This window comes from Paenibacillus oryzisoli, assembly GCF_001653565.1.
GTDB classification, from domain to species: domain Bacteria; phylum Bacillota; class Bacilli; order Paenibacillales; family NBRC-103111; genus Paenibacillus_E; species Paenibacillus_E oryzisoli.
Genome location: NZ_LYPB01000088.1, coordinates 1 through 115,343 on the forward strand (window position 1 = coordinate 1; position 115,343 = coordinate 115,343).

Annotated in this window: 95 protein-coding genes and 2 pseudogenes (1 of these 97 running past the window's edge); 73 read left to right on the top strand and 24 right to left on the bottom strand. The window is 45.8% G+C overall.

What is annotated here, in order from left to right:
• Positions 1–314: 314 nt before the first annotated feature.
• The 13 genes and pseudogenes from A8708_RS35650 to A8708_RS27900 all read left to right on the top strand — a co-directional run.
• Positions 315–467: pseudogene (locus A8708_RS35650) on the top strand (alpha/beta hydrolase); the annotation flags it as partial.
• A 487-nt stretch (positions 468–954) separates the two neighbouring features.
• Positions 955–2,316 carry an aspartate aminotransferase family protein gene (locus tag A8708_RS27845; protein WP_068669142.1) on the top strand — a complete coding sequence of 454 codons (1,362 nt, stop codon included), beginning with the start codon at positions 955–957 and terminating at the stop codon, positions 2,314–2,316.
• Positions 2,313–3,839 (top strand): pyridoxal phosphate-dependent decarboxylase family protein, encoded by a 1,527-nt coding sequence (locus A8708_RS27850; RefSeq protein WP_068669144.1) that lies wholly within the window; start codon positions 2,313–2,315, stop codon positions 3,837–3,839. Before A8708_RS27845 ends, A8708_RS27850 begins: the two co-directional genes overlap by 4 nt.
• A complete protein-coding gene (locus tag A8708_RS27855) occupies positions 3,836–5,632 on the top strand; it encodes an IucA/IucC family protein (protein ID WP_068669145.1) in 1,797 nt (598 codons plus the stop codon). Before A8708_RS27850 ends, A8708_RS27855 begins: the two co-directional genes overlap by 4 nt.
• A gap of 80 nt (positions 5,633–5,712) precedes the next feature.
• Positions 5,713–6,309: a GNAT family N-acetyltransferase gene (locus tag A8708_RS27860; protein ID WP_239696877.1), complete on the top strand. Its 597-nt coding sequence runs from the start codon at positions 5,713–5,715 to the stop codon at positions 6,307–6,309.
• On the top strand, positions 6,302–7,645 hold the full coding sequence (locus A8708_RS27865) for a lysine N(6)-hydroxylase/L-ornithine N(5)-oxygenase family protein (protein ID WP_068669147.1): 1,344 nt from the start codon (positions 6,302–6,304) through the stop codon (positions 7,643–7,645). Before A8708_RS27860 ends, A8708_RS27865 begins: the two co-directional genes overlap by 8 nt.
• Positions 7,642–8,892, top strand: a complete 1,251-nt coding sequence (locus A8708_RS27870; RefSeq protein ID WP_082927853.1) for an MFS transporter — start codon at positions 7,642–7,644, stop codon at positions 8,890–8,892. The genes A8708_RS27865 and A8708_RS27870 overlap by 4 nt, the downstream gene beginning before the upstream one ends.
• Positions 8,862–10,712 (top strand): IucA/IucC family protein, encoded by a 1,851-nt coding sequence (locus tag A8708_RS27875; protein WP_068669150.1) that lies wholly within the window; start codon positions 8,862–8,864, stop codon positions 10,710–10,712. The genes A8708_RS27870 and A8708_RS27875 overlap by 31 nt, the downstream gene beginning before the upstream one ends.
• Positions 10,709–11,986, top strand: a complete 1,278-nt coding sequence (locus A8708_RS27880) for an AMP-binding protein (RefSeq protein WP_082927854.1) — start codon at positions 10,709–10,711, stop codon at positions 11,984–11,986. The genes A8708_RS27875 and A8708_RS27880 overlap by 4 nt, the downstream gene beginning before the upstream one ends.
• The gene (gene asbD, locus A8708_RS27885) at positions 11,983–12,270 is read left to right on the top strand and encodes a petrobactin biosynthesis protein AsbD (protein WP_068669152.1); all 288 of its coding nucleotides are present in this window, start codon (positions 11,983–11,985) and stop codon (positions 12,268–12,270) included. The genes A8708_RS27880 and asbD overlap by 4 nt, the downstream gene beginning before the upstream one ends.
• A 17-nt stretch (positions 12,271–12,287) precedes the next feature.
• Positions 12,288–13,280: a DUF6005 family protein gene (locus A8708_RS27890; RefSeq protein WP_068669154.1), complete on the top strand. Its 993-nt coding sequence runs from the start codon at positions 12,288–12,290 to the stop codon at positions 13,278–13,280.
• Positions 13,280–14,131, top strand: a complete 852-nt coding sequence (locus tag A8708_RS27895) for a sugar phosphate isomerase/epimerase family protein (protein WP_068669155.1) — start codon at positions 13,280–13,282, stop codon at positions 14,129–14,131. Before A8708_RS27890 ends, A8708_RS27895 begins: the two co-directional genes overlap by 1 nt.
• Positions 14,132–14,171: 40 nt before the next feature.
• On the top strand, positions 14,172–14,960 hold the full coding sequence (locus A8708_RS27900; protein WP_068669157.1) for an IucA/IucC family C-terminal-domain containing protein: 789 nt from the start codon (positions 14,172–14,174) through the stop codon (positions 14,958–14,960).
• 398 nt (positions 14,961–15,358) lie between these two features.
• On the opposite strand, the gene A8708_RS27905 is transcribed toward A8708_RS27900, so the two are convergent.
• Entirely contained in the window at positions 15,359–16,234 is an 876-nt protein-coding gene (locus A8708_RS27905) for an AraC family transcriptional regulator (protein ID WP_068669158.1), read from the bottom strand.
• A gap of 156 nt (positions 16,235–16,390) precedes the next feature.
• On the opposite strand from A8708_RS27905, the gene A8708_RS27910 reads away from it, so the two are divergent.
• A complete protein-coding gene (locus tag A8708_RS27910) occupies positions 16,391–17,065 on the top strand; it encodes a response regulator transcription factor (RefSeq protein ID WP_068669160.1) in 675 nt (224 codons plus the stop codon).
• Positions 17,062–18,060, top strand: coding sequence for a sensor histidine kinase (locus tag A8708_RS27915; RefSeq protein WP_068669162.1), 999 nt, complete (start codon positions 17,062–17,064; stop codon positions 18,058–18,060). Before A8708_RS27910 ends, A8708_RS27915 begins: the two co-directional genes overlap by 4 nt.
• Positions 18,061–18,062: 2 nt before the next feature.
• Here A8708_RS27915 and A8708_RS27920 read toward each other — a convergent pair whose 3' ends face one another.
• The 6 genes from A8708_RS27920 to A8708_RS27945 form a co-directional block, all read right to left on the bottom strand.
• On the bottom strand, positions 18,063–20,021 hold the full coding sequence (locus A8708_RS27920; RefSeq protein ID WP_068669164.1) for an FtsX-like permease family protein: 1,959 nt from the start codon (positions 20,019–20,021) through the stop codon (positions 18,063–18,065).
• Entirely contained in the window at positions 20,018–20,764 is a 747-nt protein-coding gene (locus tag A8708_RS27925) for an ABC transporter ATP-binding protein (protein WP_068669166.1), read from the bottom strand. The genes A8708_RS27920 and A8708_RS27925 overlap by 4 nt, the downstream gene beginning before the upstream one ends.
• A gap of 123 nt (positions 20,765–20,887) precedes the next feature.
• Positions 20,888–21,988: a GerAB/ArcD/ProY family transporter gene (locus A8708_RS27930; protein ID WP_068669168.1), complete on the bottom strand. Its 1,101-nt coding sequence runs from the start codon at positions 21,986–21,988 to the stop codon at positions 20,888–20,890.
• Between the two features lie 22 nt (positions 21,989–22,010).
• On the bottom strand, positions 22,011–22,244 hold the full coding sequence (locus tag A8708_RS27935) for a hypothetical protein (RefSeq protein WP_068669170.1): 234 nt from the start codon (positions 22,242–22,244) through the stop codon (positions 22,011–22,013).
• Positions 22,245–22,250: 6 nt separating this feature from the next.
• Entirely contained in the window at positions 22,251–23,441 is a 1,191-nt protein-coding gene (locus A8708_RS27940) for a Ger(x)C family spore germination protein (protein WP_068669172.1), read from the bottom strand.
• Positions 23,442–23,480: 39 nt separating this feature from the next.
• Complete coding sequence (locus A8708_RS27945) at positions 23,481–25,067, bottom strand: spore germination protein (RefSeq protein WP_420848630.1); 1,587 nt, start codon at positions 25,065–25,067, stop codon at positions 23,481–23,483.
• A 126-nt stretch (positions 25,068–25,193) separates the two neighbouring features.
• Here A8708_RS27945 and A8708_RS27950 point away from each other — a divergent pair, with 126 nt between their 5' ends.
• The 6 genes from A8708_RS27950 (at position 25,194) to A8708_RS27975 (ending at position 34,035) form a co-directional block, all read left to right on the top strand.
• Positions 25,194–26,639: a DEAD/DEAH box helicase gene (locus A8708_RS27950; RefSeq protein ID WP_068669174.1), complete on the top strand. Its 1,446-nt coding sequence runs from the start codon at positions 25,194–25,196 to the stop codon at positions 26,637–26,639.
• A 579-nt stretch (positions 26,640–27,218) separates the two neighbouring features.
• On the top strand, positions 27,219–28,163 hold the full coding sequence (locus A8708_RS27955; RefSeq protein WP_068669176.1) for a carbohydrate ABC transporter permease: 945 nt from the start codon (positions 27,219–27,221) through the stop codon (positions 28,161–28,163).
• Positions 28,164–28,183: 20 nt separating this feature from the next.
• Complete coding sequence (locus tag A8708_RS27960) at positions 28,184–29,011, top strand: carbohydrate ABC transporter permease (protein ID WP_068669178.1); 828 nt, start codon at positions 28,184–28,186, stop codon at positions 29,009–29,011.
• Between the two features lie 151 nt (positions 29,012–29,162).
• On the top strand, positions 29,163–30,512 hold the full coding sequence (locus A8708_RS27965; protein WP_068669180.1) for an ABC transporter substrate-binding protein: 1,350 nt from the start codon (positions 29,163–29,165) through the stop codon (positions 30,510–30,512).
• A 106-nt stretch (positions 30,513–30,618) separates the two neighbouring features.
• Positions 30,619–32,409 carry a cache domain-containing sensor histidine kinase gene (locus tag A8708_RS27970; RefSeq protein WP_068669183.1) on the top strand — a complete coding sequence of 597 codons (1,791 nt, stop codon included), beginning with the start codon at positions 30,619–30,621 and terminating at the stop codon, positions 32,407–32,409.
• Positions 32,410–32,412: 3 nt separating this feature from the next.
• Positions 32,413–34,035, top strand: a complete 1,623-nt coding sequence (locus tag A8708_RS27975) for a helix-turn-helix domain-containing protein (protein ID WP_068669185.1) — start codon at positions 32,413–32,415, stop codon at positions 34,033–34,035.
• A 644-nt stretch (positions 34,036–34,679) separates the two neighbouring features.
• Here A8708_RS27975 and A8708_RS27980 read toward each other — a convergent pair.
• Positions 34,680–34,976, bottom strand: a complete 297-nt coding sequence (locus A8708_RS27980; RefSeq protein WP_338044247.1) for an ArsR/SmtB family transcription factor — start codon at positions 34,974–34,976, stop codon at positions 34,680–34,682.
• Between the two features lie 193 nt (positions 34,977–35,169).
• Here A8708_RS27980 and A8708_RS27985 point away from each other — a divergent pair, with 193 nt between their 5' ends.
• The 5 genes from A8708_RS27985 to A8708_RS35930 all read left to right on the top strand — a co-directional run bounded on the left by A8708_RS27985 (position 35,170) and on the right by A8708_RS35930 (position 43,033).
• Positions 35,170–36,291 carry an NADH:flavin oxidoreductase gene (locus tag A8708_RS27985; RefSeq protein ID WP_068669189.1) on the top strand — a complete coding sequence of 374 codons (1,122 nt, stop codon included), beginning with the start codon at positions 35,170–35,172 and terminating at the stop codon, positions 36,289–36,291.
• 724 nt (positions 36,292–37,015) lie between these two features.
• Entirely contained in the window at positions 37,016–40,306 is a 3,291-nt protein-coding gene (locus A8708_RS27990; RefSeq protein WP_068669191.1) for an OmpL47-type beta-barrel domain-containing protein, read from the top strand.
• Positions 40,307–40,561: 255 nt separating this feature from the next.
• Positions 40,562–41,800 (top strand): multidrug effflux MFS transporter, encoded by a 1,239-nt coding sequence (locus tag A8708_RS27995; RefSeq protein WP_420848631.1) that lies wholly within the window; start codon positions 40,562–40,564, stop codon positions 41,798–41,800.
• Between the two features lie 94 nt (positions 41,801–41,894).
• The gene (locus tag A8708_RS28000; RefSeq protein WP_068669193.1) at positions 41,895–42,758 is read left to right on the top strand and encodes a hypothetical protein; all 864 of its coding nucleotides are present in this window, start codon (positions 41,895–41,897) and stop codon (positions 42,756–42,758) included.
• 116 nt (positions 42,759–42,874) lie between these two features.
• A complete protein-coding gene (locus tag A8708_RS35930; protein WP_167355937.1) occupies positions 42,875–43,033 on the top strand; it encodes a hypothetical protein in 159 nt (52 codons plus the stop codon).
• Positions 43,034–43,741: 708 nt separating this feature from the next.
• Here A8708_RS35930 and A8708_RS28005 read toward each other — a convergent pair.
• Positions 43,742–44,686, bottom strand: coding sequence for a DNA-3-methyladenine glycosylase family protein (locus A8708_RS28005; RefSeq protein WP_068669195.1), 945 nt, complete (start codon positions 44,684–44,686; stop codon positions 43,742–43,744).
• A gap of 154 nt (positions 44,687–44,840) precedes the next feature.
• Between A8708_RS28005 and A8708_RS28010 the strand changes: the two genes are divergently transcribed.
• The 7 genes from A8708_RS28010 (at position 44,841) to A8708_RS28040 (ending at position 51,135) form a co-directional block, all read left to right on the top strand.
• A complete protein-coding gene (locus A8708_RS28010; protein ID WP_068669197.1) occupies positions 44,841–45,383 on the top strand; it encodes a bifunctional transcriptional activator/DNA repair enzyme AdaA in 543 nt (180 codons plus the stop codon).
• A gap of 30 nt (positions 45,384–45,413) precedes the next feature.
• On the top strand, positions 45,414–45,977 hold the full coding sequence (locus tag A8708_RS28015) for a methylated-DNA--[protein]-cysteine S-methyltransferase (protein WP_068669199.1): 564 nt from the start codon (positions 45,414–45,416) through the stop codon (positions 45,975–45,977).
• A 194-nt stretch (positions 45,978–46,171) separates the two neighbouring features.
• A complete protein-coding gene (locus tag A8708_RS28020) occupies positions 46,172–47,770 on the top strand; it encodes a spore germination protein (RefSeq protein ID WP_068669340.1) in 1,599 nt (532 codons plus the stop codon).
• Between the two features lie 3 nt (positions 47,771–47,773).
• A complete protein-coding gene (locus A8708_RS28025) occupies positions 47,774–48,862 on the top strand; it encodes a GerAB/ArcD/ProY family transporter (protein WP_068669201.1) in 1,089 nt (362 codons plus the stop codon).
• A gap of 5 nt (positions 48,863–48,867) precedes the next feature.
• Positions 48,868–50,085 (top strand): Ger(x)C family spore germination protein, encoded by a 1,218-nt coding sequence (locus A8708_RS28030; RefSeq protein ID WP_167355938.1) that lies wholly within the window; start codon positions 48,868–48,870, stop codon positions 50,083–50,085.
• Between the two features lie 19 nt (positions 50,086–50,104).
• A complete protein-coding gene (locus tag A8708_RS28035; RefSeq protein WP_068669204.1) occupies positions 50,105–50,305 on the top strand; it encodes a CLC_0170 family protein in 201 nt (66 codons plus the stop codon).
• Positions 50,306–50,319: 14 nt separating this feature from the next.
• Positions 50,320–51,135, top strand: coding sequence for an SPL family radical SAM protein (locus A8708_RS28040; RefSeq protein ID WP_068669206.1), 816 nt, complete (start codon positions 50,320–50,322; stop codon positions 51,133–51,135).
• Positions 51,136–51,158: 23 nt separating this feature from the next.
• On the opposite strand, the gene A8708_RS28045 is transcribed toward A8708_RS28040, so the two are convergent.
• Positions 51,159–52,061 carry a helix-turn-helix domain-containing protein gene (locus tag A8708_RS28045; protein WP_068669344.1) on the bottom strand — a complete coding sequence of 301 codons (903 nt, stop codon included), beginning with the start codon at positions 52,059–52,061 and terminating at the stop codon, positions 51,159–51,161.
• A 220-nt stretch (positions 52,062–52,281) separates the two neighbouring features.
• Here A8708_RS28045 and A8708_RS28050 point away from each other — a divergent pair, with 220 nt between their 5' ends.
• The 7 genes from A8708_RS28050 to A8708_RS28085 all read left to right on the top strand — a co-directional run bounded on the left by A8708_RS28050 (position 52,282) and on the right by A8708_RS28085 (position 63,906).
• Positions 52,282–53,019: a ThuA domain-containing protein gene (locus A8708_RS28050; RefSeq protein ID WP_157265087.1), complete on the top strand. Its 738-nt coding sequence runs from the start codon at positions 52,282–52,284 to the stop codon at positions 53,017–53,019.
• A 245-nt stretch (positions 53,020–53,264) separates the two neighbouring features.
• A complete protein-coding gene (locus A8708_RS28055) occupies positions 53,265–55,802 on the top strand; it encodes a S8 family serine peptidase (protein WP_068669210.1) in 2,538 nt (845 codons plus the stop codon).
• A gap of 101 nt (positions 55,803–55,903) precedes the next feature.
• The gene (locus tag A8708_RS28060) at positions 55,904–60,943 is read left to right on the top strand and encodes a polymorphic toxin-type HINT domain-containing protein (RefSeq protein ID WP_068669212.1); all 5,040 of its coding nucleotides are present in this window, start codon (positions 55,904–55,906) and stop codon (positions 60,941–60,943) included.
• Positions 60,944–60,956: 13 nt separating this feature from the next.
• Positions 60,957–61,685, top strand: a complete 729-nt coding sequence (locus A8708_RS28065) for a hypothetical protein (RefSeq protein ID WP_068669214.1) — start codon at positions 60,957–60,959, stop codon at positions 61,683–61,685.
• A 316-nt stretch (positions 61,686–62,001) separates the two neighbouring features.
• Complete coding sequence (locus tag A8708_RS28070) at positions 62,002–62,208, top strand: hypothetical protein (RefSeq protein WP_068669216.1); 207 nt, start codon at positions 62,002–62,004, stop codon at positions 62,206–62,208.
• A 772-nt stretch (positions 62,209–62,980) separates the two neighbouring features.
• The gene (locus A8708_RS28080) at positions 62,981–63,418 is read left to right on the top strand and encodes an HNH/ENDO VII family nuclease (RefSeq protein ID WP_239696873.1); all 438 of its coding nucleotides are present in this window, start codon (positions 62,981–62,983) and stop codon (positions 63,416–63,418) included.
• 23 nt (positions 63,419–63,441) lie between these two features.
• Complete coding sequence (locus tag A8708_RS28085; protein ID WP_082927857.1) at positions 63,442–63,906, top strand: ankyrin repeat domain-containing protein; 465 nt, start codon at positions 63,442–63,444, stop codon at positions 63,904–63,906.
• A gap of 406 nt (positions 63,907–64,312) precedes the next feature.
• Here the strand turns inward: A8708_RS28085 and A8708_RS28090 are convergent, their stop codons facing one another.
• On the bottom strand, positions 64,313–64,705 hold the full coding sequence (locus tag A8708_RS28090; protein ID WP_204787652.1) for a hypothetical protein: 393 nt from the start codon (positions 64,703–64,705) through the stop codon (positions 64,313–64,315).
• A 145-nt stretch (positions 64,706–64,850) separates the two neighbouring features.
• On the opposite strand from A8708_RS28090, the gene A8708_RS28095 reads away from it, so the two are divergent.
• The 9 genes and pseudogenes from A8708_RS28095 (at position 64,851) to A8708_RS28120 (ending at position 69,815) form a co-directional block, all read left to right on the top strand.
• Positions 64,851–65,045 carry a hypothetical protein gene (locus A8708_RS28095; protein WP_068669220.1) on the top strand — a complete coding sequence of 65 codons (195 nt, stop codon included), beginning with the start codon at positions 64,851–64,853 and terminating at the stop codon, positions 65,043–65,045.
• A gap of 17 nt (positions 65,046–65,062) precedes the next feature.
• Entirely contained in the window at positions 65,063–65,713 is a 651-nt protein-coding gene (locus A8708_RS28100) for a hypothetical protein (RefSeq protein ID WP_068669222.1), read from the top strand.
• Positions 65,714–66,051: 338 nt separating this feature from the next.
• On the top strand, positions 66,052–66,201 hold the full coding sequence (locus tag A8708_RS36240; RefSeq protein ID WP_204787653.1) for a hypothetical protein: 150 nt from the start codon (positions 66,052–66,054) through the stop codon (positions 66,199–66,201).
• 167 nt (positions 66,202–66,368) lie between these two features.
• Positions 66,369–66,905: an HNH/endonuclease VII fold putative polymorphic toxin gene (locus tag A8708_RS28105; protein WP_082927870.1), complete on the top strand. Its 537-nt coding sequence runs from the start codon at positions 66,369–66,371 to the stop codon at positions 66,903–66,905.
• A gap of 13 nt (positions 66,906–66,918) precedes the next feature.
• Positions 66,919–67,299: an Imm50 family immunity protein gene (locus A8708_RS28110; RefSeq protein ID WP_068669226.1), complete on the top strand. Its 381-nt coding sequence runs from the start codon at positions 66,919–66,921 to the stop codon at positions 67,297–67,299.
• Positions 67,300–67,671: 372 nt separating this feature from the next.
• Positions 67,672–67,996, top strand: a pseudogene (locus A8708_RS36670) (transposase); the annotation flags it as partial.
• A 111-nt stretch (positions 67,997–68,107) separates the two neighbouring features.
• Positions 68,108–68,338 (top strand): polymorphic toxin type 8 domain-containing protein, encoded by a 231-nt coding sequence (locus A8708_RS35065; RefSeq protein WP_275667942.1) that lies wholly within the window; start codon positions 68,108–68,110, stop codon positions 68,336–68,338.
• 18 nt (positions 68,339–68,356) lie between these two features.
• Positions 68,357–68,731, top strand: coding sequence for a DUF2750 domain-containing protein (locus A8708_RS28115; RefSeq protein ID WP_068669228.1), 375 nt, complete (start codon positions 68,357–68,359; stop codon positions 68,729–68,731).
• 721 nt (positions 68,732–69,452) lie between these two features.
• Positions 69,453–69,815: a helix-turn-helix domain-containing protein gene (locus tag A8708_RS28120; RefSeq protein ID WP_068669230.1), complete on the top strand. Its 363-nt coding sequence runs from the start codon at positions 69,453–69,455 to the stop codon at positions 69,813–69,815.
• A gap of 506 nt (positions 69,816–70,321) precedes the next feature.
• On the opposite strand, the gene A8708_RS28125 is transcribed toward A8708_RS28120, so the two are convergent.
• Positions 70,322–70,987 (bottom strand): FadR/GntR family transcriptional regulator, encoded by a 666-nt coding sequence (locus tag A8708_RS28125; protein WP_068669232.1) that lies wholly within the window; start codon positions 70,985–70,987, stop codon positions 70,322–70,324.
• A gap of 170 nt (positions 70,988–71,157) precedes the next feature.
• Here A8708_RS28125 and dgoD point away from each other — a divergent pair, with 170 nt between their 5' ends.
• From dgoD to A8708_RS36905, 3 genes are all read left to right on the top strand, one after another.
• Complete coding sequence (gene dgoD, locus A8708_RS28130; RefSeq protein ID WP_068669234.1) at positions 71,158–72,306, top strand: galactonate dehydratase; 1,149 nt, start codon at positions 71,158–71,160, stop codon at positions 72,304–72,306.
• A gap of 398 nt (positions 72,307–72,704) precedes the next feature.
• Positions 72,705–74,264, top strand: a complete 1,560-nt coding sequence (locus tag A8708_RS28135) for a glycoside hydrolase family protein (RefSeq protein WP_204787655.1) — start codon at positions 72,705–72,707, stop codon at positions 74,262–74,264.
• 106 nt (positions 74,265–74,370) lie between these two features.
• Positions 74,371–74,499, top strand: coding sequence for a hypothetical protein (locus A8708_RS36905; RefSeq protein ID WP_275667941.1), 129 nt, complete (start codon positions 74,371–74,373; stop codon positions 74,497–74,499).
• On the opposite strand, the gene A8708_RS28140 is transcribed toward A8708_RS36905, so the two are convergent.
• Together A8708_RS28140 and A8708_RS28150 are read right to left on the bottom strand one after the other, a co-directional pair.
• Positions 74,496–75,500, bottom strand: coding sequence for a hypothetical protein (locus tag A8708_RS28140; protein ID WP_157265091.1), 1,005 nt, complete (start codon positions 75,498–75,500; stop codon positions 74,496–74,498). The genes A8708_RS36905 and A8708_RS28140 overlap by 4 nt on opposite strands.
• Positions 75,501–76,453: 953 nt before the next feature.
• A complete protein-coding gene (locus tag A8708_RS28150; RefSeq protein WP_068669242.1) occupies positions 76,454–77,791 on the bottom strand; it encodes an S-layer homology domain-containing protein in 1,338 nt (445 codons plus the stop codon).
• 239 nt (positions 77,792–78,030) lie between these two features.
• On the opposite strand from A8708_RS28150, the gene A8708_RS28155 reads away from it, so the two are divergent.
• Positions 78,031–79,236, top strand: coding sequence for a YhgE/Pip domain-containing protein (locus A8708_RS28155; protein ID WP_068669244.1), 1,206 nt, complete (start codon positions 78,031–78,033; stop codon positions 79,234–79,236).
• A gap of 173 nt (positions 79,237–79,409) precedes the next feature.
• Here the strand turns inward: A8708_RS28155 and A8708_RS28160 are convergent, their stop codons facing one another.
• The gene (locus A8708_RS28160; RefSeq protein WP_068669246.1) at positions 79,410–80,444 is read right to left on the bottom strand and encodes a sensor histidine kinase; all 1,035 of its coding nucleotides are present in this window, start codon (positions 80,442–80,444) and stop codon (positions 79,410–79,412) included.
• On the bottom strand, positions 80,441–81,112 hold the full coding sequence (locus A8708_RS28165) for a response regulator transcription factor (protein ID WP_068669248.1): 672 nt from the start codon (positions 81,110–81,112) through the stop codon (positions 80,441–80,443). The genes A8708_RS28160 and A8708_RS28165 overlap by 4 nt, the downstream gene beginning before the upstream one ends.
• Positions 81,113–81,300: 188 nt before the next feature.
• On the opposite strand from A8708_RS28165, the gene A8708_RS28170 reads away from it, so the two are divergent.
• Positions 81,301–82,068, top strand: coding sequence for an ABC transporter ATP-binding protein (locus A8708_RS28170; protein ID WP_068669250.1), 768 nt, complete (start codon positions 81,301–81,303; stop codon positions 82,066–82,068).
• Positions 82,055–83,980 carry an ABC transporter permease gene (locus A8708_RS28175; RefSeq protein ID WP_068669251.1) on the top strand — a complete coding sequence of 642 codons (1,926 nt, stop codon included), beginning with the start codon at positions 82,055–82,057 and terminating at the stop codon, positions 83,978–83,980. Before A8708_RS28170 ends, A8708_RS28175 begins: the two co-directional genes overlap by 14 nt.
• Here the strand turns inward: A8708_RS28175 and A8708_RS28180 are convergent.
• From A8708_RS28180 to A8708_RS28200, 5 genes are all read right to left on the bottom strand, one after another.
• A complete protein-coding gene (locus A8708_RS28180) occupies positions 83,942–85,528 on the bottom strand; it encodes a sensor histidine kinase (RefSeq protein WP_068669253.1) in 1,587 nt (528 codons plus the stop codon). The two genes, A8708_RS28175 and A8708_RS28180, sit on opposite strands and share 39 nt — an antisense overlap.
• Positions 85,525–86,223 carry a response regulator transcription factor gene (locus tag A8708_RS28185; RefSeq protein ID WP_068669255.1) on the bottom strand — a complete coding sequence of 233 codons (699 nt, stop codon included), beginning with the start codon at positions 86,221–86,223 and terminating at the stop codon, positions 85,525–85,527. Before A8708_RS28185 ends, A8708_RS28180 begins: the two co-directional genes overlap by 4 nt.
• A 112-nt stretch (positions 86,224–86,335) precedes the next feature.
• Entirely contained in the window at positions 86,336–87,142 is an 807-nt protein-coding gene (locus A8708_RS28190; protein ID WP_068669257.1) for a hypothetical protein, read from the bottom strand.
• A 199-nt stretch (positions 87,143–87,341) separates the two neighbouring features.
• Positions 87,342–88,184: an SDR family oxidoreductase gene (locus A8708_RS28195; protein ID WP_068669259.1), complete on the bottom strand. Its 843-nt coding sequence runs from the start codon at positions 88,182–88,184 to the stop codon at positions 87,342–87,344.
• Positions 88,185–88,295: 111 nt separating this feature from the next.
• Positions 88,296–88,712 (bottom strand): MarR family winged helix-turn-helix transcriptional regulator, encoded by a 417-nt coding sequence (locus A8708_RS28200; protein ID WP_068669260.1) that lies wholly within the window; start codon positions 88,710–88,712, stop codon positions 88,296–88,298.
• Positions 88,713–88,958: 246 nt separating this feature from the next.
• Here A8708_RS28200 and A8708_RS28205 point away from each other — a divergent pair, with 246 nt between their 5' ends.
• Positions 88,959–91,169 (top strand): sensor histidine kinase, encoded by a 2,211-nt coding sequence (locus A8708_RS28205; RefSeq protein WP_082927859.1) that lies wholly within the window; start codon positions 88,959–88,961, stop codon positions 91,167–91,169.
• Positions 91,166–91,861 (top strand): response regulator transcription factor, encoded by a 696-nt coding sequence (locus A8708_RS28210; RefSeq protein WP_068669262.1) that lies wholly within the window; start codon positions 91,166–91,168, stop codon positions 91,859–91,861. Before A8708_RS28205 ends, A8708_RS28210 begins: the two co-directional genes overlap by 4 nt.
• A 71-nt stretch (positions 91,862–91,932) precedes the next feature.
• Here the strand turns inward: A8708_RS28210 and A8708_RS28215 are convergent, their stop codons facing one another.
• Positions 91,933–92,886: a hypothetical protein gene (locus A8708_RS28215; protein ID WP_204787656.1), complete on the bottom strand. Its 954-nt coding sequence runs from the start codon at positions 92,884–92,886 to the stop codon at positions 91,933–91,935.
• On the opposite strand from A8708_RS28215, the gene A8708_RS36245 reads away from it, so the two are divergent.
• Positions 92,873–93,103: a hypothetical protein gene (locus A8708_RS36245; protein WP_204787657.1), complete on the top strand. Its 231-nt coding sequence runs from the start codon at positions 92,873–92,875 to the stop codon at positions 93,101–93,103. The genes A8708_RS28215 and A8708_RS36245 overlap by 14 nt on opposite strands.
• Positions 93,104–93,257: 154 nt before the next feature.
• Here A8708_RS36245 and A8708_RS28220 read toward each other — a convergent pair whose 3' ends face one another.
• A complete protein-coding gene (locus tag A8708_RS28220; RefSeq protein WP_068669264.1) occupies positions 93,258–94,739 on the bottom strand; it encodes an S-layer homology domain-containing protein in 1,482 nt (493 codons plus the stop codon).
• A gap of 207 nt (positions 94,740–94,946) precedes the next feature.
• Here A8708_RS28220 and A8708_RS28225 point away from each other — a divergent pair, with 207 nt between their 5' ends.
• The 12 genes from A8708_RS28225 to A8708_RS28275 all read left to right on the top strand — a co-directional run bounded on the left by A8708_RS28225 (position 94,947) and on the right by A8708_RS28275 (position 111,001).
• Entirely contained in the window at positions 94,947–95,801 is an 855-nt protein-coding gene (locus tag A8708_RS28225) for an AraC family transcriptional regulator (protein WP_068669265.1), read from the top strand.
• A gap of 83 nt (positions 95,802–95,884) precedes the next feature.
• Complete coding sequence (locus tag A8708_RS28230; protein WP_068669267.1) at positions 95,885–97,282, top strand: ADP-ribosylglycohydrolase family protein; 1,398 nt, start codon at positions 95,885–95,887, stop codon at positions 97,280–97,282.
• 320 nt (positions 97,283–97,602) lie between these two features.
• A complete protein-coding gene (locus tag A8708_RS36250) occupies positions 97,603–97,815 on the top strand; it encodes a hypothetical protein (protein WP_204787658.1) in 213 nt (70 codons plus the stop codon).
• Positions 97,816–98,303: 488 nt separating this feature from the next.
• On the top strand, positions 98,304–101,426 hold the full coding sequence (locus A8708_RS28235) for a hypothetical protein (RefSeq protein WP_068669268.1): 3,123 nt from the start codon (positions 98,304–98,306) through the stop codon (positions 101,424–101,426).
• A 158-nt stretch (positions 101,427–101,584) separates the two neighbouring features.
• Positions 101,585–102,715 carry an amidohydrolase family protein gene (locus tag A8708_RS28240; protein ID WP_082927861.1) on the top strand — a complete coding sequence of 377 codons (1,131 nt, stop codon included), beginning with the start codon at positions 101,585–101,587 and terminating at the stop codon, positions 102,713–102,715.
• The gene (locus A8708_RS28245; RefSeq protein ID WP_068669270.1) at positions 102,712–103,095 is read left to right on the top strand and encodes a Rieske (2Fe-2S) protein; all 384 of its coding nucleotides are present in this window, start codon (positions 102,712–102,714) and stop codon (positions 103,093–103,095) included. Before A8708_RS28240 ends, A8708_RS28245 begins: the two co-directional genes overlap by 4 nt.
• Before the next feature lie 130 nt (positions 103,096–103,225).
• Positions 103,226–104,098: an AraC family transcriptional regulator gene (locus A8708_RS28250; RefSeq protein ID WP_068669272.1), complete on the top strand. Its 873-nt coding sequence runs from the start codon at positions 103,226–103,228 to the stop codon at positions 104,096–104,098.
• Positions 104,095–105,846 carry a sensor histidine kinase gene (locus tag A8708_RS28255; RefSeq protein ID WP_068669274.1) on the top strand — a complete coding sequence of 584 codons (1,752 nt, stop codon included), beginning with the start codon at positions 104,095–104,097 and terminating at the stop codon, positions 105,844–105,846. The genes A8708_RS28250 and A8708_RS28255 overlap by 4 nt, the downstream gene beginning before the upstream one ends.
• Complete coding sequence (locus A8708_RS28260) at positions 105,827–107,425, top strand: response regulator (protein ID WP_068669276.1); 1,599 nt, start codon at positions 105,827–105,829, stop codon at positions 107,423–107,425. The genes A8708_RS28255 and A8708_RS28260 overlap by 20 nt, the downstream gene beginning before the upstream one ends.
• A 166-nt stretch (positions 107,426–107,591) precedes the next feature.
• Positions 107,592–108,539, top strand: coding sequence for an ABC transporter permease (locus tag A8708_RS28265; RefSeq protein WP_068669278.1), 948 nt, complete (start codon positions 107,592–107,594; stop codon positions 108,537–108,539).
• 22 nt (positions 108,540–108,561) lie between these two features.
• On the top strand, positions 108,562–109,428 hold the full coding sequence (locus A8708_RS28270; RefSeq protein ID WP_068669280.1) for a carbohydrate ABC transporter permease: 867 nt from the start codon (positions 108,562–108,564) through the stop codon (positions 109,426–109,428).
• 52 nt (positions 109,429–109,480) lie between these two features.
• A complete protein-coding gene (locus tag A8708_RS28275) occupies positions 109,481–111,001 on the top strand; it encodes an extracellular solute-binding protein (RefSeq protein WP_068669284.1) in 1,521 nt (506 codons plus the stop codon).
• Positions 111,002–111,110: 109 nt separating this feature from the next.
• Here the strand turns inward: A8708_RS28275 and A8708_RS28280 are convergent, their stop codons facing one another.
• The gene (locus A8708_RS28280; protein ID WP_068669285.1) at positions 111,111–111,725 is read right to left on the bottom strand and encodes a biotin transporter BioY; all 615 of its coding nucleotides are present in this window, start codon (positions 111,723–111,725) and stop codon (positions 111,111–111,113) included.
• Positions 111,726–111,866: 141 nt separating this feature from the next.
• On the opposite strand from A8708_RS28280, the gene A8708_RS28285 reads away from it, so the two are divergent.
• The 3 genes from A8708_RS28285 to A8708_RS28295 form a co-directional block, all read left to right on the top strand.
• A complete protein-coding gene (locus tag A8708_RS28285) occupies positions 111,867–112,751 on the top strand; it encodes an energy-coupling factor ABC transporter ATP-binding protein (RefSeq protein ID WP_239696874.1) in 885 nt (294 codons plus the stop codon).
• Complete coding sequence (locus tag A8708_RS28290; RefSeq protein ID WP_068669289.1) at positions 112,742–114,439, top strand: ATP-binding cassette domain-containing protein; 1,698 nt, start codon at positions 112,742–112,744, stop codon at positions 114,437–114,439. Before A8708_RS28285 ends, A8708_RS28290 begins: the two co-directional genes overlap by 10 nt.
• 116 nt (positions 114,440–114,555) lie before the next feature.
• Positions 114,556–115,343, top strand: the 5' portion of a protein-coding gene (locus tag A8708_RS28295; RefSeq protein ID WP_239696875.1) for a polysaccharide deacetylase family protein. Its footprint extends 289 nt past the window's final position; only the first 788 of its 1,077 coding nucleotides appear in the window; it begins with the start codon at positions 114,556–114,558; its stop codon lies off the right edge, out of view.

Sequence of the window (115,343 nt, forward strand, 5' to 3'; positions counted from 1 at the left end):
ATCGGAAAGCCGTATGAGGGAAAACCTCACGTACGGTTTGATGAGGAGGGGCTGAAATATTTCAGCCCTTTACTCTAGATAAATTTCAGATTGATAATGATTCTCATTTTCATAAAAAGAGGCGCATTCCGAGCTTTCATCGAGGGGGAACTCAAACCTACCAGACTTATATAGCTGGCAGTCCTTCGATTCACTGGAACAAGGACTTACTGAAGGAACAAGAAGATCAATATACCGCAAATCTTAGCTTTACACAGCTAACTCACAAGCTTCTCATCACGACCGCAGAACTGGAGTGGGAGCACCCAAGTAAAATGAGCGAGAATGCAAGAGAGTTGTACGAGCGCCTCGCGCTTCTGCCAAGTGCGAAGCTTCAAGCGGACTTTTACGAGTTTGAAGGGGAAGGACATGTTTCGGTTCTTCCTGCGCTGGTCAGTCGTGCTGTTCGCTTTATGCGGAGGTCGTAAGTTAAGGCCAGCATGGCACAGTCACGCGTTCCTAACTTTTTCGCCAGGGATGTTTGGGTTAACGTTGCAAGAATTCATTCCAATATCTAAAAAAAGCTCGATATCTAGCGCTTAGGCGTGAGGAGATATTGGGCTTTTCGGCTTTACATGTTCAACGTCAAGATGAATCTGATAATGGGAATCATTATCACTAATAAATGTTAAAACAAGGAAATATAATTGTCAACTACCAATTTTCAGTGAAACCTATAGGAGCATAACATGGGAGTCGCAACGGGATTTCCAGAGGAGGAAATGCTGCCCTATCAAGGTCACTCTCCGTATGAGGGCACATCAGCTTCGGTCAAAGGTCAATAAAAATAGTATTGCATTGATAATGATTATCATTTACAATGGCGGTGAGTTGTGTAAATTATTACCAACCCTCTTCAACAGAATTGAGCAAGTCATTTCATGATCATTTTCCCAAAGGAGGAACAGTCAATTTATGAAGGGCAATGCGATATATCTCGAAAGTCAGAGGAGGAGGGAATCTAATGCACGAACATATCCTCGGAAAATCCCGATTGCAATTACAGAGGCCAGAGGTATTCAGGTAAAGGATGCAGATGGTCGAACCTATTACGATTGTCTTGCAGGAGCAGGAACGCTTGCTTTGGGACACAATCACCCGGTTGTGATTGAGGCGATGAAAGACGTGTTAACGACGGGTCTGCCGTTGCATACGTTAGATTTGACTACACCGGTTAAAGAGAGTTTTGTAGATGAGCTCTTCGATATACTGCCAACTGAATTTGTTAAGAATGCCCGAATCCAATTCTGTGGACCAACAGGAGCAGATGCCGTAGAAGCAGCGATGAAATTAGTCAAGACGGCAACGGGAAGAAGCGGGATGATGTCTTTCCATGGGGGATATCACGGAATGACCAGCGGTGCGCTTAGCTTGACAGGTAACCTAGGTCCAAAACGCCATGTCGGCGGATTGTTGCCAGGTACGCAATTTTTGCCATATCCGTATGATTATCGCTGTCCATTTGGAATTGGCGGCGAGCATGGCCACCAAATTGGCAGCCGCTACATTGAACACTTGTTAGACGATCCAGAAAGTGGCGTGCTGTCACCGGCAGGCATGATTATGGAGTTAGTGCAGGGTGAGGGCGGTGTGATTCCAGCACCTCATGCATGGGCAAGAGAAATTCGTAGAATGACCAAAGAACGCGAGATTCCTTTGATCATTGACGAAGTGCAGTCAGGAATTGGCCGAACTGGCCGTATGTTTGCTTTTGAACATGGGGGCATTATTCCTGATGTGATCGTGATCTCCAAGGCTATAGGTGGGGGTCTGCCGTTGTCGGTCATCGTGTATCGCGAAGAACTGGACAAATGGGAGCCAGGAGCACATGCAGGCACATTCCGTGGCAATCAGTTAGCGATGGCTGCTGGTACGGCAACACTGCGCATCATTCGCGAAGAAAGGCTGGTTGAACATGCGGCAGTGGTTGGTGAACGGCTTTGCAAGCATCTTGAGCAAACCAAATCAGCAGTGAGATGCATCGGTGAAGTCAGGGGCAGAGGACTGATGATTGGTGTTGAGATTGTGGACATCGAACGGGAAGCAGACCGAATCGGCAGCTATCCAGCTCATACAGAGCTCGCTCGTGAAATTCAACAGCAATGTCTAAAACGTGGCCTCATCCTTGAACTTGGAGGCCGTCATGGCAGTGTAGTTCGCTTCCTGCCGCCGCTTAATGTAACAGAGCAAGAGATTGATCGGATTGCCGAAATTTTCCACGAGTCCGTCATGGCAGCAGAACGTCAGTCGTTAAGCCTTCAGGGGGTACTTGGGTGAACAGGGAATTCGCAGCCGACTTTTTGAACATAACGGTGGAGAGTCAATCGCTCTTTCGCAAGCATATGCAAGCGACAGTTGAGGTGCTCATTCGCGATTTCGCAGCATTGGAGAAGCCTTACAGCGGGGCTGCGCCACAGGATGTGGCAGCGCCATTTCGAGATCGGCAGGTCTGCCCAGAGCAGGGCGTAAACATGAAGGAGCTGCTTGATTTCATTGGCACTACCGTGGCGAAACATGCGGCTGTTGTGAATCATCCGGCCTGTGTGGCGCACCTTCATTGCCCGCCGCTTCAAGCGTCACTTATGGCAGAGACACTGCTGGCAACGCTGAACCAGTCCATGGATTCTTGGGACCAGAGTATGTCAGCAACCATGCTGGAAGAAGAAATAATTAGCTGGTTATGTGAGTTGTTCGGCTATCATAAGTGCACCAGCGATGGGGTATTCACCAGTGGGGGAACACAGTCTAACTTCATGGGCCTACTGCTGGCTAGAGATCATTATGCCTATACGAAATGGAATTGGAATGTGCAACAGTGGGGCTTACCCCCACAGGGTGACCGCCTGCGAATTCTATGTTCGGAAGCGGCCCATTTTACAGTCAAACAATCGGCGGCTCTGCTAGGTTTGGGGCAACATGCAGTTATCACAGTCCCTGTGGATTCGCTCGGGCGAATGCAGTGTCATGTTCTCGAGCATGCAATCGATCGTTTGCTACAAGATGGCTTACTCCCCTTTGCCTTAGTGGGTACAGCCGGAACAACAGACTTCGGAAGCATTGATCCATTGCCTGAGCTTGCAGAACTTGCCCGTAAACACGAGCTTTGGTTTCACATTGACGGAGCCTATGGTGGTGCACTTGCTTTAAGCGCTAAACATGCGAACTTGCTAGAGGGAATAGACTTAGCAGATTCGATTACTGTCGATTTCCACAAATTGTTTTATCAGCCGATCAGCTGTGGAGCCTTCTTATTGCGGGATTCGGTAAACTATCGCTATTTACGGCTGAACGCCGATTATTTAAATCCGCAAGAAGACGATGAGGCAGGGGTGCCTAATCTTGTCGGCAAGTCTATTCAGACAACGCGTCGGTTTGATGCGCTGAAGCTATACATGTCACTGCAGCACCTGGGTCGTGTAAAGTTCGCAGCAATGATTGATTACACGTTGGAGCTCGCACGCCACACGGCAGATCAAATACGGGGAATGAAGGCACTCGAACTGTTGGCAGAACCGACTTTAAATGCAGTCGTTTTCCGTTATGTACCCTCCAAGGAGATGGACGCCACTCGCACGGATGCGTTAAATCACCGAATTCGAGATGGTCTCCTTGAGAATGGGATCGCCGTTATTGCTCGAACGAAAGTAAAGGAAAGGGCTTGTATGAAATTTACGCTGCTTAATCCGTTAACGACAACGCAGGATACTGGGGATATTTTGGCTCACATCGTGCGCATAGGTATGGAACTAGAACAACAATTTGGGATCGAGCAGTATGCTCTGAGGGGAGTTCAATCATGATCCAGGATGGATTACTGGAAAACATACAAACGCTGGAGGAAAAGGGGGGAGACTCTTATCGGACGGCAGCGAGAGCTACGCTGCAAAGCTTGCTAAACAGCTTTCTCAGGGAAACTGGATTGGGGGAGTGGCGTGAAGTTGAAGGTACGTGGGTGCTGGAAGTGCCATTGGTCAGCCAAGGAGGCTGTATCCTTGTTACTGTCAAACATAAATCGCTGACAGGAAGACATCTGTTTCAATTCCCTCTGCAGTGGAAGGGGAGCGCTGGGCTTGAAGATGCAGGGGAGGATGAGCTGGTATTCGCTAGGCGGCTCGTACTTGAATTAGGTCATTTCGTCAAAGTAGGATCGCCGGATCGTACAGAAGATTTGTTACAGCAAATCGAAGAAAGCTGTGCCAGCATCGAACAGTTCGTCGCTGCCCGTGACGGAGATCGCGACCAGTTATATGGCTTTGACGGGGACTTCCTCACAGCAGAGCAATCCTTGTTGTTCGGGCACTTGCTCCATCCTACACCGAAATGTCGGGACGGGGTTCCAGCCAGTATGCAAGGGGTATTCTCTCCAGAGTTGAAAGGGCAGTTTCAACTGCATTATTTCCGTGCGCATCGCAGCATTGTACGTGAGGATTCTGCGCTTGAGATTACGGCAACGGAATGGATTAAGTCAGATCTCCGTCATGCGGATGTACAGACACCGTACACGGAGAGCGATGAATATACATTGATTCCACTGCATCCTTTGCAGGCGGAAGAAGTACTTGCGAAACCAGCCGTTCAGAAGCTGCTCGAAGCGGGCTTGCTTCAAGATTTGGGGCCAATAGGGCGTTATTACTCGGCAACTTCATCGTTCCGCACGATGTATCATCCCGAGTCGCCTTTTATGCCAAAAGGGTCCGTCCCAGTAAGGATTACCAATTCAGTACGCGTGAATCTATTCAAAGAATTGGAACGGGGCGTTGAAGTGTCCCGCATGCTGCAAACCAAAGTCGGCGAGGTATCCGAACGCTATCCAGCGTTTGCTATTGTGAGAGATCCTGCCTATGTTTCAATTGCTTTGGAAGGGCAGGAGGAGTCGGGGTTCGAAGTTGTGCTGCGTCAAAATCCGTTCCAAGGAAAGCAGGCTCAGCAAGTGTCACTTGTGGCTTCTCTTGTGCAGGATCCGCTGCCTGGCTCTGAATCGCGCTTAAGCACAATTATTCGCCAACTGGCTAAGCAGGAGGATCGGACAACGCAAGCGGTAAGTCTAGACTGGTTCCGTCTCTATTTGAACATCTCGCTGAAGCCGATGATTTGGCTATATGTCACGCATGGCATTGCGCTGGAAGCCCATCAGCAGAATAGCGTTGTCCAGCTGAATAACGGATACCCACAACGTTATTATTATCGGGACAATCAGGGGTATTATTTCTGTAATTCCATGAAGGAACATTTGAATAAGCAATTGCCAGGCATTGGAGATAAGAGCCATACATTCTGCGATGATGCGATTGCTGATGAACGTTTCCGCTATTATGTTATTTTTAACCATCTATTCGGCCTGATTAATGGTTTTGGTACAGCGGGACTTGCCCATGAACGGGAGCTGTTGCGTGAGCTGCGGTCTGTGCTTGCTGAGTTCCTTCCGTTGAACAGAGAGCCTTCGATTTTCCTACAAAGCTTGTTAACGGAAGCTAAGATCCCGTGTAAAGCAAATCTGCTCACGCGACTTTATGATATGGATGAGTTAGTCGGTTCTCTCGAAAACCAGTCGGTCTATGTTCTCGTGGACAATCCGCTGGTTCTGGAGGTGTAGTGAAGGTGCCTTGGAGTATGAATCGCAATTTGAAGCCAATTTATGATGATCCTTCTCTTGCAGCCTACAAGGATCCAACGATTGGCAAGAGCATTTCGTTTCGCCCGGTTGATCTGGAACGCGATTTGGTGATGCTGCATCGTTGGCAGCAGGAGCCGCATGTCGTTCCCTTCTGGCAGCTGAACATATCTTTAGATGCCTACCGGAGCCACTTGGAGCGTTTCTTGGCCGATTCGCATCAGACGCTTTGCATCGGTGAGCTGGATGGGGAGCCGATGAGCTACTGGGAATCCTATTGGGTGAAGTCTGATGTCATTGAACCCTATTACGAAGCAGCGCCGGATGATCAAGGCGTACATCTGCTGATTGGCCCGCCAAGCTACCTCGGCCAGGGTTATGCATTGCCCCTGTTGAAAGCACTCGTACGTGTGCAGTTCATGCACCCAAGTACCAAGCGAGTCGTAGCCGAGCCCGATATTCGGAATGCGAAGATGCATCATATTTTCGAGGGGTGCGGTTTCCGTTTCCAGAAGGAAGTGCAGCTTCCAGATAAGAAGGCTGCGTTGATGATATGCGAGCGAGAAGTTTTTGAAGCGATAACGTTGCAACCGATACATACGCGAAGCGATGTTGGTTGTCAACAAGATAGAGAAACGAGGGAGATTTCTATTGGCTAGGGGAGTTGTTCGGAATCATTCAGATGAATGGGATGTGCTGGGCGTCGGCGTCGGTCCTTTCAATCTCGGTCTTGCAGCCCTGCTTACGCGCGTACCCGAGTTAAAGGCCCAATTCTTAGAGCGGAAGCCACAGTTCGATTGGCATCCAGGTATGTTGATTGAGGGGACGACACTGCAAGTCCCTTTCTTCGCGGACTTAGTGACAATGGCCGATCCGACACATCCGCTCAGCTTTCTAAATTATTTGCATGAGCATGGCAGACTGTATCACTTCTACTTTCTAGAGAAGTTCCAAATTCCCCGTAAGGAGTATAACCATTACTGTAAATGGGCGGCAGAACGATTAGCTTCTTGCCGTTTCGGCTACGAAGTGAGCAGCATCCATCTCGAAGAAGGGGAGTCCAGTTCTCATTTTGTCGTGGAGGCGAAAGAACTTCAAACTGAGCAAACAAAGACCTATGTTGCCCGTAACTTGGTACTAGGTGTTGGGAGCAGCCCCCATATTCCGAAACGGTTCCAAAACGTAAGCGGAGCGAATGTGTTTCATTCAGCTGATTATTTAACGAATCGGGAACATTGCCTCAAAGCGCGGTCGATCACGGTTGTGGGCTCAGGTCAGAGTGCAGCCGAAGTGGTGCTGGATTTGTTAAAAGCGCAGAGTGAAAGTGGGTATCGGTTGGATTGGTTTACACGTTCATCAGGCTTCTTCCCGATGGAGTATTCCAAGCTCGGACTCGAGCATTTTTCTCCAGAATATACGAAATATTTCTACGACCTAGCACCTGAAAACAAGGATAGGGTCCGAGCTGGGCAGGCCTTGCTGTACAAAGGAATTAGCGCGAATACCATCGCAGATATATACGATACGCTGTACGAGGCTGGAATCGGTGGGGGAGAAGCGCCAGGTGTCCGATTGATGCCCCTAACCGAAGTGGAGCAGTTGCTTCAGACTTCAGACCGAGGGAGGGATAGCTATCAATTGCATTGCCGCCAATTGCAGCAGGATGCACCTTTCGAGCATACCAGCGAGATCGTCATATTGGCGACGGGGTATGAGCATGCCGAACCAGCTTGCTTACGTCCGTTAGAGCCTTATATTTGTCGAGATGCGAAAGGACGCTTGGACATCGCTGAGGATTACTCTTTGAAGCTGCGAACCAGTGGGGAGAACCAGATCTTTATTCAGAATGGGGAACTGCATACACATGGTGTTGGTGCACCCGATCTTGGGCTTGGCGCTCATCGGAACAGCGTCATCATTAAGAAGCTAGCCCAGCGCGAGGTGTATCCGCTCAGAAGTCGTAATGTGTTTCAGCAATTCGGAGTCAACCGATGAAGACGCTGCAACCTCAAGCGCTTAGTCGTAGAACGCGAACAGGCATGCAGGCAGCACTTCTTGGCTGCATGTTTCTAGGACTGTTTACAGAAGTGCTGCTTTCACCGTATTATCCCCAGTTTTTCCATCAGGTTTTCGGTATTGAAGACTACAGCTACACTGGTTTATATTTGTTTGTTTGTCGGCTAACGGTTGTTCTCTGTTCGCCGTTGTGGGGGTGGTTGACCCGCAGATGGGAAGCTAAGCGTCTGCTGCTCATCGGTCAGGCAGGAACGGCCCTATCGACTGCGCTGCTGGCGCAAGCGGATAGTGCGACAGAATTCCTCATTCTGACGATCTGTTTACTCATTTTTAAAAGCAGCTATATGTTGATTTATCCAATCATTATGGAACTTAGCGATACAGGTGCTCAAGCGGGATCTGCGGCAAAATTTCACGCGGTACATCATACAGCGGTGCTAATCGCTGCGTTGGCTGGTGCTCATATGCTTCAGATGGAACGTCCATTAACGTTGTTCTATGGGGCAGCTGCTGCGGATGTCATCCAATTGTGCGTATGCGTGGTGGTTCTTTGGGGATGGAACAGCGCTACTAAGAAGGAAGATCGACGTGAATCTAGAGGTTCGAAAGGGTTGTTACGCAACTTGCTCCAGGATCGAACGATTGTGATGCTTGGCTTGTTGTTTCTTACACTCACGATTGCGAATCAAGTGGTCAGACCCTTTTTTACCCCCTATGTCGAAAAGGACTTTGGCTTATCCATTGAACTAGCGGGCATGTTGTTTCTTCTGCCTCATGTCTGTGCGTTAATCCTTCTGCCGTTTCTTCGCAGTTTAGCCAAGCCAGGAAGGCTGCCCATCGCGTATATGGTTGGTGTTGGAGCCATGGCTATCGGCTTAATCACGCAAGGGATGACGGAGAGTATAGGCGGATTGATCGCAGGCCGTATGCTGTATGGGATGTTCCTAGCCATTACGATGGCTGTCCTTGATGTCATTTTGTTTGGGCGGGAACAGGGCGCATCAGCTGCGATAGCTTTCAGTGTTATGGTATCTTTCCAGACTGCAGGGGAGTTATTATCTCCTCTACTTTCATCATTTCTGTCGATTCAGGTTGGATTGCATGCGCCGCTGCTGGCAGCAGCTTTGCTATGTCTGGTTAATGGCATGCTGTTCAAATGGTCCAATATTTATAGCACACCGAAGGAGGCTACCACATGGCAAGTTCATGGCAGCAAGACCTCATAGCGCTCCAAGCTCTGAAATCCGAGAGTTGCGTACAAGTGCGCAGAAGAATTTTTCGCCAATTAGTGGAATCAGTCATTTATGAAGGCATTGTCGTACCACATTCGGAGCCAGTTGGAGACGCTATACGATTCGGTCTGCAGGGTCAGGATGCCGAAGGCCGGGCGGTTACTTACTTGTGTCTAGGGAAGCAAAAGCTCACATTTGGCCGCATTCGCTTGCAGGAAGACGTTCCGCTGGTTCGGAATGGAAGTGATGGTGAGGCCGAAGCGGTATCCCTGAGACTATTTATCCAGGAAGTGCTGAATGTGCCGGGGACGGATGCGAACAAGCTAGGCTCGTTCACAGAAGAGCTGGAGCACACGCTCCTCAAGGATACGATGGCGCAGTATGTTCGGATGCTCGGAGATACGGATTTGCATCAACTGAGCGGCGAAGAGCTGGAATCCGCTGTGATGGATGGACATCGGTATCACCCCAGCTATAAGTCGCGCATCGGGTTCGACTACGGGGATCATCTCACGTATGGTCCTGAATTTGCCCAAGATGTACAGCCGTTATGGCTGGCAGTAAGTAAAGTGGAGAGCCGGATCGCTGTGCTGCCTAGCCTTACATTTGACGGCTTGCTGCGAGAAGAGTTGGGTAATGAAGTGGTGGAATCGTTTCGCGAACACCTGCAGAGTGAAGGATTTGACCCAGAGGCTTATGCATTCGTGCCTGTACATCCTTGGCAATGGCGCCGAATTATTGCACCTGCATATGCAGAGGAACTTAATAAGAAGCGCATGATCCTACTGGGGCCATCGGAAGATGTGTATCGGGCTCAGCAGTCTATTCGGACACTATCTAACCGCACATCGCCACAGAAAACGTATGTCAAACTTTCCATGAATTTATTGAATACTTCCAGTTCCCGTCAATTGCTCCCGCACTACACGGTGACGGCGCCAGTATTATCGGCTTGGCTGCAAACGTTGGTAGACGGAGATCCTTATTTAAAGGATGAAGCTAAGCTTATATTACTGCGGGAAGTTGCCGCCCTATCCTATGATTCACAAGGGAGTACGCCATCCCCATTGTATGCAGCGATCGGCTGCATTTGGCGAGAAAGCTTGCACGGTTATTTACAAGCGGGTGAGGGAACAGTTCCTTTCTATGCCCTGTGTACGTTGGAACGGGACGGGACTCCCTTCATTGAGCCGTGGCTGCAAACCTATGGTATCGAGTCTTGGGTGAATCGCCTGCTTGAGCGGTGTATTCTGCCCGTTCTCCATTTGGCTGCTGTTCATGGGGTGGCAACAGAATCACATGCGCAAAATATGGTGATGGTCCATCGCGATGGCTTGCCTGAGCGATTAGCCTTAAAGGATTTCCACGAGGATGTTCTGTATCAGCGTTCCTTCCTGAGCAGACCGGACTTGTGTCCAGACTTAACGCAAGTTCATGAGCGATACGTGCTGAAGGAGGAACGGGCTAACTTTGAAGTGGAGGATATAGCGCCATTGCGGTATCTGACCCTAGGAGCGTTATTCTTTGTTAATCTTGGGGAGCTGGCGATGATGCTGCAGGATCGTTACGGCTTTGAAGAGGAGCAGTTCTGGCAAATGACGGCTGCCTGCATTCATCGCCATATCGAACGAGATTCGCACTTCCAGAAGCGTTTTGACACGTTGGACTTATTTACCCCAACTACGCGTGTTGAGCAGTTAACGCATAAGCGGCTTGCTCTGCAAACGAAGGGGTTATCGCATGAAGTTCCGAATCCATTGTCTGCCTTTCTTCCTAATTCGTACCGTACAAACAGAGAGGAGATTTCTCTTTGAATAAGAAATTGTTTGCCTATAACCAGACGTACTTCGGCCAGGATGATTTAGAAGCTCGCTGGAAAGCATGGGGGCTTATGCCACACACACGGGAAGCATGGAAATCCGGTAAACGGATTGCCGTATGCATCGCGAATGCTGCAGAGCTGATTCCACTTGTGCTTTATCTGAAGGAGTTAGGGGTATCTGCCCTGCTGCTTCATGGAGAGACACCGCTCGAAACGGCGAAGATGCTCGGCAAGGAAGGGGGCTGCATCGGTCTTGTGTACCAATCTGTCGAGGATGGAATCCTGCCTTTAGCTGGAAGCGAATCAGAGGTTATCTCCTCACAGGAGCCTTCTATCTGTATGTTCAGTTCCGGCACGACAGGCAATCCGAAGTTGATCAGCAGACCGTGGTCGGCTATTGAGGCTGAAATTACTGCTTATAATGCAGAAATTGATCTAGATAGTGCCATCACGCCGATTGTGATTTCTCCTGTGAGTCATTCTTACGGCCTTATTAGTGGGGTTCTTTCCGCTATGGCGCGACAAGTGGTACCTCACGTTGCCGCTTATACCAACCCGAAGCTGACGCTCGCCATTCTGCGGGACACACCGAAACATATTGTCTATGGCGTCCCTATGACGCTGCACGTGCTGACCTCTTTTCCTTCGGATATTCGGTTCTATCAGTTCATGAGCTCTGGCGCGCCGATGCCGCAAGGATTGATTGATAAGCTGGCTCCGCTAGCAGGAGATCGCTTGCTCCAGCAGTACGGCTGCTCAGAAGCGGGCTGTATAAGTATTAATCGTTCTCTTCGGCACAGTGCCGATATTGGCAAGCTGTTGGGGCACATGCAGTTGGTTGACGCAGGTGCATCATCCCATGAGCCACGAGAATTAATTATCACTGTGCAGAATCAGATGATTCATACGGGTGATCTTGCCTATCAAGATCAAGAGGCTTTACATCTTTTGGCCAGAGCGGATGATGTCATTAATGTATCGGGCCTTAAAGTGTACCCCCTTGAAGTCGAAAATGTGATTTCCCAATTGCCTGGTATTCACGAATGTGTCGTCTACCGGGGTAGTCACCCCGTGATGGGAGAAACTGCGAGTTGTATGGTCGTGGCGGATCTTGAGTTGAAGTCGGAGACTATTCGCGAGTGGTGTATGCAGCATTTGCCTCCTTATAAAGTGCCATCCAAAGTAGCCTGTGTAACAAAACTTCCGCGAACTGCTACTGGGAAAATTAGTCGTAAATTGCTGGAGGAGGCGGAATTAAGCGAATGACAAGGGAACAACGTATAGATAAGCTGAGCGTCATTATGGTAACAAAGTTGGGGCTGACACAGCTGCCCACCCTAGAAGAATTACACAGACTGAATGAGGATCTTCGAATTGACTCTGTCATGATGATGCAGTTGCTGGTCTGGATTGAAGTTGAGTTTGGCCTAGGGATTCCAGAAGAAGAAGTGGATCCGAGGGTGTTTCACACAGTAGGAACGCTGCTAGACTTCATGGACAGGTTGACTCCTGTAGGTCCTGTAGGCATAACAAAGGAGCTAAGGAAGTGAAGAAAGGAGGCACGGTCATGTTCGGTTGGAAAGACCAACGCATCAAAGTTCATTGTGTGCTCAGCTGCATGTGCGAAGTGGTCAAAAGACATAGCAACGTCGACTATCGCCCTTTTTATTTCAACGTGTGGGAAGAGCAGTTCGGATGGCATGAAGCGGGATTATCCTATTATTCAGACTCATTCCAGCCTACTCGACTAATGAAGTGGAACGAACGTTTGTTTGGTGTTCAGACTGTGCAATGGCATGCCCCCCATCAAGATCCCGCAACGAATGCGGCCAAACTCGTTGAACTCGTTGAGCAAGCGCCTCGTCATCGGCACGTCGTTGTTCAGATCGACATGTCCCTTATGCCAGAACGGGAGAATACGTTTAATTTGAGTCCATTCCCTCATTATGTGATCGTTTCGGCAACCGAGCGTGAAGATCAATGGTTCATGCTGGATGCGGATATGAAATGGGAGGGGACTGTCAGCCGCGAGCAGTTGCTCCAAGCTTTTATTCATAATGCTTACCCTGACGGGTTTTATATGGATGCCCAGACCATTCAGACGCCGACGCCGGAGAACGTTATCGCTTTCTTCTATGATCAATTTCATCTCGACCGCAATGACCTAGTAACTGGGCTCCGTACACTTGTCACTAGATTAACGGAAGATCCGTCCAAGATTGCATCTCTCGGGGATGCACTGAAGCATCTCTATGTCATTGTGATACGCAAATATGGGTATGACTATGCACTGATGTTTTTTCATGATGAGCTGCAACTGCCTAGGGATAATTATGAGTATTGGGCTCAGCAAATTCGTGATTTGGTTCAAGCCTTTAATACGCTGCAATTCCAGGCCGTTAAGATGTCGTTGACCGGAAGTACGGGGCAGCTTACCTCCATGCTGGAGACTTTGAATAAGGCAGAAGCCATTGAACGAGGGATTAAGATGGAAATGGAACGTGAGCTTACCTTATGGTCTGCAGCTCAGTATGCACATGTGAAAGGGGGGACTATGTAATGTCAGAACGGTCTAGACTACGATGTTCGCTCTGCACGATTACCTTTCGGCACACATTGATTTCATTCGAGGAATTAGTCCAGTTCGCTAGGACTGAGGGTTTCGATGGGCTAGAGGTATGGGGAGCTCATGCGGTTCACTTGTATAAGGCATGGAATGGTTCGAAAAGAGCACTCCTTGAAGGAGCTGGTTTGACGGTTTCGATGATCAGTGACTATCTGGATGTGGGTACACAAGTTAATTTTGCAGATACGGTTATCAAATGCAAAGAGCTGCTTGTTGTCGCGGATTGGCTGGGAACCAGCAAAATTCGTACTTTTGCTGGTATGCGTGGAAGCAGAGAGGTAGACAGAGCGGAGTTCGAAGAAACGGTCCGACAATTACGAATTCTTGGTGACTTGTGCATGAATCAGGGAATTGAATTGCTGGTGGAAACACACCCTGGAACGTTGGCTGATCATAAGAAGGCTGCGTATAGGCTGATGATGGAGGTTAACCATGAGGCAGTTAAGTTGAACCTGGACTTTCTTCACATGTGGGAAGCTGGCGACGATCCATTGGAAAGTTACGAGTTGTTGGCGCCTTGGGTAGCCTATTTCCATTTGAAGAATGTGACTTCCTTGGCCCAATGCAGCGTGTTTCAACCGCATCAAGTGTATGCAGCGAATGGCAGCCGTAAAGGTATGGTATCATTGGAAAATGGGGCGGTAAACTATCGTCCAATTATTGATCGCATTAGTCAAAGCGGAAAGTTCGCTTCGCTGGAATGGTTCGGTGCAGATCCTATCCGCGTACTGAAAGAGGAGATCGGCTGGCTGCATCACAGGTTGAATCGACTGCACTCTGTGTGAGACTAAGTCGGTAGAAATTACATTTGGAGGATGGCTGAACATGAGCAGCGACATTGTAACTTCGCTCAAACACTATCATTTACTACTCGATTCCTCTGAGAGCACAGAGCTTGTCAGTCAGGAATATAAGCTGGACGACGAGCAAGGGATCGCAGAGCTACTAGAACAGTTCGCTCAGCAAATCGGCGCCCCCAATCGTAAAGTAGCGAGTTCTTTGTTCGTTAAGCGTTACAGTCATTTCATTACAGGTGCATGGGACGCTTGGGTACGCTATGGACGCTGTTTGAATGTATCTCCTAGTAATGTTGTGGTTTCTCTTAAAAACAAGCATCTTTACTACCGCCTGCTGTTTCCATATTCGCTGGAGAATTGGGCGAGAAGTGGTTCTTATGCTGTGGAAAGGGAGAGCTATGTACGCCATCTATTTATGGATCATGCCTTTCCTTTTGTGAAGCAGATCGTGGACTGGAGCGGGATCGATGCCACCACACTATGGGCAACGATTTCTTATAATTTGATGTATTATCGCGATGAATGGATCGCTGAAGCTGAAGCATCCTCGGAGAAAGTGTATATCGAGGACAACTTTCGATATTTACTAGTTGAAGAGGATTCTACTCAGGTGTTCGGTGGTAGGGCGAATCCTTTAACGGCGGAATTCCGCTGCGTAGACATACCAGGAGTCGACGAGGAGAAGATTATGATCCGCTCGAAATGCTGCCTGCATTTCCGCATGCCGGGCGAAGATAATTATTGTTACACGTGTCCGACGATTAAAGATGATCGTAGAATAGAGAAGTATGTTGCACATATGGCGCATCATCATTGATAGGAAGGGACAGTTCCCAAAGACAACCATAAGGCAAGGGAACCGCTGGTTCGAACGTAAAGTGACTGCCAAGCGTATTTAGATGTATAAATGCAGCTAATTTCCTCGAAACTGACGTATTTTCATGAATAGATGCAAAAAGTACAGCTAATTTGTATGAATTTTAAAGAAATTAGCAAATCGAAGAATATTAACTGTAGAAAATACAGTTAATCTCACAGATTCGATAAATCGGCTTCAAATAGATGGAGAAACGCCAGTTAGATTGCGGAGCGGCACTCGGTGTTTCTAGCGCTCTGCGTGATTCTTTAGAAAATATTTTAGAAGCTCCCCAATTCTGCAAACGTGCAGGACTCAGGGAGCTTTTTTTAAAACACAAAGGATAATTGCTTAACGACTCACTTGCCTCTCTTCACGGGTATCCAAATCTCACTGCGGAACGTAGGTGAAGTCGTGTCTTTATCTGCATTCCACAGCATCTCGGGTCCAGCGACTTGTTCATAGCCAGAGGAAGGGAACCATTCGGAGTAGATGCGTCCCCAGATATTTTGCAGCGTTTCTGGGAACGGTCCGATGGATTCGAAAACCGCCCACGTAGAGGCAGCCACGTCGAGTTTTGTGAGATTATCAGGACACGGATTCGTTGTGGCGACGCCAATATAGTGGTCCAGATCACCCTTTTCCTCCATACGGCCCTCGGAGAAGTTAGTAGAGGCACTAACCAGACCAATGGGTTCGACATTGGAGAGTTGTTTAAGGGTGTTAATTAAGTCCATAGTTAAACTTTGCCACATGGCGGCAATTTCAGGATTAACGCCATTAAAGACGATAGGAACCCTTTTGTGAAGACCAACAATGGTAAAAGCCTCTTTTTCCTCGATGCGATAGTTCATTTCATTTCCCCCTTGAATGGTGATTTGGAAGGTCATAGGCGGATAGGATTTCAATGATTGCCCATTGAGTCTAGCTTCTGACGGTGTGATTCCATGTAAATTTTGAAAAGAGCGCGTGAATGAATCGGGTGAGTTATATCCGTATTTGATGGCGACATCAATGACTTTGACCTGACTATCTCGTAGCTCAAAAGCGGCTAGGCTCAGCCGTCTACGGCGGATATACTCGGACAATGGAATGCCCGCTAGAAAGGAAAACATACGCTTAAAATGATATTCTGAGCATAAGGCTATTCGAGCCACTTCATTCGTGTCGATCGTGTCCGTCAGGTTGTCTTCGACGTACTTGAGGGCACTATTCATATTTTTAAGCAAATCCATCGTTCTGACCTCCTTTATCCATAGAATAGCAGGAATCGTTGCTAGTTATCCGACATTTCGTGCACAAGTTTGCAGGGCGTAGAGAGTGGAGGCGCAGATCGGGTAGAGATTATGATAAACTAAGGGGGATCGCATTATAGAATAATGAGGGATACCATGTATCGAATCATGATGGTTGAGGACGATGAGAAAATTAGGCGAATTGTCGCCGATACGTTGATAAAGTGGCAGTATGATGTGGTAGAAGTGACGCAATTTGACCAGGTTCTAAAGGAGTTTCAGCAAACCGATCCGCATCTCATCCTATTGGATATTAATCTTCCGGTGTTTGACGGCTATTACTGGTGCCAGCAGATACGTGCGGTATCCAAAGTGCCGATTATTTTCTTATCCTCGAGAACGCAGAATATGGATGTCATTATGGCAATCAATATGGGTGGGGATGATTTTATCCAGAAACCCTTTGATTTGGATATCCTCGTCGCCAAAGTCAGCGCGCTAATTCGCCGGAAATATACGTATCAGGAAGATGAGAGTCTTCGCTTCATGCACCGAGGGTTGAAGCTGCATGTAACGAATTCCACCATTGAATATCAGGGACAAGTGACGGAGTTAAGTCGGAATGAATTCATCCTTTTACAACTCATCATGCGCAATATCGGGAAAATTGTATCCCGCGAAGACATGATGCAGGTTCTATGGAATGAAGAGCAGTTCGTCGATGATAACACGTTGACTGTGAATGTAAATCGGATGCGTAGGAAAATTGCTGCGCTTGGGCTTGAAGACTTCATTGTTACCAGGAAAGGAATGGGGTATGTGATCGAATGACCTTCTTTCGGTATCTCGCTTACGAGAAGTCTTATATGTATCTCTATCTGGCTGGGTTCCTAACCCCGGCTGCTGTATTTTATACCTATAGCAATAATGGTGACTGGATATGGGGGACCTTCTTCTATGCCTTCGCATTGTCGGCTAGTGTGTTAGTGGGATTCTTACTATTTCGCTATCAACAGCACGTACGTGTGATCCGAAAGATGAAAAGTGGGGATTATGAGAGCTTGTCCCTGGAAGGCGAATTCGCCCAACAGTACATCGATGAGCTCAACAAGCAGCATATTCACGAAATGAATCAAGTACAAGAGAGACAGCATGAGCATTATGATTTTATTGTTTCTTGGTTCCATGAGATTAAAACACCGATTGCGGTTCTGCGTTTACTTCAGCAAACCGATATGGACGCGAATAGTCTAAGGGAAGAGATTGCGAAGATTGAAAATTACGTCGATCAAGCACTCTATTATGCTAAGCTGGATAGTTTTAATCAGGATTACGCGATTCAAAATTGTGATGTTATCCAGATTTCGAAAGAGATTGTGAAGTCGCATTCGAAAACTTTTTTCTCCAAAAAAATTCGCATTAGCCTCCAAGCGGATACGCTTGTCGTTCAAAGTGATCCGAAATGGCTGCAGTTCATTATTAATCAGCTTGTGACGAATAGTTTGAAATATACGGAGCCGGGCGGGGAAATTACGATTTCCATAGCAGAAACACCGCAAGAGAAGCAGTTGCTGATTCGGGACAGCGGCATCGGCATAAGTCCCAAAGATCTTCCGCGAATCTTTAATCGCGGCTTTACGGGAGAAACAGGGCGAACGTATACAAAGTCGACCGGAATGGGTTTATATTTGGCTCAGCAATTATCGAATAAACTCGGCCATTATATTGACTGCACGTCGGAGATCGCTGTATATACGCAATGTATCGTTCATTTTCCTAAAGACGACGATCCTTATTTCATGCGACGAAAAACACACCATGCGTAAATTCATCGTGTGTTTTTTTCGTTGATAATTTTGTAATAAATAGATGTGGATGATACGTAAAAGATGAGATAAGTTAGCACATAAAGGCCCATGACAGAAAAAATAATTGTCGTCAAGGCAGGTAAATCTTTGATGATGAGGATGACTGTGTAGTATAAGAGATACCAACTGTGCAGCAGTCCAAGTAAGAGTGGCGGTAAAAAGACGAACAGCAATTGTTTCCGAATAATCTGTTTTATTTCTTTATCGTCTACACCCATTTTCCGTAAAATCGCATAGTGTTCACGCTCTTCCGTAGCTTCGCGCAGCTGTTTAAAGTAAATGACGCTTGCTAAAGCAAACAATGCAATGGCGGCGAAAAAAGCGATAGAGAACAATATTAAAGAGGACGACTCAATATCGATGGCGTACATATCGATAAAGGCAGAATAATACGATCCTTCTGTTCGCATAACAATATCGTAGATTTGTCGTGAGACGTTGTTGGATGTTTTCGGATCTTCGATTTTATAAACTTCATAAGAAGATAGAGTATGATTTTCTTTCAAATGCTGGAACGCCTCGTCAGAAATAATGAGTACAGAAGGTTGATGTTCGGCACCTCCACTAGCATCCGTAGGGATACTTAACAACGGGAATCGTATTCTTTCGACGACTTGAAAGGTATGATCTCCTAAGACGGTCATTTCAGGCAGAGGGCTTTGATAGGTGGTCGGTGCATCTATGCCTCTTGTTAAAACAATAGCCTCATCGCCTTGTACATCTACTTTTTGACCAACGCCGCGTAAATCAACAATCGCATTGAGCTGCGCTTCAGGAAAAATGGTGAATTCCTCTGTGTAATAGTTGGGGTGGTCAAGAAACAATTTGCGATTTGCGATTTTTTCCGTGTGAATGCCAGTCATTGTTTCGTGAGCAAGAATGGGATGGGACTCATTCATGATGTTTTCAATTTGTTGGAGAGTTCTGTTGTCTTGTGATGAAAAGATAATATCGTTGGGGTATTCTTTTCGGACAACATCAGCTTTCACCGCGTAATCCACAGCAATAAATCCAACTCCAAAGATGATAACGGCACTAATTAGGGAGTTAAACGTAAAGTTTACTGTATTCCCTCGGATAGAAAAACGAAGGGAGGAGATCCACAACATTTTGTTGCCATGGAAGTAATTTTTACTTTGACTCATTTTTTGTAATATCCAACCCGAGAACTGGCGGAAAAATAAATAGGTTCCAACAATCAATGCCACGGTTGTAGCCATTAAAGTTTCTTTGAAATAGTCTTTCCATATGTCTGAACTTCCACCTAGGGTAATCGTATAATAGGACGCTATTAGTAGTAGGACGGACAATATCGCCAGAGGCATGGAGAATGCAAACGGTTTGTCCATTTTTTTGGTTGCGTGAAACAATTCAACGATCTGCATGCGGCGGACGTTCACATAACTTTGAAGCGTAATAATACCGATTAATAAAGCGAATAACAGCGCTGTTGAGATTACGGCTTCAAGAGGAAAAGCAAAAGAAATGTCATCCTTATAGTGCATTAAGTTCATTAATATTTTACCGAAAAATTTGGAAAGCAATCCACCGATGAAAATACCGCTGGTGACAGAAATGGCGCTTAGCAATAACGTTTCGTAAAAGACCATTATGGCTATTTGTCTTTCTTTCATGCCATAAAGGATATACATACCGAATTCTTTTTTTCGTTGTTTCATAAAAAAAGAGTTGGCATACAAAATGAAGAACACAATAAACATAAAGACGATCATGGAGGCAACGAAAATAATAGTTTTATAGTTATCCTTATTTTGAATGGCTGTAACGACATCCTCGTTAAACATTAAACCCGAAAAGGTAAAGTAAATGATAACCCCGACAAGCATGGAAATGAAGTAAATGGCATACAAGCGGAAGTTCCGCTTCATATTCCTCCATGATAAATCAAACAAACTCATCGCCGATCGCCCCCTATGGCACTTTGAATCGTCAGGATGCGGTCGAAGAATTCTTTTTCGGTGTGTTCTCCTTTGAACATTTCATTAACAATTTTACCGTCCCGTAGAAATATGACGCGTCGACAGTAACTAGCCGCATACGGATCGTGCGTAATCATCAGAACGGTCGTCTCAAACGTATGATTGAGCGATTGAATTTGTTCCAGCAGTTGAGTAGCGGATCGGGAATCAAGGGCCCCCGTTGGCTCATCGGCGAACACGATCGCTGGATTCGTAATGATGGCACGTGCGGCAGCCGTGCGCTGCTTTTGGCCGCCAGAAATCTCGGACGGATACTGATGCAAGATGGATGCAATATTTAACGCTTCCAATAACGTCGCTAATCGCTGCTCCATTTCTGCAACTGGCGTTTTTTGTAGCGCAAGGGGTAGCAAGATATTCTCTTTGACCGTTAGGGTATCTAGTAAGTTGTAATCTTGAAAAAGAAATCCCATCCGTTTCTGACGGAATTGTCGGAGATCTTTCTTTTTCAAATCTAACAGCGATTTTCCCTCAATCCAGACCTCCCCGCCAGTAAAGGCGTCAATCGTAGAGAGCATATTCATCAGTGTTGTCTTCCCTGAGCCAGATGGCCCCATAATAGCGGTGAATTCCCCTTGATGGATCGTTAAATCAATATTTTTTAAAATGGGTGTTTTGCCGTACGATTTGGATAAATTTTTGGTTTGAATAATGGTAGTCATGGTTTCGCCTCCTTTTCCACCTTACTATACCGTTTAAAGGATGCTTCAACCATCGATATACCATGATCTAAAGTGACGTTTTTGTCATCTTGCAAGAAGGAAGGTGCGACAACGATTCTCCATTCATTTGTTTAAGCTGCCTACGGGTCTAAAATAAGAAACAAGTAACAAACCGGCAGGCAGGAACAGGCCCATCGTTATGGTAAATGGAGGCCATATATTGGAAGCGAAATCTCGGAAATAGATGATGTTCGGGTAAACGAGGAAGGCGAGCGCAAACAGGAGAAGCGCGCTTGGCACGATGAACGGACGATAGGTACGCAAGCCCAGGATCTGCTGCAGTCCAATCAGAGAGCTGTAGAAGCAAATGACGAGCTTGAAATAGATAGTGACAAACCAAATGATCGCGACTAATACTTCAATCCGTTGAATGAATCCGCCAACATGGATTTTTTTCGCTAATGTGTAACTGGGGAACGTATGTCGAGAGGTGAAGTCCCAGCCTAGCACGAGGATACATAAAGCAGTAATGGTAAAAATAATAATTCCCCCCATAAAACCCGCTTGAATAAACCCTTTGCTCCTCTTCATTTTCGTGTAAATGGCCGGGTAGATCACCAGGAAGACCACCATTTCTAGATAGGGAATAGAAAGAACGGATAAGCTACCGTGAATAATGGCTTTCGTGCTCGCTTCCAGTATGGGGGGGACACGATCTATTTTAATTTGTGGGATCAGAAAGCCTACCAACACGCTAATACACAACAGAACCCAAGGAAGGAAGATCTCGCCAGCACGTGCAATCACTTCTAAGCCGAGCACAGCTCCGAGCATGATAATCAGCAGGAATACAAAGTGAATAACCTGAATAGGTGTCTCCGGCATGATGATGGTGGTAATAAAGTCGCCAACGTTGCGCAGTACCAAGGAGGCTGTGATTAGAATAAATAGATAGAAGAGGATGCTGATCCCTTTCCCTAACCATTTTCCTAGAATCAACTCGTTAAAGGCCATTAAAGTATCATTCGGATACCGATTACCTAGCGTAGCATAGAGGAATAGCGCTCCTCCCCCCATTGCGATACCCAGTGCGGCAGACAGCCACCCGTCTTGATGGGCAAAAGCCGTAAGAACTGATGGAACGATGATGATCGTACTTCCTAGACTGAAGAGAAGAACTAATATTTTAAATTGTCGCAGGCTGATTTTCTCATGTTTAAACATCGCGATCTCCTTTGACTTACAGCTACGTGAGCAGGGTTGTAATCATTTTCCCCATGGGTCTGAATAAGTAAGCAATCAGCTCTAATGGGTTAAGCAGGAGTAACTGTAAGCTTACAGCCACACTCACTAGGGCAGAGATGCTGATCGCTATGAGGAAGACCCAGAGTTCTTTGTACAGCTTCTCTTTTCGTAAACGAGGGACTTCAACCTTCAATGTCCATAGCGAGGCAAGAACAATCACAGCACTCCAGATCATACGTAATCACTCCATTTTATCAATAAAAGATTCTACAACCGAGCCTGTACGGCGGATTTTGGATTGCACGGTTACATCAACAGGAAGATGGACAAAGGCTTCGTCCCAGTTATCTTTCATAAGATGCCATTGCTCATAATTGGCACGATGAATGGCGGAGCCAAATCCGAAAATATCGGACTTGTAAGACTTCGCTTTGGTTATGGCGTCTAGAATCGTCCCTTTAATTTCTTCATTTAACTGTTCTTCAATGGCTTGTATCGTCTCGGTGGAATCCAAATTTAATGGACAAGCGATTTCTCCGATATTCGCCTCAACGCGTAAGTTGACGGAGATCCGAGGTTGGTTATCTACAAATCGAGCTCTTAGTTTGGCCCTCGTGCTCATCAGTTCTATGGATACATCACCTTTAGATTGTTGACAAGGAAGTGGAACAACGGTGCTTGTAATATTATTGATGGCATAGTTATAGCCTTTACTTTCTCTATCCGTTAACCATCCAACAAACTGATCATGATGGAAAACGCCAAGGCCTTTATATTCCAATGTTGCAGGAGGGAGAACAGAACTTAAATTCTCGTGGGACTTCGCTTTATTCACGTCCCCTTTAATATGAATACTCGAGAGGACGGGATCTTTGCCAGCATCCACTAAATCGAAAATAAGTTGATGCAAGTCAACATTTGTCGTAACTCCCCAATTTTTCTCGGATGAGATGAGCGAAGAATAGAGCTTATTCGCTGGAATTTTCTCAAGCGGTGTCAATACCTGTAAAACTTCATTGGCAGTTGCATCTCTAGCTAATAAAATATTAAAGTCTGAGCGCAGCTCGTGATCTCTGGACAAGAGATCGAGTATTTTGGCTATACCTTCTCTGGCTATGTCTTCTCCAATCACGAGAATCCGTAGATGGGAGGAAAGGATTTTGCGCGGTGAACTTGTTGTTAACTTGCGGAATGACTCGAAAATCGTTCTCCCGCTGCTTAGCTGAAGTGTCACTACGGGCATTCGTTGACTTCCGCCCTTCGATGACGTAATTTCATCGGTATTCAGTAGTTGAACCGAAATATTATAATGGTCCCCTTTTTTATCAATGCCAATAGCTGTCGCGATGGAAATTTGGTCAAGTTCTTTGCGATTCCAACACCCCGTTAAGAACATCAGGGAGAGGAAAAGCAGTGCGGCTCGTTTCATCATTTCGTATGGATCACCTTCCCCAGCTTGGGCTGATCTCGCTTAGGATTCTGGTTTCTGTGGGGGATTATAGGTCTGTTTCTGTCTATTGTTCGAACTAATGAAACTTGGACGCTTCAATAAAGCCCAGTGCGGGAAACGAATGACGTTATCCTTCTGATCTTCTACGTTATAAGGTGCGAAGGGTGCTAAGTATGGAGTACCAAAAGAACGCAGGCTGCATAAATGCAAAACCAGGGCAATAATACCGATAAGTATTCCATAAAGTCCTAGTGAAGCAGCAAGTATCATCAGGATGAAACGGATCATTCGAATGGAAATTCCCAGATTATAGGATGGGATAATGAAGGTAGAGATCGCTGTAATCGCGACGATAATGACCATGGCAGGCCCTACTAATCCAGCTTCTACAGCTGCTTGTCCAATGACTAGCGCACCAACAATGGAGACGGCTTGTCCAATGGTGCGTGGCATTCGGATGCCAGCTTCCCGTAGAATTTCAAACGTTACTTCCATCAACATGGCTTCAATAAATGCAGGAAAAGGAATTCCCTCCCGGTGTGCAGCAACATTAATGAGCAGTGTGGTCGGAATCATTTCTTGGTGAAAAGTCGTCACTGCTATATAAGCAGCAGGAGCCAGTAAGGCCATCATCAGCGATACATAACGGAGGATACGAATCAATGAGGAGATATCTGCCCGGTGGTAAGAATCCTCCGCTGCCTGCATAAAGTGCGTAAATACAGCAGGTACAATGAGGACAAAGGGTGTACCATCGACTAAGATGGCGATTCGTCCCTCAAGCAATGCTGCGGCAACCACGTCAGGCCGCTCTGTATTAAACACGGTAGGGAAGGGTGTATAAGCTTCATCTTGAATCAGTTCTTCGATGTATCCACTCTCAAGTATCCCATCAATATCAATACGTGCTAGACGGATACGTACTTCCTCTACCACTGAGTCATCTACAAGCCCCTTGATATACATCGTAGCCACATCAGTCTGGGTTACACGACCAATTTGTCGGGTCTCCATCCATAGACGGGGATCTTTGATTTTTCGGCGAATCAAGGCAGTGTTGGTGCGCAACGTCTCTGAAAATCCTTCACGCGGTCCCCTGACAACGGTTTGAGAGGAGGGTTCTGTGACTCCACGATCCTTCCATTCCCGTGTGCTCGCACAAATTCCTTCATTATAACCATCCACGAGTATGACCGTATCGCCAGATAAAACCATATGATAGAGCGTTTTAAAGTCAGATGTACCTGTGATCTCACCTGATTTCAATAAGTATTCTTTCAGGAGAGATAACGGTGGTAGGTCATCAAGTTGAGGTAGAAGGATGTCTCCGGATCGATAATCGATAAATAGGGAATCCAAAATGTCTTTGACATTTGCAAGTCCATCCATATAGACGATGGCAGCCTTGCAGGGTGGATTGGATGGAATGGTCATCCTTCGAATAACGAGATCCGTGCTATGCCCCAGTCCTTCTTGAATGGTGAGCAGGGTCTCTTCTAGATTATCTGGCATGGTGTGAATGAGATTGTCTTCACGGAGTGCAGCCGGATCCGGTTGGTATTTTTGTTTCAATAATTTTTGCATGAACGTAAAGATGGAGTTCTTCATGAAGCGTACCACCCTGATTTGTTTTTGTTACTATTGCCTAATGTTGGGTATTTCACTCATGTTTTTTCTTTTAAACCTCCAGATGTAGTAGAATAGAGCCACAGCAACAAGAAGGGGAGTCAAATCGTGACGACAAGAAGCTTTGATAATTATCAATTAAGTGAGGACATTACGCGCGCGCTAACCACGCTGGGTTACACACAGCCGACAGATGTGCAGCATAAGGTAATCCCGATCGCACTGCAAGAGCGTGACTTGACCGTGAAATCCCGTACGGGGAGCGGGAAAACAGCCGCATTCGGCATACCGATCTGCGAACTGGTGGAGTGGGAAGAGAACAGGCCGCAGGCACTCATCTTGACACCAACGCGGGAGCTTGCCGATCAAGTGAAGCAGGATATGACCAACATCGGGCGCTTTAAGCGGATTAAGGCGGTAGCCCTATACGGGAAGCAGCCTTTTGCCAAGCAGAAGATAGAGCTGCACCAGAAATGCCACGTGGTCGTAGGTACACCAGGCCGCGTGCTGGATCATATTCAGAAAGGGACGCTGGACGTCGAGCGATTGCGGTATTTGGTTATTGATGAAGCTGATGAAATGCTGCGGATGGGGTTTATAGAGCAAGTAGGTGCGATCATTGATGAGTTGCCAACGGATCGGATGACGATGCTCTTCTCAGCAACGTTGCCCAAAGATGTCGAGGCGTTATGCCATCAATACCTGCGGGAGCCGATCGATATCGAGATCGAGACGCCGGATGCCGCGAAGGTTCAGATCGAGCACTCTCTCATCATGGTGCGGGAGAACGAGAAGTGGCCATTGCTTCAGAATGTGCTGGTGATGGAGAATCCGGAGAACTGCATTATTTTCTGCCGGACACAAGAGCATGTTGATAAGCTCTTCACGCAGCTCGATCAGTTGGACTTTCCATGTGACAAAATCCACGGCGGCATGGCACAGGATGATCGGTTCCTCGTTATGAATGCGTTCAAGCGCGGAGAGTTCCGATTCCTGGTGGCCACGGATGTCGCGGCGCGTGGGATCGATGTGGAAGACATCACGCATGTCATCAACTATGACCTTCCGATGGAGAAGGAGAGTTACGTCCACCGGATCGGCCGGACAGGACGAGCTGGCAAGACAGGCAAGGCGATCACGTTCGTAACGCCGCACGAGGACAAGTTCCTTTCTTATATCGAAGGCTATCTAGGCTTCGAGATTCCGCGCCAGGATGCGCCTGATTCGGAGGAGGTTGCCGCGAAGCAGGCTGCCTTCGATCAGAAGATGCAGGCCACGCCTGTCATCAAGCGGGATCGCAGTGACCAGTTAAACAAGGGCATCATGAAGCTCTATTTTAACGGGGGCAAAAAGAAAAAGATTCGAGCCGTCGACTTCGTCGGCACCCTCGCCAAGATCGAAGGTGTCACCGTGGAGGATATCGGCATCATTACGATTCAAGATAATGTGTCGTATGTCGACATTTTGAATGGCAAAGGACCGATGGTGCTCAAGATCATGAGAAACACGACCATCAAGGGGAAATTGCTGAAGGTACATGAAGCGAATAAGTAAGATAGTGCTGACCAGGGAGCCGAGTGGCTCTCTGGTTTTTTTGCTGTGTAGCTGTAACGTTGATTTTCAACGTTACAGCGTTGAAAAGCGAGATCGAGAGGTGGATGTGCAGCTGTAACGCTGATTTTCACCGTTACAGCGTTGAAAAGCGAGATCGAGAGGTAGATGTGCGGCTGTAACGTTGATTTTCACCGTTACAGCGTTGAAAAGCGAGATCGAGAGGTGGATGTGGAGCTGTAACGTTGATTTTCACCGTTACAGCGTGGAAATGCGAGATCGAGAGGTGGATGTGTAGCTGTAACGCTGATTCTCACCGTTACAGCGTTGAAATGCGAGATCGAGAGGTGGATGTGGAGCTGTAGCGGTGATTTTCACCGTTACAGCGTGGAAATGCGAGATCCAGAGGTAGTTGTGTAGCTGCAACGTTGATTTTCACGCTTAACAAGCCATCCGCATGTTCCACTTTTAATAGAAAGGATCGCTGCAGGTTAAAATATTACTCGAAAGGGTCAAATCTGTGACTTATCCATGGGGCACACACAAGGTAGACTATAGAAAACACGACATGGGGTGAATTTCATGGCTAACCATATACAATCGCAAGCAGGCAGTATCCCTCAAACTAAAGTGAAGCCTAAGACATCCAAACAGCAAATTCGAGAAAATTTGGCCGGATATCTTTTTGTTAGTCCCATGATCCTCGGCTTATTCGTATTCACGTTATTTCCAATCATCGCATCCTTCTTTTTGAGTTTTACGGATTGGAACTTTGTTGCCGGTTTCTCGAAGGTGAAATTCCTAGGATTGGACAACTTTACCAAATTAATTCACGATAGTGTCTTCCTACTATCACTCAAAAACAATATGATTCTGTTGGTCGTAGTGCCGATAACCCTCATTGTTTCATTGGTTTTGGCGGTGCTGATTGATAAGCAAGTGTATTTCAAAGGCGTTTTCAAAGTCATTTACTTTATTCCTTACATTTCAAGTGTTGTTGCAGTAGCGATCGTATTTCAAGTACTCTTTCATCCTACGTACGGACCGATTAATCAAACGTTGATGGACTGGGGCTTTGTAAATCCGCCGAAATGGTTGGCCGATCCCGACTACGCTTTGTATTGTGTAATGGGACTTATGGTTTGGATCAACATCGGGTATAACATGATTATTTTCATGGCAGGATTGCAATCCATCCCTAAAGATCTATATGAAGCCGCTGATATTGATGGCGCATCGAAATTTAAGCAATTTTACAGCATCACCGTGCCTTTACTGTCACCAACTACATTCTTCTTGCTCGTATCCGGTATCATAGGAACATTTAAAGTGTTTGATGTCATCTCCGTTCTTACGAATGGTGGACCAGCGAATTCAACGAGTGTGGTTGTGTACCGCTTGTATGAAACAGCGTTCGTCAATCTGCAATCCGGCTATGCTTCTGCAATGGCGATTGTGCTTCTAGTACTCGTTCTTTTGATTACATTAATTCAGTGGTTCGGCCAACGTAAATGGGTCAACTATTAAACTAGAATGGAGGTTCCCACATGGATAACAAAAAAAGTCTCAAAAAGATTATTATAACGATTCTGATGGCCCTCTTCGGGATCCTGTTCATGACTCCCTTCCTTTGGATGATTTCCGCTTCCATGAAGCCCGAGTTGGACGTATTCGTCTTCCCGATCCAATGGATTCCGAAACATTTTAATCTGATTGAAAATTATAAAACGGTATGGACGACGAAATTCCCCTTATACTATTGGAATTCGATTAAGGTTTCTGTGATCACAACAGCATTATCCGTTCTGTTCTCATCCATGGCGGCTTATGCCTTCTCCAAAATTAAGTTCCGTGGTTCAACTGTTCTCTTTGTTCTCGTTCTTGCTATCTATATGATTCCAAGTCAGGCGATTCTGGTGCCGCAATTCCTTCTGCTTCGTTCGATGCACCTGTACGATACACATCTAGGGCTTATTCTTTTAGGGTCTTTCAGCGTACTGGGAACATTCATGCTGCGTCAGTTCTACCTTGGTATCCATGATGAGTATATGGAGTCTGCTAGGATTGATGGCGCTGGCCATGCACGCATTTTCTGGACGATCTGTACACCGCTTGTGCGTCCTGCGATTGCAACATATGCGATCCTGCGCTTTATCTGGACCTGGAATGATTACCAGAATCCGCTTATTTTCTTAAGAGACAAGTCGCTGTTCACACTTCCGTTAGGGATTCATTCCTTTGCAGATTTAAATGGTGAGTTCTACTCCCTAATCATGGCGGCTTCCGTTTCTGCGATCTTGCCTTTGTTGATCATCTTCATCATTGGACAGAAGCAAGTTATCGAAGGGATCTCCATGGGTGGGGTGAAAGGTTAAACGTCAAGTCACTTACAAGCAAGATGTCAAAATAAGAGTGCATGAGGTTAAAATATTGCCTCGTGTGCTCGAATGAAGTTTGTTACGATTCGTGATGTAAAGGTTTTCAGTTAAACGCAACATATACAACTATCTTCTTGGAGGGGTTCATATGAAAAAGAGTTTACTCGTATTAAGCGGTGTTCTAGCTATCAGTGCTGCACTTGCAGGTTGTGGAAGTAAAAGCGAAGATAAACCAGCAGAAACGTCTGGTGGTGCAGCAACTTCGGGAACAAAAGCACCTGTTACGATTAAAGTGCAAGGTTGGTACACAGAAGCACAAGGGAACTGGAACAAAACAGTTGAAGCTTACAATGCAACTCACCCAAACGTTAAAGTCGTTTATGAAAGCATGTCCGAGAAAGGTGATTCCCAAGAAGGCATGAAAAAGCTTGATCTACTAGCAGCTTCCGGCGAGCAAATGGACGTTGTGATGTACTCCAGTGCTTCTGACTTCGCACAACGTGTAGGTGCAGGGATTCTTGAGCCACTAGATGAGTATTTGAAAAAAGACAACATCGTTGTAAAAGACGAGTACAAACTTGATCCGATCGTTAACGGCAAATACTATGCGTTGCCTGGTAAAATGATTGAATGGTTCGTTCTTTTGAACAAGGATAAATTAGATGCTGCTAAACTTCCAGTTCCGACAGAATGGACTTGGAATGATTATGCAGAATACGCTAAGAAAATGACTTCGGGTGAAGGCGCAGCGAAACAATACGGTTCTTATTTCCATAACTGGAAAGACTACGCACTTCTTGCTTTGAACAACAATATGGATAATCCTTACCTTGTGAAATCAGACGGTACAGAGAACATTGATAACCCGCAAGTTCGTTTCTCCTTGAACCTACGTAATCAAATGGAAAACGTAGATAAATCGTCCGTTCCTTACTTCGAAGTTGTTTCCCAAAAGATGGCTTACCGTGACGTATTCTACGCAGGTAAAACAGCGATGCTAGCAACCGGTAACTGGATGGTTGGTGAGCTTGCACTAAATGCTAAGTTCAACACAGTATTTGCTCCATATCCGAAATATGATGCAAAAGATACAAATGGTTTGACTGAAGTAGGTGCTGACTTCATGGGTGTAGCTGCAAACTCCAAGAACAAACAAGCTGCTTATGACTTCGTGAAATGGTACACAACAGAAGGTATTCAAACACAAGGTCTGTTCTTCTCCGGTTGGAAAAAAGCGGATATTAACAAAAACGTAGAAGCAATCCTTGCAAGCGGTAAGCCAGATCAAGTTAAGTTCATCGACAAAACTTCCTTGCTGTCTACTTTAAAAGTGAACAAATCTACAAAATTGGTTGTTCCTCCAACTTACGCGTTGCAACAAGAGAAAGAATACACAACGCAAGTTGAATTGTTCTTAACGGGCAAGCAAGATCTAGAGAAAACAATTGCAACATCGAAAGCAAAAATTGAAGAAATCAGAAAAAGTAATGCTAAGTAATCAGTAACGATTCGGCTAGCTTTACTGGTATAATGTGTATAGGAAGCAAGAGGAGGCCATAGGCCCCTCTTTTTTCCCATTTTATTGGGGAAGGCGGGAAACGTTAGTGCTGCAATGGTTTCGCACATTATCTCTTCGTAATAAATTAGTACTAACGATTCTAATTTGTCTGGTGTTACCGTCTATCGTATCCATGTACGTGTCGAATTTGTTTACACGGGATGCGGTTCGAACGCAAGTGGCAGACAATGCAAGGCAATCGATGCGGATTGCCAGTCAAATTGTTAATGGTCAAATGAAGAATATGTTACATATGATGAATTTCATTCAGTTTGATGTGGATATTCGGGAACCTATATTGAACTTAAGTCACGCCGATGATAAAACTCCCATTGGAGACCTTTATATCAGTAAGACAACGATAGATAATCGGATCGCTACGTTCATTGGTCCGCTGGAAAATTTAGTTGTTACATTGCTTCTCCCGAATGGGCAGTATTATGCGACCTACATGACGACGAATTTTGATCCGAAGTCCTTTTTTGAGAAGGCGTGGATGCAGGATATCATGCAGTCAGGCGGATATAGTGCGAAGTGGATTGGGGCTGAGCCCAATTACAGTCAGCAGTCCTCACAATCCTATTTATTAGAAGCTGTGAAGCCACTTCGTCTCAATGGTGCTACTTACGGGTATGTGATTGTTGGTCTTGAAACGAGTGTTCTGCAGAAATTATTTGCGCAATATGAAGATAATGAATCTATGGTTATCATTGATACACAAGGAAAAATTCTGGTAGATAAGGATTTAAGTCGGATTGGTAAGCCTTTTGCCTATTATGATCAACTTCCTACGGAAGAAGGCTCGTCCTTTGTGAAGGTAGCTGGTGAAGAATATATCATGCAGAGTGCCCAAGTCACGCCGGAATGGAAACTCGTCAATATGACGCCGTATAAATCGGCTGCTCAGCAAATCCAGTCTTTTCGAAAAACGGATTTCGGTATCCAATTAATGTTTCTTATTTTGTTCGCAATTGTACTACTCTATGTGGTACGTACATTGACGAAGCCGATCGCGAAGCTTGTCCAAACGGTAGTGCGAATCGAGTCTGGTCAATTGAGTGAACGTTCTAACATTAACGGCGGGGATGAAGTGGGTCGGCTGGGCTATGTGTTTGATCGTATGATCGATCGGATCGAGTTGACGCTTTTCGAGAATAAACGAGAGCAAGAACTTAAGCGTAAGGCAGAGCTAGCGATGCTGCAGGCCCAGATTAATCCGCATTTTCTTTTTAATGTATTGAACTCGATTCGGTTGAAAATCATGATGAAAGGCGACGAAGAGAACGCTGAATTGATCAGCTCATTGTCTGCCCTTTTGCGGATGACCATCAATCGCAATAACGAATACATCACGCTCCATGAAGAGATTGGGATTAACGAGCACTATGTTCGTTTATTGAATTCGAGGCATGGCGATCGAGTTGTCCTGCGCGTATCCGCGGCTTCTGACACGCTGCTTATTCAGATTCCGCGTTTCCTGCTGCAGCCACTCATTGAGAATGCGTATATTCACGGTCTCAAAAGTAAAGCAGGTGAAATCACGATTGTTTCTCGCCTTGCTGAGGATGGCAGATTGCAGGTGGAGATTCAGGATTCGGGAGTTGGCATGACACCAGAGCGGTTGTTAGAGCTTCGCTCTCATTTGGAAGCTACACCGATTAAGCCTGTAACGGAGGAAAAGAGCAGTCCTTCTCTATCGGGGATCGGGTTACATAATGTGTTTGAACGACTTCGGATGATTTATGGTCATCAATTCGATTATGATATTGAAAGCAGTTTGGGAGAGGGCACTCAAATTATTCTGCGTTTTCCACAGCAACCTGAGAAAGAGGTGTGACCTATGTACACCGTCATGATTGTAGATGATGATATCCCCGTTCTTGAATTTCTGGAGACCACGATTCAGTGGGAAGCCCTTGGTTACCAATTGACTGGCGTGTATGCGAACCCGTTGGATGCACAGAAGGCAGGCAAGCATGCCAAAATAGATGTATTGATCAGCGATATTGGGATGCCTGACATCAATGGGCTGGAGTTGATCAAGTCCCTCCGTGAGGACGATCCGAATCTGAAGGCAGTGATCCTCTCCTGTCATGATGAATTCCATTATGCGCAGGCGGCTGTTAAGCTTTCGGTGAGTGAATACATCTTGAAGGAAACGATGAACGTCAGCAATATCACGGAAGTGTTGACCAGGCTCAAGGAGCAATTGGATGCGGAGGATCGGCAACAATCGAAGAGTCGCAAGCTCGAGAAAGAGGTCTCACAGCAACGCGGCGCGTTGAAGCGCCAGTTCATCCGAAGTACGGTGAATGAGCCTTTATTTGATGCGGCGGACTGGAGCGCCAAAGCGGCTGACTTCGGCATTCAGCTGAATAAACATGCTGTCTTGCCTGTATTCGGTTATGCCAATCGGGTGAAAGAGGCGAACAGTCGATTCCAGTCGACAGATTTATTCGAGTATACGATTCAAAATATTGTGGAAGAGCTGCTCGTGGATCAAAAGGAAGTGACCTTATTCACCTACAATACAGGGGAAATTGTGTTGTTATTCCCGCATTTCTCGGAGCTGCATGTGAATAACAGCCAAAAGATGGAGCAAACGCTGCGACAGCTGCAGGCTTGCTTGCAGAAGTATGCGAAAATCTCATTTTCGTTCATGACAGGAACGCCAGTGAAAGATGTTCGGGCATTGAAGGATCAACTGATCCGCATGATAGAGGCTAGAGCGATTCGCTTCTATATGCCGGAGTCTTCAATCAGCAAGCTCGATCATTTGCGGGAAGGATTCGGGGATGGAGGAGAGCTGCTCGCTCAGTATGCACAGGCGTTGGATGAATTCCGCGGTGTCGTGTTCGATGAGCGTGCAGAAGGGGTTGATGCATTCGTCTCGAAGTGGGTCGATTTCATCCAGTACAATCGGTTCCGCCCCCTTGAGGTGAAGGATTGGCTGCTCAAAATGATCCTCGACGTGCGCATGCGGCTGAAGTCGCTGCAGCACTATCAATCGACGTTCTCTTCCGAGTTGATTCATCACGATGTACACGAGTTATCTTCCATCCGCGAAATGGAGCTATGGCTGAAGGATTATTTGCAGCAAGCCATCGAGTGGGCTGGACAAGTGTATCGGGAGTCGCATAATCGTGAGATTCTGGAATGTCAGCGGTTCGTCTACAACCATCTCGATACGAAAATATCACTGGAAGACGCTGCCGCGCATCTCCATCTGCACCCGAGCTACTTAAGTCGCTTGTTCAAGCGGGAGACGGGCGAGAACTTCATCGAGTACGTGACGCGGATGAAGATGGAGAAAGCGAAGGAACTGCTAGAGATCACGGACAAAAGCGTGGAACAAATCTCGGACATGCTCGGCTACGAGAACAAGAACTACTTCGGTAAGCTGTTCAAGGCGCATACGGGCTTCGTGCCGAATGCTTATCGAGGGCAGACGAAGGGGAGTTAAGTGGCTGTCAGGCTCGCTACGATCAGCAATAGTAACACTGAAAACTGCAGATATGCAGTTTTCAGTGTTTTTTGTGCTAGCGGCACCCTTGGCTGGCTGCCGTTACAGTTGCAAGGCAGAAGCGAAGTGCATCAGAGCGCAGGCTCCACTGCAGTTCCAGCGTAGAAGTAGACTTCTGCGCCCACCCCCGTCTCACGCTGACTCCCACTTCAATTCTGACTCTAACTCTCGGCAAAAATGCGAAAAGGTATCTATTATCTCAAAAACCGAGCAAATATAGGGAATTGATGCAAAAAGGCAACCTTTTTCGCTTCTAAAGCCGATTCGACCCTATTTCAGCCAAAATAAGTGCCTTTTCGCATTTTTGCCCATTGAAATCAATTGGAAAGCAATAAATATGTGCCTATTTGAATCTTTGGTTGGAGTTGGGGTGGCTGGATCTGATGTTGAAGAGTAGTAGCGAGTGAGAAATGAGTAATGTGGAATGGGTTGGAGTAGAGTGTGAATGAGAAGGGGAGAGTAAAAGTGTGAAAAGAAGAGAGTAGTAGTGAGAGAATAATGAGTAAAGTGGATGGGGAAGTAAGAGTAGATGTGGTAATAGAGAGTAGTGCACCGAAAGAGGGCACGGTGATGGCCCCCCTGTGTCACTTTGGCAACTGAGTATCCGAACTGGAATCGTAGGCATTGAGAATGGAGTGAAGCAGACCAGGGAATTTTTCATCTAAGTCATTTTTGCGTAATGACAAGAAGCGTTGTGTTCCTTGCACGCGGACGTTGACAACCCCAGCTTCACGCATCGTGCGGACATGATGAGACATTGTTGATTTCACGACACTAACCTCAATGCCACCACATGTACACTCCCCTAGTTTGTGGAGCTCTGAGACGATAGATAATCGGATGGGATCGCTTAACGCATAGAGGACGGATGAGAGATGCATATCCGCTTTGTCTGGGTGAAATAGTACTTTTATGATGTTTCCTCCTTGTTAAAGCTTAGTGATTGCATTTTACCATATTGCATGCTATATTTCTATTGTTCGATAACAATCGAACTAAATAACCTCATACTTAGAATTCGTAACACACGTTAGTAGCTAACGATATAGAAAAATATGGAGTGGAGGAAAGACGATGACGAAAACCAATCAAGAGACGCACTCTGCCGAGGCATTGTTTAAACCTTTTACAAATGAAAATCTTAACTTAGCGAATCGAATCGTGATGGCACCGATGACGCGAGCCTTCTCGCCAGGAGCTGTTCCTGGGCAGGATGTGGTGGATTATTATCGTCGCCGCGCGGAGAATGGTGTTGGCCTTATAATTACTGAAGGTACGTTGATCAATCATCCAGCCGCAACGGATAATCCCAATATCCCTAACATTCATGGCGAGGAAGCACTGGCAGGTTGGAAACGCGTCGTTGACGCTGTCCATGAAGCTGGTGGACGCATTGTACCGCAGCTATGGCATGTCGGAATGACTCGTAAGAATGGTTCGCTTCCTCATCCAGAAGCGCCTTCGATTGGACCATCTGGTCTCACGTTAACAGGTGAGAAAGTGAATGAACCCATGACGCAAGCGGAGATCGATCAAGTCGTTCAAGCTTTTGCGCAAGCGGCCGCAGATGCGAAGCGGATTGGTTTTGATGGCATTGAGATCCATGGTGCTCATGGTTACTTGATTGATCAGTTCCTATGGGAGAGAACGAATCACCGCACGGATAAGTACGGTGGCAGTATGTTGGAGCGCACACGATTTGCCGTTGAAATCATTGAAGCTTGCCGCCGCGCAGTAGGGCCGGATTTCCCAATTATCATTAGGCTGTCGCAATGGAAATCGGCCGAATATACAGCTAAGCTTGCCGATACGCCTGAGCTGCTTGGTGAATTACTTGCACCACTCGTCGAGGCTGGCGTAGATATATTCCACTGCTCCACTCGCAGGTTCTGGGAACCCGAGTTCGAAGGATCTACACTGAATTTTGCCGGATGGGTGAAAAAATTAACAGGCAAACCTACAATTACCGTGGGATCCGTTGGTTTAGATGATGAGTTCATGGGCTCTTTCAGAGGGAAGAGCGCAGGTACGGCTGATATCAACGAACTGCTTGTTCGTCTTGAGCAGAACGAATTCGATCTCGTTGCTATTGGACGGGCGCTGTTGGTTGACCCTGCTTGGGCTGACAAAGTTCGTGGCGGTCGGTTTGACGAATTGCTGCCATTCACCGCTGATGCTCTACAACGTTTATATTAAGCCGTCAGACTCGTGGAACGCGCTGTCTGGCTATAAGGAAACAAGGCAACCGGATGATCCGGCTGCCTTGTTTTTTTGCGCTTCGTCCGTGTAAACGCCTCCCGCATCGGAATAACTGGAAAATCTCCATCTAATTTTGTGATTTTCGAGGTATTTGTTGAAATAACTGGAAAAAATGCAGCTAAATTTGCCCATTCTCGCCATTTTCATGGGATAGCGATGAATTACCTGTACTTTTTCCATCTAAATCTAATTTATAGGGATAATTGCTCCAAATAACTGTATAAATTCCATTTAAATGTCGGAGGAGGGGCTGATGATGGGAATGAGTGAGGGAAAGCAGGGGATGGAAATGAGCAGAGTGGAGCTGGTGAGTTGACGGCAGTTGGATGAGTGGTTTGAGAGTAGAAGGTGAGCAGGCAGATGAACAAAGCTCGGATTAGCTGGAGGGGAGGTGGGAGTAGCTAGAGAGTAGCTGGTGAGTTGAGGATAAATGGGCGAGATTAGCAGGTGGGTAGCTTTAGGCAGAATCTAAAGTTTTTTGGAAAAATCTCTAATTATTTGGTTTTGGGCACAAATTTCCATGTGTTTACAATAAAATAGCAAATTTCGCAATTATCCTATGGTAAAATAAGGTGGTTCTTAGATAGCTTGTCTGTCCGATAAGTTATTTGCTTATGTAGAAAAGATTTTGACTCGGCCTATTAGCTAAGGAGGAATTGTAATGAGTAAGCTCAAAGGATGGAAGACGAGGTTATGGAAGACAACGTTGGCGTTGACAGTCGCAATCCCGTTCCAAGTACTGGCGACAAGCAGCTGGCAAGCGGTGATGGCGGAGGGACCGACGGATCCAGCACCGTTCATTGAAGCCAAAGTCGTTAACGGGAATACAGGGAAGAAAGTGCTCTTCGACAATACGCACGAGCAGACAGCTGGAGCTGCGGATTGGGTTATTGATGGGGCTTTCTCAGATTTCGGCAATGCGTTAGCGAATAATGGTTATTATGTCAAAGAACTGCGCAAAACAACGCCCATTACACTAGCCGATTTGAGTGGTTATGATGTGTTCGTGGTAGCAGAGTCCAATGTTCCGTACAAAACAAGTGAGCAAACCGCCTTGGCCCAATATGTGGCCGGAGGCGGTAGTATATTCTTCATCGGCGATCACTACAACGCTGACCGCAACAAAAACCGCTGGGACGGCTCCGAGGTATTCAATGGCTATCGCCGAGGTGCCTGGACGAACCCAGCAGCGGGGATGAACGCCGAAGAGACGGCCTCCTCCGCGATGCAGGATGTAGCTAGCTCCGACTGGCTGGCGACGCAGTTCGGTCTACGCTTCCGCTATAATGCCCTTGGGGACATTAATGCGAATAACATCGTAGCGCCTGCGCAAGCTTTTGGGATAACGACAGGTGTCTCCAGTGTGGCGATGCACGCAGGATCTACGCTGGCGATTATTGATCCGACGAAAGCGAAAGGTATTGTGTACTTACCGCAAACGAATGAAGCTTGGGCGAATGCGGTGGATCAAGGTGTGTATAACGGAGGCGGAGTCGCTGAGGGGCCTTATGTGGCGATCTCCAAAGCAGGCGCAGGCAAAGCAGCCTTCATCGGGGATTCCTCACCCGTGGAGGATGCAACGCCGAAATATGTGCGCGAGGATACAGGCGCGAAGAAGACGACGTATGATGGGTTTAAAGAAGTGGACGACGGCACGCTGCTCGTCAATATGGTGAACTGGCTTTCGACCAAAGAAAGCTACACCAGCTTCGCTGATGTCAGCGGCTTGCAGTTGGATCAGCCGACGGCTCTGCTGCCTTTTGAAGCGCCGGCGGCATCGACGGAACCGCAGCCAGAGCCGTGGGCAGCACCGAATGCTGGCTACAAATGGTACGACCGCAGCACGTTCAAGCCTGGCTCGTATGGCGGGCCTGCGGCTACAGCGAATACGACGTACAGCTTCGTGAAACAAGCGGTATTGCCGAATGCGGCGGACTTCCCGATCAGAGTCGTTGTGGATAACTTGCCACCTTCGACAACTGTAACGGGCTTCTCCCTCGGCATTTATCTGGTCACGGGTGGATCACAAATCGCCAAGATTCAGAACGCGGACGGCACATGGCCGACAGCTTACGCGTATAGCTCCGCATTTAGCGTAACCTCAGACATCAACGGACACGCGACGAAGGATCTGAATGTACGCGTTGTTCCAGGAACGACTGCACCTGCCAATCTCAGATTGCGCCAGAATGGCACGAATCTGAAAACCGAAGCTGTCACCCTCGGCAACGTTCCACCAGAAAACTTGCCGGAAGAGGAGAATCCGATTCCTGCCAAGATCGCCATCTCCGAAGCACGTACGAAAGCAGCTGGTACGCTGGTGACGGTTGAGGGTGTTGTTACGACAGAGCCGGGTGCTTTTGGCGGGCAGGCTTTCTACTTGCAAGATGCGACAGGCGGCTTGTATGTTTTTCAAAGCTTGAGTGGCTTCCACCAAGGGGATACGGTCAAAGTCACGGCAGCTACAGCGCTGTTCAACACGGAGTTTGAGTTGGCAGACCCCGTTGAAATTACCAAAACAGGTGTCGCTGCGCTCCCAACACCTACGCCAGTATCCGCTGTGACAGCGGACAATCAAGGTCAGCTGCTTTCACTGAGCGATGTGACCATCAACAACATCATTACGGCGACGCCGGCGGGTTCTTTTGAATTCGACGCTGTCAAAGACGGTGTAAACAATCACGTTCGTGTCGACACAAGAACAGGCTTATCCTTAAGCACCTTCCCCTACACAGCTGGGCAAAAGGTGACGATTCAAGGTGTTGGCGCGATTTTCAAAGGTGTATTCCAATTGAAGCCTCGTGGTTTGAGCGATTTCAGCGTGGCGACGGATAGCCTAGCACCAGTAACAACGGCAATCTTATCCAGTGCACCGAATGGAGCGGGGTGGTTCAATCAAGACGTAACGGCAACGTTAACTGCTGTAGATGATGGAGCAGGAGCGGTGTCGACCGAATATGCCATCAATGGCGGAACACCAACTGCTTACACGGCGCCAATCGCGATTAGTACGGAGGGCACAACAACCGTGAGCTACTCCTCGACGGATGCAGTGGGCAATATTGAAGCGGTAAAGTCCTTGGGCGTGAAGCTAGATAAAACAGCGCCAACAGCTTCCCTTACGGAGTCAAGTCATGCCGTCAAGGATGTAACGAATGCGACAGCCGTAACATTCGATTTAGCAGCTACGGATGCAATCTCGGGTGTTGTCGAGCAATCCCTGACCTTGGATGGGAATGCCATTACAAGTGGCCAAACGATTGCCGCAGGCAGTCTAGCTGTAGGAGCACACACCGTGGCGTACTTGGTAGTGGACGCTGCAGGAAACACGACGAGTTCGTCGCAGACATTTAACGTGGTGAAGCCACTATCAGTCGGCGCTCCCGGCCAGCCTGTTTTAACCTCTAATAACGGCTATACGGGTTTAAAAGATGGCAACTACACGATCACCATGAACATGTGGTGGGGGAATAATGGTTCCATTTTCAAACTATACGAAAACGGTGTTCTTATCTCTACGAAAACACTTACAGATGGTTCACCAGCGGCTCAAATCGCCAAAGTGGATGTAACCGGTAAACCAAACGGCACTTATACGTATACTAGTGAACTTATTAATGGATTCGGAACGACAACTAGTCAGCCTGTCGTGGTTACGATCACAGACGCATCCCCAGGGAAGCCTGTCCTATCGCAAAACAATTGGGATGGGGACGGCAACTACAATGTGACCATGAACATGTGGTGGGGCACCAACGCAACAGGATATCGCCTCTACGAAAACGACGTACTTATTGATGAGAAAAGCTTGCAAGCCGCATCGCCAAGTGCACAAAGCGCTGTTACAGCCATAGCTGGTCGCGCAATCGGCGTGTATAAGTATCGCGTCGAGCTGTTCAATGCAGCTGGTGTAACAACGAGCGACGTGGTGAGTGTCACGGTTACGAAGTAGCCGGAGGCGCTGAGAGACACAGAGCTTGAAGGACAGTCCTTCTGGTCTTAGACCAGAGGGGCTGTTATTTGTTTAAAATATCAGAATTTATAAGTTTTACTTACTAATTATGCTGAATTTCTAGATAAACGCTCCTGTCCTTCAAAGGACGGTGTAGTCGGTTATTTTGGGCGGTGGCACGCCTCAGTCACAAGTAGTCCTTTCACAATGAACACGCTAGACAAAACCATATCCCAATGGTAGGTTAAATGAATCATGAAGAAAGTATGTGATCTCATTATGTCCATTGCTTCGCAAGCCAAAGAAACAAGAAGCGGCAGTCGATTATGGATGGTGCTGGTGCTCGGTTTACTCGCCTCCTTCGGGCCGCTTTCTCTCGATATGTACCTACCGGCCCTGCCTGTCATTGCGGGTGACCTCCATACCACAACTTCGCTCGCACAAATGAGCTTAACCGCCTGTATGCTCGGCCTTTCCCTTGGTCAACTCATCGCTGGATCGCTGAGTGATGTGCGCGGAAGGCGCATGCCTCTGCTGGTTGGCCTCCTCATTTATGGCGTCGCCTCCGCACTTTGCATGGTTGCACCATCGATTTGGGCGTTCCTGATTCTGCGTTTCGTACAAGGAATGGCGGGAGCAGCGGGAATCGTCATATCCCGAGCGATCGTTCGTGATATGTATGAGGGCGTGGCGTTGACGAAGTTTTTTGCACTCCTGATGCTCGTGAATGGTTCGGCTCCCATCCTTGCCCCGATTATCGGTGGACAGCTGCTGCAATTCACCTCATGGCGCGGCGTGTTTCTTGTGCTCAGCTTGATCGGTGTCGTGATGCTCATTATTGTTGTATTTGGGCTCCAAGAAACCCATCCACCCGAGCGCCGCTCCAAAGGCGGGCTAACGAATACCCTGCGCATATTCCGCGGTCTGCTCACCGACCGTTTGTTCATGGGTTATGCGTTGACGCAGGGGCTCGTTTTCGCGGGAATGTTCGCGTATATTTCGGGATCGCCGTTTGTTTTGCAGGATATATTCGATGTTTCTCCTCAAATGTTTAGTATCATCTTCGCGGTGAATGGGGCTGGCGTCATCCTTGCTGGACAGATTACGGGAAGACTCGCTGGCAAAGTCAGCAATCATCGATTGCTAGCTGGCGGCTTAGCGATAGCCGTTCTCGGAGGCTTGTTGCTGCTCGTTGCAACGCTTAGCGGGGCGGGGTTGATTATGATATTACCGGCATTCTTCCTTATCGTGGCCTGTATTGGTCCAGTTTCCGTATCGACATCTTCCTTGGCGCTGCAAAATCAAGGTCAAACAGCCGGCAGCGCAGCCGCATTGCTCGGATTGATGACTTTCGTCATCGGTGGTTTAGTCGCACCGCTTGTCGGCCTTGGCGGTAGTCAGACTGCTGTACCCTTAGGCATTATCATCGCTGTTATGGAGCTGGGTGGCGTACTCTGTTTCGTTATGATGACGAGAAAAAAAGCGGAAGGATGACGCACTTTTTTCTAAAAAATTCAAGAATTTTTCACAATTAAGGTTTATACTGAAAGAAGAATTGACCAAATTGTGAAAAAGGTGGCTATCACGCATGAAGCGCATTCATAAAACGTGGCTTATCGGCACACTCGCAACTGGATTATTGATCAGTGGCGGCTTCGTACTTCAGCATAATCAAGCGTTCGCTAACGACACAGACACAACAACGTCATCAGTACCTAAGAAATTTCAGGATAAACATAGAATTGAGAAGCACCAAGCTCCAAGGGGCGGTTTTGATTGGGGCAAGGGCGGCGGTATGGGGGGCGCAATCGATTTCTCTTCCATCCTGGGCATAGACAAAGCGGTTCTCAAAGCGGAACTGGATGCGGGGAAAACTCTCGTTCAAATCGCGCAAGAGAAAGCTAATCTTAGTGAAGACGCGTTACTGGCTAAACTGACCGAAGCGGAAACCAAGAAAATTGATGCAGCACTTAGTGAAGGCAAAATCAAGCAAGAACAGGCGGATAAGCTCAAAACAGGGCTTGCTGACCGCTTGAAAAAAACCGTAGAAGCGAAGCCTCAAGCGATGAATTTCGATAGAAAGCCAATGCCTCGCGGCGGCAACATGCCTAATTTGCCTATGCCTGGTGGTTTTGGGGTTGCTCCGAAAGAAATCGCTGCGATTCTCGGTATAACCGAAGAAGAACTGGCGACTGAGCGTAAAGCAGGGAAGTCCCTTGCGGAGATCGCGGCTGCGAAAGGCATCACGGAGGATCAACTGATTGCTAAGCTCAAAGACAGCTTGACAGATGAACTGAAAAACTTCGTCGAACGCAAAGGCGGCGGTGAGCGCCCAGTTCCACAGCAACGTGGAGATGGTGGTTCATTGGGTGGTAAGCCTGGACGTGGTGGCGAGCATAGACCTGCACCGCCATCCCCTCCGTCACCGTCAGAGGCGCCTGCGGCTACTTAGCATTGTGGAATAGCAGAAGGTTGCTACATTCGAGTATATCGAAATGTGGGCAACCTTTTTTGTGTCGAGTGGCGTAGAAGCTTCACCAGAAGCGAAAGTCAAGGAGGAGTAGCTGAATGGAAGAACTCATTGGGCATTGTCGCATATGTGAGAAGCCTATTTATTGTAGAATGGGGTTCCTAGATGGTGTCGTACAATCGGATCAAACATTGTTATGCTTTGATTGTTCTGCTGCGGTACACGAGGAACAAATGAGTGTGGACCAAGAGGAGTGACTGGTGAACGTAGGTGGTAAAAAGGAGGGGGAGCTGCGCCAAAGGTTGCAATCCCGTCAGAACCAACTAGTTTGCGCCAAAGTATGCATTCCGTCAGAACCAATTAGCAAGCGTGAAGTTGTGCATCCCGCCAGAACCAACTAGCATGCGCCAACAGATGCACATCGCTAGAACAAATTAGCTACTTCTTAGATCCTGTTCCGACCAACATTCGCGTATTTCTGCCACCTTCCCCCTTCGGCGCCAATGTTCCGTAGTGCATTCCCCAATTTCAGCTCCCTCACTCCCCAACTATTGCGCCTTAACCAACATTAGATGGAAAAAGTACAGTTAAAGTTGAAGGTTTCAGCTAATTTGAGCAAATAACTGGAAAATATGTAGTTAAATTTCCTAGTTTTGCTCAAAAGGATGAAATCAGGAGGAATTAGCTACATGAAATCCAGTTAAATCGGTTTGAAGCTGGGAATTGCCGGATTTAGCTGGATAAAATCCAGTTATTTGCGATGACAGCGGGGTTAGACGTTGTGATGGTGGACTGGACGGCGCATCTGGTTGTGAAGGTGGCGGATGCTGGTTTACGGGGCGCATCGGGCGCCGCCCGCGGGCCAGTGGCCGCGCCTAGCGGCGAAGTGGCCGTGAAACGGGCGCCGCCCCGGCCCAGCGGCCGCGCCTCTAGCGCAGCCGCCACCGCCGCGTCCACAGCCGCGGCTAATATAATACCCGCCACAAGTAAAACGTGGCGTAAGCTTCCCAGCCCCGCCAGCCCTCGGCGAGCTGGCGGATCTCTTCGAGCGTGGGCTTGGCTTCCAGCCCAAGCACATGCTTCAGCGCGTTATGCAGGCCGACGTCGGCCAAGGGGAACGCTGCGGGGTTGCGCAGACAGCGCATCCCCACATAGTTGGCCGTCCAAGGGCCGATGCCGCGAATGCGCAGCAGGTCTTGTTCCATGGCGAGGTAATCGCCCATCGCAAGGAGCCCAGCCTTGGATAAGGAGCCTCCCGCCATGAGATTGGCAACGCCAATGAGGTATTCCGCTTTTTTACCCGTGAACTGTAAAGCGGTGAGATCCTCCGTTGTGAGCGCAGCGATCCGCTCGGGCGTTGGGAATGCCCAATAGGTACGTCCCTCCCAATCCAGCGAGGTGCCGAAGGTTTCGACGAGACGCCTTTTGAGCGTATAGGCAAAAGCCAAATTAATCTGCTGACCGATAATGCCCCAGCTCATCGCCTCAAATAAATCGGGAATCCCCATCAGCCGCAGCCCGCGGAATTCCTCTGTCACTTGCTTCAGGATCGCATCCTCCATCTCGTAGAATGGCGTCAAATCCGTTCCCAAATCCCACCACTCCCACACATAACGAGCAATACTGTCGCGGACCGCAGCGGATAAACTAGCGCCACTATAGTGGACAATTTGGATATGAAGCATCTCATCATCCTCATTGTGGACAGCGATAAGCGCGAGGTTATCCCCAATGTTCAGCAGTTTATAGACGCTGGAGTTATCCACAACGAATAGACACTCATTGGTGGAGCGGCTTAAGTAGCCGATGTTCTGTTGGTATCGAAAAGGCTGGGGCAGAGCCAGCATGAGGGTGTTCGTTGGTTCATGCCAGTGTAGGCGGGAGGGGTCATAAGATTGCAGGTGTGACATCCATATTCTCCTTATCGGTAGGAAGTTGTTACTACTATTATCGCTGAAACCGGCTTTCGTAATCTTGCTTTCTCATTTCGGAGCTCTTACAACTGCAGGCCTGGTTGGGTATACTGAGCTTATAAAAGGCACGAGGGCGAGAGGAGCATCCGCCATGCAAGAGCGGTTATGGCAAGCGATCGTAGCGAATGATGCTGCGTATGATGGGACGTTTTATTATGCAGTGGCAACGACAGGCATCTTCTGCAGGCCTTCCTGCAAATCGCGGCTTCCGAAGCGGGAGCATGTTCGTATCTTTCATCATCAAGATGCGGCAATGGCAGCAAGTTATCGTCCTTGTAAAAGGTGTAGGCCTGACGGCATCCGACTTCCCGATGAGGCATGGGTTGCGGAAATGAAGGCACATATCGAAGAGAACTATGCCGAACCGTTGTCGTTAGCAACGCTTGCGGAGCATTTTTATGCGAGTACGTATCATCTGCAAAGAACTTTTAAACGAATAACTGGCGTGACGCCGCTTATGTATATCCAAGAGGTGCGGTTTGCAGCAGCTAAAAAGCTTCTACTCACGACGGACTTGGCCGTACATGTGATTGGGATGCAGGTGGGGATGGCGAATGCAGCGCATTTTGCGACATTCTTTCAGAAGAAAAGCGGACTTACGCCGACAGAATACAGGCAAAAGCCAGCTCATTAACGATAACCGAGGTAGGAGGTTAGATGCAACATGGCAAGTGAAGGCGAGGAAAATAAAATAAACCCTACGATTTACTGGGGGGCAGTTCGGTTGCAAGATCATAATTTTGTGATGGCAGTGACGGATATAGGTTTGAGTTATTTGCAGTTTCAGAGGGGCGATGCAAGAGATGGCGTTGACGTTGAAGCATGGCAAGAATTCACCCAATGGGCCAGAAAAGTTGGACACCCGAGCGGGTGGGTTCAGCAAGAGGATAAGCTGCAACCCTACATGGAGCAATTGGACGCGTATTTGAGCGGGGAGCGGACAAATTTCGAATTGCCATTAGATCTAAGAGGGACGGCGTTTCAACAGGCGGTATGGAAAGCACTGCACAGTATTTCACATGGTGAAAGGGTAAGTTATTCACAGGTGGCCCAGTCGTTAGATAAATCCAGTGCTGTGAGAGCGGTCGGGACGGCCATCGGTGCAAACCCTGTGCTTATCGTAGTACCTTGCCATAGAGTGATAGGGAAGAATGGCGCGCTGACGGGTTACCGTGGTGGGCTTGAGAATAAAGAAAAGCTATTGCTCTTGGAGCGTCAAGGGAAATAGAATCATTAAATTTACTTCCATGACTACTTTCATGCATAGAATCCGAGATATGGATAAAAATACGGGGAAGGAAATGAAAGGGAATACGAGGTTGTCTATCAACATGAGCGTACGTACAGGGGGAGAATAGCGTGACCATTTGGAGTTGGAAAAAGCTACGGACCAAGCATACATCCCCAAGTCAGCTCTCTCGGATGGTACCCCTGAAGAATTCGCCTGCTCATCAGGTCATGGAAGCCAATAAAGAAGCAAGTGTCGGCACGCAACTCGAAGCAACGATTTCATATGTTCAGAAGTTACTCGGTGATAATGATGATTTCATCATACGTCGGTTTTGCATCTTTCAGGATCAACCGGCTGTCGTGATGTATTTTCCAGATTTGATTGATAAGCAGTATTTGAACGATTATATTTTAAAACCTTTGATGCTAACGTCCTCGCAAGATGATGCTCAAGCAGTGAACCGCCCGATGAAAGAGTATCTTTTGAACGATACGCTGTATGCATGCGAAGGAAGAACGGAAACAGGGCTGAATGAGATTATTCAAGCTATCGTAGAAGGGAAAACGGCTCTTCTCGTTGATGGCGTAACGGATGCGTTTATCTTCAGTACACGTCATGTGGACAAGCGAGCGATCACGCAACCAGAGACGGAACAGGTGATCCGTGGAGCACGGGAAGGCTTTATCGAAATAATGGGTACGAATTTGGCGTTACTTCGCTATCGTCTCCCGACGCCGGATTTACGGATAAAAACGATGCGAATCGGACGTATCACGAAATCTAAAGTGGCGATATGCTACATTGATGGCATTGTGAATCCTGCACTCGTAGAGGAAGTGTTCAGACGGCTATCGTTGATTGATATCGATGGTGTCCTGGATGCGGGGTATCTGGAACAGTTTATTGAAGATAACCATTTCTCCCCGTTCCCGCAAATTCAAAATACCGAACGACCGGATAAAGCAGTCGCCAATCTCATGGAGGGAAGAGTTATCCTGCTTGTAGATGGATCGCCGTTTGCACTTATTTTGCCAACCGTATTCAGTCAATTTTATCAAACGGTCGAAGACTACTCAGAGAGGTTTATTCTCGTCAGTTTCATACGACTTTCGCGCTTAGTAGCCCTGATTTTCTCGCTGATTTTTCCATCCTTATATGTGGCCTTAATTTCGTTCAATCCCGAGTTGATTCCTACGGAGTTTGCGGTAGCGGTAGCGGGGGGGAGAGCAGGAGTGCCTTTCCCTTCTGTTATAGAAGTGTTAATCATGGAAATTTCGATGGAAGTATTAAGGGAAGCAACGCTTCGACTGCCGCAGCAAGTTGGTGGAGCTCTCTCCATTGTAGGCGTACTTGTCGTTGGGCAGGCTGCGGTTGCGGCAGGATTCATTTCTCCGATTACGGTTGTTATTATCGCATTAACAACGATAGGTTCGTTCGCAACACCGGCATATAATGCAGCCCTGGCCTTGAGACTGCTGCGTTTTCCGCTTGTTATTTTATCTGGCATATTCGGCCTGTATGGGGTAATGATTGGGTTGATTCTCATCACTAACCATATGTTATCTCTAAGATCATTCGGTGTTCCTTACTTGAGCCCGCTAGTCCCGGGGAATTTCCAAGGGATGAAGGATACGCTTGCCCGATTGCCGCTGTGGAGCATGCCTAAGAGACCGTCACTTCTATACACACCGAATGACACCCGTCTAGGGAATATTACGCAAGAAAAGAGTGAGGAAGCGCCGAACAATACGTTAGAGCCTAAGAAGTCAGATATACATGGAGGAACGTAACCAATGGAGCATCCTCGCCAGGTAACAGTGATACAAGCGGCGATCATACTGATTAGTACAATCATTGGGGTGGGGGTGTTAGCCCTCTCGTTATTTGCTGTCAGAGCAGCCGATTCAGGGGCGCCTCTTGTCACATTGCTAGGCTTTTTAGTTGGTTTGTTAGGACTTTGGTTATTAATCAAGCTTGGGATGCGTTTTCCCACGAAATCTATTATTGAGTACAGCATGGATCTGGTTGGTAAATGGCCGGCGCGTGGATTTAGTGTTTTGATTATCTTGTTCTTTTGCTTGATTACAGCCCTGGCATCACGTGAATTTGGGGAGGTTGTCGTCACTTCCGTTTTAACTAAAACCCCCCTAGAGGTGACTGTGATCGTGATGTTGCTGCTAGCGGCTGTTTCTTCTCGCGTAGATATAACGACATTTACTTACTTTCACCATTTTTATTTCCCGATCATCGTATTTCCGGGACTAGTTATTGTCGTGCTCTCACTAAAGAATGCACACTTAATTAATCTTCTTCCCCTGTGGGGCAATGAACCAACCGGTATGCCAATGGGAATTCTCACGATGGCTGCCTTATTTCAAGGCTCATTTGTCATGACGATCGTCATACCTGCGATGCGCAGGCCGGAGAAAGCCATGATTGCTGGGTTTATTGGTATGTTAGCAGCTGGGTCTTTTTATATACTTATCGTGATTGCTACCGTGGGCGTCTTCGGAGCAGAGGAAATTAAAAAATTAGTCTGGCCGACACTGGAATTAGCCAAGACGACATCATTGCCCGCCAATATCCTAGAGCGTTTAGACGCTGCATTTCTTGCGGTATGGGTTACAGCAGTGTTTACGACATTGTTGTCTAACTATTATTTAGCCATATATTTCTCAAGCCAGCTTTTACGTTTGCGAGATCATAAAATGTTCGCCTTCTTGCTTGTTCCCTTTATCTACGTTATTGCGATGTTCTCACAAAATCTGCTGCAGATGTATGAAATCATTCAAATTGTAGGTCGCTGGGGACTAGTCTTCACAGTTGCGTATCCATTGGTTTTATTTGTTGTGGCCTTGATTCGAAAGAAAAAAACGGGGTGATCAACTTGTGGCAAAATCTGATTAAACAGATTCTTGTTTTCGTGTTGGTTGCCCCTTTGCTGACAGGCTGCTGGGATCGCCTAGAAATCGAAGATCGCGCTGTCGTCCTGGCGATTGGCATCGATATGGCGAAGCCAGGTGAAGAGAAAGAAAGCAGCAATGCTACGCATATACTGAACCAGGATCCAGCGGCTAATAAGGGCCTTATTCGTATCACCGTCCAAATTGCTGTTCCGGGCCGCATTCCGTTAGGTGCAGGGAGCGGTTCCGGCAGCCCTTCTGGAGAAAAACCGGTCTGGGTGTTGACCAGCGTCGGATATACCATTGAGGATGCATTATTGAATCTCCAGCAGCAGCTCGCAGCTCGGTTGTTTTTTGGCCATTTACGGGTCATTGTGATTTCGGAAGCCGTAGCCAAAAAAGGGATCGAGAATGAAAATGACTTCTTTCGGCGTCAACCTCAGGTCAGAAGAACCGTTTGGATGGTCGTATCCAAAGGAAACGCAGCCGACATCATGAAAGCCAATCCGCAATTGGAGCGCGTTCCGACTTTATATTTGCTCGCTACCCTGGAACATTCCAGAGAAAGGGGCAGTCTGCCCAACATTTTCTTGGGTGTCTTTTTAAGTGCGAATTCCGCCAAGGGGCAGGCAGGGATGCTTCCTTATTTGGAACTAAAGAGGGAATCGAACATTGAGCTTGCTGGGATGGCCTATTTTAAAAACGATAAAATGGTTGGCGTTACAACAGCCTTGCAAATCGGACATTATATGGCGATCAAACAAATCAACCCAGGGGGGTATAGTGTTCTTCAAGAAATGCCAGGCTCCAAAACGTTGGTTATTTTTAAATCTACTCACCGAAAGTCGAGAATAACGACAACTATCAAAAATGGCAATGTGCATACCATCATAAAATGCCAAATCGAGGGGGATTTAACGGAGAAATCGAATGAAAAGGTGCTCATTACAAAAGAAAATTTGAAGAAGCTGGAGGAGAAAATTCAAGAAGACGCTAACGTGGGATTCGGGAAATTAATTCAGCAGACTCAGCAGAATGGCAGTGACATTTTCGGTTTCGGTGAATATGTGCGCGCGACGCAGCCAGCCTACTGGAACAAGGAAATCAAAACCGAGGAATCATGGCAAAATCAATATAAAGAGATGTCATTCGATGTCACGGTACACGTTAAGATTAGACGAATTGGGACGAAAACCAACTAGGGAAGGAAGGATTCGGCCAATGATTACCTTTAACAATTACACGGTTTTGCTGCTGTTGGTCTCCGGGTTGCTCGTGTTAGTTTTCGATGTGAAAAATTATACGAAGGCCAACATGCCCAAAGAGAAAAAAGGAGCTTTATTTGCAGGATGGTTCAATATCTCTTTAGGAATCCTTTCGTTCTTCGGCTATTGGGTGTATGAAAAGTGGTTCTGGAAATAAAAGGAGGTTTACTTATGGTCAATGTGCAGCGGAAGCAATCGAAGTCCCTGCTGACGAAAGCTAGCGGCTTCCTTGAAGGTTACTCCCACACGTTGAATCCGTACACGGGCTGTGCTTTCTCCTGCTCGTACTGCTACGTGCGGCAAATGCCGGTGGCCTTATTCCGCAACGAGCCTTGGGGGGGCTGGGTCGACGTAAAGGAGAACGCGCCTGCGCTCCTGGCCAAGGAGCTCGTCCGGGCCAAGCGCAAAGGGCCGGTTACGATCTTCTTCTCCTCGGCGACGGACCCGTATCAGCCGATCGAGTACAAGGAGCGCATTACTCGCGCGCTCCTCGAGGTGATGTCCGAAGCGCAGCCGGACTTCTTGTTCGTGCAAACCCGCAGCCCGCTCGTGACGCGGGATGCGGACCTGCTTCAGCTGCTCGGCGACCGCGTCCGAGTCAGCATGACGGTGGAGACGGACCGCGAGGACATCCGTCGCGCGTTCACCCCGTCCGCGCCACCGATCGCGGCGCGGCTGAAAGCACTCCGCGAGCTTGCCGCGCGCGGAATCCCGGTGCAGGCCACGATCGCGCCAGCGCTGCCCAGCTCGGACGGCTTCGCCGAGCTGCTCTCTGGCATCGTGGATCGGGTGTGCATCGACGATTACTTCATGGGCGATGGCAGTGGGGGCGGCCGCACGGGGCGCACCGGCGTGCGTGCGATCTATGACGCGCTGGGGCTGACCGACTGGTACAGTCGGGATGCGTATCGGCGCGTGCACGAAGAGCTCCTGCGGCATTTCCCGCAGGAGCGTGTCTTCGTCTCTCAGGCGGGCTTCCTCCCCTGAGGGCCCGCCAATCTTCACTGTTGTTACCTCGCCAATGGCGCGTCTTGTACTTCCGTATGATCGCGGAGCCGTTGTTTGAATTCTTTAGGCGAGCATTGATTATATCGCTTGAACAATTTATAGAACTGAGCCATGTTTTGAATACCGGCCTCATAGCTAATTTCCATAATGCTGAGATCCCCTGTGAGCAGGAGGCGCTCGGCTTTTTTGATACGTTTGTAATTGACATAATCAATAAAGGATAGTCCCATCACTTTTTTAAAATACTTAATAAAGTAATGGTAACTTAGATTCAGAATGCGGCACACATCTTCGACCGTAATTCGCTCAGTCAGGTGTTCGTCGATATAATTCAGCGCTGGACGCAAACGTGAGATGCCAGAATCTTCGGTCAGCCCCAAGAGATCACGTTTATCATTGCGCAGCAGGAGTAATAGGAGGTGTTTAATAGCAGCGACGATGGCTAGTTCATAGCCAATGGTACGCGTTTGTGACTCCTCATGAATTTGCCGGATGAGCTGGTAAGCACTAGTTCTGACCACCGTATTCAAACGAAACAGTTCATTAAATGGCTCAAGGGAATGCGTCAACTCCGAGAACAGGTGCAAATAAGCGAGTGTGCTCAGGTCAAAATGCTGCGTCAGATCAATCTGAAATACAATATAATGTAGAGATTCTTCTGAGTTTTTATGTGTACGATGGGGTTGCGAAGAACCAAGCAACATGACATCCCCGGCGTCCAACACGGTATAGGCATCCTTCGTTTGGATGGCGAGTTGACCCTGAGTGACGACCAGAAACTCAACCTGCTTATGCCAATGCCATGTCCAAGGGTCGGGCAAACCAAAGCTGGGGGAGTCCTGCATAATTTCCCATATTTTTAAGAAAAGAAGCGGGTTCTGGTATACGACTTCTTCATTTTTCATTTCAGTTAAGTTTGCAGGACTAAGAGTAGGGATCATGGGCATGGAGGACCTCACTATGCTGGACATTTTTGAATAAGATTTAATCGGAATAAGTATAACATCACAGGGTAGTAGATGACACTATTGAATAAGAAGTAGGCACAATTCTGCCTTTCCTTGTAGGTTGTGAAAACCTATACTCAGAAGTAAGAATGAATACGCTATCGTGGAGGATTGAATGATGAGTAAACCATTAAAAGTAACCGTTTGGAACGAATATCGTCATGAAAAAGAAAGTGAAATCGTCCGCTCAGCCTATCCTGATGGCATACATACAGCTATTGGTGAGGGCCTTAGCGGTTCTGTCCAAGTTACCTATGCAACATTAGACGATCCTGAGCATGGGTTGACGGAAGAGGTTCTGAACAATACAGATGTATTGATTTGGTGGGGGCACAAAGCACACGGTGAGGTACAAGACGAAATCGTAGCTCGTGTTCAAAAGCGTGTATGGGCAGGCATGGGGCTCATCGTTCTGCATTCCGGTCATTTCTCCAAAGTGTTCAAAACGCTTATGGGCACATCCTGTGATCTCAAATGGCGCGAGGCTGACGAGAAAGAACGCCTATGGGTCGTTGCACCCCATCATCCAATCGTGGAAGGCATTGGCGAGTACATTGATCTTGAGGCAGAGGAAATGTATGGGGAGCATTTTGACATCCCACAACCTGATGAGCTTATCATGGTTTCTTGGTTCGAAGGCGGGGAAGTATTCCGCAGCGGTTGTACCTTCCACCGTGGGAACGGTAAGATCTTCTACTTCCGCCCAGGTCATGAGACTTACCGCACTTACTACAATGAGCAAATCCGCCGCGTCATCTCCAATGCCGTTCAGTGGGCAGCGCCATCTACGCGCGAATACCCGAAATACGGTAACCACAAGCCGCTGGAAGAGATTAAAGCGAAGGTTAAAGCTTAATAATAGCGCAGTACCGAGCATGCTCCCAATTTGGGGCATGCTTTTTTTATTAGATCAATTTTATCTGGAATCAACACAAAAAATAACATTTATAGCATAATATACGTTATTCTGAATTAGAATTCGTGATATTTTATTATAAAATATAATTATAAAATATTCCAAATAATATAATATTTACAAAATACAAGAACTGGCATAATATAACAAAATGCAACCTACTAAATTAAGGGAGATGAAGTAGAATGAGGGTAAAAAAGCGAAAAAAATCGGTTATTTTACTGATGATTATTTTGTTATTCTTTATCAGTTTTACCGAATTACTCAGTGAGCCCGTTCACGCTGCCGCAACAGCAGAGAAGAAAGAAACTTATCTGATTAAGTTGAAAAATTCATCCAATGCAAGCCAATGGGCTTCCAAAAGAGGAATTAATGTTAAGAGAATGAATAAAACGAGCAATCGCTCCACCACTGTTGTAGCAGAGTTGAGTCCAAATGATTTAAAGAAAATGAAAGCGGATACAAATGTTTCGATCATTGAAAAGGACCAGTTGGTTAATCTCCAGTCCAGCCAAGAGGTGAATCCAAGTAATACCCACTCAATCGTGCCATGGGGAGTAACAGCAACCCAAGCCGTTTATGCACATGATCAGGGAATGACCGGTAACGGGATCAAGATAGCTGTCTTGGATACCGGTGTCTTCACAGCACACCCGGATCTGCGGATTGCTGGCGGTCAAACCTTTGTTGAAGGTACTTCTACCTTTGAGGATGACAACGGACATGGCACGCATGTAGCAGGGATCATCAATGCGTCTGCCAATGGATTCGGGACAGAAGGGACGGCCCCGGATGCCCAGGTGTATGTGTTGAAGGTGCTGGATGCCAAGGGGAATGGCTATTACAGCTCCGTCATTGATGCTATTGAATGGTGCGTTGACAACGGCATCCAAATTGTGTCCATGAGTTTTGGTGGTGCGGAATACAGCGAGGTGCTTCATCAAGTGATTCAAGAGGCAATTGCCGAACACGGCATCTTGTTCGTAGCGGCTGCTGGCAACAATGGAGCAGGCGGAGAGATGGAGAAATACCCGGCGCGTTATCCGGAGGTTGTGTCAGTTGGGTCGGTTAATGAGGCTTATATCCGTTCGGGATTCTCCAGTACTGGTACTGAGCTAGACCTTATGGCTCCTGGAGAGCAAATCTGGAGTACAGCTCTGAACGGTGAATACGGCATTCGCTCTGGAACATCTATGGCAGCCCCATATGCGGCCGGTGCGGCGGCACTAGTATGGTCGGCCAACAAAGATCTGACCGCCGAACAAGTTCGTCAGAAGTTGCTTGTACAGGCCGTTAAATTAGGCCACAGTCATGAATACGGAGCAGGCTTTCTTCAAGTTCTGGCTAGTGCCGATTTATCGAATATCGTTCCGAACAATCCAGGCAAGGGACAATTGTTCAGCATCAGTCGTCAGGAATATGAAATACGGGGCTTGCTGGAGAAGCTTGCCGTGATGCAAAAGAATGCCATGGAGCAGGACAAACTTCAATTGGCGAAGGACATTGACGCTGCGTTTAATCAGCTGAAAATAGAATATGGCATCCTACGTCAGGACAGCCCTTCAGTCACACGAGCGGAATACACTCAACTGTCTGTTACCCAATCCGTCTATAAGCTGGCACTTCAATCCATCGATTATAACAGCTCCCAGTTAGAGACTATGAACCAATTACTGTCGGATTACCAGCTAAAAACCGCCCAATTTCAGTCACAGTTAGAGGATGTGGAGCTTCCGGAGATGGGGATTACGGAAGAATTATATTGGGATAAAATTGGCGATGGTCAGACGATTTCTCCTGGAGAAACAGCATCAATTTATTTTAGTATGTCAACTGATATCCGGAATTTGAATGTTGAAATTACAGGGCCTGATTACTACTATACAGAATCGTATCAAGTTCCCGATGAACATTATTGGGGGTTTAATAATTACAATTGGTATACGGAAAACGAGCTCGCACCTGGGGATTACACCATTAAGTTTATTGGATATTATCAACAATCGGACAGTACATTTGAATTTTATTTTACAATACATGTTGGTTCGACGCTACTAGATGAGATGCCACCAGTCATAACACTCACACCATCGCAGACGACACCTACTCAACAAGTCACAATCACCGTCAATGCAACGGATAATGTCGGAGTAACGCAAACGAAATGGGCAAGTGGTAGTCAAACAGCCAGCTACTTTGTAACAGGTGGAACTGTACTGAGTGGCATTGTCTTTACAGTTATAGCGAACGGAATGTATACAGTTTGGGCAACGGATGCGGCAGGAAATCAGACCGTACAAACGATAAACATTGATACAACTCTCCCGACAACACCAACTAATTTGAAATTAACGGGAGTGACAACTAGCACAATATCTATCGCATGGACGGTATCAACAGATAATGTTGGGGTAACGGGGTATGACATCTACAACGGTACTACATTGATTGGAAGTGTAAACGGAAGCACGGCTACATACACGGTGACAGGTCTTGCAGCCAATACCCTATACAATTTCACGGTGAAAGCGAAGGATACGGCAGGAAATATATCTGCGGCAAGCAATACGTTAAGTTTCTTTGCTAATGGAAAATTAACCTACACCTATGATACACAAGGAAGATTAACATCGATAAGCGTAACATCAACGGGGAAAATCGTGAAATCTTTTGAATACGATAACAATGGTAATCTAAAGAAAGTCACAATAGGCACGCCATAGGGAACGATTCGTAGGACTGTATCACTTTTCAAAACAAAGGAATATCAAATCTTTCATGTCACTATATATTCAATTTTGTCTAAAATTTACAGGAGGTAACTATGGACAAGAGAATCCTATCACTTTTACTCATCATCACTGTACTCTTCTCTCTCATCTCACCAACATTTGCCGCGGCGCAGAGTACTCCGAATCAGGACGAAAGCTTCAGGGACGACTCTACTTTGACAAAAAACGAAAATAGTACAACAGAAATCAATTCCGATGCTAATTTAACTAATACATCTACGGTTGCGACTGCAGCTGCTAACCCTTCTGCTATCATGGAGGTAAATATAAAGCCTGACACTGCCCCTTTTAATATTGGAAACGATGTTGAAGATATTTCTACAATGACTGGAACAATGTCTCTTAAGTATCCTGATATTACTTTGCCTGGGAGAAATGGACTATCATTCACGCTAACTAGAATGTATGACACGAACGATGCTAGTTATTTTGATCCTTTCGTAGTATATAAATGGTCAAATGACGGAGATTTACGACTATTTAATGAAAGAGTTCAAAAACCATCGCAAGCTATTTTTCCAATAGGTGTAGGTTGGAGTTGGAATATCCCGTACATTTATTCGAAGACATTCCCATATCCATTAGACTATGGAACTAGAAAGTACATTCATTTACCGGAAAAAGGGACATATGAAATTTCTAATGGGGGGTTACAAGGATATCAGTGGAAGGATCTGGAGATAAAAAACGATGGCACGGATACGCTTTTGCATTCTATAAATGATAATAGAGACTACCGTTTTAATGCAAATGGTTTGTTAATCAAAATTTCAGATGCTTATCAGAACGAAATTAACTTTACGTACGAGAGTTATAATGGTGGAAGATTTCGCTTAAAGTCAATTGCAGATTCTTTGAACAATATGCTCAATATAAAGTATGTGGATGACACAAACACAAACCAAGTTATACTGACATATGGCAACAGAACAGTTGTATATAATTTATCAACCATGAATTACATGAATGACTCAGGAGTTTCTGTTAAACAATTAAATTCAGTTATCGATCAGGAGAATCGGCAAACTTCGTTTGAATATAAAGGGGAGGTAGGACAATTTAATCTTGTTCATGATAGACAGATAGATGAATATACGGGGTATCCATATAACGATCCAATGCCGTTTCTATTAATGAAGTCCATTACCCATCCAACACAAGGGAAAACTAATTACGAATATTTTGGAGAGTACCAAATTTGGGCTGGTAGGAGTGGTTTTTATCCGAGTTTCAGAACTAAGTCCCGGGAGGATAGTGTTACTGAAAATGGAGTACCAACAGTTAAAAATCATAAGGATATCACTTATTTGGGCGGATTGGGTACCCAAAGTAGTTATGGTAGTTCTTTCAATTTTGAAACAACGATAAAGGATACTTTACAAACTGATAAATACACCAATTCTATCAGGTATTATGGTGGCGGCAGCCCTCCACTGTTAAGATCGGTTAAAATAGAGAACCAATTTGATGATGAAAAAGATGGTCAAAAAAGGACTATCTTAAAGTCAATAGATTATGGTTACACACAATTGGAAACTTATAATGTTCCCAACGTAACTACTGTTCGGTATAAAGAAGTTTTTAATGGAAATACTTCTTATTCTCAAGATTATAAAACTACTAATAATTATGATTTATATGGCAATGTCATAGATAGCACTAATGTGGATGGCGCAAAAACTACATATACTTACAGTTCCTCTACACATTGGCTATCAACCGTCTCAGAGCAAGTGACTCCAAATAATAATAAAAATACAGCATATACCCGCAATTCTAAAGGTAGCATCACCGATATTAGTGTAACGGATTCAACTGGGACGCTGAAGCAACATCTAAGTTATGATTACGATTCGTTTGGAAACAAAGTAACAACTAAGGTTTACGATGACAATAATAAAGTTTATGAAGTAACAGATTCTTATGAGAGTCTATCTCCCAACTATGGTGGGTTTCTAACAAAACGTACCTATTACTCAACCGATGCTGATGGTTTAAGGTCTCAAATTACTCAAAAGGCTGATTATTACACGTATTCTGGAGAAGTAAGTAGTTACGAAGATGGCAGTGGTATAGAAACAACGTTTTTGTATGATAAGCTAGACCGATTAACAAAAAAAACTTTTAAAGATAATAGTTTTGAGGAATGGATTTATGATGACAATAACAACAAAGTCACTTATATGGAACCTCATTTCAGTAACGAAGAGGCTGTAGTTTTTATAACTAAATGGAATGAACTCGGTTGGAAAACATCTGAAGGCATTGAGGGAAATGGAACTATTAGATACAACTATGATGCCTATGGTCGCCAAACCCAAATTAAGGATGCCGAGGAGAATATTACAGAGAGCAAATTTGATCCTTGGAATCGGTTAATTCAATACAAATATCCGGATGGATTCTCAAGTGATATATATTATGACGACATTAAAAATCAGCAAATAACTGCTGATGGTGAAGGGCATCAAGTGCGTGAAACATTCGATGTAAAAGGTAGAGTTAAATTACGTGAACTTAAAAAGAAAGAAGAAGTGGCCTTTGCGAAACTCGCCAGCTATACGTACGACTACCTCGATAATTTAATGACATCGGAGGATTCGAAAAGTAAGGCAATCACTTATAGTCGTGATATTTTAGGAAGGATCAACTCAGTTCTAGAGCCGGTACCACTATCTAATCTTACTAAGTATACGTATAGCTTGGCCGGTAATCTTACTCAAATTCAATACGCTGGTGATAATAGTATTGTTGAGAAACAATATGATGAGGCAGGAAGATTAATTAAAAAAAGTAATACCGCCCAACAAGTTGAAAAATATTATTATAATGGTAATAATCAACTCACAAAGCGTGAAGATCGTAATGGGGTTACTACTGAGCAACAATACAACAACAGAAACCAATTATGGAAGCAGATTACGCCAACTGGGACGGTTGAGTATACGTATACGTCATCGGGTAAACGAAAAACAATGAAGGTTGGCAATGAAACTACTACGAACTATGATTACTATCCAAAAACTGGTCAGCTGATGAAAGTCACTTATCCTGACGACAAAAAAATAACGTATACTTATGATGGAACAAGAGGAAATGTTCAAACGGTTACGGATCCTTTTGGTACCGTGAGTGCATATGGGTATGATAAAGAGAATCGTCTTAAGGGAGTAGGTCCAGCTTTAAATGACTGGGATGAGTCTTACGAAACACCAAATAGTTATAATAAAAACAATTTACTTATGGAATCTGTTCAAAGAAATGGTATCACTACCAGTTACTCATATGACTGGGTGAGGATGAACTCCATCACTCATAAGAGAGCAAACGGGGATGTTGTTAACCAGTTTAATTATGTGTTTGACCTGAACAATAATATTACAAGTAAAAAAGAGAAGGACTCAAGTAACGAATCAAGTTATTCTTATACCTATGATGCAGATAATAGAATAAGTACGGCATCACAGTTTGATGAAGTATATACCTACGATGCCCGCGGAAATCGATCTACATATCAGTCAAATAGCTTAAATGGAATCCAGGGAGTTAGTTACGAGTATGATGATCGTAATAGGCTCCAAACAGTAACGTCTGAGAACGGAACCAACGTAAGTTACAAGTATGATGGGGATGGGCTTCTTTACGAACGTTCTGAAAATGGAGAGACGACAAGATACTATTTTAACGGTAGTCAGCTCATTGCTGAAGGATCTGTTAATGGTGACTCTGTAACAATGAAAGCTAGTTATATATACGGACATGGTCTGGTAGCTAGGGTAGATGCAAGTAAAAACAAAACTTATTATTTAAAAAATGGACATGGAGATATAATTGGGGTTCAAGATGCCTCGGGGAACCCAATGAATTCCTATAGTTATGACATATGGGGAAATCCCTTGGTTGTTCAAGAATCCGTACCTCAGCCTTTTCGATACAGTGGGGAGTATTGGGATGACACAACGCAGCTTCAATATTTAAGAGCACGCTGGTATGATCCGAGTATAGGACGGTTTATTAATGAGGATACGTATGAAGGGCAGATTGATAATCCGCTGACGTTAAACCTATATACGTATGCGGCTAATAATCCAATAAAGTATAATGACCCTACTGGACATTTTTTCGACATCATTGCAGATATAGGATTTGCTTTGTATGATACGTATCAACTTGTAACAACTCCAAGTTGGGAAAATGCAGGATATTTAGCATTAGATGTTGGGTCAGCATTTGTACCGTTCGTTACAGGAACTGGGGCTGCAGTAAGAACTGCTGTTCATGCTGATGACTTTTTGGATGGAGTAAAAGCAACTGATGAAATAGTAGATGCTGCAATTAAAGGGTGTAACTGTTTTACGGCAGGAACTAAAGTTCAAACAGACGAAGCGGAGAAGAATATCGAAGACATTGAAGTCGGAGATAGGGTTCTTTCCAAGGATGAAAAGACTGGTGAGGTAGCCTACAGAGAAGTCACAGCCACGTTTAACCACGAAACGGATGAGATTTATAAAATTCTTGTGGGTGGTCAGACGATTGAATCGACCTTTAACCATCCGTTCTATGTAGAAGGTAAGGGATGGACGTTCGTTAAAGATCTTAAAATCGGTGACATGCTTGTACAGAGCGATGGGAATACACTCAAAATAGACAGCATCGAACTGGAACATAAGAATGTCACGGTCTACAACATGACGGTTGAAGAGTTTCATACCTATTTTGTCAGCGGCCTTGGGATTTGGGTGCATAATACGAGTTGTGGTTTTAATGGAAATAGTAAGGCCAGTATGAAACCACAGCATGGATATGAAATATCAGAAACAACTACGGGGAAGGTTGCTAAAACTGGTATAAGTGGGCAACCTTTAAATAAAAATGGCTCTTCCCCTAGAGCAAACCAACAAATAAATAGTTGGAATAAAATGGCTGGATATAATAAATACAAAGCAAACGTTGTGCAGCCGAGCATTGCTAATAGACAAGATGCACTTAATTGGGAAATGCAGAATGCTCAAAGACTATGGGATGCAGGACAGCCTATGGACAAGCATATTAGACCACGACCTTGGGAATAAGGAGAGGTTAACCTTGTATTTAAGAGAATTTGATTTAGATTTACCATACATCGTCGACAAAGAAAGAATACAAGCAATAATGAATGAAAAAAAATGCGAGTATCATGATGCAACTAAATTTGATTACAATTTAAATTGGGATGATAAAAGACGTTCGTTTAGATTAGAAACTCGTTGTATAACAGCTATGTTCGAGCGTCTATTTGTTAAGATGAAAACAGAAGATTGCAAGAAAGTTCTTATTGAATGTGTTGAAAGTATTACTGATGAAAGGATACTAAATTTTTCTGGAATTGTTACAGTACAAGTGAAATCTAGTTATAATGAATTTATTTTGGGAAATGATGACGAGAAAAAGAGAACTACTCTTAATCTTCTTTTGAAAGGAATTGAGAAAATATCTAGAGAAAAAGACTGGGTAATTGACGCATTTAGAGACGTTTCATCACAAATAGAGAAAATTGGTTATTTGAATGAATGGATTTGGAGAAAAGCCGTTAAAAGTCCTCAAAAGAAGTATTATGCTGAAGTGTTGTGCCAACACAACGTTAAAAGCATGGATATATCAATATTAATTAGGCAGATGGATGGTACGGAAGTACGAAAAATAATGGTAATTTCAGAACTACCTGATGAATTTGCGTATGCTAAACATTTGGGCCAATTAGTATGGACTTCTGAATCTGAAGTTGTCTTAGTTAATAAAAATGGTGATAATATGGTTGCAGTTAGAATTGAATAGTCAGAAAGTAATTTTTTTAACCTTGATCGGTAAATACCTTTCAAGGTTTCTTTTTGTCCGCTGCTGGCTTAATATTCAATTGACATTATCTTTAATTTGTTCTTGTAGCTTTCATTCTCGACGGTTATATAGACCTTTTTATACACTGATTGTCCCAAACGGTTTGTTGCATTCACATCATATAGTAAGGTTAACTTGTTGTGTTTTTTGCCAGTTTGAATAGTAATTTGATTCGTGTCCTCAGAAACTATTGTTCCTCTCAGTGGCAAAGGGACTCCATTAGAGAAAATCGCTAAAAGGGATACCGAATTATCACATGAATCAGCAAGGATTTGGCCGTGCAACCCTTGAAAAACATCAAGCAGCAAAAATGCGTGGCAGGGAGCAGCAGTTGATTGAGAAGAATGGTGGTGCAAAATCTCAGGGAGGAACGTACGGAAATAGCATAAATGGAATTTCCGACAAGAATAAAAATAAACAAAAATATATTGATTCTGCAAATAAGGAGTTTGGTAAACCATGACTAGTACAAAGCGCAAGCGAATAAAACTTGGAGATGTGTATGTTATACCTTTGCCGGATGGTGGATTTGCATTCGGGAGGAGGTTTAAGGATGCAAGTATTGCAATTTATTTGTTAAATAGGTAAATCGGCAGAAGACATACCTCAAGATGAAGATTATCAGTTTATAGTTGGAGTTTATGATGATGTACTGAAATCAGGTCAATGGACAGTTGTTATTAATCGTCCATTTAAAGATGAAGATGAAGCATGGCCTCCTCCTGCATGTGTAATTGATAAATTATCTGGCGGATACTCAATATATCATAAAGGGGAAATGAAATGGGCTAGTAAGCAAGAATGTGATGGGCTAGAAATTGCTGCAGTGTGGGAAGCAGAACATATCATAGATAGGATTATGGGTGATGACAAGTGGCATAAAGACCCACTGAAATAGTCAATAAATTAACCTTGATTGGTTTCTCGCCATTCAGGTTTTTTCTTTTTGGTGGTGGTTATCCAGTGCCGGAAGACCTCACTTTCAACAAATAACATAGTTAACCCATGTAATACCCGTATAAAGATTTTTTCATGGGATATCTGTGCCAAATCATATTATTTTGAATTTTTTACAAAGCCTTTTACAAGAATAGAGTTTACAGGTCTGTTTGCGCAAATGGAATTCAATAAATTAAGATATAAGATTATTGAAGTTGGCTGGACCTACGGGTCATTGTCCAATGTGCGCTTTATACCTCTATGTATCCGCTCTAATATCTTCACGAGATTTGCAAATGGATGTCCAAAATATTTCCATGGATTTAGCCGAGGGAGATTATTTAGCGGCAGGATTAGATTCTCTTGCTGCGGCGATTCCTGGGGTTACGGGACTTGGTCGTGGGAAAAGAGCTATTGAGCAAGGTCTAGGTAGTTTGGTTGAGGGGAAGGGTGAACTTAGAAGACCGTATATTAGAAAAGAAGTCAGAAAAGAAGTGGAAAATCGTGCTCCTAAAACTGATGACGGGAAATTTATTGACCCGAATACAGGTAAACCGATTGAAGGTAAATATGATTTAGGACACAAGCCGGGTAATGAACATTGGCGAGAAGCTGAAAAAGCTAAGAAGCAAGGATTAACACAGAAAGAATTTAATGACCGAATGAACAATCCTGATAAGTATCAGATTGAAGACCCAAAATCTAATCGGAGTCACAAATATGAAATGCCATAACTCATAAAAAAGGAGCACATAAAATGTCAAAAATTTTTGATGCTGTACTTACTGGAAATATTAAATTACTACAACAACAACTTGAATCTGGCGAGAATATTGATACCGTGGACGACGATGGAAGGACTGCCCTTATTCATGCAGTAATTGATAATTTGACGGAAATCACAAAATTTCTAATTGAAAGAGGGGCAAACGTAGATGCACAAGATAATCTAGGATATACCCCCTTACATTACGCTTCTCAAAATTACTTGCCGGAAGTTGTTAAGCTGTTAGTAGATAATAAAGCTAATGTTGATGTGAAGGATTCTCATGGCAATTCTCCTTTGTTTCGTGCAGTATTTAATTCGAGGGGGAGGGGTGAAGTGATTCTACTTCTGTTATCTCATGGTGCAGACGCACACTCAAAAAACAATTATGATGTATCCCCTATCGAGTTAGCCAAAACAATTTCAAATTATGATGTGACTCAGTATTTTAGATAAAGTTAGAGACCTTGATTGGCTTCATGCCTTTCAAGGTTTCTTTTTTGGTGGGGGCTACCCAGTGCCGAATGAACTCATCATTCAACCAATAACACATATAACCCATGTAGACACCACCTTGCAAGGTTTCTTTTTATCCGCCGCTGTATCGCTAACAACACAAATAACCGCTAGAATGATACTAGCGGCGCACGCTAATCTTCACATATTTTCTCTGCCCTCACAGAATTAGACCTGTGGTAACCTCCGCTATGAAGCCACCCAGTATCAACCGAATCACCACTACGAGAACAGCGCACTATTTCTGCTCGTCAGGATGTGGGACATGAATCAATTGGCTACTCAAAATAAAACGAGAACAGCTTGTCGGCTGCTCTCCTTCTTAGCTAGAAAGGGTTTTTGACCCTCATTTTGATACCCTGCTTAGCATCTCTTCAAGTTCTTTCCGCTTTTCTTCTTTTGTCATGGATTCAACTGGTTTGTACTCACCGTTAGCATTGTAATCTGCTGGATTCTTCGATGCACCATTCTTCGGCACGTATTCACCTTTTGAATTGTAATCCTCAGGATTTTTGGATGGCGCTCTTGAATCCCTTTCAAGCTGATCTTTTGTATAAACGTGAGAATCTGACGCTTGTGATGCATTCAATGCCCATTGTCGTTCAGCTAATGGTTGATGTTCCTTCAACATCCCAATTATGTCCCCAGTAGAAATCAAACTCTCGATTGGTTTAAGTTGATTCAGGTAATTAACGACATGAATGTGGTCATTGGTCATCAATTTCTCTTGAACCTTCACATAGTAGGGTACGGGAAAAGTTACTGGTGGAAGTTTTAAAGCAGTAGATGCTTCTAAAGGTTCAGATGAGGTTGGACATCACATTGCACAAAATGCTTATAATAAAACTCAAGGTATAAGCAGAAATGAAGGACCTGCTGTCTTAATGAGTAAATCTGATCATGAGATGACTAGAACTTTTGCCGGAAAAGGTAAAGCATCAATGAGAGCAGATATTGGACTGAGTGGAAGACAACGTATGGCTAGAGATGTTTGGGATGTAAAGAATAATTTTGGAAGAAAATATAACGAAGGTCTTAAGCAAACAGTTCGTTATGGTCAGGAAATTTATAAAAAATAAGAGGAGGAGTAATCTTTATGAGGAGAGAAGGATATAGAGTAATTAAGGGAATTGATAAGTATCTTCATTCCTTTGGTGGGGACTCATGGAATACACCGATCTGTCCGAACTGTGATACTAACCTGCACTTAATCTTTAATTTTGACCTGAAAGATAATAGATTAGAAAAGTTATCAAATGGGCAATTGGATAGAATTCCACTAATTTCCTGCTTGAATTGCTCTTCTTATTGGTCCACTCAGGTGTTTGAAATTGAACCTCGAACAGGAACTATTACAATTCTGAAACAAACTGATGGGGAAAAATGGATTAGTGAAAAAGAAGATCATCTTCCTAATCCATTGCCATTTTCTAACGTAAAATTTGAAGAACTATATGAGACAGATACTCCCTCAAATGAAGGGGATACTGACAAAGCTTTTGAAGACTTTGGCTCAGAATATATTTGTAGAATTTTAGGTGAGCCACTTATTGCAACAGAACCCATTCAAAATAAGTGTTACTCGTGTAATGAAGATATGGAGTATGTTGCAACGATTTGCAGTGAGGATTTTGATTCAGAAGGTTTGGTTCACGAAGGCTTTACTTTCAATTTTGGAGAATCATTTCTTTATTTTTATATTTGTAAATCTTGCAATCTTCTACAGACAGAAATGCAGAGTACGTAATGGCTTAACAACCTTGATTGGCTATATGCCTTTCAAGGTTTTTTTGCGCCGCTGTATCGCTATCAACACAAATAACTGCTAGAACGGTACTAGCGGCAGAGATTTGATTCCATTTTCAGTTCCGTAGATCAGCCACCAGCTTTCACCTCTAAACACTTTCAATCGTAGCAAGCAAATTATTGTTCACTAAGGTATTCCACCCCCATCAGAAACAAATCAGCTATGACAGTAACGATGTATGATGTACGGAGAGCCTTACATGAGTTGTTTATAGGCTTGCTTGTAGACAGATTGGGACGAAGCGTGGAAGTGGCGAACCCAATAATCCGTACTACTACGTGTATTATCAGCAGAAGCTAGCTGCTGGGAAGACCAAGACGCAAGCAATCATTTGTCTTATGCGAAAACTGGTAGATGTGATTTATGCCTTGATGAAGAACAAGAAGGAATATGTGATGCCAATTGTGCCAATGAAACAAGCTAGATGATATAATGAGGTGGTAACTGGAAGTTAATGGTTACCACTTTTTCTATCGATGGATGACGGTTTATTAACTAGGATACTTATGAAAGGCAGATTGATAATCCGCTGAGTTTAAATTTGTATACGTATGTGGAGAATAATCCGTTGACGAAAACTGACCCTACAGGTCACATGAGTGTTAGTGAAATGTGGGACGGCTTTAAAAGTGGTCTTAAAATGTTTGTTCGTGAAGGTCTTGTAGGAGAAGAAAACTATGATATCTTAACAGACGGCGAATTTACTTCTGGGGATATAGGGGCACTTGCTGAAGGTGGAGTTTTCCTTGCATTGAGGACTGAAGGAAAATTCTTTATGAGAGAGGCTAAACTAGTTGAGGAGGCGGGTCAACTTAGCCGTAACGGTGCTCTGAATCAAGCAAAAAGAGATGCAGGCATACCGAGGAGTCAACAACCTGAAGCGGTAAATCGAGTGGATATGCGCTTAGCACAACATGAGGGCGGACATGTAATAAAAGATTCAAATGGAAAAGTTATTAGTACTAGAGAATATGTTTGCACTAACAAAGACGGTAAAAAGATTGTAATTCAAGACCATAGTGCAGGACACCAAAAAGGTGGGCAAGGTCCACATTTTAATGTAAGACCCGCCGATAATACCCGAACAGGAAAAGTTCCTGGTACGATGGAGCATTATCCATTTAATAAATAGAGGTGGTTAAGAAGTGTGGTATGAAGTCTTGGAAAGAAACAACTTTCTAGTAGGTTTGTATGAACAAGTACCTAAACTTAAGGATGTTCGCATTGCTGAAGTAAACATCCATGATGAAGGGCGTGTTGTTGCAGTTAAATTTGATATGCCTTATTATGCCGAAAAACCACCCAAGAAGTGGGTGGAACTAGGCGACAATACTGTTGCTGTTAGAATTGACTTGTCGGCTATTCAAGAAATTACACTGAATTCCGGTTCATATGACTACAAGGCAAATATTGAAATCTTTAAGGATGAAGCGGATTTAATTGTAGTTAAGATTACTGGAACGGTTAATGTCCTAATTAAGGCTGAATCAGGATTTATTCAATCTGTTACTGGCTATTGTAATTAAATAATTGCCCTGATTGGCTACATGCCTTTCAGGGCTTATTTTTGGTGGGGGATACCTAGTGTCGATTGAACCAATCATTTAACCAATAACACATCTAACCCATGTAATACCTGTATAAAGATTTCGTCATATTGTTTGTACGCACATTAAAGGCTTTATTTTCATAACCCCAATATCGCAATACAGATGCGATAAACAGGTTGATTATGGTCAGATACCACCAAGATTGCCCTTTTTTTCTTATCTTTGTTTTCTTACAGGTTTTTCAAATTAATCGCAACTTTGCGAATAGATACCCCGATGCATATATTTTCAGGAACATCGCAACTAATCCACTGGATAGTCCGACCACTATATTGTCAGGGACACAATTTAGCCCGATTCGCCGGAATCGGCCCTGTCCGCTTTAGTTCGGGCGGCAAGGGTAAAGACCAAGCAAGCGGAAAAGCCATCGGGCACTGAACGCCATCTTCCATAACCTAGCCGTTCAGCAAATCCAAGTCGCCAAAGGAAAGAACAAGACACAGCGTAATCCGCTCATGTACGAGTTCTACCAACGCAAGTTAGCAGAAGGCAGGACGAAAAGCAATCCCTCATATGCGTCATAAGAAGGCTTGTGAAAATCATCTACAGCATGATGAAGCACAAAAACGAATATAGGGCGGCGAGTCCTCTAACGGAACCCAAAGCCGGTTGATATAATGGGTGGTAATTGGAAATCAGTTGCCACCTTTTCTATAAGAGATTTTAAGATTTTAAGATTGCAAGCAATTGTGGAAGGTCAGGTAAGCAAGCTCGATTCAAGGAAATTGAAGATGATGATAAGGTTTCAAGCTTTTTGAGTGGAGATATTAATCGTGATATAAATGAGATTAAGCGCGGAAAAAGGGATAATATTAGAGTTCCGCAAGGTTATCAAATGGCTCATAGACGTGGCTATGAAGCAAGAAAAGGCTATGGCTACGAATACAGTGATCTACAGATAACAAAGAACCATAAAACTCAACATAAGTACGATTACAATGGAAAGAAGAGGTAACACTAATTAGGAGGTTCTATGAATCTAAAAGAATTTGAATCTGTGCTAAACCAACCTGCTAACATTAGATATGAATACTTCGTAAAAAAAGTTGTAGATTCAGAAACTGTGTGGGGGCTATACGAAGATGGATGGGCAGTGACCAAAGATGACAATGGAAACGTGCTATTTCCTATTTGGCCCAAAAGAGAGTTTGCAGAGCATTGTGCCAACAATGATTGGGAAAATTATTTAGGTGAAAGTATGGACTTGTATGAGTTCATTGATGATCTACTGCCTCGATTAAAGGTGGATGGGTTAAAACCATCAATATTCTTTAATAATGATGATTCTGCTGTCTTAGATGTAGATATTTTGATCAGAGATTTAAAGGCAGAACTAGAGAAATATTAACTTTATTGACCTTGATTGGCTTCGTGCTTTTCAAGGTTTTTTCTTTGATGGGGGCTACCCAATAACCATCGTAAGGTGGTTTCTTTTTGTCCGCCGCTGTATCGCTAACAACACAAATAACTGTTAGAACGATACTAGCGGCTGAGAGTACATCCCATTTTCAATTCCGTAGATTAGCGTTCACCACTAATCCTTTTCAAAAGTGGTAAGCGAATGACTACTTACAAACCATTCTATCTCGGTCAGAAGAAAATCTGCGAAGGCAGGAACTATGTATGTGCACGGGATTGACCAAGCAATAGTTCATGCAAAGAAAAGGAGCAGCATGGCTGCTCCAATATACCTACTTCTTGTACGAGTGATCTTCACATCTTGTATGGCTTTTCATTTTCCCATTTCTTTTTATCCTATTTTGCTTCCCACTTCTTAAAATCGGCAATATCTTTGTTAGTCGCATCTTCAAGTTTCGTCTGATCATAATTGCAACCAGTTAAAAAATAAAAATACTGCCAGAACAGCCAAGCTAACTATCGACTTGAAGTTTAATCTCATTTGTGTTCCTTCTTAGACTTTACCATTTTTAAAGTATTTCTTCCTTTATATGTATATATACTATCATCATAATGTCGTATACATACGAACTTCGGAATAATATTTCTGTTTTAATTCTCTGTATGCATACACCGAGCTCTCTTACGCTTGTAGGTAGGAGAGTGATGATATGTCATCGGACTTTACTAAAATGGTTGGAGATCGGCTCAGAACATTGAGAAAAGAAAAAGGTTACACCCAGGAGTCTTTAGCAGAAAAATCAGGGGTTTACATCACATACATATCAGATATTGAAAGAGGTTCTAGAAATATTTCACTTGAAACGCTAGAGAAGGTGCTAGTGGCTTTGGATGTCAATGCGGTAGAGGTATTCCGTGTGGAGGGTATAGAGGGCATTGAGGAATGCAACGATAAGAATGGACTAATTGCCGCTTTTCACTCATTATTAGTCGGTAGAAATCTGGAAGAAGTTCAAATGCTCCTGAAGGTCGCCAAGGAAGTTCTGGGGACGTTTGATCGGCTAGAGAATTAAGTAAGGTAGACTGCAAAAACCAAGAGCCGCAGAGATTCGTTCTGCGGCTTCTGACGTTCGGTGAGAGTGTGACCGTGCTTCATGGCTTAGATAAAATTCGACTTTTGTGTACGGGGATGCACTAACCATTATCTATTGTTCTTCAATGATTTTATGCGCTTACGCCTGCTGTGCTTACCCCTCTGCGGAAATTACCAAATTTGATATGGTAATGACTACTCCCCTCCCCCTCACAATCAGCGATCGTCCCCAAATGAATTGCATTGGGCAGCCTAAGTGCAAGCATCTATGTGAATAAAGGGAGGGCAACTTGATAATCCGCTGAGTTTGAATTTGTATACATATGTGCGAGTAGAGATAGTAGGAGCTTGCGCTACGGGATACAATGTATGATACATAAACCATGTGTCTCTAAATATTGGGACAATGACAACAAAAGTACACTAGCCATTATACTAATACTCCCCGCCTTTCACTCTACACCACGTAGAATCGGTTCCGATCAATCATTTTCTCAAAGCCTCCAGCATGTCGGTAATATGGGCGTGCATCAAGGTTCTTGCCCTCTCACATTGCCGCTCTTCAATAGCTATGGCTATTAACGCATGATAGTGCGAAGCTTTCGTTCTCATGTGGGGCATCGTGTTGGTTTGTTTTCTGGCGTCTTTAAGAAGAGGTATAATAGCATCCATCATTCTTCCAAGAACTGGGTTCCTCGCACCTTCCACAATAACTTGGTGAAATGCCAAGTCCGTATCTAAGTAAGATCCACCCTCTTTCATCTCTTGATCTACTTGTTTGGTTAATTCATGAAGCCTTCTGACTTGTGATTCTGAGGCATATTGGGCGCACAAGGCAGCTAATTCCGGTTCTATCAATAATCTCGCTTCCAACACAGTAACAAGCGAAATATGACCTAATTCTTCAAGCTGCATCGTCGGATCTTCGAGTAAAAGCGGGTCATTTCTAACATACATGCCACGTCCGTGCTCAATACTAATCAGCCCTTGACTTTCCAACGTGCGAAGAGCTTCCCTAACCGTCGTTACGCTAACCGAAAAATGATTGGCCAATTGCTGGAGGGTAGGAAGCCGATTTCCTGGGGCCCATTCCTTGTCCATAATTTTTTGTTTAAATACGTTGATGGTGGTTTCAAACACCGTTTTTTTCATGATGCAGCCTCGTTCCGCTCAATTATTATCTGTTATTCTAACACAGAAAATATTGTAAAAACACTTAACTTAGAAGTGAAAAAAATGGCATTTATGAATTGACAAAGGAAAAAATAGATACTATGATTCAAATATAGATAGTATGTATTTTGAGGAAATGAGGGTAATGGATGAAAATCACAAGCTATGAGACATTTATTGTTCCACCGCGCTGGTTGTTCTTGAAAATAGAAACGGATGAAGGCATTGTTGGATGGGGAGAGCCGATCGTTGAGGGGAAAGCTCATACTGTGCAGGCTGCTGTATCTGAACTCATGGACAATTTGGTTGGTAAGGATCCTATGCGTATTGAGGATCATTGGCAGGTGATGTATAGGTCCGGTTTCTATCGGGGCGGTCCTATTCTAATGAGTGCAATCGCTGGAATTGACCAGGCTTTATGGGATATCAAAGGGAAATTCTATAATGCTCCAATTCATCAGCTGCTAGGTGGCGCATGTAGAGATTCCATAAAGGTGTATTCTTGGATCGGTGGCGACCGTCCAAGCGACGTAGCTCAAGATGCCATGGAGAAGGTAAAAGCCGGATTTACCGCAATCAAAATGAATGCCACCGAAGAGCTGCAGTTTATTGACTCGTATGAGAAAATCGATCAGGTCATTGCGCGGGTCTCTGCGATCCGAGACGCAGTAGGACCAAATTTGGGAATTGGTGTAGATTTCCATGGCAGAGTACACAAACCAATGGCTAAAGTGTTAGCCAAGGAGTTAGAACCTTTCCGCCTCATGTTTATAGAAGAGCCCGTTTTACCAGAAAACAATGAAGCCTTACGAGATCTGGCACATCATACCAATATTCCAATAGCTACAGGCGAGCGTATGTTCTCCCGCTGGGATTTCAAAAAGCTGCTTGAAGATGGTTATGTTGATATCATACAACCGGACCTGTCCCACGCGGGAGGGATTACCGAATGTAAAAAGATCGCCTCGATGGCCGAAGCTTATGATGTTGCACTAGCACCTCATTGTCCGTTAGGGCCAATTGCACTAGCAGCATGCCTACAGTTAGATGCCACAGCTTACAATGCTTTCATTCAAGAACAAAGTCTTGGCATTCATTATAATAAAGGCAACGATTTGCTTGATTATATCGTCGATCCTGCTGTCTTTTCCTATGAAGGCGGATATGTTACCATTCCTGATGGACCTGGTTTAGGTATAACGATTAATGAAGAATACGTTCGGAAAATGTCGGAAATAGGTCATCGCTGGAGAAATCCTGTATGGCGTCATAAAGATGGGTCTGTTGCTGAGTGGTAGAATAAATACGCAGAGAGAAGTTCCTGAATGCGGGAGCTTCTTTTTTATATAGCAGACTGACTGGAGGAGAGTCTACCGACGAGAAAATCCCACCCAATCTATTCCAAAAACTGCACGTATACTCCACAGGGAAGTGTCACGTTCATCCTTCGGAAAATGGATACAATAAAAGCGGATTGTTGATTTAGTATTATTTTTTGTTGTTTTGCTTAATTATGTTGAATGGTAGGACCCGCTATAATAGGTGATGTAAGCGCTTTATAAATGAGAGGGGGGAAAGTAAAGAAAAATAGTACTTGAGTCAGAAGGTCAGTCGTCTTATCTTTTTAAAATTAGAAAGGGTGATTTTAATGTTAAAAATACAAGGGAATATAAATCCAAATAAGATTTTTACTGCAATGTTAACTGCACTATTTATCTTGCTATTATTGTGTTTTGCCCAATCTGCTAAAGCGACTTCGGCAACGATTGTTAATAATTCTGATTGGTACGATACGGATGGCAATTTGATTAATGCGCAAGGCGGATGGATGATGCAGGAGGGAAATACCTTCTACTGGTATGGATTAGATATCTCGCAAAAAGCACAAGGGATTAAAAACATTAAATTGTACACGTCGACCGATTTTAAGTCATGGATAAATCAGGGCAATGTCGTTGATTTTAGCGGGTTTCCGGCGGACTTTGCCAGTTCAGATTGGGTGGGGAGGCTCGTTGTCGCCTATAATAGTTCAACATCCCAATATGTTATGATGTTGGAATGGAACACTTTGGAAACCGGATCTAGAAACAGGTTGGTTTACTTGACGAGCTCATCGATCAATGGTTCATTCACTTATAATCGGTATGACGAAAAACCTGGTGGATACAAAATGGGTGACTTAGGTGGTATTTTTCAAGATGATGACGGAAGTACGTATATTACCTTTACAAGTGACGTCTCTGGACAGAACGACTCGTTAAAAATTGCTAAGTTAGCTGCAAACTATCTAAGTATTGACTCCACCAAGCTTACATGGGGATTTGGAAATGTGAGAGAAGCATCTTCACTTATTAAAGTAGGTACTACTTATTTATTGACTGCCTCTGAAGCCAACTATTTTCATTCTACGCCAACGCGGTACTCACTTTCGACGAACTTGATGTCAGGTTGGACAAAATCAGGCGGGGATATGATTACAATGCCTACGAGTCCAAACACAACGAATTCTTATGATACACAGCATGATCAAATTTTTCCGATTCACGGCACGAATGGAACGATATATGTATACTTAGGTGACCGTTGGAGTAATATGGCCAATGGCAGCCAAGGTGTAGGAAGAAACGACTGGTTTCCGGTTACTTTCGATAGCAATGGAGTGCCAACGCTCAACGGTTATTCAAGCTGGACGATTGACGCTGCAGCAGGTACTTGGAGTCCTTTAGTAGCTACACAGACATTATTGTCGGAAAATTTCGAAAGTGGCAATGCCCAGGGATGGACTGGATTAAACGGCAGTTGGTCAATCGTTCTAGATGCAACGACAGCCTATAAACAGTCCACAAACACAGCGGCTGAGGCAGTTACAACGACTGGCAATACAAACTGGACGGACTATAACATTCAAGCGGATGTGAACTTGAAGTCATCTACGAATGGAGCCGCGTCAGGCATTATTGGTAGATACAAAGATAATAACAATTACTATTTGCTACGCCTAAGTACAAATCAAATCCAGTTACTCAAAAAAGTGAATGGTACATTTACAACAGTGGCTTCCAAGGCATATACAGTAAGCCTAAATACCGTATACAATCTCAAGCTTTCTATGAAAGGTAGTTCTTTTGTAGGTTCAGTGAATGGTATTGACGAACTAATGGTTAATGATTCATCTATAACAACAGGAAAAATCGGTTTACGTACGTATAACCAAGTAGCTACGTTCGATAATGTTCAAGTCGTAGGTGTCCAGTAGAACGTTCCGATGAGGCCGTGGAGCACATAAAAGTGAAGTAGCAGTAGAGGTGTAACCCTCTACTGCACGTTTTGCCTCGTTGTGGAGAATTAGCAGGGGATTCCGCATGGAGTTGGATCGGGATGAGAGCCTTGGTCGGTTGTTACAGACGTATTTGCGGGCTGCGTGCAGTTACAAAGAAATGAGAGCAGTAGAAAGCGTGAGTGGCCTAAGCTCCATGCAAAAACTATTCTAATTATGACGTACCGTATTTAATTTTTCCATAGTTGGCGTTTCCGGGAGCATGTATTGAGTTATGTTATCAATAATAGAATTGTGTTTAAGAGTCTCGATTGCTATTTCACGCATTTTATCTATCACATGCTTCTGCATATTGGATTTTTTCATTTCACCAGATTCATTCATTTCCAATTTTAACACTGAATTTAAAAGGTTTTCTCCTCTTCCCGCAGATTCATCCTCATAATCACCTGAGAACATGTATTGGAACTTTTGCGCTCCCCTTGGTGCTGGTGTTATCGGGATTTCATCACGAATGGCGGTCATAATTTTAGGTGCAGCATCTAGCTTAGTCAATGTTAGAAACAAATGTTCAGCAAATTTTTCGCTGCCACATACCAGTAAGTTTAACTGAGCAAATGTTTTAAGTTCACCTACATTTTCCTCGACAGCTTTCTCTAAATAACCTACTAAGGTTTCAATGTTTAAGCCTGCTAGTGTCCAATCCTCCGGATTTTCACTTTTATTATAATTGATATGCCCACAAAGAGTAACAGACATATCACCTGCTATATCATCCATACAACTAGTGATCAAGTCTCTGATCTCGGCACTATTATCTTTATTGCTTTTTTTTACATGATTCACTTTTTTTACATTGAGTTCATCTTTTAAGTTGTTCGCCTCAGGGACAGTCGTATTTAAGGATAAAACTGAATGATTGGGTCTAGACTCTGTCTCTTTATCATGAATACCATACATATCCCGTAACCAAGGTCGAGTCAAAAGATCATCCATCTGTAGTTCTAAGCGTTTTGGGTATCGTAATTTCGAATTTAACTGGCTGTTTTGTATAGGTTTTCCTTCTATTAAACATTTGACATCAGCTTGAGTTAAACATTGTTGGATCTCTGGCAGCAAAATTTGGTCATAGCCTAATGAACTTAGAATAATAGATGCTGCTTTTTCCAAGGCTTCCACACCTTCTGCCTGGGCCAACTCAACTTCATCAAACATGTATTCTGGATTCGGGTTAACATTCTTTGCACCGCTTGATTGCCAATGGTACTATGCAAGAATTGGATGTAATGAGACATATGATTTGCTTGTCTGGGATTGCTATTAGCTTTTAACGAATAAGAAGTTGCAGTTTGAGTCGTAGACTTATTTCTTGCCATATTTGAAAACATAATTCAACACCTCCACTGAATTTATGGATATGTTTGACTTATTATACAATAAGACACAAAAATCCTTTCTTTTAGTTGAGCATTATGCAATGGGTTAAACATAATGACCTATAGGCACAGGAAACTAAGTAGTGGAATGATAGAAAAGAGTGGTAAAACCAATAAGCAAAGGAGCCTCCACTCTCAAGTGGGGCTCCTTTACTTATTCAGAACGGGGCGGATTAGCTTTGTCACGGCCATATAGACGTGGAAAGAGTCATCGAAGAATATTTTTCCATTAGTTCCGCAGGAGCGTTTGATTACCGTACAAGAAGTCGCAGAATACGGGGCATTCATTGCTAGTGAAAAGATGAGCGGAGTTACAGACGCATCGCTCCTAATAGATGACGGATATACGGTCAATATTGTAAGTTGGAGTAAGAGGAGCACTTTATAACGAAGGTCCGTCCAAGCAGGTTGATACCTGTCTAGACGGACCTTTTGATTAATATTTTTTAAAATATCAGAATTTATAAGTTTTACTTACTAATTATGCTGAATTTCTAGATAAACGCTCCTGTCCTTCAAAGGACGGTATGGCCGTTTATTTTGTCTGCTGTTATTTATATTCGCCTAGCAAGTAATTGTAGAAGGGTTCGTCCACCCAGAAATTATAGGAGTCGACGTTCAAACTAGCGTCTATTTTTTTCAGGCCGGTAACAACTTCGTCGGATTTATCGCTGAGGGAAAAGGACTGTGCATAATAATGGCCTTTGCNATGGCCGTTTATTTTGTCTGCTGTTATTTATATTCGCCTAGCAAGTAATTGTAGAAGGGTTCGTCCACCCAGAAATTATAGGAGTCGACGTTCAAACTAGCGTCTATTTTTTTCAGGCCGGTAACAACTTCGTCGGATTTATCGCTGAGGGAAAAGGACTGTGCATAATAATGGCCTTTGCTGACTTTATTGTTAGCGATCACTTTATAGTCTTTAATATCGGTTAATGAATAGTAAAGCGGCTGCCACCAAGAAGAATAAATGAGCCCTGTCTGATCCTCACTGTTCTTTTTAGCATATTGGAAAATGATCTGTTGGAACTTATTTTTTTGCTCAGCGTTATCAAATTCGAACTCAATGTCGTATTCCTTCGAGTAGGCGATGAAATTACCATTCTCGATTTGGACTACTTGATAGTCGTCCGATTGTGTCGGCTCGCCCCATTCTTTTAAATAGATGAAGGCAGATGTTTTGGGCTCCAGCTGTACTTTCGCCTGGACGTTCTCGCTACGCAGCAAACTTATTAACTGAATGGCATGTGTAATGTCAGAATGACCATATGTGAGAGAAAGCTTTGGCTCGAAGTTGGCGTCGAAACGGGAATCCTTCAAGTTATAGCCCGTAACGAGATTCTTTTTTAAGGCATCTTCGAAGACAGAACGCAAATCGGTTGCTGAGATGAGATCCTCCGTACGCCAAGCATCGTTTATCTTACGGAAAATATCATCATCGGAAGTCGTTCCAAGATAGTGCTTGTATTGTCCATTGAAAGAAAGAATCTTGCCAAGCAGTTCGTTAGCGAAGCTTTCGTCAGCTGCAGTATCCGCTAGGAATTTGGAAGGAACAAGGCCGGTATCAATAGCTGCAGCTAGTTCTTGAGCGGCTTGCAGCGTTAATGTATTGTTTTGTTCGTAGTCAATATGTACTTTCGCTAAAGCAGTTTTGATTTTATCTTTGGGATAAGTATAGGCAAGTTCTTTCAAGCCGGATGCTTTTAATGCAATGAAAATAGCCTGAAGTTGAGTGAGGGTCTGATCTCCCCTTAACGTGTCTCCAGAGAGAATCCCTTTTTTATATAAGGCAAGCGCTGCTTCGTAATAAGGGCTGTCCTTTTGCAAGTCCGTAAAAACATTCGTCTGATCTTTCGCTTCCGCTTTCAAAATGCGGTTTACGGCGATGATGAAATCACCTTTGGATAAGGAGTTCGACAGGGTGATCTCATAACGTGTGTTCAAGAATTGCTTAAAAGAGAGGGCTGAATCATTTGCAGCAGCTGCACTGCTTAATGTACTAACGGAGGACAGGAGGACGGCTGTTAAAACGGCTATCTGGATGGGCTTGCGAGATTTCAAAAGTTTCATAATAATAGACACCTCCACAAATTTATTCATATATTCATTCATATAGGAATAGTTGGTTTTAATGAAATATATCAGGAAATAGTAAGGGCGTCAATAAAAAGTAGCGTCATCATCAATAAAAAAAAGTAGTTTCACCGTGTCACTTTGGAGAAAGTGATTTCTTTTTTTAGTAATTTCGTTCACACAACGTTTAATGAAATATATGAATTGCATGAATTTGAATTGAAGGGGGCATTACGATGAATCACTTTTTTAAACAGAAACACCCGTATATCGCCATTATTGCCGTTTTCCTCGTTATTCTTCTATTGGGTATTGCACAACTTGGTTCGACAGTGAATCCTACGCCAAAGAATCTACCCGTATTGCTCGTTCAGATGGATGAGGGTGAGAAGCTTCCAACAGGTCAAGAAATGAATTTCGGAAAGTTGATTCAAGAGAAAATAACGGCTGTACCAGCAGGAGCAAACACTGTATCACCTCTTAAGTGGACGACACTTGCTACTGAACAAGAAGCGATCGATGCGATGAACAGAGAAATGGCCTACGCTGCGATTATCATCCCAACAGACTTCAGCCATAAGCTAGCAAGCTTATTATCCCCTGGGCCGCAGGCGTCATCCATAACGGTATACGTGAACCAAGGAATGAATAATACCGCGGCAACGATGGCCAGTGGCGTGCTGAGCCAGATCCTTAATGGCGTTAACGGTCAAGTGAGAGAGCAACTATTAGCGCAAGTTAGTCAAAAAGGCGGTACACTTACCGTCGACCAAACCAAAGCGTTCGCTTCACCAATCATCGTCACAAGCAAAAATATAAATGCCGTCGGCACGAACAGCGCGAATGGTAACGCACCTGTGGTGTTGACCCAGCTTGCTTGGTTTGGAGCCATGGTGACAACTTTACTTCTCTTCATGGCTGCTGGAAAAGCAACACAAACCGGTTCCCGCTCGCATCGCTTTGGGATTCAAGTATCCCAATTGCTCAGTGGCATCGTCATCACCGCGGCTTCTGCTGCCAGTATTCTACTTGTAGTAGGCAAATGGCTGGGCTTAACTATCCCGAATTATTGGGAAATGGGCTTGTTCCTTACTTTCGTCGGCTTCGCCTTCTTCCTGCTGCAAACGGCCATTGTGAGTTGGCTCGGCTTAAAAGGTGTACCACTGTTCGTGCTCGTGTTCTTCTTCGGTGCACCCGTACTCTCGTTGCCGCTAGAGCTACTGCCATCGTTCAGCCAAGATTGGCTGTATTCGTGGCTGCCGCTTCGCTTCTCTGCGGAGGGTCTTCGAGATCTGTTCTACTTCCGTCAGAACTTGAATTTGAGCAGCCCGATGTGGACCTTAGGCACGATTGGTGCCGTGGCTATGGTGATTATTTTCTTGTCCCTGTTAAAAAAGCACGATCAACCTGCAGCTAAAGTGGAGGCTTCCCGTTCTATGTAACACAGTCAATCTGTTGTAGATACCACAGAAATGTGAGCTAGGCGAAGGATGGCCCTTGCCCTGAACCCTTAACCAGCGACAATTATAGTAGCTGATGACAAAAAGCCTCCAACCTGATACCAATCCAGGTTCGGAGGCTTTTTGCTTTTCATTTTATCAGTATTATATGAACATCACCGCAAATCATTATAATGCTGCATCTTCATAAAGTGAATGGTGACCGTTGTCCCCTCGCCAACCACACTGGTTATCGATAGATCATGACCTAGTTTCAGCGCCATTTGTTTGGCTAAATAGAGTCCCATTCCGGTTGAACGGCTGTGTGTTCGGCCATTCACCCCGGTGAAACCTTTATCGAACACGCGACCGAGATCAGCGGCATCGATGCCAATTCCGGTATCCTGGATGATCAATCGCTTCTCGGAGTCGCTTTCCTCTGAACGGAAGGCAATGCTGCCACCGTTGTTTGTGTAAGTCAAGGCGTTCGACACGATCTGGCCAATGATGTAGCTCAGCCACTTGCTATCGCTATTTACGACGAGGGTAAGTGATTCCATGTCCGGACGTATCCTTTTTGCGATAAACAGTTTGGCAACCTTCTTGATACTCTCCTTCACTAGCAGGTTCAATGACAACTCCGAGATGAAGTAATCTCGAGAAAAGGAGTCAATTCGCGAATAGTAGAGCGCTTGCTCGACATAGCTGTCGATCTTGCTAAGCTCGTCTTCGAGTTTGTCTACGAGGTATTCCGCGGTTTTGCCAGCGCGATTCTCCATGATCAGACGGCTGGCCGCGATGGGCAGCTTCACTTCATGAATCCAGGAGAGAATGAACTCCTGATGATTGCGAATCTCCGACTGCAGGAGATGCGTTTCGTTGGCTTGATCTTTGGACAGCTGAGTTAACAGCTGTAGATAGAGCTCTTGCTCGTTCGTCTGAGGTTCGGGCATCGCCGCGATGGCCCAATCTTGATGTTGGCTTTTGCCAAGAAACTCGCTCAATTCCTTGTAGAAGGACTTTCGATAGAAGTAGCCAAAGATTATATAGAAGGCAGCGAATAGAAAACAGCCCGCATTCGTGTAAGCAATATTATTGAGGGCGGCCTGCCCTTTGACACTGACTAGCATAATCATTGAAATGAATAGCATCGTTCCCGCATACATCCCGATGAAATAACGTTTATCCTTCAAATAAGAGAGAAAACTCATGGGATCATGTACCCTTGCCCTTTCTTGGTGGTGATGTAATCATCGCGCCCAAGTTCTGCAAGCTTTTTGCGCAAGCGGGTGATATTAACGGTTAACGTATTATCGTCAACGAAACTTTCATCTTCCCAAAGTCCGCGCATCATCTGCTCCCGGCTGACGATGGACCCTTGATGCTGCATGAGAATGGTGAGGATTTTGAATTCATTGCGGGTAAGCTCTGTTTTCTGATCTCCACACGTAATGTCACCGTCTTTCAAATCCAGAACGACACCATTATGGGTCATTACGTTAGCTGATGTTTCCATATAGGAGTAGGTTCGGCGGAGCAGCGCATTGATTTTGGCTACGAGGACATCGGTGTAGAAAGGCTTCTGGATAAAATCATCGCCACCCATATTCATGGACATGACCATATCCATCGGTGTATTGCGAGACGAGAGGAAGAGAATGGGGACATTCGAAACTTCCCTGATTTGGCGGCACCAATAGAATCCGTCGAACGCCGGTAAATTAATATCCATCAGCACGAGATGGGGATTTTCGTTCACATAAACGGTGAGTACGGCGTCGAATTGCTCGATAATAATCGTTTCAAACCCCCAGCGGCCCAGTGCTTCAGCCACCGTATCCCGTATCGTTTTATCATCTTCCACGATCATAATTTTCACAATCAGTCGATACCTCCTTAAGGGACGGATGAGCCGATTATACCACTTCACCAGAAATCGTAGCATAATCATGACAAAATTGTAAGATAACGCAGAGACGTTGTAAGTTACTTCGATGGTTGCCGGATCCCGAAGATTGTAGGATAGAGATATCAGGAATCAAACCATGGTATTGGAGGAAAACCGCTATGAAGACAATTGTGGAAGCCAAACAGTTAAAGAAAGTATACGGGAACAAAGGCAATGTATTTACGGCATTGAAAGATATCGATTTGACCATTACCCAAGGTGAATTTGTCGGCATTATGGGACCATCTGGATCAGGCAAAACGACGCTGTTGAATCTGATAGCCACAATAGACCAACCAACTTCGGGGGAAATCGTTGTTGACGGGGTTAGTCTCGTGAAGATGAAGGAGGCAGAGCTGGCGAAGTTTCGCCGTGATAAGCTGGGCTTCATTTTCCAAGATTATAATTTGCTCGATACGTTGACTGTGAAGGAGAACATCATTCTCCCGCTTGCCCTAGCAAGAATGAAAGTGTCTGAATTGGAGCGCCGCGTTGAGGTGATCAGCAAGAAGTTCGGCATTGATCCCTTGCTGGATAAGTACCCGTACCAAATCTCTGGCGGCCAGAAGCAACGAACAGCCGCATGCCGCGCCATCGTGTCGAACCCCAGTCTCGTACTGGCAGATGAACCTACAGGGGCGCTGGATTCGAAATCTGCAACGGAGTTGCTGGAGAGTTTACAGACTTTGAATGTGCAGGATCAATCAACCATTCTTATTGTGACGCATGATGCCTTTGCAGCTAGCTATTGTACACGTGTCGTGTTTATTAAAGATGGTCAATTATTTACGGAGTTAAATAAGGGGACGTCTTCGCGCAAGGAGTTCTTCAACAAAGTGATGGATGTGCTCTCGGTGCTAGGGGGTGGGGCGAGTGAACTTATTTAGTCTGGCTAGAAAGAATGTGATTGGTAATCTTAAGAATTATGGGATCTATTTCATCTCCATGATTTTCAGTGTCCTCATCTATTATACTTTCGTTTCTTTACGTTACAGTGAGGAAATCGCGGCGAATATGCAGAAATGGGAAGGCATGAAGTCCGTTTTCACACAAGCTTCCATTATTCTCATCCTGTTTGTAGCGGTGTTTATCTGGTATTCCAATTCTTTTTTTACCAAAAAAAGGAAGAAAGAAGTGGGTCTATACGCCTTGCTTGGTGTGAGGAAGCGTAAGATCGGTACGATGTTATTTTATGAAAATATGATAATGGGGATTGGCGCGGTTGGCGTGGGGATTGTACTAGGTACGTTACTATCCAAGTTATTCGCGATGATGTTTCTTAAGCTGTTGGATTCAACAGTCGAAGTCAGCTTTAGCATTTCATCTGAGGCGATTGTGAATACGTTGATCGTATTTGCGATCATTATCGTGGTCACTTCGATCCATAGCTATCGCTTGATCTATCGTTTCCAGCTCGTGGATTTGTTCAAGGCAGAACAAGAGGGGGAGCAGGTTCCGAAGCCATCGGCATTCTCAGCGGTGTTGGCAGTTGCCCTATTGATAACCGGCTACTGGACGGTATTTCAGCCTATGACGACTTCTGTTCAAATGGGACGGAACTTCCTCATTATCTTCGGCAGCCTGATCGCCGGTACGTACCTGCTATTCCGGTATGCGCTTATTTATATCTTGAAAATCGCCCAAAAGACAAAGTCGCGCTACTATAAAGGCATGAATATGATTTCCACAGCCCAATTGATCTACCGCATTCGCGGGAATACGCGGATGTTCACGATGATTGCGTTGCTCAGTGCGCTCACGCTTTGCGCAGTTACGGTAGGTTCAAGCTCCTACTTCACCATTACCAAGGATGCAGAAGAAGAAGCACCTTTCAGTTACATGCACATTTCCCAAGGAGCAAGCTTCGATGGGCAAGTACGTGCTATGTTGGAGGGAGACCAAGAACACCCCATTGAAGCGAAGCTGGATGTTCCGATTATCCGTGTGAAAGCAGATGTGACGAATTTCTATTATCATCCATCGGGTCATGACATGAGAGCCGTTCCGATTAAGCTCATTTCGGCTTCGACGTACAATAAGACTTCCGATGTGTTGAATCGACAAGGCTTGATTGAACTGCAAGACCACGATATTGCCATTATTCAGCCTAGATATGCCACTTTTACCGATAATGAGGTGTTTGGGAATACGATTTCGGTCAACGCTCAGACGGATAGCCAGACCCTGACCGTGAAGCAGCGTATCGTAGGAAGAGTGCTTCCTTGGGGCTTCCCCGATCTCGTCTTCATCGTCAGTGACACCCTGTATGCTAAGCTGCTGCCAGGATTAGAAGAAGTGACGTACAAGGGGTATGTCGTCAAGAATCAAGGATCTACGAAGGAGACGTCTACTTCCCTTATGAAGCTGAAGACAGATCAGAACGGAATGTCCACCTACTATTATCAGTATCGGCAAAACATGGAGGGAGCTGGGCTTGATATATTCACGCTGGGCTTCCTAGGGCTTGTCTTCCTGGCCGCAACAGGATGTATGATTTACTTCAAACAGTTAACGGATACGAATGAAGACAAGGCACGCTATGCGATGCTGCGTAAGATCGGTGTAAGCCGCAAAGAAATTAGCACGACGATCGCCAAACAGACCTTGTTCGTGTTCATGCTGCCACTTCTGCTAGGCGTTACCCACAGCATCATGGTTCTTAAAGCTTTGACGGCCATCCAGCTCATTAGCGGAGAGATCCTCATCCCGGTGATGATAACGACGGTCCTATATGGGGCTATTTATTTCTGCTACTTCGTGCTATGTCTCGGAGCCTCGAACCGTATTGTCAGCAGGTAAAATGGTAAATGTGACGCCATCGGTTTCATTCTTAGCCCCAACGTTCATCCCGTGATGATCCATGATTTGTTTCACGATGGCGAGACCGAGACCGAACTGCCCCTTGCCGCCAGTGCGGAAGGGCTCGAACAGATTATCCGCGATTTCCTGATCGAGCAGCGGACCGTCGTTATTCATCTGAATTTCCCAATGAGGCGAGGGAGTCATGCGGATCCGAATGCAAGTCTCGGCATAGCGCAGCTGATTATCCAGCATGTTCTCCAAAGCGATCTTCCATTGTTCTTGATCGCCAAGGAGCGTGTGAGGAGCGATGTTCAGCTCCCAGGTGATCTCAGGGCGCTTATAGCGAAGTCGCTCAACAACATCTTCAATGACCGCTTTAATGTCAAAAGGATGGAAAGGCTTCTCTTTGGCCGTAAAGTAATTCAATTTGTTCAGCAATAACAGATCGCGAATGCGCTTCTCTAGGCGTTCGCCTTCTTTCATAATAACGCCTAAACTGGCACTTAATGTGCCTTTGGGAAAAACACCGTCTTGAATGGATTGCGCATAACTGCGGATCACCATGACTGGTGTTTTTAGTTCGTGCGACGTATGCTGCAGGAAGAACTGCTGCGCATGATCCTGCTTCACAAGCCGCTGCCGCATAAGTTCGATCGCTTTGCCCAGGCGCCCAATCTCATCTTTGCGGCGGCCCGTATCGATGGGCTCGTGCCAATCGCGTTCAGCCATGCGTCCCACGTGCTGTTCCATCTGCACGAGCGGGCGTGTGAAATAGCGCGCCAGCAATAAGCAAGGCATCCAGCTGACTACGATAAGGCCAACCATCAGCAGCATGAGTCTGCCGAACATCGACATAATGAGATCGTTGCGGTAGTTGCCCCAGGCATAGGAAACGATGAAGTTAGGTGCTCCTTGGACGGTCTCTTTGCGGATAACATAGAAGATACTGTTGTTATCAATCATGCGCGTATACTTGGCCACAGGCTGCATTTGGGCCAAAGCATCCTTCTCCATGGCCGCCATGAAGGGTTCTGCAGAACGCAGAGTTGTCGTAGTAGCAGTTGTAGCTGCGATGGCCTGAGCTGCTTGTGTGCCGCTAATGGTGAAATGGCGGATGGACGGGCCGGTCAATGTACCCTCCAAAGGCGCTGTTATCTGAGCAGATAGTGTAGCGACTGCTGTTAATGTGCCAGCAGCAGTGCTAGAACTCGGCGGTGTCCCCATAGTGGCCATGCCGCTGGCTTCCATACCAGGCACAACAATGACACGGTTGCCTTGCAAGGGCTGTGCTTGTGATTTGATAAGGTCTATAGGACTTTGCGTAATCGGAATGGCAAAAACAGGGCTAGGAGGCTCTGCGAGGGTCGCTTCTACTTGAAGACCGCTTTGGGTATCGAGCAGAATATTATAGAGCTGCTCGGTGAAGAAGCCCTTTAACGTCCAAGGCAGTAATACTGCGAGCAGTGTGAATATCAGCAGGGTTAGTGCAGCGAAGGCACTCCATAACTTCAAAGCGAGCGGCCACTGGCCTAGTCGAACACTCATGATTTCACCATCCTATATCCATATCCGTATACGGTTTCTAAACGTAGATCGGGTAACTTGCGGCGGACTCGCCGTACTAAATCATCCACAACACGATCGGTGCCGAAGTAGTCGATGCCCCATACGGAGCGCAATACTTGCTCACGTTCGAGCACGTGTCCCTGATGCTGAATGAAATAGAGCAGCAGCTCGAATTCCTTCGAGGTCAAATCGAGCGTTGCGCCATCACTGTCGGTTACCGTGCGGGCGGGCTCGTCGATGGTATAGGAAGCTAACGTTGTAAGCTGTGCGCGTCGTTCCATGGAAGCTGTTAGCGGGCTGTTCCCTTGCCGCGCATAGACGCGCTCTAGCAACTTGCGACAGCGGATGACTAGCTCGCGAGGCAGGAACGGCTTGGCCAAATAGTCGTCGCTCCCAAGCTCAAGGCCAATAATTCGATCGATATCGGCATCGCGGGCCGAGATGAAGATAACCGGCTGCGTCGGTTGATCAGCTTTAATCTCGCGGATGAGCTGGAAGCCATCCACGCCAGGCAACATAATATCGAGGACCCACAAGTCCGGCCGCTCCGAGATTGCCTCTCTAGCTGAAGTTCCATCGGGGAACGAACGCACCTGCCACCCCTCTTTCTCCAAATAGGCTGCTAATACGCCTCGTAAATGTTCTTCATCTTCGACTAAATAGATGCTGTACATCCTATATCACGCCTTCCATGCCTTATCTAACACCCTATCTAACACCCTATCTAACATGAGGAAAAGTGGAGCCGATTCGCAGTGTATGCGATCGGATCCACCTTCTGTGCCTTTATTTTTTCTCAGCTTCTGTTGCTTGCTGCTCTTTGATTTTCGCAGTCATTTCACGCATGTCTGCTGTTCCCTTTACGAAATCCTTCAATAGATCTGGCAAGATCGCACGGATGGCTTCTGCATCGTCTGCTTCAACCGCGTCTGCTAATTTTTGTTGAAGCTTCATGCTCTCAGATTCTACCGGCTTAGCTATCATTATATCACTCGCTACTCCAGCCTCAACTGGAAGAACACGGGTAATCTGCTCGGGAAGTGTTCCATCGGACTTCGTTATGCTTGCAGTAAGGCCTTTAGTAGGAAAAGTTACTCCTTCTGGAAGGTCTTTGATCTCTGCAGCTGTGAGCGTAGGTAATAGAGGCAGTGCTTCAATGGCTTTGCCACCTTCTAATGAAGTAACGAAAGTAGCGCCTTCCGCAGGGACTACTTGTAGGGCACCATCCGCAGTATCTTTACTTGAAATGGTGATGGTCTGAGCGAAAGAAGGCTTAGGCAGATCCGCTTCTGCTTGTTTCCGATCATCGAGTGCTTTCTTCCAGTCAGCAAGCGTATCTGGTGCGTATGTCGTGGCGAGCATTTTCAAGTAGTTGCGCTCATGAGCAGGTTGGTTAAGCAAGCCCGCACTCGAAGAGCGGAATAGAAGGGCTGGCGCTGCTCCAACAGCCTTTACCATTTGTACCGATTTGGCTGTGGGATGTGTTTCACTTGTGGTATCTGCCGCAGATGCACTTACTGCTCCGAATGCGATGGTTGTCATAATAGCTAGCAGGCTCGTTTGAACGGCGCGTTTTTTCCATGTTGTTTTCATAATGTGAAAACTCCTTTCGATTTATGTAGCATGCAGGGATGGTTGATTTCCCTTACACCCTTACTGTACCGAAAGATTATGGACATCCTATCGTAAGATTGTGGGAAATTGTGTGATGGAACGCCAAACACCACCTTAGAGGAGAATGCCTCTGTGGTGGTGTTTGTTGCATGCTGCTACGTTGGTTGCCTTACATGTCTTACATACCCAAATGCAGCTTCCGCGTATTCAAGACCCCTGCAAGTCCTGTTGGATCTTGATTTACTTTATATTGAACGAAAGCCTCAGCTTGTTCCGACGTACGAAGGCGTAACGGTTTAGGATCCATCTCGGTGACGAGCTTCACGACGACATCGGCAACGGACTCTGACGTTTGTGGGACTGAATTTCGTTTGGAGAATGCATCTAAATATTGCGTGATAATCGGTTTATAATCATCTTCCAAGATGCCGCCGGTCTTCTGCACATGCCCCAGTACCGTAGCGTTGAAATTCGTCGCAATGGCTCCAGGCTCCACCAGCGTGACGTCGATACCGAAAGCGGGCTTATAGTAAGTAGCTAAGCTTTCAAGTAAACCTTCTACAGCAAATTTGGCTGCGCAGTAGATTTCATTGAAGGGTTGACCGACCAATCCTCCTACACTTGTCGTCGCGATAAGGTGAGCCGAATCTGATTTGCGAAGCAGGGGAAGTCCTGCCCGAATCGTATGCATCACACCGTAGACATTCGTATCGAATACAGCTTGAATTTCCTCGAAAGTCGCTTGTCCCAGCGCACGCAGAAAACCGAAACCTGCATTGCAAAGCAATACGTCCAGGTGCCCATGCTTAGCTTCAATCTCGCTGAAGGCTGTGTTCATAGATGCGGGATCCGTTACTTCCATTTCCATAAAATGAAGGTTCGAGACTTCTGTATATTGCTCTTGATCGCGAACAACGTTCCGCGTACCTGCATAGACGATCCAGCCAAGCTCGGCAAATTTCAAGGCAGTTGCAAGTCCGATACCTGATGAGGCGCCAGTAATAGCTATAATTTTATGCATAGGATGAACTCCTTATATGTTTATTTGTTGTACTGTTTAGTAACTAAACAATATACGCAGTAACCGAATTCGTCAACTGGAAAATGAAAAATCCCAACTTCTGTTGGGATTCTAAACAGGCATCTTCGCTAATAATTGTTGCAATGTTGCGAGCTCTTCCTCTGTATAGGCAGTGAAGAGTTGTTCAATTTTCGTACTATACGCAGCAAGGATGAGAATTATGAGCTCGTTTCCTTTCTCCGTCATTTGTAGAAGATGACTGCGGCGACTGGTCGGATGGGGTTTGCGGACGAGTAGTCCCTGCTCTTCCATTTTATCCAGAAGCTGTGTAATCGCCCCTCGGGTTAACCCAAATTCATTGGCAATATCGACCGCGATGCAGTCGGGATGTTTGCGCAGATACTCTAAGACATACATCATGATCGGTGATATCTGGAATTGAGGCAGAACCTGCGTTAAGTAAGAGGAAATGACATTCTTGATCCCGCGAAATTTAGTCGTCATCCATTCATGGTCAGGTGTTGACATACGTTGCCGTCCTTTAGTGATTAGTGTCTACCTAGTATGCCAAAAAAAATGACCCACAGCAACGGGCTGTGGGTCTAAGTTTATATTTTAAAGGGGGGTTGGTCTTTATTATAGGCAAGTTACATTAAAACAACATGAAAGTTAGATTTCATTTTCATTACAAATTTGTCAGTGGTAAAATAAGTTGGAGGGCTAAGCAGTAGCTTAAGCTGGAGAGCGGGGTATTTCCTATTGAAGCATTATTCCATGAGGTCACATCTAACAATAACATTTGCCCTAATGGCCTTGATCCCAATTCTCATACTAGGTGGTTTCCAGGTTTCGCAAATTAAGCATATTACGCAGGAAACGAATCAAAACCAACGGCAAACGACCTATCGTCTCGGGGATGCGGTTGAAGCTTATATGTCGTATCATCGCAATGCGGTTGAAACGTTGGCGGCCACGATCTCGGCTTCAGATGCAGCCTTCCGCAATCGGGAGAGTCTGACCTTGAAACTGCAGTCCTTGCAAGAGAATCTAGAGGGATTCACAGGCATATATGTGGTCGATGATCGAGGGACGATCAAAGCAACCCATGGATTGTCGACAGATCTGATTGGTATGGACGTTAATGTTCGTGACTACACAGCTCGTGTGAAGGCTGGACAGAAAGCGATTATATCTTCGTTATTTAAAGGTCCTGAGAGCTTGAACGAACCCGCTATTGCAATTGCTGTACCGATTTACAAGGGCAACAAGCAGGTGGACGGTTTCGTCTTGGCTGTACTTGAATTAGCGCCTATCAAGACGCTCGTTACCAAATATGATTATGGGACGGAAGCATACCCTGTCGTGCTCGATCATGCAGGTAAGCCCATTTACCATCCGAATGCAGCGCTAACTGAAACGATGGTGGATTTATCGAAGGAGCCAGTCGTCACGGACGCCAAAATGCTTAAACAGGGTGAGGGCACCTACACGCTAAGCACCTCGCCACATAAAGAACTCATTACATATAAGTTGATCCCAGACCTGAATCTTATTGTATGGGTAAGCAGATCGACAGCAGCTGTTAACGCAGCTTTCACGGAATCTTTACGAATCACGTTGCTGTTGGTTGTGTTCACGCTGATTGTAACTCTGCTGTTAGGCAGCCTATTGGCCCAAAGATTAAACGGCACGATCCACGCTTTAGTCGGCTATACCCAGCGGTTAGCTGGAGGCTCGTTCGCCCAGCCTCACCAGAAGGTCGTACCGCGTGGAGCGCCTTCGGAGCTGCATCAGCTTGCGGAGCATTTCTTCCGCATGGCTGCCCAAATTAAAGAGAACCAACGCGCTTTGCTGGAGCTAAATAGCCAGCTTGAACATCGTGTCGAGGAGCGGACTCAGCGATTGCAGGACGAGCATGCGACATTGAATGCCGTTCTGGAAAGCATGTCCGATGGGATTGTCCTGATTGATGTGCAGCATAACGTGCTGTATGCCAATCATCAAATGGCGGAAAGTTTCGCGATTCCAATGGGCGATTTATCCAATATGGCGGAAGCTGATTTATTTGAGCGCATTGCGGAGCTGTTGCCTGACTATCAGGATGAGCTTCAACTGCGCAAGTTGACGGCTGAGCCGCGAGTACAGAGTGCCTTGACGGTGAAAACAGCGCAAGGCAAACCACGCTTTATGATGGTATCTGCTTTTCAGGTCGCGCGGGAGGGGCGGGTATTTGGCCGCGGTTATGTGTGGCGTGACAGAACGAAGGAGCATGAAATCGATGCGCTTAAGAACGATCTCATTTCGCTCGCATCACATGAATTCAAAACCCCCATTACGAGTATCCGAGGTGGTGTGGAAACATTGCTGCGCAGGGATGCGCACTGGGATGAGGACTTTAAGCTGGAGCTGCTCGAGGGCATCCATGAGGATATAGGGCGTATCCAAGATCTCATAGATGAGTGGTTGGATATCTCCAAAATCGAGTCAGGTGCAATGGGGATTCATCCTCAACCGTTGAAGCTAGCTGCTGTCATCGAAAGTGCCAGACATCGACTGCCAGAAGATATTAGCGCGGATCGGTTGCAGTTCGAGGTTGAACTGCCTGCGGATATTCCGCTGGTCTTTGCAGATAAGCTTCGCATGGAGCAGGTGTTCTTGAACTTGTTCATCAATGCGGTTCGATATAACGAGCGGGAACCGATTATTCAGGTGACCACGGGTGTGGATGAAGTGTATGTGTACGTTCACGTGCAGGATAATGGGATCGGGATTGCCCAGGAGCATTTGGCCAAATTATTCGATCGCTTCTATCGCGTGGACGTATCTTCCAGTCGTCAAACAGGTGGCACGGGGCTTGGGCTGGCGATTTGCAAAGGAATTATGGAAGCCCATGGCGGCGCGATTCAAGTGGAAAGTCAGCTCGGTGAGGGAAGTCGGTTCACACTATTAATTCCACGGTTTAACGGGGGAGATGAACTAACATGAGCGCGAAGAAAATCATGATCGTTGACGATGAGCCCAAGATCATTCGTTTCATCGCGGCGAATTTGAAATCCTTAGGTTACGAAACGGTAGCCTGTCAAAGCGGAGCGGAGGCGCTAGAGAAAGCAGAGGCCGTCGATCCGGATCTGATATTGTTGGATTTGATGATGCCTGGGATGGATGGCTTCGAAGTATTGCGCAGACTGCGAGCCTATTCGAGTGTGCCTGTCATCATGCTAACTGCAAGGAGCAATGGTGCGGATAAAGTGCAGGGGTTGAATCTCGGGGCAGATGATTATTTGACCAAGCCGTTCTCGCTGGACGAGCTATTCGCTAGAGTCAACGCGGTGCTTCGGCGTTTGGATGGACGCATGCCTGCGCCTTCTACGGTGAGTGAATTGACCGTTGGTCCTGTTAACGTCAATCTAGCTCAGCGCCGGATAAGACTGGGTGGAGTGGACGTGAAATTTACGGAGACCGAGTATAATCTGTTCGTGCTTCTCTTGCAGCATGAAGGCAAAGTCATGACGCATGAGCAGTTGCTGGGCGAGATTTGGGGGAGCGAGTACCGCGATGAGGTTGAGTACCTGCGCGTAACGATCGCGCGAATTCGTCAGAAGTTGAAGGCCCACACCGAGGGGCAGGAGCTGATCGTGACCTACCCCGGTGTTGGTTATATGGCGAAGGGGGATTAGTTGATGTGAATATGAGCATGGTGATGCACTTCGGATTCCGAGTCGCTTCGAAGGGCAAGAATGAGCCAAGACTAATTACCCGTCAGAAGCTGCACATCAAGCGGATAATCGGGCAGTTCCATTTCACGCGTTGACCCAGATGTCAGGTCGACCACCGTCATTCCATTCCAGCCGGTATCCGCATAGGTTACACCTCCCGTGAGGTAGGCATAACGACCGTCGCCGCTGGTGGCGACCATTTGGTGCATGCGAGTTAACGGCATGATCTTCTCTGCATAGGTGTTCACATCGAGCACAGTCAAGTTAGGCTTGCCTGTAGCGCTGCCTGCAGAACCGATGCCAACGATCAGCAACTGCTTGCCGTCAGGCGTAAGGGTGACACCCTCTTGATGGGTGTTGCCCGTCAACGGTTCCGTTGTGTAGCTGCCGCTCTTCGGGTCAAGCACCACAAGGCCTCGGCCTTGATAAGGCAGAAGCAAGCGGCCATCCCCGCGGACGGCGGCGTAGTGCGGCTTCTCGAAGCCGCCTTTGCCGAAAGGAGCAGCCTCTAGGGTGCGGCTTTTGAGGCCAAAGGGATCAACGGCCGTCACCGTGTAGCCGTCGTGATCAATACTGTAGACTTCGCGGCCGTCTAGGCTGGTCACGACATCGAAAGGTCGCACACCTATCGCAACTCGGCCCGTCATCGCGAGCTTTTCCGTGTCCAGAATCTCAAGCTGGCTCTTGCCGCCGTCGAGATACACGCCGACGTACACGAATTTACCATCCGGAGATACCGCGATTCCCATGCCGCCAGACCGATATTCACCGAAGCGTGGCTTGCCCACGTTGGCCTGATAAGGGATTAGCGCAAGTCGTGTACGGGTCTTTGTATCGATGACGGCGACACCTTCGGCGGTCGAGACATAGGCGCGATGATTCGGCCCTTTTGCAATGGCAAAAGGTGCTTTGCCTACGACAAGCTTCTCCAGCCGGCCTGAAGCGGGATCGAGGAAGGACATGTAGTCACTTTTGGAATGCGTCACCAGTAAAGTTGTCGTTGAAGCCGCCGTTGTTGGCGAAGGGCTCACAGTCGTAGGTGAAGAACTTGGCGCAGGCGTTGGTGTGGCAGCAGCAATTGGAGATTGTGTTGATGTCTTCGTCGGGGGGATGCTGGCCACTGCGCTCGTCTGCCCACTGCTACAGCCAACCAAGACAAGAAATAAGGTGAGCGGTGTTAAGCTTGCGAATAGGGATTTATGAGTAAATAGCATATCGATGATCACCTCTGGAAGTAGGGTTTTAATAGCTAAGGTAATAGTACCTGTGGATAAGTTTAGCCAAATAAGGTAAGGAAGAGAACCTGATACCAGGTCATCTTCCTTATCTTTTTGTTATTCAATGTTACTTTTCATGCTTACTTGTTCAAAGTCAATGTGACACCGGAAGCCGTAGCCCATGCCCCCACTGGCGCAACTGTGTACGTTGTACCTGGAGCCAACTCGGCATTATTGAGAAGCGTGAACGTACCAACAGCGCCTTTGCGTGTCGTCAAGCTGTATTCCGCAGTCAGAACGGTGCCATCGGCTGCCGTTAGAGATACGCGGCGTGAAACGAAGATTTCATCCTTCGGATCTTGTGTTAATGTCACTGCAATCGTCTTAGTATCGACTGTAGCAGCGGATTGAAGCTGGAGTGGAGCGATTTCTTTAGCTGTAAAAGTAGGGTTTTTCAAAGTCGCCCAGTCAGCGGAAACGGTGTACGTCACACCAGGTCTGAACGTTTCACCGTTAGGCAAAATGAACTTCGGCGCTTGGCGACCATCGGTTGCTTGCGTGAATGGCAAGTAATTCGCTGTCATCGTTGCCCCGCCTTCAGGGGTGATTTGAACTTGACGATTCCGCATGGAAGATAGGATTTGGTACGTCATCCCGTCGTAACGATTCTGATCGTCGACAATAAAGGAACCAGGGCGGCCCTTAGCATAAGCAGCAATGACATAACCATAATCCGCAACACCGTCAGTCAGATGGGATTCAACTTCAAAGAGATCATTGGCAACCTGAGCCGTTGAATCCAAACGGATTTTCTCCGTGCTAGCTGTGAAAGTAACAGCAGGTTGACCTTTATAGCTCAGCGAGTACGTTGTGCCTGCTTTCTGTGTTGGAACCGGTACGATATACGTGGATACAGAGCCTGTTTTGAGACGCGGCACGTTATTGATGGCAAGACCATTGTCAAAAACAAAGTTTTTGGACGCGGGATCCAGCTCTAATTCTGCCGTCGGAATCGGTGCTGAGAAGGTCACCTGCAGGGAGATGGCATTCAGCACGTCCAGCTTCGTTACACGAACGGGAGCCACTTGCTGAGCTTGGGTAAGAAGCAAGGCAGCTTGGCCGCGGGTTACTTGGCTGCTTAGCGAAGCATAGCTTGGCAACTGACGAATTGTTGCAGTGTCTACTTGAAGTACCGACGCAATGATGCTGCTCAACTGCTCGGATGTGATCGTCTGTGCCCCAGCAAATTGCTGGCCAGTTACACTGTTCATGGCGCCGAGTGCCTGAAGGGAAACCGCATAAGTATAGAACCAGTCTTGGGAAGTCACATCTGAGAAAGGACTAGCAGTCGCTGCATTCACAGAAGTGTTAACGTGGAAGGACAGGGCTACCATTTTGGCAATCTCACTGCGCGTGACCGCTTGGTTAGGTTTGAAGCTATTGTTCTCATAACCAGACAGCACCTGCTGCTGGGCTAATTGCTCAATCGCCGTCTGGATTCCTGCAACACTTGCTGAATCTGTGAATGGATTTGCTGCTAGGGCATGGTAAGGGAGAATAGCGGATAATCCGACAGTTGCTGAGATGGTAAGAGCGGCTAGAACTTTTTGTTTATTTTTCATCGAGAAACACTCCTCAAGTGGATTGGATTTGTTTGTTGCGCTGTTGTCTACAGGACTAAGCTTACTTCTTCGGGCATAACAATCGCATAAAAATGGGGAGCGAGACATTACAATTCCGTAAAAATGTGACGTGCATTTTATTTACCACAACATTTTGGCGGATGGTAAAATAGAACTAACCTAATTTCGAAGGTGGACTGAAACCCATTGAAGCAGAAGATCGAGTATGACAATCTCATTCCAATTAATGCGTATACGTGGTGTCCCAAACCGTATCCAGAACCTCTGCATTCCCATTCTAGCTTGGAAATTGGCTATTGCTTGGGAGGACGAGGGCAATTTATTTTTGAAAATAAGTTGTACGAAGTTCGCAAAGGCGATGTCTTTATTGTCAATAATACGGAGCTTCATATTGCGCAATCTGCGCAGCATGACCCAAGCCGATATATTTTTTTGAATTTTGATCCAAGCCTCTTCCTTGAAGAAGATGAGAAATTATTGCTGCCATTTGCCTATCGGTCCGAGAGATTTGAGAATCATATTGGGGCTGGAACACCGCTTGCGGGGCAAATCGGCGTCCTTATTCAACAAATCTATGAGGAGCTTAACGCAAAAGCGGAGGGTTATCTAACGATTTCGCGCTGCAAATTGCTAGAGTTAGGTGTTATCTTGCTTCGCTATTATCGGAGTGCTTTCAGCAATGAGCAATGGGTGAAAATGTCCAATTCGCAACGCGAGATCAAAGAAGTCATGCGATTCGTAAAAGAACGCTATCAGGAGCCCCTTCAACTTACCCATGTTGCAGAGCACCTGGGTTGGAGCACGGCGCGGACAAGCCGCCTTTTTAAGGAACATACGGGGGTCAGCTTCATTGCCTATATGACACAGTTGCGGATTAGCGAAGCCAAGAAACAGCTTGTCACGAGCCTTGATAGTATCGCAGATATTAGCTTTTCCAGTGGGTTTCAGAGCTTGGCCTCCTTCTATCGCGCCTTTAATTTGGATGCTGGACTATCTCCGCAGGAATATCGCAAACAATTTGGCGTCAAGCAATTATTTTGAGAAGTGCGAAAGAAATTGAGAAGATTCGTTAGGGCCAAATTCGTATAATCAGCTTAAAATCTATCATTAAAGGTGGTTAGACAATGGCTGGCTGGGAGAAATTAAATGATATCGTGCGGTTAGAAATTGTACAAAGGGGAGAAGAGGGCTGCGATGTCAGCGGATTTCTGGACAAGTGGGCCGCGGCGGAAGAGGATGATGCGAAGCTAATGACTGTATACCAGCAGTTGATGGCGCTTGAAATTCGTGCAGACTTCCCTTATCAGGAGCCTTCTGACTTGCCTGGCATTCGTGCGGCTCGACCCGAAGGGCCAAGGCAATTACCGGCTGACAAATCGGACGCTGCATGGCGCAATCAATTTCAGGGTGCGTGGCTTGGCCGAAGTATCGGATGTGCATTGGGGAAACCGTTTGAGAATCGTCAATTCATGGATGGTTTCGGAGGAAGAGCGGGATGGAAGAATATCGAGCTTTGGTTCAAGGGAGCAGATGCTTGGCCAATTCAAGGATATACCCCAGGGAGTTCACGAGCATCAACGGAGTATGATTTGAAAATAAACGATTGGTGCCAGAAAAGCTGGAAAGAAAACATTCAGTTTATGGAAACCGACGATGATATTCGTTATACCGTATTAGGTTTGATTCTTTTAGAGGAAAAAGGATTGAATTTCGATAGCTGGGATATTGGCAAGCTGTGGCATAAATACCTTAGTTACCAGCAAGTATGCACGGCAGAGACGCAGTCCTATTTGAACTTCGCTCAGGTGACCTCCCATATGCAAGGTCAGAAAACAGCGGACTGGGATCAAAAGAGTGACTGGGTTCGTACATGGTTAAATCCGTATCGGGAGTGGATTGGCGCTCAAATTAGAGCCGATGGCTTAGCTTATGGCGCGGCGGGAAATCCAGAACTAGCTGCTGAGTTAGCATGGCGGGATGCTTCCTTTTCCCATGTGAAAAATGGTATTTATGGGGAAATGTTCGTGGCAGCCATGATTGCTGCGGCTTTCAACGAAACCGACAATGAACGCATTGTTGAAATTGGACTTAGCCAAATTCCTAGCAATAGCCGCTTAGCGCATGATATTCGACAAGCCGTGGAAATTGCGCGTACGGCAGTCGATCAATTGGATTTAGTCGAGCGGATTTGGAATGCGTTCGAACACTATCACTGTGTGCATACGAACAATAATGCGGCTTTGGTTGCTGCGTCGTTGATTTTTGGTAAGGATGATTTCGAACTAGCTGTCACGACATCGGTTCTTGGTGGTTGGGACACCGATTGCAACGGGGCTACCGTTGGTTCGATTATGGGTGCGAAGCTAGGCGCAGATCAGCTGCCGGCATCATGGGCCGAGCCGCTTAACGATAAGCTATATGCTGAGGTGACAGGCTTCCATCCGATCGCGATTTCGGAATGTGCGAATCGCAGCTATGAGGTATTTAAGAAGATTTCAGCTGAATATGCGGCTGGTAAATAGCTTTATCCATATAAAGACTGGCCACGCGGCTGGTCTTTTTTGTGTTTTTTCAGCGTGGCCGAACCACGTTCCGTTAGAGCTTCTCCTTCCCGCAGCCCCCCAACACGTAGCTACTCCAACACATGTTGCCATCAACACTACACTCCTTACACAAACTATCCATGAACGAGCTGCATAAACATGTTGAACTCATCCACCAGTAGCAAGATTTGTTAAGTTTGAGAGGAGTTGCGGAACGTAGATCCGCTATTTGGGTAAATCCGTTGGATTTCGCGATGTTGCGGAACGTAGTTCCGCTATCTTCGTGAAATTCGAGGTAAATGGGCTCAGAAGTGTGGAATAACGGAACTACGTTCCGTTTCTCGCCTGCAATAGCCTTATTCGCGGCAATAAGGGAACCACGTTCCGTTAGAGCTTCTCCGTGCCGCGGAGACACCCCAACACCAGCATCGACGTTAACCGATGTGGCATCCTGGCCATACGGAATAACTGGATTTTATGTAGCTAATTTGAATGAAATCCCGCCATTTTGACAAATAACTGGATTTCCTCCCGTTATTTCAGGCTGATTTCACCAAACGGGACACTATGAGCCAAATTAGCTGTAGGAAATCCAGTTAAACTCTCCACAAGATCATTTTAGCGGAAAATAGCTGTAGAAAATCCAGTTAATCCGCAAACTCTGGCTCAATATGCAACTGGGGGCGTGTAGGAAATCTAGCAGACTCAACATGCAACTTGGACGCACAACAAACCCGGCCGCCTCACCAGTTGCTCCCCCGAAATGATCGTGTAGAAGGATGTTTTGCGTCGCCAATCGCCCACAGCCTACAAAATCACAAAACGGAAAGACAAACGATCATTGTTGGTTTTGCAGGAATTGTCTTATAGTAGGCTGGCACCGTGTTTTTTTATATGACGTGAAGGGGGAGTGATTCGGAGCTCAAGGTAATATTTTTAAAAGCGCTTTCATAAACGATTTTAGAAGGTGTCTCACAATCACATGTAGGAGGAATGAAAGATGAGAAGAAAGATCATACCCAAGCTTGCAGGACTTATGGTTACGGCCTTACTACTGCCAGTGGTTGGAACCTTAGGCTATGCTCCAGCAGTTAGCGCAGCACCGATCGTGGCAGACAGTAATTGGCGGCCCTTGGATACGACGATGGCGGTTGCCCCAGGCAGTGCCATGGATTTGTCTATTCTGAATCATACACCAGCGGGTTCTAAGGGGTCGGTGAAAATCGATGTGTACGGCGATTATTATTTTGAAAATGAGCCCGGTACGAAAGTGAAATTCTACGGCGGGAACTTGAACGGTAGTTACGGGATAGACCCAACCAAGGATGAAATGGTCATCATGGCCGACCGAATTGCGGCGATGGGCTACAATGTGGTGCGGTATTCGTCCATCGATCAAAACTATGACTGGGCTAGAGGGCTCATGCAGCCACTCACGTCCACGACGGTAACGCTCAATCCAACCAAGATGGATAATTTTGATTATTTTAATGCGTTGCTCAAGGCACGCGGTATTTATATTGATCTGGATATCTTAGCATTTGCAAATTTCAAAGATATACCTAGCATAGGTGAAAGTGTATATGGATCAACCGCATCCAAATACTTGGCCACGCTTCTGCCGGATGGGCAGGCCATTTGGCAATCTTTTGCCTATCAATTGTTTCATCATGTGAATCCGTATACAACAGTTGCTTTGAAGGATGAGCCTCAAATCATGGGCGTGTCCCCGATGAACGAAGTCATTCTTTACAATGCGAATTATTCGAACCCGAATTTCAAAGCCTGGGTGATGAATGACTTTAACACGTTCTTGATTGGCAAAGGCCGTCCGACCGTTACAACGTTCCCGGATACTTTCTGGGGCGCGACTCCGGGCATGAAGAACGATCTGGCCGAGTACTTTACTGAAAAGCAGTTTGCTACTTATGGCGCCATGAAGTCCTATCTCAAGGACACCATTGGGGTCCAAGCGCCGATTGGCGGTATTAACTATATCAATGACTCCTTAGCGAATTATTGGCGGACGCAAGCCGATGTTCATGAAACGCATCTGTATAATGGACTTGTCGATGGTCGAAAAGACTCCTTCACCTACAATCCGCTGACACATCCGCGCTACAGCATGATCTTTGATCCATCATCCAGCGCCAATTATGTGTCGCAATACGGCTCGTTTATTTTCAAAAATTATATTCCTGGTCTTGCGCTGGGACAACTGTATAACAAGCCGTTTGCCTTAACCGAATTCAATCACGAGTTTCCGAACAAGGGACGGGACGATGTTGGCTTGATGACGGCGGCGGCCGGTGCTTACCAAGGTTGGGATATGCTGAACCGTTTTCATTACGTAAGCCGTGTGAGTGAAGCCATAAATCAATCCCGGCAGGGCGGAGAGACTTCCTTTGACTCGCTGACGGATGCGATTGCTACGATGTCGGAATACCAAGGTACGCTTGTGTTCCGTCAAGCTCACCTCACGCCGGCCGATGCTAAATTTGTTATTGTGAGAGACAAAACGTATGTCAGTACGCACTCCTCTTCTACGGAGAATGAATCTCCTGAACGGAATCGTATGTACATCCCGCATTTGTTCAAGATGGTAACCGTCTATGCCGATAAGCCGGGAGAGCCTTATGCAATCTATAAGATTACGCCTGACCTCACAGATGCGCAGATTGCAAGCGGCGATATCCCTACAGCCAACAAGATTACGGTTACGAACGCCATGACAATGAAGCAAGTAGCAGAAACATTTATCAATGCAATTGATGATGTCACTCTGAAAGCGAGTATGCTGGCTAATTTAGACAATAATATGCTGGTTTCCGACACGGGTGAGCTCCTCTTTGATCTTAACCTGAATACCTACTTCATTAACACGCCTTACGTGGCAGCTGCTGCAGGAACGATGAACAACAACAGCTATGAGCTTGGCCCGATCACCATGGAGGCGAATCTGCCGAAAGCAACCGTATCCGTAGCTTCACTGGATGATCAGCCGCTGGATGAAAGCAACAGAATGTTGATCATTTATACGACAGATGCCGCAGGAACGGGAGAGCGTGAAGAGACGGTTGGCAGTGTAACCTATTTCTATCGTGGAACTTTACCAACGCTGGCGAAGTACGGCACAGGGGAAGTGAAGCTGCAGACAACCAAAACACCAAGCGCATATAAAGCCTACAAACTTACAATGAATGGTGTACGATTGCAGGAAATTCCGATCAGTGTAGTTGGCGATACGATTACGGTTCCGCTTGAAACCGACAAAGGATATGGCTTCGAGTTGGTGTATGCACCGCTCATCGGCACTGATGTGACCGCTCCAACAACTCCAGCCAATGTGACGGCTGTCTCTCCTTTCTCAACGAAGGTGAGTGTCGCTTGGGACAGATCGACAGATAATGCTGGCGTATCCGGGTACAAAGTGTACCGGAATGGCACTGAAATTGCGACATTGAACGGGAATGTGAACACGTACACAGATACGGGCGTATCGGCACTAACTACATACAACTATGTAGTGAAAGCCTTTGACCCATCTGGGAACTATTCGGCTGCGAGCAGTACGGCATCGGTGACGACCTCGGATATCATTTTTTATGAAGGCTTTGAGAGTGGGGTCAGCGCTTGGACGAAACATTACGGCCTCTTCAGCATCGTAACAGATGGAGGGTCGCAAGTTTATTATGGGGACAATTTAGGCTATGGAGGGTCCAAAGCTTCAGCAGGAGATACATCATGGCAAAATTATAGTGTCGAGGCAAAAGTGAAAGCGAATAGCTGGAGCAGCATTTACGGACGTATGGGGCTGATTGCCAGAATGGTTGATAGCAAAAACTTTTATTACATGTATTATGATGATCACGCCCACACGCTCACGCTTAGAAAGCTTGTCAACGACTCGGATAGCACGCTTGGCACAGTGGCGCTTACGCTAAGTACGGGCGTTCAGCATTCCTTTAAGCTTGAAGTGAGTGGGAGTTCAATTAAGGCCTATGTTAACGGAGCACTCAAGATCAGTGTAACCGACAGTACGTTTTCACAAGGGAAAATTGGTGTGTACACGCATATTGCGCAAGCTTACTTTGATGATATTTATGTTAGAGCCATTCCATAAGCATCATAGACACCTTACAAAATCGCAAAAAATACATGACACGACAGCATTGTGGTTTGGCCGCTGGAAACGTAACATTAAGGTCAAGAAGCCAGGATGATTAACGGATACGACCTCACATCCTGCTATCTAATGTAAATTGTTGGAGGGCACAAGATATGCAGACTTCGAATTCCGAAACAAAGTTACAGGCGGACCAACGTCCCAAGCTGAAACGATCCATTATCGATTGCGACATTCATCAAGGCACGAGTTTGGATGCCATTAAACCCTATTTGCCGCGAGCGTATCAAGAGCTCATTAAGCAATATGGGCCAGCCTTGCCAGGCGGTATGCATTTTAATGGCGGCGTTGGCGGTCGAATGGCAGATAGCTATCCCGAAGGCGGAGGCTCTGCTGGCAGCGATCTCGCCTTGATGCAGAAGCAGCATTTGAACCGCTACAATGTCGAATATGGCATTCTGACGGGGGAAGGCTATGCCATTCATGCGAATCCCAACTATGATTATGCAGCTGCCTATTGCCGGGCAATTAACGAATACACCATTGAACATTGGCTTGCGCAAGATAGCAGGCTGAGAGGCTCTGTCTTTATTGCGAAGCAGGCACCACAGCTTGCTGCACAAGAGATTGACCGCGTTGGGGGCAGATCCGACATGGTTCAGGTCGTTGTCTCAAGCGGAGCTACCATCCCTTATGGCAGTCGGCACTATGATCCGATCTATGAGGCTTGCGTTCGCCATAATCTCCCTTTCACGATCCATGTTGGATTAGAAGGGGAGGGGATTAACGGGCCTCATACTGGAGCAGGCTACGTGACGCACTACATTGAGCAGCGTTGTGCACGTCCTGCGGTCATGGGCGCACATCTAGCAAGCTTCATCTTCGACGGGGTATTCGAGCGTTTCCCAACGCTGAGGGTTGTGCTGCAAGAGGCAGGCGTACTCTGGTTAGCTCCATTCCTATGGAAGCTCGACCAAGAATGGAAAGGGCTTCGCGTGCAGACCCCATGGGTTCGCAAGAAGCCGAGCGAATATTTCCGTGAGCACGTCCGCGTAACGACGCAGCCGTTTGAGGAGACGCCGAACCGTGAGGTGCTCGATCATTTGTTGGATAGCATCTATGCCAAAGAAACATTGATGTTCTGCAGTGATTACCCACACTGGGATTACGATTCACCGAGCCAAGCGCTGCCGAAGTTCGAGGCTGAGTTATGGGATAACATCTACTACCAGAATGCAGCGAAGCTATATGGTCTGCCTCCACGCCAAACGGAGGAGATCAAATGAAGCGAGGTACGCAGCATCAAGTGGGAACGGTAGGGGAAATTCCACCAGGTCAGCATAAGATTGTGGAAGTGGGAGGGCGCAGCGTTGGTATTTATAATATTGGCGGCGCCTTTCATGCCCTGCGCAATATTTGTCCTCATCAAGGAGCGGAGCTATGCAAAGGGCTGGTGACTGCCTATGTGACTTCAGGAGGCCCAGGGGATTTTCAGTTTGACAGAGAGGGTGAGATTGTACGCTGCCCTTGGCATCAGTGGGAATTTGATATTGCTACAGGCTGTATGATCACAGATGCGGCCATGCGCACCAAAACGTATGAGGTCACCGTAGAGAAGTTCGGTGTCTCGATTGAAAATGACTTAATCTTCATTCATATGTCCTAAAGTAAAACCTCTCTCAATTGGGCTGGAAGCCAATGCCCAAAGGAGAGGTTTTTATTTCGCATGACGTCATGTTCATTCCTCTTCACCATTTGCTACAATAGAAGTGATAACGGATAGGAGGGTGATTGGCATGCAGGAAACCGCAAAGGAATTTTATGAATCACAGATGTTCGTCCCTGACGAATTTGCCAAGAAAGGCGGCATCTGGCCCCTTCGCCTCGGTCGAAATATCGCAAAGCCTGGCTATCATTCAGGTCTCCGCATTCTGGAGTACTATAATTTGCATTATATTATGGAGGGGAAGGTCGAGTTCACCTTCGACAAAGAGTCTATTATTTTATCCAAAGGCGATGTGTTTGCGATGTTGCCGGGGAGTACGTACCGTTATCAACTAGCTCCGAACGAGACTAATCTCCAGATGACTTGGATCTCAATGGATGGGCCGCACGTGCCAGAACTTTTCGCTGCCGCCGGCTTCAGTAAGACGGTTCCTTACCTATTCGGGGTTATCTCTAAGGAACTTGAATCTACGTTACGCCAGCTGTTCCTGCCTTGGAAATATGACTTGAAACGACATAATGAACTTTGTTCCATCCTATACCGTATATGCAGTCTAATGATTGCATCGGACCCTTCTGACAATAACCAAACTGGCAAAGAAAATTGGATTCCTAAAAGCGTTGCTTTTATGGACACGTACTATATGGAACATATTACAGTTCGAGATGTCGCCGATTACTTATCCCTGCATCGGACGTATTTCTCCAAGGTGTTTACGGAGGAAGTGGGGGTGACCCCCGTCCAATATTTGCATCGATTGCGGATGGAAAAGGCAGCCGAGCTGCTAGCTTCTCATTTTATGATTAGCGAAGTGTCCTTACTGCTGGGATATTCCGATGCCTATGCCTTTACACATGCTTTCAGCAAATATTACGGCAGCCCTCCAGGAAGCTGGAGAACTGCACAACGGGGCAATGGCATAGGGGGGAAGCAATCGCTGTGAAACGTAGAAAAGGTTCAATATCCTTACAACTTAAGCTTACGTTAACTTTCTTGCTAATTCTTATTCCACTTGTCAGTGTCAGTATGTTTGCGAATAATTACTCGCAAGGCATTATGAATGTGCAAATTAGTGACCGGACGAAGGGCGCACTCCTAACCTCACTTGCCTACATGGAACAAATAGCTAACAATATGGATCAACAGACACTCCTGATCAGCTCTAATTCGAGCATTGTGAGCATTTTCAGAGATATTGAAGATCCGCTTGCTCCTCATAATTTATACGATATTCATATGGTGCAGCAGCAGTTGGGTTCGCTTACCAATATTAATGGTGCTATTCAAGAGGCCTATATTGTTCATGGTGCTAGCGGCAATGGCGTTTCGACGGAGCTGGGCGCGATGAGATGGCCGAAGGTAAAAGAAGAAGCCTGGTTTAGGCAAGTGGTGAATGGTATTGGGACATTGGTTATCTATATTCCACATTCCAATCCTAGTGTAGAACAGAACCTCTATTTGAAGGACTCCAATATATACTATATTAGGTTGCTCGATGTGTTAAGAGATACGCCAGAGCCGAACATCTTAATATTTGCTGTCAACAAATCTTCGCTTCAAACGATTATTCAACATCTTCAAACGACGGAACGGATGAACATTTCCTTATTTTATAACAACAGACTGATCTTAGAGACGAATGCTGCTGCTAAGCAAGGGGATACTTCCGACATGTTCACGATGAAAGAAACAAGCGGGGCGTGGTCCATTCAATTAGAGCAGCCCAAGTCAGAAATTTTCAAACTATCCCATCGGTTGCAATTATTTACCTACCTCATTATCCTAATCAGCATCTTACTTGCCGTGTGGACGGCTTGGCTGATCTATAATCAAATCCTGAAACCTTTGCGTCAATTATCAGGTGCTTTCAAATTCATTGGCAAGGGAGATTTGAACTATCAAATTAGGCATGATCGAAGAGATGAATTCGGGCTTGTGATGAACGGGTTTAATCAAATGGCGGAGTCCCAGCGCGTTATGATCGAGGAGGATTACGAGAAGGAGCTGCGCTTAGCCAAGTCGGAGTTCAGCTTGCTGCAATCCCAGATTAATCCGCATTTTCTCTACAATACGCTGGATTCGATCTATTCGGTTGCCGTCAAATATCAAATGAAAGAAATCAGTGAAATGGTCTTGAACTTAGCCAAATTTTTCAGAGTTAGCTTAGGAAAAGGACAGAACCATTTTACATTAGAAGAAACGATGCAGCATCTGCTGTATTACATTCGTGTTCAACAGATGCGGACAGCACACTTTTCCGTTGAGATTGATTTGGAAGAAGGTACGAAGGCTATTCCTGTACTCAAATTACTGCTGCAGCCCATTGTAGAAAACGCCATTATTCATGGACTTGAGAAATGTCCGTTTGAAGGGGAACTGCGAATTCGCTCCAGGGTTCAGGGGCATCTCTTATTTATCGAAGTAGAGGATACAGGCCTGGGCATGCCGGACGACTTGCTGAAGCAACTCCAACTAGAGCTAAGTATACTGACAAGTAAGTTGTACCGAGTGCCGCAAGAAAGCCCATCGAGTCAATTTTTTGGGATGAAAAACGTGAAATCAAGAATGAAATTATATTATGGGGAAGAAGCGGACGTGGGGATTGAAAGTGAAGAGGGACTCGGTACCAAGGTTACCTTAATTATGCCAATTCGAGTGGGGGAAGAAGATCATGAAGCTGCTCGTCGTTGAAGATGAATTTCAGGTCAGAGAGCGAATTGCCTATGGGATTCCATGGGGAGAACATGAGATCGAAATTGCCGGAGCTGTTGGGAACGGAAGGGAAGCCGTCTTAGCTGTAGAGAAGGACTTCATTGATATCGTGATCACAGATATTCATATGCCCGATATGAGTGGTCTTGAGCTTGCTAAGATTCTGAAGCGTGATTATCCTCATGTAAAAGTTATTATATTAACGGGCTTTGACCATTTCGAATATGCGCGAGATAGCATCGATTATGGTGTTGTTAAATATCTTGTGAAGCCGGCGGAGAATGAGCTCGTACTGGAAACGGTTTTAAGAGCCAAGCAGCTCCGTGAACAGGAATTGAATGACATCCATAACATCGCGCTCCTGAAACAGAGATGGAAAGAGCATCTGCCGCAACTGAAACAATCTTTTTATAAAAATTGGTTGAATGGACGTCTGTCTACTTGGGAATTAGAGAAACGCAGCCAGGAAATCGGCTTCTCGCTAGGGGGTAACATCTATTTGCCTGTCACGCTCGACATGGATCCGATTGCTGAAACCGATGATCGATTCCAGTCCGGGGAGAGGCCATTGATTCAATACTCGCTCTTTAACATTACCCGAGATGTCGTGGAGGATGCGGATGGTATCGTTCTTCAGGATGATGACGGTTTGACGGCCATTATCTTTCTGGCGCCATCAAGTGCCGAGGTGTCAGGATTTCAACTCAAAGTCAATCAGCAGCTAGGCAGACTGCTAAGCACGGTTAGATCCTGTTTGAAACTGACGGCGAGCGCTGGCATAGGAACGTGTGTGGAAGACCAAGCGCTGCTGCCGATTGCCTATAAGCAGAGTAGAATGGCACTGCAGGAACGCATCGTGCTTGGCAATGAAACCGTCATCCCTTATCGGAATGATGCGCCTTCGAAGACCGTTTGGTTGAATATGAATGATCTGGAGAAGGACATCGAAATCGCTGTGGAAACGGGCAATGAGAGCAAGCGGGCCGAGCTCATCAACACGATCATGGACGTCGGTTTCTCGCCGAACCATCCCATTGAAGATGCCAAAGAAATGCTCCTTCGCATAACGGCATTACTGACGCGCATTGTCAATTCTCACGGATGGAGTCTGCAAGAAACGCTCGCTGAGGATTATACGGACTTTATGAACTTCAATCAATTGCTGGCGAAGGAGCAGCTGGTGGAGTGGCTGCATCGCATGATGGCGCGAATTAGCCGTTCCATTAGTGAACGCCGCAGGTCGGGTACGCATATTACGGTAAGTGAAATTATGGCTTTCGTAGATCGCCATTTATATGAGGAAGAGCTAAGTTTATATTTTGTAGCGGAGAAAATGTACATGAATTATGCCTATGCAAGCCGTATTTTCAAAGAGGTGACGGGTAATTCTTTCTCGGATAGTGTGCTAAGACTGCGGATGGAGAAGGCGAAGGAGCTATTGGCAACGGGGAGCAAAGTGTATGAAGTAGCCGAACGTGTCGGGTATAAGAACGGGAATTATTTCTCGCGAAGCTTTCAAAAGTATTGGGGAATCAAGCCGAGTGAAATAAACAAGTGATGCAATAAAGAAAAGACATTCAACTTAATCGGTTGGTGTCTTTTTTGCATATAAAAACGTAGAATTTGTTGTCAATAAAGTAGAAGGATTAGTCTACATTTCCATCTTCCGCAGAGCTATGATTAATACATAGAGAAGAGTTGGTTAGCTAAGGAGAACACATACGATGAAGACAAATGCTATGCACGTAAGTAGTCAAAAGACAGTAACAAAAGGGAGGGTCGTGAAACTCCTAAAGTATTGGGATCTGTATCTGATGGTATTGCCCGCAGTCATTCTCATCTTTCTATTCAAATATATGCCGATGTATGGCGTCATCATTGCCTTTAAAGATTACAATCTCATGCAAGGCGTGTGGGGTAGTGACTGGGTGGGTTTTCAATATTTTCGCGAGCTATTCACGTTCGATGAATTTCCAAGGGTCGTACGTAATACCGTCATGATTTCTTTGATGAAACTGCTCATAGGCTTTCCGATTCCAATCGTGCTAGCCCTGCTGCTGAATGAGCTCAAATTCGTCAAATTCAAACGAATGGTTCAGACCATTACGTATCTGCCTCACTTTATTTCGTGGGTTATTATTGGCGGTCTGGCTATTGATATGTTGTCTCCTAGCTCTGGAATTATCAATCGAATTATCGAATTGCTAGGATTTCAGCCGATCTTTTTCATGTCAGACGAAAGGATATTCCGTTGGATTCTCGTTGGCTCGGATATCTGGAAGGAAGCGGGTTGGGGCGCCATTATTTATCTAGCAGCTTTACTGGGGATTAATGATGAGTTGTACCAAGCAGCTACCGTCGATGGGGCGAATCGGATGAGACAAATTTGGCATATTGCACTGCCAGGATTGAAATCGACCATTATTATCATTCTCCTGCTGCGAATCGGCTATATCTTGGATGCAGGCTTCGAACAAGTATTAGTCATGTATAATCCAACCGTCTATGATGTGGCAGATATTATTGATACGTATGTATTTCGAGTAGGTCTAGGGTCTATGCAATTTGGTTTAACGACGGCAGCGGGGTTATTCAAGTCAGTTATTGGCTGCGTACTCTTGATTGTGGCTAACGCTATTGCAAGGAAGATGGGGGAAGAAGGAATTTTCTAAGGCAGAGAAAGAAGGGTTTGTGATGAAAAGTATTCGGGGAGAATCCCTATTCGGTTATGTAAATGTCATCTTATTGTCGTTGCTCTCAATATCAACCATTGTACCCTTTATCCATATTATTGCGAAGTCCCTGAGCAGTGAAACGTATCTGTTAGCCAAAGAAATTTGGCTATGGCCGAAGGGATTCAACTTTACTTCATATGAATACGTACTCTCGTATAAACAGTTTTACATCTCATTCTGGAATTCGTTGATCATTACAGTTGTTGGAACAGCGGTAAGTATGGCCGTTACCATATTAGCTGCATTTCCGCTCTCTAGACGACAGTTTCCTTTAAAAAGAGGACTTATGCTGTTCTTTGTCATCACGATGTTTTTCAGCGGGGGATTAATTCCTACTTACCTTGTGGTGAAACAATTAGGGTTATTGAATACACTCTGGTCGATTATGCTGCCGTTGGCTTTGGCACCGTTTAATCTAATCCTGGTTCGCAACTTTTTTCTGAGCCTGCCAGAGGCTTTGGAAGAGTCGGCTATTATGGATGGGGCTTCCAATATACGGGTTCTTACTTGGATCTATCTACCTTTATCTATACCAACCATTGCCACGATTGCGATGTTTTATGCGGTCGGTTACTGGAATAGTTTCTTTCAAGCGATGATGTACATCACCGATCGCGGTCTCATGCCACTGCAAGTATTCCTGATGCAAATCGTGACGAATGCCAAGACGGGAGACATGACGACGGGGGACATTCTGAGTGAACTCACACCAGAGTCAACCACGGCTGCGGCCATCATCTGCGTCGTATTTCCAATCCTTTGTGTGTATCCTTTCATCCAAAAGTATTTTGTCAAAGGTGTTATGTTAGGTGCGGTTAAGGGATAATCCATCCCAATCCAAACTTTCATATGTATAATGAAATAGGGAGGTTCAATTTATGGTTTTTAGAAAAACAGCAGCAATAAGTATGAGTGTGATTCTGAGTATGCTAGTCATGGCAGGGTGTAGTAGTACAAGCAAGGATGCGGGCCAGGCTGGAACAGACAAGACGGCAACGGCAACGAGTGGAAGCGGTGGGGAAGCGAAAGCACTGAAGGATTTGAAAATCACCCGACTGTATCACGGCGTCATGGAGCAATTCAAAGGTTCGGACACCATGAATAATAACAAAATTATTAATAAGCTCAGAGAAAACTCAGGCTTCAATATTCAATATGAGTCACTTCCGAACGAAAACCCATCACAAAAAATATCCATTATTTTCGCATCCGGCGATGTGCCTGATCTAATGATGGTTGCTGGCAAATCCGATTATTTTAAGTTGGCGAAACAAGGTGCGCTAGAGCCTCTCGATGATTTAATTGCGAAGCAAATTCCGAATCTATCCTCGATGGCAACCAAGGAGTCGTTGGATGCGTTAAGATATGAGGGGAAAGTGTATGCCATCCCATATCGCAACGCATTAAAGGTCGGCAATGGTCTTATCGAGAGAGCAGATATTTTGAAGGAATTAAACTTGAATACACCAACAACAATCGATGAGTTTTATTCAACGATGAAGACGATTAAAGAGAAGAAAAATATTGCGCCACTAACCATGGCGACTTCAAGTGCGGGATCTTTCTTTGATGGATTCTTCCCGTTCTCCGCTGCCTTTGGTGTATCCACGCCTACAGTCGTCAAAGACGGGAAATTGAAGTTCTCCTGGGTGCAGCCGGAATACAAGGAATTCATAACCACCCTTAAGAAATGGTATGACGAAGGATTACTAGATCCTGAATTTGCAGTTAACAAAGATAGCAAAGCGAAGTTGATTAACGGAACAGCCGTGTTTAATACGTTGTATTTCTCATCAGGCATTGATGTGGATAAAGCCCTGCAGGAAAAGAAAGCTGGCGGTTCTGTACAGTTCATCGCGCCTCCAGTTGGCAAGAATGGTCAATCGGGGATTCAAGATGCTTCGATTTCAACGCAGTATATTATTATTCCGAAACAGGCGAAGAACAAACTGGGTGCAGCCCAATATCTGAACTTCTTGTACAAGCCGGAAACCGATATCCTGATTAACTACGGTGTTAAAGGTGAGGATTATACAGAAGCGAATGGAGAATATACGCAAACCAAAGAGCAAAGTGATAAAATTAGCTGGCGTTCGATGTACGGCTTGGGAGATACCGATTTCGGGATTGATGCAAGGTTGAAAGCGAAGAGCTTGTTGCCTTATTACACGCATCAGCTTAAGTTCAACAAAACGCGTGAGGAAACGAACTTTGCTCCATCCATTGAAGCGTACGATTCCAAATTCACAGAATTACGTAATTATGTTGAAGAGAATTCGATGAAATTCATTATGGGTAAACGCGATTTGTCAGAATTCGACAAATTCACACAGGAGTTTGACGCTAAAGGCGGAAAAACGGCAATTGATGCTTTGAATGAATGGTATACAAAGAAATAAGGGTCTGTATATAAAAAAAGAGCCATCCTCAGGTAGATTAGCTACTTGGGGGTGGCTCTTTTGTTGTTGGAAGTATAAGAGGTAGGTACTAGGCCCGTTTATGTGGGAATTAGTGAATCAACGCATCTTGTGTATTCTCTGTCTTCACAACGCTGTGTGAAGATGAACCTGTCAGACGTTGCGGAGGGAAGACTTGGCGAACGGGCGTAATGATGAGGGCAGCTACGACTGCTTTAATCGCATCTCCAGGAAGGTAGGGATAGCACCCTTGAACCATTGCTTTTGCAAATGAATAGGATGGAACTTTGTACATCAACCAAGGCACGCCAGCTAAGTAAGAAAAAAGGGAACCGAAAATTTCAAGTACAAGGAAGATAGCGATGTATCCCATGATGCCTTTCAGACGAATCCGCGGTAAAATAAGACCAATGAGCATGGCGCAGATCGGCCAAACCATGATGAATCCACCAGTCGGTCCGAGGACTTTGTCGATACCGCCAGTCCCATTTAGAAGAGGAAAGCCTAGGGCAGTAAGGACCACGACAAGTGCCATACTTAGGAATCCATAACGTGCACCTAGCAAACCTCCAGCGAGCATAACGGCTAATGTTTGAAGGGTAATCGGCACAGGCGAGCCAGGTACATGGATGATAATAGAACTGAATAACACGAGAATAGCTGCAAATAATGCACTGAAAATAACACCACGTAGTGTAAGTTTCATATTGTTGATCACTCCTGTTTCTGTTATTGTTAATCTATTGTCAACTAATAGGTTCACAATAAAGTTGACAATAAAGATAATAGCACACCTGCTAGAAAAGTGAAAGGAACTTTTTTACATATGCCTACTGAAGAGAAATTAATGTCATTAAAGAATGCTTCGATCATCTATCGAATGGAATCAGGAGAAGGGCGACGCGTATGGTCAGGTGTCTCGCTAGACATTCATAACGGTGAGTGGATTGCAGTTGTGGGACCCAATGGAAGCGGAAAAAGCACCCTTGCTAGCGTGCTGTTAGGTTTGAACCCATTGTCGGAAGGGCAAGTCCAGCGTAGAGCGAACGATGTGACGCAGGCGACAAGAGGCGTGCTGCAATTGCCAGAGGCACAATTCATAGGAGAAACGATTGCAGAGGAGCTAGATTTCTTACCGCAAGCGCAGCAACTAACGGCAGAGGAACGGGGGCATTGGTATGCCGAAGTATTGGCTGCTGTCGGCTTGTCACTTTCACCGGAGCGTACTATAGCTACCTTGTCTGGGGGACAGAAACAATTGGTTAACCTTGCAGCTGCACTTGCAGCTCATCCAGAAATTCTGCTGTTGGATGAACCGACGGCGATGCTGGATCCAGCTTCTCGCAAAGAAGTCAGGGAAGCTGTGCGTCAGGCCCATCAACGTGGAACGACGATTGTATGGATCACACATCGTCTGGAAGAGGTGGCGGATGCGACGCGAGTGATCGGGTTTGGAGCGGGAAGGATTACCTTTGATGGGGAGCCGCGGAGGTTCTTTTATGGGGATGTTGGAGAGAGATCTGGGAAATTAGAGGGATTAGGGAAAAAATCTGAGAAATACGAGATATTAGAGGGATTAAAGGAATTCGAGAAATTTTCGCCTTGTGTGGAACTTGGCTTTGATCCGCCTTTTGCGGTTCAAACGGCAATGCATCTGTTAGAACAGGGACTTCATTTAGATCCTCTACCACTGAACATGGAAGAGTTGGCGGAGGTGATCTCATGCCGATAGTTGTGAAGGAAGTCGGAGTAACCGTTGCCGATTCACCCGAGGTGACACTGCTTCGGGATATAAGCTTTACGTTGCAGGAAGGTTCCGTGACGTTGCTGATCGGTCATTCGGGCTCAGGAAAATCTACATTGTTGCAAGTGATGTCGGGTCTACTTAAACCTCAAACCGGAACGATTACATTGGATGAGCAACCGATTTGGCTAAAGCCCATGAAGGCTGATCCTAAGCAATTGCTCCGCTTCGGCCTAACGTTTCAATTTCCTGAGCAGCAGCTGTTTGCAAGGAGCATAGGGCAAGAATTCGCTTATTCGCTCAGGCCGTATAAATTGGACAAAGAAGAGCGCGAGCGACGCATCCGCGAGGCGACTCATGCGCTCGATCCCCGTGGCGTCTTCGCCATGGATCGTTCGCCCTTCGCGCTCAGCGGCGGTGAGCAGCGGCGGCTCGCACTGGCGACGACCTTCGCCACGGCCCCGGATTGGCTCTTCATGGATGAGCCAACCGCCGGCCTCGAGGCGGCCGCCGTGCGCGAGCTGCTGCTCATGCTGCGCGAGCGCAGCGGTCGTGGCGGACTCGTCATCGCCACGCACGATCTGGACACGTTCTTTCCGCTTGCGGAACGTGTCCTCGTTCTAGACCATGGCGAGCTCGTCTTCGACGGCTCGCCGCAACAGCTCTGCCGCGCGCCAGAGTTGCTGGCGCGCGCCGGGGTTGGCCTCCCGAGCTGCGCGGAGGCCTCGCAAGAGCTGGCGCGCGTGGGCATCGCCATCGCGCCGGATCAGTTCACGCCGGCGGCTGCCGCGACGGCGATCTTGGCTGCACTGCGCGAAGCGAGCAGCGCTGGTGCGCCGGCGGCTGCGGCAGCGGCGCCGATAGAGGCCACACGACGCGAAGCGAGTGTGGCGGTAGAGGGGCAGCAGCTGGCGAAGCCGCTGCTGTCTGGGCATGAGCCACCCGCGCCGCAGGCGGGGTGGCTGGGGCTGGACCCACGCGCGAAGTGGCTGCTCTACCTACTGCTCGCCATCGGTACGATGGGGCAGCAGGGGTGGGGCAGCCTCGCGGTGGCCGCAGCGCTCGTCGGCTGCGCGTTCATCGGCCTCCCGCGCAGCGTGTTGCGCGGGATGAGGAAAATCGCGACGTCCTATGCGATTTTCCTGATCTTTTCCGTCGCGCTAGCAGGGATTGAACTTTCGCCGCTCGGCTACTCCGTCGACAATGGCTGGAGCACCACCTTCCTACTGGTACGCTTATTTGTTGTCTTGCTGGCAGGTTACTGGCTAGCGATGTCGACACCGTATGGTCAGCTCGTACAGGGTCTGAATTGGGCATTGAAATATTTGTACAGGGTGAAGCTGCCCGTGGCCTCGTTCTCCTTGGCGGTTTCGTTTGTTTTTCGCTTCATCCCGCTCATCATGCGGGAGTGGCAGCAATTCTCCGTCATTGTGCGAGCCCGAGGGAAAGCGTCTGTTCGCCCGGGGAGTGTCCGAGTGCGCGACATTCCCGCGCTGGTAGTGCCACTTTTACTAGGGATGTTCCACAAAGCGGAACAAATGACCGTTGCGATGGAAATGAAACAGGTCGACGGTACAACGTTGCTGCTCCGGAAGAACACGCTAGAGTGGAAGAGAGCGGACACGATCTTAGTGGTGGTTGCTCTACTTGCTTGGGGACTATTGCTATTTACGTAGCCGTATCAGTTGCACATAAATAGTATCCCACCCATTATCCAAATCTAGGAATATTTCTCTCCATTACTGCTTACAAATAGAGTAATAGAATATTCCAGAGAAATGGGTGGTTTACTATGAACGTCCGTAGGAAGTGGCTCTTATTTTATACATTACTAGCGGGGGTGTTTACACTTCTTTTGCTCTTAGTTATCAGTGGTGTTAATTTTTCGACAGCTCCCATTCTCATAGAAGTACAAGCCGAGGAATCGATTCAATCTCCTGTGTCTGACCTCGTATCTAAGCCTATGTCTGTGTCTATACCTGGGTTCGTGTCTGACCTTGAACCTGTGTCTACGTCTATACCCGAGCCTGCCCCTGTAACTGTATCTGTTCCTGATCCGATGCCTCAGACTTTGCCTACACCCGTAGAGTTTTCCTCCCTACCACTGGACAAGCCTGAGCAGCCACCCCCACCTCAGACAACATCCGTTACAGTAGACACCTACATGCCCAATGGGGCTGCCACACCTTTTGCCTCGTCCAAAGTCAGCATTCCCGTCCTCAACTATCATAGTGTCACTATTGATCCAGGAAATGTAGTCGTTATTTCTCCAGCCAAGCTGGAGGCACAGATGAAATATCTGCATGACCAGGGGTACACGCCTATTTCTCTCGACACATTCATTAAACTAATTGAAAAGAAAAGCGGGATCGTGGCGCCAAATAAGCCTGTACTGCTCACCTTTGATGATGGGTATGTGGATAATGTGGAGGAGGCGATGCCGATTCTGGCCAAATACAATTTCCCTGCCACACTTTTCATGTCACCAGGCATGGTCGAGGACCCCAGTTATTTGAGTTGGGAAGGGGCTAAGCAGCTCCAACAAGCAGGCTGGGATATCCAACCGCATGGCATGACACA

Coding starts and splice junctions, on each gene's coding strand:
- A8708_RS27845 (WP_068669142.1), top strand. CDS start 955: ATGAAGGGCAATGCGATATATCTCGAAAGTCAGAGGAGGAGGGAATCT.
- A8708_RS27855 (WP_068669145.1), top strand. CDS start 3,836: ATGATCCAGGATGGATTACTGGAAAACATACAAACGCTGGAGGAAAAG.
- A8708_RS27870 (WP_082927853.1), top strand. CDS start 7,642: ATGAAGACGCTGCAACCTCAAGCGCTTAGTCGTAGAACGCGAACAGGC.
- A8708_RS27875 (WP_068669150.1), top strand. CDS start 8,862: ATGGCAAGTTCATGGCAGCAAGACCTCATAGCGCTCCAAGCTCTGAAA.
- asbD (WP_068669152.1), top strand. CDS start 11,983: ATGACAAGGGAACAACGTATAGATAAGCTGAGCGTCATTATGGTAACA.
- A8708_RS27890 (WP_068669154.1), top strand. CDS start 12,288: ATGTTCGGTTGGAAAGACCAACGCATCAAAGTTCATTGTGTGCTCAGC.
- A8708_RS27895 (WP_068669155.1), top strand. CDS start 13,280: ATGTCAGAACGGTCTAGACTACGATGTTCGCTCTGCACGATTACCTTT.
- A8708_RS27900 (WP_068669157.1), top strand. CDS start 14,172: ATGAGCAGCGACATTGTAACTTCGCTCAAACACTATCATTTACTACTC.
- A8708_RS27905 (WP_068669158.1), bottom strand. CDS start 16,234: ATGGATTTGCTTAAAAATATGAATAGTGCCCTCAAGTACGTCGAAGAC.
- A8708_RS27910 (WP_068669160.1), top strand. CDS start 16,391: ATGTATCGAATCATGATGGTTGAGGACGATGAGAAAATTAGGCGAATT.
- A8708_RS27915 (WP_068669162.1), top strand. CDS start 17,062: ATGACCTTCTTTCGGTATCTCGCTTACGAGAAGTCTTATATGTATCTC.
- A8708_RS27920 (WP_068669164.1), bottom strand. CDS start 20,021: ATGAGTTTGTTTGATTTATCATGGAGGAATATGAAGCGGAACTTCCGC.
- A8708_RS27925 (WP_068669166.1), bottom strand. CDS start 20,764: ATGACTACCATTATTCAAACCAAAAATTTATCCAAATCGTACGGCAAA.
- A8708_RS27930 (WP_068669168.1), bottom strand. CDS start 21,988: ATGTTTAAACATGAGAAAATCAGCCTGCGACAATTTAAAATATTAGTT.
- A8708_RS27935 (WP_068669170.1), bottom strand. CDS start 22,244: ATGATCTGGAGTGCTGTGATTGTTCTTGCCTCGCTATGGACATTGAAG.
- A8708_RS27940 (WP_068669172.1), bottom strand. CDS start 23,441: ATGATGAAACGAGCCGCACTGCTTTTCCTCTCCCTGATGTTCTTAACG.
- A8708_RS27945 (WP_420848630.1), bottom strand. CDS start 25,067: ATGAAGAACTCCATCTTTACGTTCATGCAAAAATTATTGAAACAAAAA.
- A8708_RS27955 (WP_068669176.1), top strand. CDS start 27,219: ATGGCTAACCATATACAATCGCAAGCAGGCAGTATCCCTCAAACTAAA.
- A8708_RS27960 (WP_068669178.1), top strand. CDS start 28,184: ATGGATAACAAAAAAAGTCTCAAAAAGATTATTATAACGATTCTGATG.
- A8708_RS27965 (WP_068669180.1), top strand. CDS start 29,163: ATGAAAAAGAGTTTACTCGTATTAAGCGGTGTTCTAGCTATCAGTGCT.
- A8708_RS27975 (WP_068669185.1), top strand. CDS start 32,413: ATGTACACCGTCATGATTGTAGATGATGATATCCCCGTTCTTGAATTT.
- A8708_RS27980 (WP_338044247.1), bottom strand. CDS start 34,976: ATGCATCTCTCATCCGTCCTCTATGCGTTAAGCGATCCCATCCGATTA.
- A8708_RS27985 (WP_068669189.1), top strand. CDS start 35,170: ATGACGAAAACCAATCAAGAGACGCACTCTGCCGAGGCATTGTTTAAA.
- A8708_RS27990 (WP_068669191.1), top strand. CDS start 37,016: ATGAGTAAGCTCAAAGGATGGAAGACGAGGTTATGGAAGACAACGTTG.
- A8708_RS27995 (WP_420848631.1), top strand. CDS start 40,562: ATGAAGAAAGTATGTGATCTCATTATGTCCATTGCTTCGCAAGCCAAA.
- A8708_RS28000 (WP_068669193.1), top strand. CDS start 41,895: ATGAAGCGCATTCATAAAACGTGGCTTATCGGCACACTCGCAACTGGA.
- A8708_RS35930 (WP_167355937.1), top strand. CDS start 42,875: ATGGAAGAACTCATTGGGCATTGTCGCATATGTGAGAAGCCTATTTAT.
- A8708_RS28005 (WP_068669195.1), bottom strand. CDS start 44,686: ATGTCACACCTGCAATCTTATGACCCCTCCCGCCTACACTGGCATGAA.
- A8708_RS28010 (WP_068669197.1), top strand. CDS start 44,841: ATGCAAGAGCGGTTATGGCAAGCGATCGTAGCGAATGATGCTGCGTAT.
- A8708_RS28015 (WP_068669199.1), top strand. CDS start 45,414: ATGGCAAGTGAAGGCGAGGAAAATAAAATAAACCCTACGATTTACTGG.
- A8708_RS28020 (WP_068669340.1), top strand. CDS start 46,172: ATGGTACCCCTGAAGAATTCGCCTGCTCATCAGGTCATGGAAGCCAAT.
- A8708_RS28025 (WP_068669201.1), top strand. CDS start 47,774: ATGGAGCATCCTCGCCAGGTAACAGTGATACAAGCGGCGATCATACTG.
- A8708_RS28035 (WP_068669204.1), top strand. CDS start 50,105: ATGATTACCTTTAACAATTACACGGTTTTGCTGCTGTTGGTCTCCGGG.
- A8708_RS28040 (WP_068669206.1), top strand. CDS start 50,320: ATGGTCAATGTGCAGCGGAAGCAATCGAAGTCCCTGCTGACGAAAGCT.
- A8708_RS28045 (WP_068669344.1), bottom strand. CDS start 52,061: ATGAAAAATGAAGAAGTCGTATACCAGAACCCGCTTCTTTTCTTAAAA.
- A8708_RS28050 (WP_157265087.1), top strand. CDS start 52,282: ATGAGTAAACCATTAAAAGTAACCGTTTGGAACGAATATCGTCATGAA.
- A8708_RS28055 (WP_068669210.1), top strand. CDS start 53,265: ATGAGGGTAAAAAAGCGAAAAAAATCGGTTATTTTACTGATGATTATT.
- A8708_RS28060 (WP_068669212.1), top strand. CDS start 55,904: ATGGACAAGAGAATCCTATCACTTTTACTCATCATCACTGTACTCTTC.
- A8708_RS28070 (WP_068669216.1), top strand. CDS start 62,002: ATGAATCAGCAAGGATTTGGCCGTGCAACCCTTGAAAAACATCAAGCA.
- A8708_RS28080 (WP_239696873.1), top strand. CDS start 62,981: ATGGATGTCCAAAATATTTCCATGGATTTAGCCGAGGGAGATTATTTA.
- A8708_RS28085 (WP_082927857.1), top strand. CDS start 63,442: ATGTCAAAAATTTTTGATGCTGTACTTACTGGAAATATTAAATTACTA.
- A8708_RS28095 (WP_068669220.1), top strand. CDS start 64,851: ATGAGTAAATCTGATCATGAGATGACTAGAACTTTTGCCGGAAAAGGT.
- A8708_RS28100 (WP_068669222.1), top strand. CDS start 65,063: ATGAGGAGAGAAGGATATAGAGTAATTAAGGGAATTGATAAGTATCTT.
- A8708_RS28105 (WP_082927870.1), top strand. CDS start 66,369: ATGAGTGTTAGTGAAATGTGGGACGGCTTTAAAAGTGGTCTTAAAATG.
- A8708_RS28115 (WP_068669228.1), top strand. CDS start 68,357: ATGAATCTAAAAGAATTTGAATCTGTGCTAAACCAACCTGCTAACATT.
- A8708_RS28120 (WP_068669230.1), top strand. CDS start 69,453: ATGTCATCGGACTTTACTAAAATGGTTGGAGATCGGCTCAGAACATTG.
- A8708_RS28125 (WP_068669232.1), bottom strand. CDS start 70,987: ATGAAAAAAACGGTGTTTGAAACCACCATCAACGTATTTAAACAAAAA.
- dgoD (WP_068669234.1), top strand. CDS start 71,158: ATGAAAATCACAAGCTATGAGACATTTATTGTTCCACCGCGCTGGTTG.
- A8708_RS28135 (WP_204787655.1), top strand. CDS start 72,705: ATGTTAACTGCACTATTTATCTTGCTATTATTGTGTTTTGCCCAATCT.
- A8708_RS36905 (WP_275667941.1), top strand. CDS start 74,371: ATGGAGTTGGATCGGGATGAGAGCCTTGGTCGGTTGTTACAGACGTAT.
- A8708_RS28140 (WP_157265091.1), bottom strand. CDS start 75,500: ATGTTTGATGAAGTTGAGTTGGCCCAGGCAGAAGGTGTGGAAGCCTTG.
- A8708_RS28150 (WP_068669242.1), bottom strand. CDS start 77,791: ATGAAACTTTTGAAATCTCGCAAGCCCATCCAGATAGCCGTTTTAACA.
- A8708_RS28155 (WP_068669244.1), top strand. CDS start 78,031: ATGAATCACTTTTTTAAACAGAAACACCCGTATATCGCCATTATTGCC.
- A8708_RS28160 (WP_068669246.1), bottom strand. CDS start 80,444: ATGAGTTTTCTCTCTTATTTGAAGGATAAACGTTATTTCATCGGGATG.
- A8708_RS28170 (WP_068669250.1), top strand. CDS start 81,301: ATGAAGACAATTGTGGAAGCCAAACAGTTAAAGAAAGTATACGGGAAC.
- A8708_RS28180 (WP_068669253.1), bottom strand. CDS start 85,528: ATGAGTGTTCGACTAGGCCAGTGGCCGCTCGCTTTGAAGTTATGGAGT.
- A8708_RS28185 (WP_068669255.1), bottom strand. CDS start 86,223: ATGTACAGCATCTATTTAGTCGAAGATGAAGAACATTTACGAGGCGTA.
- A8708_RS28190 (WP_068669257.1), bottom strand. CDS start 87,142: ATGAAAACAACATGGAAAAAACGCGCCGTTCAAACGAGCCTGCTAGCT.
- A8708_RS28195 (WP_068669259.1), bottom strand. CDS start 88,184: ATGCATAAAATTATAGCTATTACTGGCGCCTCATCAGGTATCGGACTT.
- A8708_RS28200 (WP_068669260.1), bottom strand. CDS start 88,712: ATGTCAACACCTGACCATGAATGGATGACGACTAAATTTCGCGGGATC.
- A8708_RS28205 (WP_082927859.1), top strand. CDS start 88,959: ATGAGGTCACATCTAACAATAACATTTGCCCTAATGGCCTTGATCCCA.
- A8708_RS28210 (WP_068669262.1), top strand. CDS start 91,166: ATGAGCGCGAAGAAAATCATGATCGTTGACGATGAGCCCAAGATCATT.
- A8708_RS28220 (WP_068669264.1), bottom strand. CDS start 94,739: ATGAAAAATAAACAAAAAGTTCTAGCCGCTCTTACCATCTCAGCAACT.
- A8708_RS28230 (WP_068669267.1), top strand. CDS start 95,885: ATGGCTGGCTGGGAGAAATTAAATGATATCGTGCGGTTAGAAATTGTA.
- A8708_RS36250 (WP_204787658.1), top strand. CDS start 97,603: ATGGGCTCAGAAGTGTGGAATAACGGAACTACGTTCCGTTTCTCGCCT.
- A8708_RS28235 (WP_068669268.1), top strand. CDS start 98,304: ATGAGAAGAAAGATCATACCCAAGCTTGCAGGACTTATGGTTACGGCC.
- A8708_RS28240 (WP_082927861.1), top strand. CDS start 101,585: ATGCAGACTTCGAATTCCGAAACAAAGTTACAGGCGGACCAACGTCCC.
- A8708_RS28245 (WP_068669270.1), top strand. CDS start 102,712: ATGAAGCGAGGTACGCAGCATCAAGTGGGAACGGTAGGGGAAATTCCA.
- A8708_RS28250 (WP_068669272.1), top strand. CDS start 103,226: ATGCAGGAAACCGCAAAGGAATTTTATGAATCACAGATGTTCGTCCCT.
- A8708_RS28260 (WP_068669276.1), top strand. CDS start 105,827: ATGAAGCTGCTCGTCGTTGAAGATGAATTTCAGGTCAGAGAGCGAATT.
- A8708_RS28265 (WP_068669278.1), top strand. CDS start 107,592: ATGAAGACAAATGCTATGCACGTAAGTAGTCAAAAGACAGTAACAAAA.
- A8708_RS28270 (WP_068669280.1), top strand. CDS start 108,562: ATGAAAAGTATTCGGGGAGAATCCCTATTCGGTTATGTAAATGTCATC.
- A8708_RS28275 (WP_068669284.1), top strand. CDS start 109,481: ATGGTTTTTAGAAAAACAGCAGCAATAAGTATGAGTGTGATTCTGAGT.
- A8708_RS28280 (WP_068669285.1), bottom strand. CDS start 111,725: ATGAAACTTACACTACGTGGTGTTATTTTCAGTGCATTATTTGCAGCT.
- A8708_RS28285 (WP_239696874.1), top strand. CDS start 111,867: ATGTCATTAAAGAATGCTTCGATCATCTATCGAATGGAATCAGGAGAA.
- A8708_RS28290 (WP_068669289.1), top strand. CDS start 112,742: ATGCCGATAGTTGTGAAGGAAGTCGGAGTAACCGTTGCCGATTCACCC.